This window comes from Pseudomonadaceae bacterium SI-3 (assembly GCA_004010935.1).
Classification (GTDB): Bacteria; Pseudomonadota; Gammaproteobacteria; order Pseudomonadales; family Pseudomonadaceae; genus Stutzerimonas.
In genome coordinates this window covers 4,648,570-4,763,912 of the sequence record CP026511.1, presented here as the reverse complement: position 1 = coordinate 4,763,912, position 115,343 = coordinate 4,648,570, and the positions used below count along the sequence as shown (strand labels likewise).

Here is a 115,343-nt window from a genome sequence, read left to right as displayed (position 1 = left end):
ATAGGTCGGTTTTTTGCCCCACAGCCCATTGAAGGATGGACAGTGGTCGTGGTGGCGGGAATAGCCTTGATTGTAGATGTCGTCACGGCCTTGCTCACCTACACAATGTCTAAGAATAGCATGAATATAAAGGCGGCATTCTTGCACAATGTGTCGGATGCGCTGGCCTCCGTCGGTGTTATTATTGCCGGAACATTAATCCTTCTGTATGACTGGTATTGGACAGATACTGTACTGACGCTGATGATTGCTGGTTACGTGCTATGGCAGGGCTTTAGCATGCTACCTAAAACCATTCACTTGTTAATGGAGGGCGCACCAGAAGGAGTTTCCATCACTGATATAATCAATGTCATGGAGCAAGTGGACGACGTTGTGAGTGTTCACCACGTACATGTCTGGGAAATTGCCGAACATTCAACTGCATTGGAAGCTCACGTTGTCATCAAGAAGGCTAGCCTGCCCGAAATTGAACGAGTGAAGACTGATTTAAAACGTGTACTTCATGAGCGATTCAAAGTCAGCCACTCGACACTTGAAATGGAGCTAGACGGCAGTGTTTGTATCGACACCAGGCAGGCCGACAGTCATCGCAGCGAAGCATAAGCCTGCTTTGCGCTCACCGCTGTTGCTAGACAGTTATCTCGATATCAACGGAGTGAACTTGCGACATCACTCGTTGGCGCTATGTCTTCGACCAGAGACATGCTAGCGGCATGTGGCCAAAGCAGCTCGTCACGAGGAGATCAGGCTAGGTCGTGGCACCTTCGGCAGGCTGCCGCGACGAGCAAGCCCCGCCAGTCGCTACCGCCGCGGACGCTCAGAGCCAGCGGCGGACTCGTGCACGGTAGCGGGCAAATGATTCGCCGAACAATGTTTCCAGCGCCCACTCTTCGGCTGGGATCTGGAAACGGTTCATGTACAGCACGAAAGCAACTACGCCAAGCAGGGTTAGAGGCGAGGCCAAGACCAGCGCCCAAGCCGCCAGGATAATGGCAAAGCCTAAGTACATGGGGTTGCGGCTGTACCGGTAGATGCCAGCCTCCACTAATGCAGAAGCCTGCTGCGGCTGCAATGGATTAACCGTAGTACGCGCGCGGCGAAACGACAGGACGCCGGCGAGGCACACGCCGAGCCCCAGGAGCAGTATTGGCAAAGCGAAGGTCAGGCGCGCGGTCCATGCCAGTTCGAAACCCGGCAATTTGGTTCCCGACAAACCCATCAGCACAGCGATCAGGCCGGCCACGAGCAGCGGTGGCACGCGGTTTTCCAGCGCGCTCATAGTGTCATTCTCGTGCCTTGGCCACTTCGCTGTTCACCAACTGGCGCAGCGGCTCCGGGCCAAACTCGCTGAGCGCACGACCATTGACAAAAAAAGTCGGCGTGCCACGAACCCCAACGGCTTTAACGTCCTGCATGTCCGTTTCCAGCACGGCGTTGACGCCAGGCGTATGCATGTCCTGGCGGGCCTGTTCCAAGTTCAAACCGACGCGCTCTGCAGCAGCCCATGCCTGCGTTACCTTGGGGTCGTCGTGCCAACCGGGTTGGGCTTCCAGCACAGCCCCCAACACTTGTTCATGGAGATTTTGCTTACGCGCCGCCTCCAGCATTCGCGCCACCTCTTCGGAGCCTTGATGGAACAGTACATAGCGCAGCACCAAACGCACGTCTTCCGGGTTCTCGGCGAGGATCTGCTTCACATAGGGGTGGAAGGCGCGGCATGCCTCGCAGGAGGGGTCAAAGAATTCGACGATGGTCACTGGCGCTTGCGCCGGGCCGAACACTGGAGAGTGGAAGCGAACCAACTGGCCGCCGTTCTGTTTGGGTTGTGTCGCGGTCTCTTGGGCTGTCGAACCGGGAGCCTGGGCCTGTTGAGGCGATTGCGAGGGGGAATAGAAGAATGCGGCGGCAGCAAAGACGGCCAGGATCACGACACTGACGATCAGGACCACGGAACGGCGATTCATGGGGTGGTTCTCCGACGGATGATTATGAGCAGGATGGCGATAAGGATAAAAGCGAACAAGGCGAGTGCCGGCAGGGGCACCACGCCGAAGAGGGTCATTCCGGCGCCTGAGCAGGATGGACCAGTGGCCGTGCAGGGCTGGATCGGCTGTGGAATCAGCCCTGCATAGAGCAGCGTGTGAACAAATGCCAGTGCCGCACCGATAGCGGTCAGCGGCAGGGCATAGTGCCAGACGGTGAAATCCGAGCGGTAGCAGGCGATGGCCAGGATCACCGCCAGCGGAAACATGAAGGCACGCTGGAACCAGCACAACACGCAGGGTGCCTGGCCCATCACCTCACCAATGAACAGCGCGGACAGGGTCGATACCAGTGCGACCAGCCAGGTTAGCAGCAGCAGGTTCCAGGGCATGCCTGAAGGTTGAGGATTCATTGCGGTTAACTCCTGGCGATGGCGAGCACTTGCCTCAGACCCGCCATCCAGTTATTTCGAAACATCATGCATCCTCTTATCGGCAGGACTTGTTAGGACCGTTGCGGACTTCGCCCAACGGCAAAGCGAAAAGCAACCAGCCTCAACGCTGGGTTAAATCCGATGCCAGTGGGAGAATGTCGCCCTTGCGCAACAAGGGAAGATATCAGATGTCGCGGGACTGGCTGGAAGAACACCAGATAGCATTTTATTTCGCGGCGGTGGTGGCCGCTGCCATTGCAGGCCTGAGCTCTGCGCAATTCACCGGACTGACGGCCATGGCCATCACACCGGCGATTGCCGTGCTGATGTATGCCATGTTTCTGCAGATTCCTTTTTTGGAGCTGCGAGAAGCTTTTGCCAACCGCCGCTTCGTCGGTGCCTTGTTGCTGGCCAACTTCCTATTGGTGCCATTGATGGTGTGGCTGGTGACGTGGCCGCTCTCATCGAACAAGGCCTTGTTGGTCGGCGCGCTGCTTGTCCTGCTGACGCCTTGTATCGATTACGTGGTGGTCTTCACCCACCTGGGCAAAGGGGACTCTCGTCTGGTGCTCGCGGCGACGCCATTGCTGCTGTTGCTCCAGCTTCTGCTGCTGCCCCTCTACTTGCGGCTAATCCTTGGCCCCGAAGCCGGCACAGTGATCGAGCTGTGGCCCTTCGCAGAAGCCTTCCTGTTACTGATCGTCCTACCCTTGGTAGCGGCTGTGCTCACCGAATTTGGCGGACGCCGATCTCTGCTGCTTCGCGCATGGAGCGCAGGTTGGGCCTGGCTGCCAGTGCCTGCAATGGCCCTGGTTCTAATCGTGGTGGTGGGTTCGCAGATCGCGGCTGTCGTGTACCAACTCGACATCCTGGCGCCGTTGCTTCCGGTATACGGAGCGTTTCTACTACTCGCTCCGGCCCTCGGCGTACTCAGCTCCCGGCTATTTGGCTTGGAGGCTTCTGCCGCACGGGCAGTGGCCTTTAGCTCAGGCACTCGCAACTCGCTTGTAGTGCTTCCCCTGGCCCTAGCGCTCCCGGAGTCCATTCGCGCGCTGGCCGCGGCGGCTGTGATTACTCAGACACTCGTAGAACTGATTGGTGAATTGATCTACTTACGGGCGATTCCAGCCATGGTCAGAAACAGTTGAGCCTCGTCGAAATCGGCGAGAGCGCTCATGCCTCGTGCTGTGGAGCAAGATTGATCAGCGGCGCAATGATGAGCTGAGCGGAGCGCGCCCAAGAAACCAGTGCCTCAAGATCCATCTGTAGAGATTGGGCTTCTGTCCAGATACAAGCACTCTCGGCAGGCACCGTAAGAGCGATGCCCTCAACTATCGTCAGAGCCATCGCATGCAATCTCAGTAGCTCGTCGCGAATGGAGGTGATTCCACCCAGTTCCACCAAGCAGACGTCCAAGCGATCAACCAGCCGGAGCAGTTGAGAGGTGTCGAAGCTGTCGCGCAGGTTTTCCAACGCCACGGCGTCCACTTCGCCGTACGGTGTAAGGCGGAAGGATGCGGGAGGAATGTTGATCATGGCGTTTTCTCGGTATCTAGCTGGCTAGGTCTGATCACCCGCAGCGAGCCGGCAGCTTGTTGGAACACCGAGTCCTTGATCCAGGGCTCCGGTGGCCGGTTTAGCTTGAGGTTGAATTCGCCGAAGCGCTTGAGGTTGCTGGTCAGGTAGAGTGGTTGGGCCCCCTTCAGCATACATAGCGGAACTGGTGTAGACGACTAGCCCTGAGCTAGGCCTTGGGCTTTCAAGCAGCTCCAATGATCGGCACTGAAGTGCTAGGGAGCGGATTACTTCTAAAATTCTGGCTAACACGCTCACACTTAAAAACGCTTCTGGATATGCTGGAAAAAGGCAAGCCAAGCAGGCGAAAAATTGACACTAACTACTTTCAATACAATGGTTATTTCTTGGGATATAACTCTTCTAAAGATAATGCCGGTAAATACGGATTTGAAGAAAGCCCTGCTGAAATCAAGCAAAAAGTGAAAGAGCTTTTACTAATCTAGCTCGGTCGAACAAACTAGGTCTATTGCTCGTTGAGTGATCGTCTCTGAGCATTTTAACTGCTGCCGTTGCTGGCAGCCATGAGTCAAAAATTGCACTCAACGACAGGCAGCTTTTGGCCGGTTGCAGCCGGTCAGACGTCTAGCTCGGTCTGTTACATCAGCGTAGGTTCTGAACCCTTTCGAGATGAAACGCATGGTAAAGATAGCCGGTGCAGGCAGCAGATCTACGATCTGCCTTCCACCGCGCGGAAGGTCAGCTTGCGAAGTATTTATTCCTTTACCTCACCACCCGAGGTGCGTAGTGATCGCTTAGTGCGGCCTCGTACCGCCCTAAGCAAATTTCGCAAATTTATTTAGGTAAATTACTCAGAACCCAGACGTTGAGAGCTTGCCGCAGTTCTTCATTCATATTTGAGTATGCCTGCTGCAGCATAGCTATTAGTCTTTCTTTATCAGACATTTTGGGTAGCCAATCATCAATGCATAGATGATCCACATTACGCCCAATGCGGATTGCAGCGATAACTAGGTCCGCTACAGCTCGTGTGTGGTTTGCAGAGTATGCCGCATCGCCTACGAATTCTATATCCAAGCTCTTTAACAGCTTAGAGCATTCGAACACACCGACATCACCTAGAAAGGCTGTCGTATCTATTTCGCAACCCAAGCCACATATGAAGCCAGTTGAACGTCTAGACCTCTGTACAAAGAAAGTTTGTAGGAAGTGCCAGTCCCCAGTTCCTGCGGCAGACGGAAGGTTTAGAGCGGCAATCCCACTGAGATACCTGTTCCGCGTGGTTTGAGGGATAACAATGCTAGACATAAGATCGAATCCATCACTAGCGTCATGTTCTGATCAATGAAGCCTTGCGCATGGCGGTCACGGCGGGTTTGATCCCGTAGAACAGTCCGGCCACCACCGGCACATCCCCAAAAGCGATGTAGACCCATGACAGAGCGATCAGGATAAACAGCGAGGGCAGTACAAACAGTACCCCAGCAATCACGCCGCCCCAGGTACGGTGCATCAGCCAGCCGATATAGGTGGCCAACTGCTGGGCTTCCGGCCCCGGCAGCAACATGCAGTAGTTCAGTGCATGCAGAAAACGCCGCTCAGAGATCCAGCGCCGACGCTCCACCAGCTCCTGGTGCATGATCGAGATCTGCCCAGCCGGGCCGCCGAAGCTGATAAAGCCAAGTTTTAGCCAGAACAGAAAAGCCTGGAGCAGGCTGACAGGTTCAGCACGCGGCAGATCCTGCTCTGCAGGCGACAGTGTGGTCTCATTCATCAGCGGTCTCGTCTTTTACAAATGCCGCCAGCAACCCATCGAAGATACCGCATGCGGCCGTTAGCAGGCGGTCATCGTTAAGGATGGTTTCGCGCCGCCCGGCCAGTACACGTTCGATGCTGGCAGCCTCGGAGGGTTGAACACCACCAACATCCAGGTAATGCACCAAGGCCGCGACGCGGGCGTTAATGCCATCTAGGAAGTGAACGGAGGCTGCTTTTTCGCGGCTTTGTTCCTCCATCTCCGCAACATGAGAAGCATCACAATCAGCGCTACGAGGCGTAGCTGATCAATCCAGTCCCTTTATGCGAATCCATGTCGACGCACTGCCTTATAACGCATACGCGGAAATGCCGCCTTCCTAACAGCAAGTCGCCCTTAAGTGCCCGGCAAGCTTACAAAAATGTAATCAGCGCATCAGCTTTAGGTCAGGACGCTTTTCATATGGTGGCTGTCAGACTCAGCAAGACTGGAAGAATACTCCGTAACCGTCGGTGTACTTGCCACGTTCGCTGCTAACTAACTCATCCAAGGAGCTCGCATGTCCTCCTCGCATTGCCACCATCAGCCTGACCAAACGAAAGGATCAGCACCGCTCACAGACCCGGTCTGCGGGATGAAGGTGAAAGAGAACAGCGAGCATGAGCAGGATTACCAAGGAACCACTTACCGCTTCTGCAGCCAGGGGTGCCGGACCAAGTTCCGTTCTGACCCTGCTAGATATCTTGCTGCACAGCAGGCTCATGGGTCATCGCCTCAGGCATCCACGCCGCCCGCACAGAAGGCATCCGCCGGTGATGCAACGACCGAGTACACCTGCCCGATGCACCCTGAGATCCGCCAAATGGGTCCAGGTGATTGCCCTATCTGCGGGATGTCATTGGAACCTCTGATCCCTGAACTCGACGAGGAGGAGAATCCCGAACTCAAGGACTTCTCGAAGCGATTCTGGTGGTCTCTGCCCCTGACCGTAGCAGTAACCCTGTTGGCAATGGCGGGACATGCGATACCGCTGTTTCACGGCGCTAGCCAGAACTGGGTTGAACTAGCCCTTACGACCCCGGTTGTCTTGTGGGCAGGTTGGCCATTTTTCGTGCGCGGTTTCGCATCAGTTAAGCATCGCAGCCCAAACATGTGGACGTTGATCGGGCTTGGCACAGGGGCTGCGTATATTTACAGCATCGTAGCAACCGTCTTACCGAGCATATTTCCAGAGTCATTCACTGTGGGCGGCCGGATAGGCGTTTACTACGAAGCCGCAGCGGTCATCATTTCACTGACGCTTTTAGGTCAGCTGCTCGAACTGAAGGCCCGCTCTCAGACATCTTCCGCAATCAAGTCCCTGCTTGGCTTATCACCCAAAACAGCTCGCCGTATCGCCAAGGATGGTTCCGAGGAGGACATCCCGCTCACACATGTTCACGAGGGCGACCATCTGCGCGTTCGTCCTGGTGAAAAGGTACCCGTTGATGGAGAGGTATTAGAGGGCGAGAGCGCCGTCGACGAGTCCATGCTTACGGGCGAGCCCGTCCCAGTGACGAAGCGAGCAGGCGATGCGCTCATCGGCGCGACGATGAACACGAGCGGCTCGCTTGTCATGCGAGCCACCAGGGTTGGCTCCGGGACTATGCTTTCACAAATCGTCCAGATGGTTGCGAATGCGCAACGCTCCAAAGCACCCATGCAGCGAATGGCGGACACGGTTGCGGGTTATTTCGTGCTGACGGTCATTGGTATCGCCTTGCTGACATTCTTTGCATGGGGCCTGTTTGGACCCGAGCAGGGCTGGGTATTCGGCCTGATCAATGCAGTTGCGGTTCTGATCATTGCTTGCCCTTGCGCACTTGGCCTTGCAACGCCTATGTCGATCATGGTTGCCACAGGCAAAGCGGCTGGAAGCGGAGTGCTTTTCAGAGACGCAGGCGCCATCGAGAACGTCCGTAAGGTAGACACGCTGATTGTCGATAAAACAGGAACCTTGACCGAGGGCCGACCTGTCTTCGATCGGGCCATAGGCGTCACGCCGTTTGACTCGCAGGAAGTCATCCGTTTGTCTGCCAGCTTGGATCAAGGTAGTGAGCATCCCCTAGCCCACGCGATCGTAGACCATGCCAGAAGCGAAGGTATCCAGCTGGCGAAGCCAGAGACCTTCGAGTCAGGGTCAGGTATCGGAGTCCGTGGTCTGGTGGAAGGCAAGCAGCTACAACTAGGCAACACCGCGCTTATGGAAGATGCGGGTGTGAGCGTCGAGCCGTTGAGAGATCAGGCAGAAAAAATGCGCGAGAGCGGTACCAGCATTGTGTACCTGGCTGTTGATGGGGCACTTGCCGGCTTGCTGGCCGTATCGGACCCAATCAAACCGACTTCCAAGGAAGCTGTAGCGCGGCTCCAAGCGGAGGGCGTGCAAGTCATCATGGCCACCGGCGACGGGCTTACCACTGCCCGCGCGGTGGCTCGTGAGCTATCGATCGATGAGGTGCATGGCGAAGTGAAGCCGCAGGACAAGGAGGCGCTGGTGGTTAAGCTACAAGCCCTAGGTAAAGTAGTCGCCATGGCAGGCGACGGAATAAATGATGCGCCGGCGCTCGCCAGGGCTGATGTCGGCATAGCGATGGGCACGGGCACTGACGTCGCCATGAACAGCGCCCAAGTTACGCTCGTTAAAGGTGACCTGATGGGGATACTGCGCGCGCGCACGCTTTCGGTGGCGACGGTTCGCAATATGCGTCAGAACCTTCTGTTTGCCTTTATGTACAACGGGTTGAGCATCCCGATTGCCGCAGGTCTGCTCTATCCGTTCTTCGGACTGTTGCTGTCTCCGATGATTGCTGCCCTGGCCATGAGCCTCAGCTCAGCATCGGTTGTGTTCAACGCACTCCGGCTCCGTCAAACGCGTGTAGTTTGAAGCCTGTCGGCTTAGGCTTAGGCTTAGGCTTAGGCTTCGGTTGCGAAGCGACCGAAGCCTCATTGATTGCTCATGAATTGCCCCGTAAGCTGGAAATATGAAGTCCTACATGCGCTCCTTCCTTGTCCTGCTGCTAGTGCTCGCGCTTCCGATCAACGGGATGGCGCAATTGCTCATGCCGGTTGGGTCGTCAGCGCATCACGTAATGCCTGATAGGGTAGGCATAGAGGCTATGGCAGCCAGCCACGCGTCGATGGCTGGCGTCAGCGGCGCTGAGCCCGAGTGCTGTGAAGCGAATGAGCATGGAACGGCGACCGTCTGCAAGACGGGCCAAGAATGCAAAACTGCAAGTATCCTTCAGCTTGTCTCAATAAAAGCCCAGCTGATGCCTGCTGCTAAACCCGTGACCACTCCCTATAACGGCCTGATCCCCTCTAGCCTTTTAGACGCCGTCTGGCATCCACCCCGCGTCTAATTCCGATCAAATTATAGGAACCGCCCGAGTGAGCATTCGGGCCGGCTACCGCGCGCCTTTGGCTCGCATGAAAGATCAGGAATCCTTCGCAAATGAAACCCCGTATTTATTGGGCGCCGCCGTACGTGGCCGCCTTGATCATGGGCGCGCTCTCGTTTCCAGGGTTAGCGTCCGCTTTGACCTTAGAACAAGCTCTGAGCGTGGCCGAGCAAGACGCGCCTTCGCTGCATGCGCAAGCCGCCAACCTGGTGGCCGCACGCAGCGCTGCAATCCCTGCCGGCGAGCTTCCTGACCCTAAACTTAAGCTTGGACTGCAAAGCGTGCCCATCGAAGGTGACGCTCGCTGGCAGTTGGAGCAAGAGGCCATGACCATGCAAATGGTTGGGGTCATGCAAGATGTGCCAAACCGAGCGAAAAGGCGCGCTCGTGTCGAGGCCGCGCAGGCTAGTGTTGCGCTCGCAAACGCCCAGCAAACGGTTGAACGTCTCGGTGTGCGCCAAGCAACCGCCGAGGCATGGATCGCTAGCTTCGCGGTCGAGCAGAAGCTAAGCCTTTTCAAGCAGCTTTACAGCGAGAATCAGCTCCTTTCGCGGGCTGTTCAGGCCCGCATTGCTGGCGGCAGCGGACAAACCGCAGACAGCGTACTTCCGAGGCAAGAGGCAGCATTGCTGGCTGAACAAGAGGATGAGCTGCTGCGTAACCAGGCTGTTGCGCGGGCCGGCCTCCGGCGCTGGATAGGCGAGCTAGCAGGCCAGCCGCTTACAGGTGACTGGCCGCAATGGCTTGCCGCCGTTGATAACTATCAGCACAACCTGAACCGGCACCCGGCGTTACTCGCCTTCGACCCGATGACTCGTGAAGCGGAGGCAAAGGTTCACCAGGCCATCGCAGAGAAAACACCGGATTGGAGTTGGGGGGTCGACTACCTGCGACGTGGCCGTGAGTACGGCGACATGGTGAACCTCAGCGTCAGCTTCGACCTGCCGCTGTTTACCAGCTCTCGGCAGGATCCGAAGATCGCGGCCGAACGAGCTCGCCTTGCCCAGATCGAGGCTCAGCGCCAAGCGACCTTGCGCCTGTACAACCAAGAGCTGAGTACTGACCTCGCTGAGTATCAGCGTCTGGACCGCGCACTCATCCGCCTCGACAAAACCTTACTACCCCTCGCTGAAGAGAAGGTCCGCCTTGCCATGGCCGATTACCGCTCCGGAAGCGGTGAGCTGACCGCTGTGATCGAAGCGCGACGACAGCTTGTGGAGACCCGGCTACGGCGTATTGACGTCGCCCGCGATCGATCGTTGAGCAATGCCCGCCTGCATTTCGCCTTTGGAGATACCCGACCATGACATTCCAACACAAGCGGCTGGTACTCGCCTTCAGTCTGCCTCTGATGATTAGCGCTGCAGCGCTAATCGGTCTGCCTACCGCAGCCTTCGGACAATCGCCTGCAGAAGAAGACAAGGAAGTGCTCTATTGGTATGACCCTATGGTACCCCAGCAAAAGTTCGATAAGCCGGGCAAGTCGCCATTCATGGATATGGAATTGATTCCACGCTATGCAGATGAGGGAAGCGACGGGGCATCGATCAGTATCGACCCGAGCGTGACGCAGAATCTCGGCGTGCGCTTGGCAACCGTAACGCGTGAATCGATCAGCCAGTCGCTCGAAGCGACAGGCGCGTTGATGTTTGACGAGCGAGACGTGGCGGTTGTGCAGGCGCGTGCCGGTGGCTTTGTCGAGCGCGTTTACGACCGAGCACCGGAGGATGTCATCGAAAAAGGCGCGCCGTTAGCCGATCTTTTGGTTCCCGAATGGGCTGCCGCACAGGAAGAGTACCTGGCGCTCAAAGGGGTCGGCCAACCCCAGCTGCTCGCAGCGGCTCGCCAGCGGTTGCGCCTTGCTGGCATGCCGCCAGAAGTCATAGTGCAGCTAGAACGAACTGGTAAAGCGCGCCCCGTTTGGACAGTGACGAGTCCAATAGGCGGCGTGCTGAACAGCCTCGACGTTCGCGAGGGCATGACCGTACCCGCCGGCGCTACTCTTGCGCGCGTCAACGGGCTGGACACGGTTTGGCTAGAAGTTGCAGTACCAGAGGCGCGGATCGCAAATTTAGCGCCAGGGCAATCAGTAACAACGCGCCTGCCCGCTTTTGCGGGTGAAACGCTGGAAGGAACGATCCAGACGGTACTATCGCAGGCCAACCTGGATAGCCGCACTGTGCGTGTCCGGGTCGAGCTACCTAACCCGCAACAACGGCTTCGTCCCGGCATGACGGCCGAGGTGACGTTGAGTCGCAACGTCGAAGATGTCTTGGTCATCCCGTCCGAGGCGGTCATTCGCACCGGTCGGCGCGCATTGGTGATGCTGGCCGAGGATCAAGGCCGTTACCGCCCGATTGAGGTTCGCACAGGCCGGGAATTCGATGACCAGACAGAGGTGCTTGAAGGGCTGGAAGCCGGTCAGAAGGTCGTGGCGTCCGGTCAGTTTCTCCTGGATTCAGAGGCGAGCCTACGCGGGCTGACCGCTCAGGGTTTGGAGGAGCCTGCAACTTCTACAGAACCTGCGCTGCACGAGGCTGAAGGTACGATCGTCAGCCTGGAAGATGGCATGGTTGGCCTGTCGCATGGGCCGTTCAAGACGCTGAACATGCCTGGGATGACAATGTCCTTTCCGGTTGCAGATCAATCGCTCCTAACAAAGTTGCAGACCGGCGATCACGTCCGTGTCGGCGCGCGTGAAAGCGAAGAGGGCCTGGTCATTGAGCACATCGAGAAGCTGGGGGGCCAGCCATGATCGCAGCCATAATTCGCTGGTCAGTGGCCAACCGCTTTCTGATCCTGCTGGCTACTGTGTTCGCGGTGGCTTGGGGTGTCTGGTCGGTCAAAAACACCGCTGTTGATGCATTGCCAGACCTTTCCGACGTTCAGGTCATCATCCGCACGCCATACCCCGGGCAGGCGCCCCAGATCGTTGAGAATCAGGTCACCTACCCACTGACGACGACCATGCTGTCTGTCCCCGGCGCAAAGACGGTCCGCGGCTACTCCTTCTTCGGGGATAGCTACGTGTACGTCCTGTTTGAGGACGGCACCGACCTCTATTGGGCCCGTTCTCGGGTGCTGGAGTACCTGAGTCAGGTGCAGAGTCGGCTTCCCGCCGCCGCCAAACCCGCTTTGGGCCCTGACGCCACAGGTGTCGGCTGGATCTACCAATATGCTTTGGTAGACCGAACGGGCAAACATGACCTCTCGCAGCTGCGCTCTTTGCAAGATTGGTTCCTGCGCTATGAGCTCAAGACACTGCCCAACGTGGCGGAAGTCGCGCCCATAGGCGGGATGGTCAAGCAGTATCAGGTCGTACTGGATCCCGTGCGCATGGCAAGCAGGGGCGTGACGCAGCAGCAGATTGCAAAGGCGATCGATGAAGCCAACCGTGAAACCGGCGGGAGTGTTCTGGAACTCGCAGAAACCGAGTTCATGGTCCGTGCGACCGGGTATCTCAAGACACTCAAAGACTTTCGAGCCATTCCTTTGCGTCTCGACGGCGGCGTGCCAGTGACGCTAGGGGACGTTGCGCATATCCAACTCGGCCCGGAAATGCGCCGGGGCATCAGCGAGCTTGACGGTGAAGGTGAGGTAGTCGGCGGCGTGGTGATCCTGCGGAGCGGCAAGAACGCTCGGGAAACCATCGCTGCCGTTCAGACCAAACTGGATGAGCTGAAAGCGAGCCTGCCCCAAGGCGTCGAAATCGTCACGACGTACGACCGTAGCAAGCTGATCGACAGTGCCGTTGAAAACCTCACGCACAAGCTCATCGAGGAGTTCATTGTCGTTGCGTTGGTTTGCGCGATTTTTCTGTGGCATCTGCGCTCGTCGTTGGTCGCCATCGTGTCGTTGCCGATCGGCATCCTGATTGCTTTTGTGATCATGCAGCGGCAAGGCATCAACGCCAACATCATGTCGTTGGGTGGCATCGCGATCGCCATCGGAGCGATGGTCGATGCAGCAATCGTCATGATCGAAAACGCCCACAAGCACATTGAGGCCTGGCACAAGCGGCATCCTGACTCCACCTTGAAGGGCCAGGAGCACTGGAAGGTCATTACTGACGCGGCTGTTGAAGTGGGGCCGGCATTGTTCTTCAGCCTGCTGATCATCACGCTGTCGTTCATTCCAGTGTTCACCCTGGAGGCGCAGGAAGGCCGGCTGTTCGGTCCACTGGCGTTCACCAAAACCTATGCAATGGCAGCCGCCGCGGGCCTGTCTGTCACGCTGGTTCCGGTGCTCATGGGGTATTGGATCAGGGGCAAAATCCCTGACGAACACCGTAATCCACTCAACCGTGGCCTCATCTGGATCTACAAGCCGGCCCTGGACGCGGTACTGCGCTGGCCCAAGATGACTCTGCTGGTGGCTGTTCTGGTCTTCCTGACAGGCTTGTGGCCGGCCTCTCGCCTTGGTGGGGAGTTCTTGCCCCCGCTGGATGAAGGTGACCTCCTTTATATGCCCACTGCGCTTCCAGGCCTCTCCGCTCAGAAGGCTTCTGAGCTACTGCAGCAGACGGACCGGCTCATAAAAACGGTTCCAGAAGTTGCACACGTGTTCGGTAAGGCTGGTCGAGCCGACACCGCTACAGATCCCGCCCCGCTGGAAATGTTCGAGACGACCATTCAGTTCAAGCCGAAGGATCAATGGCGCCCTGGGATGACGCCTGACAAGCTGGTTGAGGAGTTGGATCGCACCGTACAGGTACCTGGATTAGCCAATCTGTGGATCCCGCCGATTCGAAACCGTATCGATATGCTGGCGACGGGTATCAAGAGCCCGATCGGGGTGAAAGTGTATGGCACTGACTTGGCACAGATCGACAAAGCCACCCAGGCAGTGGAAAAAATCGCCAAAACGGTGCCTGGGGTCAGTTCGGCGCTTGCTGAGAGACTGACCGGCGGCAGGTATATCGATGTGGATATCGATCGTGTCGCCGCCGCACGCTACGGCCTGAATATCGCGGACGTGCAATCGATCGTGGCCGGTGCCATCGGTGGTCAAACCATTGGTGAAACCGTGGAAGGGCTCGCCAGGTATCCGATCAACCTCCGCTATGGCCGCGAGTGGCGCGACTCGATATCCGATCTGCGCAACCTACCGATCTACACGCCGCAAGGCAGCCAGATCACGTTGGGGACCGTGGCCAAAGTACAGGTGACCGACGGGCCGCCAATGCTTAAAAGCGAAAACGCAAGGCTGTCGGGCTGGGTTTACGTCGATGTTCGTGGCCGCGACATGGCGGCTGTGGTGGGCGATCTGAGGGAAAAGATCAGCAAAGGGGTCCAGCTCGAATCCGGCATGAGCATCAGCTATTCCGGCCAATTCGAATTCATGGAGCGAGCTAACGCGAAGCTGAAGCTCGTCGTGCCGGCTACCTTGCTCATCATTTTTGTCTTGCTCTACCTCACGTTTGGGCGCTTTGGGGAGGCGTTGCTGATCATGGCCACGCTGCCATTCGCCCTAACCGGTGGCGTCTGGTTCCTCTATTTGCTCGGGTACAACCTATCCGTAGCGACAGGAATCGGTTTCATCGCACTGGCAGGCGTTTCTGCTGAGTTCGGCGTCATTATGCTGCTGTATTTGAAGAACGCATGGACAGATCGGGTTAACGCTGGAGCCCATGGCGAAGGCGTACTGCTCGACGCAATCCGCGAAGGCGCTGTGCAGCGGGTGCGCCCCAAGGCCATGACCGTAGCAGTGATTATCGCCGGTCTGCTGCCCATCCTCTGGGGTAGCGGAACCGGCAGCGAAATCATGAGCCGCATCGCCGCGCCCATGGTGGGCGGGATGATCACCGCCCCTTTGCTCTCCCTGTTCGTTCTGCCGGCAGCTTACCTGCTGATGCGCCGCCGGCAATTGCGAGTTACCACCCAGCAAGCAACCAACCCCACTGGAGAACATCCATGAACATTAAGCACATCACCCTTGCCTCACTCTTCCTGGTGCCAGTCGCCTATGCCGCCGACAAGGAGCCAATGGACGGCATGCCGATGGATCACAAAGGCATGAACATGCCAATGGACCAGAAGTCGGCGGGACAGACCGCTACAGCCATCGGCACAGTCAAGAAAGTAAACACCGAGAGCGGCACCGTGACCATTGCACACGGCCCGGTCGAAGCGCTGGGTTGGCCTTCTATGACGATGGGCTTCAAAGCGAAGCCTGATCAGCTCCAAAAGTTGAAAGAAGGGGACCAGGTCGAATTCGAGTTCTCCTCGAAGGGCATGGATTCCACCATTACCCGCATCGAAAAGCAGTAGAAGTTGAAAACGACTGCCGCAGGCGCGGCGGTCGTACCAACACGAAAATGAGGGATTACAGCTTTGTAACCTTGGCAACAGCTTCTTGTAAGTAGCAAGCCTTTAATCTACAGGCATCAACTAACCAAGAGGTGCAAACCATGAACCGCATAACCAAAGTAATCGTTCCTTTTATTCTGACCGTTGCTTCCTCGCTTGCAATGGCCGAAGGCGGAAGCGAACGTACGCTGAATCGCTTAAATGACTCGGCAGGAGCAAAGCCCACCCTTAAGGAGCTTGTAAAAGAAGGCCAAGTGCTGAGCATCGCACCTGCTGGCGCGACCGGCACGACTCGAATGATTCAAAACTATAGAACAAGCGCCCAAGTCCAGACGTATGAGATGACGGTCAAGACCCCTGACGGGAAGATCCATACGGTAGAGTTTCTGAGCACCCCAGTTGGCGTGAACAATGGCTAATCTGCCAAGCTTAATATCCGAGGGATAGTTAGATGAGGGGCATAATATCCAAGATTAAAAGCGTACTGCAGCGCAATCCGGTCGTAACGGGGTTAACCGCAGCTGTGGTTGGCTACATGCTACTGAACCAAAGCACTGCGGCGTTGGCAACAACGCTGCCAAGCCTGCTCTTTCTCTTGCCCTGCTTGTTGATGATGGTCGTATGCATGAAGCATATGTCTAGCGGTAAATGCGACAAGCCCGAGGAGCCCAACGTTGGCGAAAACACCTTATTAAGCAAAAGCGAATAACCCACTGAACTTGGAGATTTAACATGCGAAAGGCCATCACCGTTACAGCAATCGCAATCACCCTGGCGAGCGGACTGAGTTTCGCAGCGGTAGATAAATCGGACCAAAGCCATTCAGAAACCGGCATGATGAGCGGCGACAAGCATATGGAAATGATGGGCGACATGCATGGAATGATGAAAGAGTGTCGTGAAATGATGGAGGGGGCCAAAGCCGGCCACTCGCAAACTGGCGAAAATTCAGACGCTGCTTAGGATACGAGAGTGCGAGCAAACATGATCGAAGCAGGCCGGGCACCTTTTCTGGGTGCCCGCCTGCTTTCTTGTGAGTGATGGCCTAACTAGGACCGTACTGATGGGAAAAGTGTCACTGACGAGCAGAATGGCGATAGCTTTCATGCTTGTGGTTACGGTTGTGCTGATGGCGGCCGCAATCAGCTTCAATTATTTTTGCCAGCTCCATTTCGAACGCAAAGATGAACAAGTGCTGAATGAAAAGGCCGCTGCAGTAGAGCGTACGCTGCTCAACAGCTCAGCATTTGGGCCTGAGACCGCTTCAAGGATCGATGCCGTTATTGAGCACTCCTTTGGCTTCGCAACTGCAGTTGTAGTAGACGGCAAGACAGTCTACTCACATCACAATCTCTCTGAGAGCTTGCTACCACTTGTCACGGACATCCAAGAGGAACGTTGGACAGTAAATTTCGCTGGGCATCAGTACAGTGGCATTACCAGAAAAGTAAACCAGTGGGTCGAAGGGCAAGACACAGTCATCTATCTGGCTTTGGATGTAACGCATCGAGTCCACTTCTTCGAAATGATTCAGCAATGGTTCGCTTATACGCTGGTGGTCAGTGCACTTTTGAGTGGCGCTTTAGGTGTGGTTCTGATCAGGAAGGGTTTAAAACCGATCGATGAACTCTCTAAGACTTCCTCTACAGTAACTGCCAATTGTTTGGATACCAGAATTCCAACCGAGTCAGTGCCAGGCGAGCTTCATGAACTCGTAGACAACTTCAATGAAATGCTCTCGCGCTTGGATGACTCATTCCTCAGGTTGTCAGGTTTCTCAGCGGACATCGCGCATGAGCTAAGAACGCCGCTGAACAGCATGCTGACCCAAATGGAGGTCGCGCTCTTGCGCGACCGCGAAAATACCGACTACAAGGATATCTTGTATTCCGCCCTCGAAGAACTTAGGCGCATGTCAAAGATGGTCGATGACATGCTGTTCCTCGCCAAAGCGGACAATGGGAAGATTACGCCCAGTGCCGAAGGGGCCAGCATGGCTGAGATGACCACGAGTGTTATCGAATATTACGAGCTCGCAGCCGAGGACAAGAAGGTCGAAATCGCGCTTTCAGGCGATGGGTCGGTACATGGCGATAAATCAATGCTAAGACGGGCCATCTCAAACATAGTCTCGAACGCAGTTCGGTATGCAGAGGAAGGCAGCATTATCAGGGTTGAAATAAGCGAGAGTGGTAACTCGGTTTCGACAGCTATAACCAACCGCGGCATTACTATTCCAGCCGAGCTTCACACTCGAATATTCGACAGATTTTACAGGGTGGATACCGCAAGGCGCGAAGGTACTACCCTTAATGCGGGCCTCGGCATGGCTATCACACGGTCGATTGTTGAGGCCCACAAGGGGCGCATCGCTTGCGAATCAGCTGAGGGGCACACGACTTTCACAATGACGCTTCCAAGGCTGATGTCTAGTTAATGGCAAAGTGCTGGCAACGACGCTGATCTACGCTTATACAAATGCCCGGCTGAACCGGAGGAGGCCAAGGCTTTCGTACCTGTATATTTGGTTCTGGAGGTTTCACGTGCAAGCGTCCTCATCAAGAAAATGCGGTTCGACAGCCGCAGCGCTCAACGAAGCGTGCTTCTGCGTAAGCCTAGATCAAGCTGCGCTCGTAAACTCATTGACCGAACAGCTTGGGAATTCAGAGCTGTCGGAGCTATTGAAGTCACGTTGCCCCCATGTGTTTGCAGCACGACCGGTCTTTGTTTCATCCTTGCGGCTGCGCCAGGTTAATGAGGTTATTCAGGCCATCGAGCAGACCGTGAGTTCGCCCGGTTGGCGTGAGCATGCTCTGGATTCTGCACCTCCTATTGCACGACATGATCCTCGGGGTGCGCGCGGCGTCTTCTTTGGCTACGACTTCCATCTGGATGATGACAAGCTTGGGCTCATCGAAATAAACACAAATGCGGGCGGAGCGATGCTAAACGTATTGCTCGCCCGCGCGCAGCGTAGTTGTTGCAGCGGCGTAGTCGGGCTTTCGCCAGGTCAGGATGGACCCGGCGGCTTCGAGCGTTCGATTCTGGATATGTTCGCCCAGGAATGGTCTACGAGCGGCGAGCAACGTCCGCTCACGCGCGTGGTGATCTTGGATGAAAGCCCACAAGCCCAATATCTGTATCCGGAGTTCCTTCTTTTTCAGCGGTTATTCGAGTCAGCAGGAATCGACTGCCTAATCGCAGACCCAGCCGATCTGGCCTTTCACAACGAGTCCCTCTTGGTCGACGGAAAGCCTGTGGATCTCGTCTACAACCGACTCACCGATTTCTATCTGGAAGGCGACAATTGCAGCGCGCTGCGCAGCGCTTATTTGGCTGATGTCGTGACGGTAACGCCACACCCTCAGGCCTATGCCCTTTACGCCGACAAACGCAGGTTGGTTGACCTAACCAACGCACGTTTTTTGGAAGAGATTGGCGTTGATCAGCAAATCCGAACCGTATTGGCCCAATACGTCCCGCTTACCGTTCCTGTCGGGCATGGTAATGCAGAGCACCTGTGGCAAAACCGCCGTAGCCTCTTTTTCAAGCCTGTCAGCGGGTATGGTAGTCGCGGTGCATACCGAGGAGACAAGCTCACCAAGCGCGTTTGGGAAGAAATCGTTGGCGGAAACTACGTGGCCCAGTCCCTTGTAGCTCCTGGCGAGCGTAGAATCGTCGCCGACCCTCAGGTACGATCGATGAAGTTTGATCTGCGCGCTTACGCTTATGCTGGCGAGGTGCAGTGGAACGCTGCCAGGGTCTACCAAGGCCAGACGACCAACTTCAGAACAGAGGGGGGCGGTTTTGCTCCCGTTTTTACCTTAGGCGAGGAAGAGGAGCGAGCCGGTTCTACAGAGCAACGGTCGCACGCCTCGTTCACGTTCTTGCTCGACGAAACCGGCGCCGTAGAGGAACTGCCGCACCCGCTATATCTGGCGCTGGTTCGAGCCGAAATGGCTACTTCTAAGCTTGCCGGTAAGCGTTTCCGATTGGCGGACTGGTATGTGGCAATGGAAGATGGCCATCCTTCCGAAGTCATCCGAGAATTGTACGGCTGGGTTGCTTTCGACGCAGATGGCGCCTACCACCCTGAAGTTGGCCCACCAGAAAATGGTCAGCCAAATAGTATTGGCAATGTTGACTCATCTGCCCTGCCAACACCGGAAGAACATGATCGAATCGAAGGTCTGTTGTTTCAAAGTGAGTGAGGTCCCGCGCGCCACGAAAGGCGCGGCTTGGGACAGAATAACCTCGCCGCTCAGTTTTGGAGCCAGCTACACCCAGCCGTCTTAGCCGCCACACATCTAATGTGCGAATACTAACCCTGCGGTCACACTCGACAAGAACGTGGCATATGCTGGGTGCTGAATTGTTCTCTCCGAGTGTTCTATTGCTCACGATAACTCTTTGGGCTTGCTAAGCCGAGTAGTCGGGTCTCAAGGCTTGAAGGCCATCTTAGTGGGCCCGCTCTTTCGCGCAGTGGTCCATAGCGCGACGTTGGTATTGTCTGCTTATAAGCTATTAGCGATTGATTAGTTCAGGGGAACATTACGCGTAGTACAGCGCTGGCAGCGCTTTAAGCCGGTCTTAAAGCGGTCGATGATTACATTTTTGTAAGCTTCTCAAAAAATCGAAACCTCATCATCTTCGGCTTGTCCGTTTTTAGGAGAGCATTCGAAAGCCACTTCTAAGCAGGGCTGCGCGAACACGTTGAGTCGCCGATCCAGCAGCAATCATTAAAGAGGTCTAACTATGCAAATGTCTTACTGGCGCTTTGCAGCGATGGTAGCCACGTCTACGATCATTATGTATGGCGTGATGTACTTAAATACTTACTCGTTCGAGCATGTTTTTTGGAGCGAGACTCGCGCTTGGATGGCATTAGTGATGGGCGCGGTAATGGCAGTAGTCATGCTCGCATTCATGCTCAACATGTATAAGCGTAAGTCAATAAACCTAGCGATATTGGCAGGAAGTGCAGTAGCTTTTACCATTGCACTATGGCTTGTACGTGGGCAAGCGACGGTAGACGACACGGACTACATGAAGGCCATGATCCCCCACCATTCCATAGCAATCCTAACAAGTGAACGAGCTCAGATTTCAGATCCTCGCGTCCGCAAGTTAGCTGACGAAATCATCGACGCTCAGCGCCGAGAAATCGCAGAAATGAAGTCCCTGATCAATGAACTAGAAAGGGCAAATTGATTCCCAGAAACGGTGTGTCCACAGCCCAGGGCATGACGGTGGCGACATTGATGGTCTCGCTACCGCTCAGGCGAATCTCCTCAGCGATTGCCGCGCCGAGATTTATGACGCCACCTTTGGTCGCTGCGGAGGAGGCATGATAAGCCAGCGGTATCTCGCTCTCGACTGAGCCCACGTTGACAAGCGTGCCGAAGCCTTGAGCTCTGAACTGGCGCATGGCTGCGTGGCTGCCATAGATCATGCCCTTAAGATTGACATCCACGATCCGCGCATGGTCCTCGACGGGAACGTCCTCGAAACGACCCAGCGCTCCGACCGCAGCGTTGTTAATCCAAACGTCGATCCTGCCGAAACGCTCGATGGCGGCTCGTGCCAAGTCCTGCATCTCGTTCGGGTTGCTCACGTCGGTGGTCACCACCAGTGCCGATCCTCCAGCCATGCGTATCTGCGCGGCCAGTTCTTCGAGCACGTCGGTCCGGCGGGCCGCTAGCACCACGTCGCCTTGCAGAGCGGCAAGCTTGAGCGCCACGCCGCGGCCGAAGCCACTGGAGGCACCAGTGATGACAAAGGTTTTGCGAGCAACGCTTGGCTGGTCGCTTGGTTTCAGGCGCGGGGAAACGGCGCAGCCACTGAGTTGCAGAACGGCGAGCAGTACTAGCAGCAAAGCCAATCGCTGCGATGGGAATATTCGCAAAACCATTTTCGTTTTCTCCCAGCAAAATAAGGTCGCATGGCCCGCTTGGTTGTTGTTGGACCGCCTTTTTGCCAGGAGCTTTCATGCTAATTCACTCAATTAGTTTTCAGCGCTCAATCGGGAGACAGTGGCAAGAGAATAGACCGTTACGGTGGCGATCATCGGTGGCTAAGTAAGAGTTGCTAGCGCGTAACTATTGAATCGCCCCGGGTTTCGTGGAGGCCGTTTCGTTAAAGTCAGGCCGCCATGGCCTGACCTGCTTGTTGCTGGTGGAAGTTTGCCTCAGCCTCCGCAGGCGGGATATAGCCGATTGAACTCAGCAACCGCTGGTGGTTGTACCAGTGCACCCATTTCAAAGTCGCCATCTCAACAGCTTCGCGGCTCTTCCATGATTGACGTTAAATCAGCTCGGCCTTGTACAGCCCGTTGATTGTTTCGGCCAAGGCGTTGTCGTAGCTATCGCCCTTGCTGCCAACTGAGGGCTCAATGCCGGCCTCTGCCAGTCGCTCGGTGTAGCGGATCGAGACGTACTGGCTGCCACGGTCGCTGTGGTGGATCAGGCCACCCGTGCGATGTGGCTGACGGGCATACAGGGCTTGCTCCAGGGCATCCAGCACGAACTCGGTCTTCATGCTGGTACTGACTCGCCAGCCGACGATCCGCCGCGCAAACACGTCAATCACGAAGGCCACATACAGCCAGCCCTGCCAGGTCGACACATACGTGAAGTCCGACACCCACAACTGGTTCGGGCGATCGGCATGGAACTGGCGCTGTACGCGATCCAGCGGGCAGAGCGACTTGTCGCCGGCCACCGTTGTCCGCACGACCTGGCCGCGCCTAATGCCCTGCAATCCAGCCCGACGCATCAACCGTTCCACCGTGCATCTGGCCGTCTCGATGCCTTCTCGCCGGAGCTGCTTCCAGACCTTCACCGCGCCATAGCACTGCATGTTGGTGTTCCACACCCGCTGGATTTCCAAGATCAACGCGTCATCGCGCCGAGCACGGCAACAGCGCAGTTCCGGGTTGCGCTGCTGCGCCGCGTGCCGGCGGTAACCGGACGGGGCGATCTGCAAGACACGGCAGATCGACTCGACCCCGAGACGGTCACGATGCTGATCGACAAATGCCCTCAGGACTTGGTGCGGCGGTCGAGCTCCGCCTGGGCAAAATACGCACTGGCCAGGCGCAGAATCTCGTTGGCTTTGCGCAACTCACGGTTCTCACGCTCCAGGGCTTTGATGCGTTCGCGCTCTTCGGTGGTCGGCCCAGGACGCTGACCGGCATCAGTCTGGTGGCGACGAATCCAGCCATGCAGGGTTTGCGCTGCACAACCAATCTTCGGGGCGATGGCCTCAATGGCCGCCCACTCGGAGGGGTAGTCGTTCAGGTGCTCCAGAACCATGCGCACAGCACGTTCACGGACTTCGGGGGAGTAGGTCGTAGTCTTTCTCATAGCCTCATCTTCTCAAGAGTTGAGGCCTCCACGAAACCCGGGGCGATTCACTATCGTATTTCGCTTTGGAATGAAATGCTGCTGGACAGGGATTGATTCGCTCTTGGCAGTTGCGGGTATCGTACGCACTTTTTCGATATGTCATGGAGGCGCGAACATTAAGCGCACCATGGCTTTTCTTATTCTTCGAGGGGCTCTGACACTCCCAATTTAGTAGTGCCAGAGCAGTGAGTTACGGATGTTATCCTGCCATTCGCTCACATTCCTCAGCGCAGTTCATGCACGCCTTCGCACACTCTTGGCAATGATCCATTTCATGCTTCGCGCATTCCTCTCCGCATGCACGGCAGATCTTGGCGCAAAGGGCGCAGAACTCCTTAGCATATTCACTTTCGCGGCTCATCAGTGTGGCAGCCAACCTGCAAATGTCCGCGCAGTCGCGGTCAAGCTCGATGCAGCGAGCCATCATTTTTACATCATCCTCGCGTAGGCAAGCAGAGGCGCACATTTCGCACACTAGGGCACAGTTCGAACAAGCTTGGATACAGGATGCGAACATTGAGTTTGTCATTTACGTTCTCCAGGGTTCGATAGTTGTATTTCGTCGTTTGCTTACTGGCCGATATGGCTCAACAGCCTGTTAGCAGACACTGAATTACGACACGCTCCTACCGAGCCCGTTTCGAAAAACCTCATTACAATGTTGTAAGGTAAGTCCAACCGCACCGGGGATCTGCGGGCGCAGTTGGTGGCGATGTGGCCGTCAGATTGCCTGTACGGCTTCGCTAGTCTGTTCGAGATGATTGAGTTGAAAATGAGGGAGCTTCCTGTCGCCACGACTGGGAGTATTCGTTGGGGAACGGCCGGAGCGCAAGCCGCTTAACTAGGTAAGTTACTGGCCTTGCGGCCTAACTTTTAGGAAGGAAGCAATTGCAAAGCCCTCCGGTACCGTTGCGTCGACTAGGATGGCCTAGGGCCGATCCTCTGCTTGCTGAACCGCCTTTCTTAGAGCCTCGATCAGAACCGCATAGGCACACATATACCGGATGTTAGTGCTCGTGTTGCTTCCCGTCTGCGTGCACATGGTTTTTTGAAGGGGATTTGCCTTCCGCATCGGCACTGTCACTGCCATTGCTGTGCTCAACCGCCTGGGGCTCCTCGGACGCATGATGGTCATCGCTTTCGTTATTACCATGATGACCGGAGCCTGATTGGCCGGATGCTCCACCTGTGCTGCTGGAGCCATGGTGATCCGAGCCGCCACTGTCGCCCTGATGGTGGTCGCCCGAGGCCATCTCGCCGTGTTGCTCACTATGCCCAGCTGGGGTCTCCCCACCACCATGCTGGTGACCACCGCTAGACGCAACGAGTGCTCGATACGCTCCTTCATCTAACTCAGGAAGCTTCTGCAGAAAAGCCACCATTCCCCAGATGTACGGGTCAGCCATGCTTTTACCCCACGCGGGCATCCCAGTGGCCTTAATGCCATGCTTGATGACCCAAAATGTTTTTGCTGGGTCATCGTATAGCCCCGCCTCAGCCAGGCTGGGAGGAGCGGGATAAAGGCCATTGCTTAGCTCGGTCTCAGCCATGCCTGGCGCCAAATGACAACCCACACACATCGAGTCGTAGTTCCCCGCCCCGGCGCGGATTTGGTCTTCATCGTCGAGAGATGGCACGGCTATGTCTTCGGAGCGAGCCTCAATCGAGCGATTGCGAGCAGTTTCCAGGAATGCGTGCACGACTCCCGTATGAGGATCATCCGCGGCAACGCTAATCAGTCCTGAGAAAACAACTCCGGCCACTACCAACAGGCCTAGAGCACAGAAGGCAGCGAAGCTAATAATTATTCTTTTCATCGAGGGACCTTAAAACCAAAGCCTGATGCCAGCAACGAACCGCGCCTCATCTAGGTCTTCGCCGTCATCTCTCGCCATATCAGCGGTATTACCGTATGCCCGGCTCCACGTGACGCCGATGTACGGTGCGAACTCACGAACGATTTCGTATCGGAGGCGGAGCCCCACCTCTGTATTTGCGAGACCAGCGCCCACTCCGTGTGCAGGATCGTCCTTGCCATAGAAATTGAGCTCGGCAGTCGGTTGGAGGATGAGCCGGTTAGTGAGGAGAATGTCGTACTCGCCTTCAAAACGTGCTGCTGTCTGCCCACCTTCACCGACGAAGGCGGTGGCTTCCGCCTCAAACCCATACAGAGCCATCCCCTGGACGCCTAAAGCCGCCCACGTCTGCGGCGACTCTGGCTTAAAGTCCTGGCGAACACCTGCTACCACATCCCACCAGGGGCTGATGGCACGCCCGTAGAGCGCCTGAATTTCCGCGTCTTCAGTAACGCCATTCGTTCGCTCACCTTCCGAGCGAAACCAGAATCGATTGATATCGCCACCAACCCAGGCAGTAGCTTCCCAACTGAGGGTGCTACCTTCATTTGCGTTCTGGTACTCAAGTTGATCTAGCAGAAGAAACCAGGCCAGATACTTGTCATGGACCGTATGACCTTGAAGACCAGGGAAAGCCGCTTCTCTATCCGCATCGGTCAATACTGGAATGAACGAGGGATGAACCATGCCGGGCATTTCGAGCGTATCGTCATGCTTCATTTGGCCATGGTTCATCTTGCTATGGTCCATCGCACCATGACCCATTGCGGAGTGGTCCATTTGCCCACCGGAGCCATGATTCTTAGCTGCGGGCTTGGCTGAAGATGCAGGGGCTTGAGCTGCCTCAGTGGGAGGGGTTTGATGCATCGAGTGATCCATCATCTCGGCAGCGTTGGCTGTCCCTCCAGCCGCTGCGCTCAACGAAACTCCGAGCGCAATCAGAGCAAAGCGAGAAAGTCTAGTGGTCATGGTGCGAATCCACCTCAGTATCAGTGGCCTTGGGGTCATGATCCATCTTGCCGTGCTCCATTTCTCCATGGTCCATCGAGCCATGATCCATGTCGCCGTGGTTCATTTTTGAGTTAGAGGTGCCTTGTGTCTGAGATGCCGGCTTGTTGCCTTGATTCTGCGATGAAGCCGATGATTGCTTGTGCTGATCATGCTTTTGCTCTGCAAACGCAGCTGACATATTCATTACGCCCAGCAAACTAAACATAAGAGCGCTGCCGATAAGAGTTTTACGCTTCATAGAATTTCCCATATAAGGTTCCTCTTATTCATCCACTCGGACTTCACGAAACATGCCCATTTCCATGTGAAGCAGTAGGTGACAGTGATAGGCCCAGCGACCGAGCGCATCAGCTGTTACGCGGTAGCTGCGCTTCGAACCTGGAGGCATGTCGATCGTGTGCTTGCGAACCATGAACTGCCCATTCTCATCTTCAAGATCACTCCACATACCGTGGAGGTGAATTGGATGGGTCATCATGGTGTCGTTGACCAAAGTGATGCGTACCCGCTCTCCATATTTGAGCCGCAGGGGTTCCGAATCAGAGAACTCTATGCCGTCAAATGACCAGGAGAACTTCTCCATGTGGCCGGTGAGATGGAGTTCTATTGTTCGACTTGGCTCACGGCCGTCCGGATCCGGGAAAGTGCTTCTCAAGTCGCCATAGGTCAGGACTCGGCGGCCGTTGTCTCGTAAGCCAATACCTGGATCATTCAGCCTATGCGTTGGGCTCATGGTCTGCATGTCCACCAGCGGGTTATTGGACTCAGAGGGCGGGTGCGATTGCATAGCTGCGCTCACCCCGGCCATTGCAGAGTGGTCCATCCCAGACATCCCAGCCATTTTGCTGTGATCCATTCCGGCCATTGCGCCCATGCCGCCCATCCCTTGCATGTCACCGTGGTTCATGCTGGACATGTTGCTATGGTCCATCCCACTCATGTCGCCCTGCATGCCCTCGCCATGGTCCATGCCCGCCATACCGCCCATGCTGCCGTGATCCATTCCCATGTCGTCCATAGTGATTATTGGTCGAGGATCGGTTTTTGGAACAGCAGCGCTTAGCCCTTCGGCAATCGCCAGCGTGCCTCGGGCGTACCCTGTGCGGTCCATCGATTGAGCGAAGATCGTGTAAGCCTCCTTGGTAGCAGGCTCCACAATCACATCGTAGGTTTCTGCCGTGGCAATGCGGAATTCATCGACGCTAACTGGGTTGACGTATTGGCCATCGGCTGCGACTACAGTCATCTTCAGCCCTGGAATGCGGACATCGAAATAGCTCATGGCCGAGCCATTGATGAACCGCAGGCGAAGCTTCTCGCCGGGCTTAAAGATACCGGTCCAGTTCCCGTCTGGTGCTTGGCCGTTCATTAGATAGGTATAGGTGTAACCGCTTACGTCGGCGAGGTCGGTGGGACTCATCTTCATCTGAGCCCACATTTTCCGATTCGCAATCGTAGCGGCCCAGCCGTCTTCGCTCACGTCGTTAATGAAGTCTCCGACGGTGCGCTTGTGGAAGTTGTAATAATCTGACTGCTTCTTGAGCTTAGAAAGGATTCGAGCGGGATCCTCATCGGTCCAATCGGTCAGCATGACGACATAGTCGCGGTCATAGCTGAACGGTTCGGGATCCTTAGCATCAATGACCAACGGGCCATAAACACCAACCTGCTCTTGTAGGCCTGAATGACTGTGGTACCAATAAGTACCGTTTTGTTTAACCTGAAACTTATATACATACATGCCATCGGGAGCGATGCCGTGGAAGCTCAATCCAGGCACGCCATCCATGTTGGCCGGCAGGATCATGCCGTGCCAGTGAATCGATGTATCTTCGCTCAGCTTATTCCTGACGCGCAGCGTGACGGTATCCCCTTCACGCCAACGTAGAAGCGGCCCTGGGATGGTCCCATTGATAGTCATCGCTGTCCGGGCCGCGCCGGTGATATTGACCGGCGTCTCCCCAATCAGCAGATCGAACTCCGTGCCGGTTAGTACGCTGGGCTGGCCTGGGCTACTCACTGCCCAGACCGGAGCTCGCCACAAGCCAAGACCGCCAAGGAGGCCTGCGGCAGTCAAGCCTTTAACAAAGGTTCGCCTAGAGGTTTTACGTTGCATGTGTACGTTCCAATCAAGCTAAGGAGCCAAGCCGAAACCAGCCTTTAGGGTTGGTGTTGCCAGCGTTAATCGATCTTAGAAGCTCGCGCACGGTCTGTCTTATCAAGCGACTCGCCATTATTCGTAAATATGGCATGCCGAAGAAAAACGCGTGATTACATTTTTGTAAGTTTAAAGCGCCCCGAAAACGTCTGCGATCAGAGTTCCGGTCACTTTAGCTGGCTTTACTTAAACCGCGGGCTGGATAAGAGCCGCTAAAAAGGTCCGGCCATAATCTAGCAGTTCATTAGCAGTTTGTTGCTCATTCACTGCTTTTCAGCGGATCTTTCCAGGCTTTGCGGGCAGTCTAGAAGGCCTCATGAGATTGGATAATTATCAAATCTTAGCCGCTCAAGAGGGTTGTAACCTACTAGCCAGTATAAACTTGGTCTGCTCGGTGCGAAGATATTAGGTTAGGTTTTTGACGAGCCATGGTTCGAAGTAGCTATAACGGCTTCGCCGGTTCTACAAACATTTCTGCCTATACCAGCACCGTGGCAGCTATAACATCGCAGAAGCTGCCACAGTTAAGAGCTGCGCAGTCAAATCTGCGTACGGTTTCGCTTCAGCAATTAGCATGAGCGTGCTTCGCTGAAGTTTCCTTCGCGGCTAGCTCCTGGGCTTGGTCGTTCTGGTCAGCCTGATAACTAGCGATCGCTACTTGGCGAGCCTGCTCCATACGAGCAAAGGTACGATCACCACCACCTTCTGCCATTGCATAGGAAGAGCTTGCTGCGATGGCGAGCAGTACAGAAAGGGATTTGAAAAGTTTCATGACTTTTTACCTTTGTTTACGAAGATACGGGAGACCCAGCGCAGCTCCATTAACAGAGGCTTGGGCTTGTGTGTAAGCTAACCGAGTGTCCCTGTCAGAAACCTGATCGAAACATTACGGTTTCGTCAGTAACGCAGAAGAAGTGAGTACAAGCGAAAGCGCAGGTTGCGTGTATGGCATCTTTACCTGCTGTAAATAGGTTCTGTTCCAGCATGCAAAAAAAAAGGCGCCATCAAGGCGCCAATAGGCCAAAGGAGCATGGAAATGGCCAAAAAGCAGAGTGTGGGGGCAACTGCTGGTGTAGACGTTAACGCTAGAAGCTGTCAGACAGATGATGCGAGCATTACGTTTCTGTAAGGTACTGGATGCAAGGACCGACAACCGCCACACTGTTCTAAATGCTTGCAGGAGTACCTTATGAAGCTTCTTGTTGCTGAAGACGAGCCGAAAACAGGCACCTACCTACAGCAGGGGCTCACGGAGGCCGGCTTCACTGTCGATCGAGTAGAGAACGGGACTGATGCTGCTCAGCATGCGCTTCACGGGGAATACGACCTGCTCATCTTAGATGTGATGATGCCTGGCTTGGATGGGTGGCAGGTTTTAAAGAATGTCCGCGCTGCCGGTAATGACGTTCCAGTGCTATTCCTTACCGCCCGAGACGGGGTTCAGGATCGAGTAAAGGGATTGGAGTTGGGCGCTGATGATTATCTCATCAAGCCGTTTGCTTTCTCCGAACTGCTTGCCAGGATACGCACGCTGCTTCGCCGCGGCAGCCATGCTCCCAACCAAACGATACTCAAGCTCCTCGACCTTGAGATGGACTTGCTGAGACGACGGGTTACGCGATCGGGGAAACGCATAGACCTAACTGCAAAGGAATTCGCACTTCTTGAGCTATTGCTTAGGCGTCGCGGGGAAGTGCTCTCAAAGTCACTTATCGCCTCCCAAGTATGGGACATGAACTTCGATAGCGATACCAATGTAATCGAGGTGGCGGTACGCCGGTTAAGGGCAAAGATTGATGATGAGTTCGAGCCGAAGCTGATACAAACTGCTCGCGGAATGGGCTATCTGATCGAGGCGCCAGGCTTTTAAAAATCACGCTATTTAGCGATTTGCGATATGGCCAATATAACTAGCGGGCCACCTCTGCTAATCCGTGGCGTACTGCTTTGTGCTGCTCGGCGGATCGGCCAATGCATATTCATGCGTAACTTAAGAGGCCTTAATTAGATCTCTTATTGAAACCAGAGGGATCTAAGCTATCACTGGATCCAGCTTTCGACCTCATCCGTTCCATATTCTGCTTTCCAGCCTTTCAGGACCTTGTGATTGCCACCTTTGGTCGCAACTATTTCACCGCTGTGAGGGTTCTTGTATGTCTTGACCTGACGAGCACGGCGTGGTGTCGGGCCTTGCTGAACCGGAGCGCGACGAGTCCCAAACTGCGGGTCAAGAATATTGATCAAACTAGGTAGAGTAATGCTGTATTCACCCATCAGCGAGCGAAGCTTATCTTCAAATTCCATATCCTTTTTAAGGCTCTTGTCGTTTCTCATGGCCTCAAGTTCGGCCATTTGCGACTTCAATTGCTCTTCCAGTTTACGGTACTCTGCCAGTCGGGACATTTATCATTACCTCTAAGGTCAGTGTTTAGACATTTTGGTCCATATGATATCAATACTTTCAACTTCAAGCATGGCGTGACGAAATTCGGTGGGATGTTTGCGTACCCCGAGGCTGCGGGAGGAATGAAGGAGGTCCGCAGGTCGAAGCCCGAGCTCCTAAGTGACCAGCAAATCGCCATGACATGGGTCGGTATGTGTACAGCGAAGGCCTGTGGAGTAACAGACGCTAGAATATTCAAGTGATGCGAGGAAGCAGCCTTCGAAGCGTGGCCCTACGATGACAAAATCTGCAACGGTGGAAGGTTTATCATCCGGCGCGATTCCGAAGAACAGACCCAGCAGACGATTTGCGAGCTGATCGTAAACACTCGCTGGCCTCAGAGCGGGTGCATCCGAATCCCGCGAAACTGCTTACCGTAGTGAGCTTACTCTGGCGGGAAATTCTGGTAGCCAACCGTTTACGCTCTTTGGGTGTTGAGATTTGTCAGAATATTTTGGCAAAAATCCTGCATCTAATCGTTCTCACCATGCGAATTGTCGAAATATTATTATCTCAATGCTAACTTCAAAGCGGGCCCAGCCCCTGATCCAAGGGGCTGAAATTGTCAGAATTATTTGTAAACCACCACGTAAGCAGAAAAGCCCGAAAGGGCTTTTCTGCTTTTACGGCCTGTTCGACCGGGCTGCGCTCAGGAAGCATTCGAAGGATGCATGCGCACCGGCCAGCACCTCGGACCAATCGCAGGCCCCTGCCTGCTGTTCCAGCTCGTGAAGAAAGCTCGGCCAAAACGGCGTTGCGTTGCCGTGACTTAGATAGCGTAGCGGGGCGGAGGGGTTGGCTTCTGCCACGCGTCGCGCCAGTACGCGTCCACCCAGGCGAGACCCTTCAATGACGTAAGCTGCGCCCCAGCACCAACCGGATGAGGGGGCTGTGTCAGCCTGCGCTGAATTAGGTTCCGTACAGCCCAACGCCTGCAGATCTGCAAGCAATGCCTGACGCCTGCTGCGCTGGGACCAGTCATTGAGCATCGTTTCGATGCCCGCCTGCTCCAGCGTGAGTTCTAACGGGATGAGCACTTGCGCATGGGCCTGTAGAAAGGCTCGGTAGCCATCGGTCTGATCCAGCTGATAGGCCGAAAAGGCAGCGTCGACGCGTTCATGCTGAAGCGCGGTGGCTGCGCGTAGACGATTTCGCACACTGTCCATCAGGCCGAGCTGCTTTCTTTCAGAACCATGCTCAGCTTTCGCACCAAGTGTTCTTCACGAAAGGGCTTTTGGATGATGGTCGAGCTACCCATACCCAGTTCGCCAAGCTCGGCGTACCCGGTGATGAACACCACGGGCAGCTTGGGATAGCGAGACGAGACTGCACGGGCGAGTTCACCCCCGTTCATGCCTGGCATGGCGAAATCTGCGAGCAGCAGATCCACCGCCGCGCCCTGTTCGAGCATCTCCAAGGCCATACGACCACCGTCAGCCTGAACCACTGCGTAGCCTAGATTGCTCAGCATCTGTGCGGTTACTTCGCGCACGGCGTGATCGTCGTCGACCAGCAGCACTTTATGCGAGGCGTCGTCGACGGGCGTGCCCAGCTCATGGTCCGGGACGCCGAGGCTGCGTTCCGGTGCGGTCACTCGAGGCAGATAGACCATCACTGTGGTACCGACGCCCAGCTCAGTCTCGATGCGCGCTCCGCCACCGGATTGCTTGGCGAAACCGAACACTTGCGCCAAACCGAGCCCTGAGCCTTTGCCCACTTCCTTGGTCGTGAAGAAGGGCTCGAAAGCTTTTTGCAGCACCTCGTCGCTCATGCCTGAACCGGTGTCCTTCACCGAGAGGACGACGTACTCCCCTGGCCCAGGTTCTTCGGCCCGCTCCGCTGGTGCGGTAATCACCGCGTTGTCGGTACGCAGCGTGAGGCAGCCGCCGGAGCCCATGGCGTCGCGTGCGTTGATGGCGAGATTGAGGATGATCATCTCGATCTGTGTAGGGTCGACCAGCGCGTGCCAGAGCCCGGCACGGGTGTCGGTTTCGATGGTCACGGAACCGCCAAGGGTGCTGTGCAACAGGCTCAAGAGACCGACCAGTGTGTCGTTCAGGTCCACAGCTTTGGGGGCGAGTTGCTGTCTGCGAGCGAACGCAAGCAGCTGACTGGTCAGGGTTGCGCCGCGTTCGCCGGATTCCTGAATGTACTGCAGGCGGCTGAGCGATTTAGCCAGTGGCGCGCCTCGTTCCAGATCATTCTTGAGGAAGCTGGCGCTGGTCAGGATCACCGTCAGCAGATTGTTGAAGTCATGTGCGACGCCCGCCGTAAGCTGGCCAACCGCCTCGAGCCGTTGCATCTGCTGCAGGGTGGCTTCGATGCGCTCGCGCTCTTTGATCTGTTCGGTCAATTCCCGGTTGGCCGCAGCGAGCTTGTCCACCGCTGCAATTTCGCTGGTGATGTCGCGCGCGGCGGCGTACATCATTCCCGCCTCCGGTACCGCAGTCCAGGACAGCCAGCGGTAGCTGCCATCGCAATGTTGCATGCGGTTGACGAAACGGTCGGTGACGTTGCCGCTGCGAATCCGTTCGGTTTCTGCGTGAGTCGCTGTGAGGTCATCGGTATGAACCAGCGACCACAACGGCGTATTGAGCAGCTGTTCACGCGGCCAGCCAAGCGCTTCTTCCCAGGCGGGGTTGAGCGCAACCACGGTGGTGTCGAACCGCATGACGGCAAGCAGGTCTCTGGACAGCTCCCAGGTGCGGTCACGTTCCCGGGTGCGCTCTTCCACCCGCTCACCCAAGGTTTCGTTCATGCGCTTGAGCGCTTCGGTCGCCAGCCGCTGCTCGGTCACGTCCATCACTACACCGATGAAGCGTTTACACAGTCCGTCTTCAAAAAACGCCTGACCGCGTGTTTCGAACCAGCGGACCTGGCCGCACTCAAGCATGATCCGATAGTCGGTGGTGTATTCCTTGTCGCCATCGTCGGTGCTGATGGCGTCCCAGATATGCTCGCGCATACGCTGCAAGTCGTCGGGGTGGCACAGCGACTCGAATACCTGGATGTTCACCGGCGCCTCGCCCGGCAAGCCGAACATGCTCCGACAGCGCCGGTCCAGGATCATCGTGCCGTTTTGTGGTTCGTAATCCCACATGCCGAGCCCGGCAGCATCGATTGCCAATCGGGCCCTTACCTCGACCTCACGCAACGCTTCTTCTGCGCGCAAGCGCCCGCGCCGTTCCTGCACCTCGCTGAGGGCCCGCTCGACTGCCTTCGGCAGAAATCCCAGGTTCTGCTTGAGCACATAGTCGACCGCACCTGAGCGCATCATGTTTACAGCATGCTCTTCACCGAATACGCCGGATAGGAAGATAAAGGGGGTTTCGGGTGCGAGCTGCCTGGCTTCCTGCAATACCAGGCTGCCGGAATAACCGGGGAGAATGAAGTCAGAAAGAATCAGATCGAAGGAGCGACGTTGCAAGGCTTCGACAACCCCCGCGTGGTCGAAAACCACTTCGCTATCGACGGTGTAGCCGCTCCTTTCGAGCGTGACGAGCGCCAGTTCAGCGTCGTGCGGGCTGTCTTCAACAAACAGGACGCAGATAGGTGTTGTCGCCGGCATAACCATCCTGTCGCGGATACCGCACTACTTGAAAGGAGTTCTGCTTAGGAGCCTTAAGCATGAGCGTTCTAGCTCGGCTCCTCGCTGCTCTTGCGATCCCGAAGTTGGCGCTGCAACCGCAGCGATCCGGGTGGCGGCTCGTTTAGCACGGCCCAGAAAATCCCCAGATCGGAGATGGCGGCGACGAAATCTCGGAATTCGACCGGCTTGACCACGTAAGCGTTCACTCCGAGTTCATAAGCCCTGACCAGATCGGGCTCTTCACGAGAGGAGGTGAGCATCACCACTGGGATACTGCGTAGATCAGGCGTGTCGCGTACGGTCTTCAGCACCTCCAGCCCGTCGACCTTGGGCAGCTTCAGGTCCAGCAGGAGCACGGCTGGGTTGCCATCGGCGCGTTCGGCGTGATCGCCGCGGCGGAGCAGGTAATCCAGCGCATCGGCACCATCACGCATGACAATCACGTCATTGGCCAACTGGCTGCGCTCGAGCGCAACCAAGGTCAGCTCGAGATCGTGTGGATTGTCCTCTACCAGCAGAATCGGTTTGAGCATTTAGAGTCCCGTACTAAATGGGTGACGCGTAGGTAAGTCTGGGGAGCGAAAAGAAGAAGGTTGCGCCCTGGTTGACCTCGCCATTGGCCCAGACCTGACCATCATGGCGTTCGATGATTCGGCGCACGCTGGCCAGACCAATCCCGGTGCCTTCGAATTCTTCCATGCGATGCAGGCGCTGAAAGACGCCGAACAGTTTGTTGGCGTATTGCATGTTGAAGCCCACGCCGTTGTCGCGAACGTAGACGATGATCTCTTCAGCGCGCTCTTCGGCGCCGATTTCGATGATCGCGCGCTCGCGTTTGCGGCTGTACTTGATCGCGTTCGAGATCAGGTTGCGCAACGCCATGTGGATGAAAGCAGCGTCGGCGACCACGATAGGCAGGGGATGAACCTGCCATTCTATTTCGCGGCCGTCGCAGTCCGGTGCCATTTCCTGACGAATGGATTCAACCAGCGCGGAAAGATTCACATCGGACAAGCGCAGCGCGGCGCGGCCCATCTGGGAAAAGCTCAGCAAGTTGTCGACGAGGGTTCCTGCAAATCGGGCCGCATCGCCGATATTGTCCAGAAAGCGCAGGCCACGTTCGCTGAGCTTGCTGCCTTCAAGCTCACCGAGCAGCTCGGCGTACCCGGCAATATGCCGCAACGGCGCCCGCAGGTCGTGCGAAACGCTGTATGAAAACGACTCCAGTTCCTTGTTACTTTCGCGCAGCTCGCCCGCCAGCTGGGCCATTTCTTCTGCCTTGCGCAGAACGATACCGAGCACCGCGGTACGCAGCTCCAGCGCGCCCTCCAACTCTACTTGCTGCCAAGGTGAGGCATAGCCGCGTACGGTCTCCTGCCAGCTTGCGAAGCTGTGGCGTGGAGAGAGGGTGCCCTGACTGTCGATGCGTTTCTCTGGCTGACCGGCCCAATTGACCGTCTTGATCTGTTCGCGTCGGAACCAGATCAGGTAATGGGGGTGCAGTCGGGAAATGGAAATCGCCAGCAAGCCGGCGCAGTGCTCGGCCAGTTCGGGGATAGCCGGTACATCTCGGCTGACGCAGTCAGTGCTGAACACCAGCTGGTCGCGCTGCTGGGATAGCCAATGAGTGAGTCGCACCAGTAAGGCTGCCGGCGGCGTTTCGCCCACCGGTTCGGAGTGTTCGCCGGAGACGATGGCGCTACCGACCGCACCGGCGAAATCCAGTACGACCTTCGGCAGGCACTTGAAGCCTTCAATAACGCTGTCGCGGTCGGCCATTGACGAGAGCATTTCGACGATCTGCCGTCGGAGTTCGAGCTTGCGCTGCGCCAGGGTTGCTGCTTCCTTGGCTTCGATTTGCAGCGACATAATGCGCCCAAGGAGTTCGCAGGCTGTTCGGGTCTGGTAGTTGACCTGGCGAGGCCTGGCATCGTGGCAGGAGATCAGACCCCACAGGCGCCCCTGAATGACGATGGAGATCGACATCGAAGCCAGCGTGCCCATGTTGCGCATGTATTGCAGGTGAACCGGCGACACGCTGCGCAACGAGGCGAAACTCAGGTCCAGCGGCTCTCCGTCGGGGGTGAGCGTGGGTACCACCGGAGAGGGTTTGTAATTGGCGTCCTGGATCACGCGGATCAGGTTGTTGCAGTAGAGTTGGCGTGCCTGTGGCGGGATATCCGAGGCGGGAAAGCACAGGCCCAGATAATGCGGATAACCTTCGTCAGCCTGTTCTGCCAACACATGGCCGTTGCCCTGGGCGTCGAACCGATAGGCTTTGACCCGACCGAACCCGGTGATGCGCTTGACCTCATCAACGGCCAGTTGGCAGATGTATTGAAGGTCTTGCGCCTCCTGCAGCTGCACGACGAAAGTGCGCATCAAGGGGTATAGCTTGTCGTATGCCGCGCCTGGGCTGCCGGCTGATTCGAATTCGACGATCAGCTTGCCGTGGTAACGGTGCGCCATAAGAGCCAGCGGCGGATGGTTGCTTCGGCCAGGCAGGTTGAAATTGATGTCTCGCAGATGAAAGGGATTGTGGTCATCGTCAGTCAGACTGGCGAGCCCTTCGGCAAAGCCGCAGTCACCGATGAGTTCCGTCAGAGGCTGACCCAGTAGCATTTGCGCATCGACGCCAAGCCATTCACGAACGTTTTCGCTGGCCTGGGTAATCGTCAGTTTTGGCTCGCTAAGCACCAGCAGAAAGCCGTGGGGCTGAATGCTGCCGGGGATATGGATGGGCTCATCGCCGCATTGGGCAATGGCCTTGGCGAGCATGTCTTGATCTTCGATGGATGCCACAATTTCTCCTGTCGGCCCCGGTACGGGCTAATGGCGACGAGCAGGCACCAATTGCGGTTGCTACCTTATGGTCTGAGACTGCAAGACGGATTAATGATTAGCTGCGAAACCTGCCGGTGCGCCATTATTTCAAAACGGCAAATACTTTAGCGCGACTGGTACTGGCTAGCCAATGCGAGGGCTTGTATAAACGGCGCATTCTTAAGACCGTCAAAGGGGGACCGTCATGGAGGAAGTGATCGAGCAGCTGCGTGAGCTAAGCGAGCCGGTACCGGTACCGCTCGAGTTGCCGGACGATGACCGGTTGGTCGAGGTCGAGGAGGAGTTGCTAATCAACTTACCCTTTGGTCTGCGCGAGTATCTGCTCACCGTCAGCGATGTGATCTATGGGCGTCTGGAACCGGTAACTGCTGTCGATCCGCAATCGCATACCTATCTGCCCGAAGTGGCCGCGAGCGCTTGGGACGCAGGCGTGGAGCGAGATCTGCTACCTCTCTGCCAGGACGGGCCGGACTTTTATGTAGTCGATCTCGAAGGTGAGGTCATGCTGTTCGATGGCAGCGAGCATGAAATGACGGACGAAAGCTGGGAGTCGGTCTGGCACTGGGCGCGCGACGTTTGGCTGGAGAGTTGATGGACGTCTCGGCCATCACGCCCCGGCCGTGCGCCGGCAGCTGGCTGCCGCACGCATGATGACCCTCGGCAACCTGTTCGTTTTTCTCCTGTTGCTTTCCGCTGGCGCCTGGCTGTGGCACTCCCACGGCATTCGCGAAAGGGCGCTCATCGCGGTGCGGCAGCATTGTAAAAAGATGGATGTAGAACTGCTCGATGGGAACGTAGCCTTTCGCCGTCTCGCGCTGATTCGTGATGCGCGCGGTCATCGCCGCTTCGCGCGGGTCTACGGTTTCGAGTTCACGGTGACTGGCGAGCAGCGCCATCAGGGCAGCATCGTGATGTTTGGTGGACGCCAGGGCCCCATCGAAATGGAGGCGCATCCGTTTCCCGCGCGTCAGGATTCAGGGCAGATCATCCAGATGGACGAATGGCGCCGTCGAGGCGAGTAGGCGTACAGCTCATAGACGACAGGCGAGCATCGCGTCATTCAAACGTTTTTCATCCTGAGGCTCTGCGAAAATCAGCTCGAGGCGAGAATCCTTGCGCCATTCGCTGGGCCTGAAGACCAGGCTTTGGCCACCCAGTGCGTTAAGTGATTGCCAGCCCTGTGCACCCTGTATAACCAGCTTGGCACGGCGCCAGTCCAGCGATTCCAGCCATGCTGTTACCCGCTCCAAATCAAAGCGCTGGCTGGGATGCCAACGCCAGCCGATGCTCCAGCCTTCGGCATTTCCCTGGCTCTGGCAGAGCGGTTGCCGCGGGTCGAGCCAGACACTGCCAAGGGTGGCTATAGAGGAGGGCAACGCAGGCATGGTCACCGCGTGCCCAGCGCGCTGAGCGATGCCCGGCAACTCCGTGATCGGCAGCTGGCCCTGTTGCGTCCAGCAGATCGGTATCGCTGGCAGCAGCGCTTGCACTGCCCGTCGTTCGGCTTGCCCTAAATCTTCGCTCTTGTTTATCACCAGCAAGCCACAACGCTGCAGCGATTGCGTCTGGCTCACCGGGAGCTTTTCGCCACGCAGCAGCGCCGGCCCATCAATGACCGCCACGCTGGGCTGCAGCGCTAACACGTCTCGCCACGGTGGGCCTGCCAGTTGATCGAGCAGCTCGGCAGGATGGCCAAGGCCAGAGGGTTCGATGAACAAGCGGTCCGGCTTTGCTTGGCGAAGGAGTCGACCCAGACCCACCTGGAATGGCACGCCGTTCACGCAGCACAGGCATCCACCGGCGACTTCCGTCAGGCTCACGCCTGCGTCGGCGGTGCTCAGCAGCGCTGCATCGAGCCCGATCTGGCCGAACTCGTTGATCAGGATCGCCCAGCGCTCGTTGGAAGGCCGCTGCGCCAGCAGGGCGCGTATCAGGCTTGTCTTGCCAGCACCAAGTGAGCCGCTGATGAGATGTGTCGGGATATGGGAGAGCATCGCGCTATGGTGCGCATTCTGCTGAACAGAGGAAAGCGGTTTTCAGGCCTGCATGCTAGAGTCGCGGCGTCCGATCGGGAGGAACCGGTGATGCGTTCGCTGTACGTGCTGCTAATGATGGTGGGGCCTTGCGCCGAGGCGTTTGCAGAAGGCTGCATTGTTCGCAGCCAGGATGATCGGGTTGAAGTGAAGGTCTGCCAGCAGAATCAAAGCATTCCTGAAACGCTGTTCCGCACTGGATTTTGCCAGCCTGCTCTCAAAGACAAGAAGGTCGAAGTGACCTTCGTCGAGCAATGCCCAGCTGGGTCCTTCGGTATCTGCCGCAACGCTCAGGTATCCAACATGCCGTATCGCCAGGACATTCATTATTACGGCGTGGCCAGCGATGCACGTTTTCTGAAGCCCGCCTGCGAGCAGAACAGCGCCGGCGAATGGGTGACTGAATAACCACCTAGCTCTGGGCGTTGCGTTCCACGTGAAACGTCCGCGTAAGCTAGCTCTGAGGCTTCAGCGTACCGCAGTCCTCACCGAGCCACTGGCCGCGCGACTGCATCCGGCTGGTGCCCTGCTGTTCACCCACGGCGTACGTCGTCTCGATCATGTTGGCCACTTCCCGGTTGCTGATGATCTTCGTCTCGCCCTGGCCCTTCGCATCCGGGCACTCGAAACGGAATCGCCACAGGCTGTCGGTCTGCTCGAGCACTTCCTGCGTGCAGCCGGGCTCGTCCTGGAAGGGCAGCTTGCGTGATTCGACCTGAGCTTCGCTCAGGCAGAGCCGAATGCCACCGGAACCCAGCTCAACGCCTTGTTCGGCGAGCATGCTCTCCATCATCTTGCGCTGTTCGGGCGGCAGCTCTTTCATCTGCGCCAGCATTTCGGCCATGCCCGGCATTTCCATGCCGTCCACGACCAGCTTTTCACTGGTGAACTCCCATAGACCAGGCAGCAACTGCTCAGCCTGAGCGGGCAGGGAGGCGGCGGATAGTGCAGCTAGGGTGAGCCAGGCGAAGCGGATCATGGGGGATCTCCTGCAGTCAGATGTCCGATAGCCTAGTCCAGCCATCCAAAAGCCCCAACTCGCGATTGAAACACCAAAGAAGAAAACCTCGTGGTCTTTTGTTGATGAGAAGCGTTAGCATTAGCGTCCTTCGAGTGAAAGGCGGCGAAACATGGCAGCTGACGGGTTGGTCCGGCAACAACTGGTGCATCGGCTCTATGTCGACCATCAGGGCTGGCTGAACGGTTGGTTGCGGCGCCAGCTCGGCTGCAGCCAGCGGGCCGCCGACCTGGCTCAGGACACCTTCGTACGGGTGCTAAGCAAGGATCAGGGGCTGGATGCGATCCGCGAACCGCGCGCCTACCTGCACATAATCGCCCGTGGCCTGTTGATCAACCATTGGCGTCGGCGGCAGATCGAGCAGGCGTACCTGGATGCCGTCGCGCTGCAGCCGGAAGCGGTCGCGCCGTCACCGGAATCCCAGGCGCTGGTGGTCGAAACGCTGTTGCAGGTCGACGCCATGCTGGCGCGACTTCCGGAAAAGGTGCGTCGAGCGTTTCTTCTGTCGCAGCTGCATGGCCTGACCTACGCAGCCATCGCGCTGGAGGTGGGCGTGTCCGAGCGGATGGTCAAAAAGTACATGGCGCAGGCCATGCTGCACTGCCTGACCCTGATCGAGGACGACGCGTGAATCTCGATTACCAGGTACTGCAGGCAGCTGCCCAGTGGTTTGCTGTACTGCAGTCGGGCACCGTTAGCGATGACGACCGCCAAGCCTGGCGGCGCTGGCTCAGCGATCCGGAGCACGCTCGGGCGTGGCGGCGCGTCGAGCAGATCAGTGGGCGTTTCGAACCGCTCTCCCGCGATCCGTTTGGCGCCAAGGCGAGCAGCTTGATGCAGCGTCGGCAGCCGACGCGACGGCAGGCGCTGAAAACCCTGTCCGTCGTTTTCGGTGGTGGTGTTCTGGCCCTGACGGGTGGCGCCATGCCCTGGCGCAGCTGGACGGCCGATCAACGCACGGCGGTGGGCGAGGTGCGCGATTGGCAATTGCCCGAGGGTTCGCACCTGTGGCTGAACACCGACAGCGCCGTGGACGTCGCGCTCGATGATCAGGTTCGCCAACTGTCGCTTTACCGGGGCGAGCTGTTGGTGCAGGTGAGCCACGAACGGCGTCCCTTGTTGCTGCGCACCGCCGAGGGCAGCGTGAAGGCCGAAGCTGCTGCGCGGTTTTCGGTGTTGCAGCGCGACGGGCATACCCGGCTCAGCGTTTTCGATGGCGCTGTCGAGGCCCGGCCCGCCAGTGGCCGATCGCGCATGGCGCACCAAGGACAGCAGCTGGACTTCAACGACCTTCGCATCGAGCCTGAACGTCCGGTTCAATCGGGTCGGCAGGCCTGGGCGAGCGGGGTACTGCTTGCCGATAACCTTCGCCTGGATGAGTTCGTCGCCGAATTGGGGCGCTATCGGCAGGGTTACCTAGGTTGTGATCCTCGGATTGCCGGCGTGCGTGTCGTCGGTGCCTACCCACTGGCCGATACCGACCGAGTGCTGGACGTGGTTGCCAGCACGCTGTCGCTGCGCGTGAATCGCCGGTTGCCCTGGTGGGTAAGCCTGGAGCCGGCATAGCCACGCTACTGGAGCCAGAGCAAAAAATGTTTCGTTGGGTGGTTCCCTTTTCTCTTCTCTCGCTGGGCATAACCGCATCGACCCCGAATTTGCCTTCGCAGAAAGGAAGAATCATGCGCTCCAATGCCTTGCCTCCCCGCCGTTCCAACCCACTGTCTCGGGCCGTCCGTGCCGCGCTGTTCTGTTTGCCGCTGACGGCAATTGCCGCCGTTCCTGTGGCGCTGGCGCAATCGGCCGCTGAGCAAACTGCACGGCGCTATGACATCCCAGCCGGTTCCCTATCCAGCGCACTGAGCCGTTTCGCGGGCGAGGCGGGGGTGATGCTGTCCGTCGAAGGCAGCCTCGTGGACGGCCGCGACTCCAACGGTTTGCAGGGCCAGTACGGCGTGGATGAGGGCTTTCAAGCCTTGCTGCGCGGCAGCGGTTTGCAGGCGGTCCGTGACGAGCGCGGGACCTATTCCCTGATGCCGGCTCGCGAGCAAGCCGGAGCCGTGGAGCTCAAGCCCATGGTGGTCGAGGGCTTCGCGCTGGGAAACGCACTGGGTGAGATGGACGGCTACAAGGCGACGCACAGCAGCGTGGCGACCAAGACGAGCATGCCCTTGGCTGAAACGTCCCAGACCGTGTCCGTGGTCACGCGCCAGCAGATGGAGGACCAAGGCTCGCGCTCCATCGCGCAGGCGGTTCGATACACGCCAGGTCTGATGAGCACGCCCTATGGCGCGACGACCCGATACGACTACGTTGCCATGCGTGGTATCACCGACGGCTCGGTGGATAACCTCTACCTCGACGGCCAGAAGCTGCTGGGTGATAGCGGCACCTATAGCAGCCTGCAGGTCGACCCGTATTTCATCGAGCGTATCGACATTCTCAAGGGACCGTCCTCGGTGCTCTACGGACGCAGCCTACCGGGCGGGCTGGTGGCGATGACCAGCAAGAAGCCGCAATACCAGACGAGCCGGCAGATACGCCTGTCCTACGGCAGCGAGGACAACAAGCAAGCGGCTTTCGACTTCACCGGGCCGCTGGAAGACGAGCGCATTGCCTACCGCCTGGTCGGTGTCGCGAAGGATGCCGACAACCAGGTCGATGGCATCGAGGAACAGCGTTACGCCGTGATGCCCTCGCTGAGCATCGACTTCACCGAAGACACCCGGCTCACGCTGCAGGCAATGCTCCAGCGCGATCCTGAACGCGGATATCACGGGGGCCTCCCAGCCGACGGCACCGTCACCTCCCACAACGGCCAGCGCATCTCGCGCAGCTTCTTCGAGGGCGACGAGGACTACGAGCAGTTCGAGCGCGACCAGCAGATGGTCGGCTATCAGCTGGAACACCGCTTCAACGATACGGTGTCGGCGCGGCAGAACTTCCAGTACCTCGATTCCACCGTCGAGTCAGGGCAGGTCTACCAATACGGCTACGCCACCACTGACGAGTTGGTGCGCTACTACACGGGTGCCGATGAGGTATTGCACGCCTGGACGCTGGATAACCAGCTGCAGTTCCTGTTCGATACCGGTGCGCTCAGCCATACCCTGGTCACTGGGCTGGATTACCAACGGCGCAAGGCCAAGGTCAGTTACGACGCGGCAACCGGAGTGGGCACCGTCAATCCCTACACCGGCGTGGCCAACCCAGGCAGTCTTGCGTTTTATCACCAGTACGACGAGGCACGGGAGCTGCAGCAAACCGGCCTTTATGTGCAGGATCTGATCAGCCTGAACAACTGGCGTTTCTCCCTGGGCATGCGTCAGGACTGGGTGGACGTATCCTTCGATCAGACCGAATCCCAGTACGGCGACCAGTCCGATCAATCCAAACTCGAGCAATTCACCGGGCGAGTCGGAGTGCTCTATGCGTTCGACAACGGTATGTCGCCGTACGTCAGCTATTCGGAGTCCTTCAACCCCAACGCGACGGGTGCTTATAACTACAGCAACGGTGCCTACGACATCACCCTGCTTGACCCGACCGAAGGCGAGCAGGTCGAAGTCGGCCTGAAGTATCAGCCGCTGGGCACCGATGATCTCTACACGATTTCGCTGTTCGATTTGAAACAGTCCAATCTGTCCAGCAAGGACTCCAACGAGAACTTCTTCCGCTCTGTGGGCGAGATCACCTCCCGTGGCGTGGAACTCGAAGCGCGCGTGAACCCGCTGGACAACCTCAACGTCATCGCCAGCTACACCTACATGGACGTCGAGTACAGCAAGGATTACGTCGGCACCGCCGGGGTCAACAACCGCGGCAATACGCCCAACGCGGTGGCGCGCAACATGGCATCGCTATGGACTGACTACACCTTCGAGCAGGGCGCAATCGCGGGCCTGCAGATCGGTGGCGGCGTGCGCTACTTCGGCAAGAGCTGGGCGGACGCGGAGAACACGCTGCGCATCCCGTCCTACACGCTCTATGACGCCATGCTGGGCTATGACCTGTCGCGCGTTGGGCTCGACGGGCTTGGCGCGCAGCTGAACTTGAACAACCTGACCGACGAGAAATACATCGCCGCCTGCAACAGCCTCAACCAGTGCTACTACGGCGAATCCCGCAACGTCATGGTGACCCTGACCTACGACTTCTAAGCCCTGTCGTTAGCCGCTGGCCTTCATCGGCCGGCGGCTTTGTGCTTTCTGCGAGATGGACACTTTGATGCGTTCGATCCTGGTACTGCTGCACCGCTATATCGGCCTGGCCACGGCGCTGTTCCTGTTTCTGGCGGGCATCACCGGCAGTGTGCTGGCTTTCCACCACGAGCTGGACGAGTGGCTCAACCCCGAGTTCTACCACACTGCCAGCGAAGGCCCGGTGCTGGCACCTGGAGCGCTGGTCGAGCGGGTCGAGCAGGCCAACCCGCGCATGCAGGTCTGGTACATGGAGTTTCCCGATGAGCCGGGACATGCCGCGCTAATGGCCCTGGTGCCGCGCAACGATCCGCAAACCGGCAAGCCCTATGACATAAAGCCCCTGGTGCAATACCTCGATGCGGTGACCGGCGAGCTTGTCGGCACACGCTACTGGGGCGAGTGCTGCTTTTCACGCAAGAATTTCGTGCCCTTCATGCTGGAGTTTCACTACAACCTGACCTTGCCCGGCAATTGGGGCATCTGGCTGATGGGTGTCGTCGCGATCTTCTGGACCCTCGACTGTTTCGTCTCCCTGCTGCTGACCTTTCCACGTGGTAGGCCGTTTTTCGGCAAGTGGTGGACGGCCTGGAAGATCAAGCGGCAGCGGCTCAACCACGATGTGCATCGTGCTAGCGGGCTGTGGCTGTGGTTGCTGCTCACGCCGGTCGCCATCAGCAGCATTGCCATGAACCTGCCCGAACAGGTGTTCAAACCGGTGGTGTCGTTGTTTTCGCCAGTTGAGCCGAGCGTCTACGAGGCACGCGGCAGGTTGCCAGAGGCGGAGCTGGGCACCACCCAGTACGACTTCCACCGTGCTTATGACTATGCCATGCAGCACGCTGCCGACCTTGGCCTGAGCGAGCCGATTGGTGAGCTTTACTACAGCTTCGAATACAACTTCTATGGCGCTGGCTTTGGTGACCACGACAGCAACCAGGGCAACGCCTGGCTGTTCTTTCATGGCAGCGATGGCACGCAATTGCTGGGGCAGGAGATACCGGGGCAGGGCACCTTGGGTCAGCAGTTCCACATGCTGCAGCCCGCCATACACGGCGGCCGGATCCTGGGTATGCCAGGGCGCATTCTGATCGCGGTATTAGGGTTGGCAATTGCCGTGCTGTCGGTGACCGGCGTGGTGATCTGGTGGCGCAAGTTGCGCGCCAGACAGCTCGCAGCAAGCAAGCGCAGAGCGACGGTGCAGGCCATCTGATAATCGCCGTGGGCGCTGAGCCAACGTAGGGTGGATCACGCTTCACCGATCAACCAGGCGATTTATGCGTCCCAAACGCGGCAAGGGCTAGAGCTGTAGGGCGGATCACGCTCCACCGATCCGCCGGGCGATCTATGCGCCCCTAACGCGGCAAAGCGTCACCCAGAATCAGGAGGAGCCCACCGCCTGCGCGGCGCAGCTCCAGAGTTCCAGCGCGGGCTGGTCCGCTTTTGGCGGGCCAAGCCATTCGCTCAAGGCGTGACAACGCTGGTTAAAACACAATTGGTAATCCCCTGCTTCGGGGGTTCGCCCCACTCGCAAGGGTTGCAACGGCGGCATCTGGCGCTGGTAGTGCCAGGCCCCGTCACGCAGTTCGGCGTCATCCGGAATTTCCATCCCGGCACCTGAACCCTTGACCCGCGCTTCGCCGAGCAGCAGCCCGTCCGGCGTCACGCGGTAATCCTCTTCCCAACGGATCTTCTCGATCGTATGGGTCCAGGCCAGGGTGAAGTCGGCTGCGGGCACCTGCGCCCACACCACCCCGGCCAAGCCCAGACAGAGTCCGATCACGCCAGTACCGGCCCGGCCCGGCGGGCACGCACGATGTGCTGAGCCAGCAGCAGGAAGCCGATACCAAAGCCGATTTCATCGGTGATCGGCATGGCCATGATCAGCATCGCACCGGCGGCGAAGCCCAGCACCCGCTCCCACCAGGCCAGCGGCCGCTGCAGGTAGCCGATCGTGGCGATGCCCCAGAGACCAATGGCAAAGCTTGCCTTCAGCACCATGTACGCAGTCATCCACAGGCTGTCGCCCTGCATCATCAGCGACGGGTTGTAGACCGCCATGAACGGCACCACGAAGCCGGCAATGGCGATGCGCACCGCCCACATGCTGATCTTCAGCCCGGTTTCCTTGGCGATCGGCGCTGCTGCAAAGCAGGCCAGCGCGACAGGCGGTGTCAGGTCAGCCAGGATGCCGAAATAGAACACGAACATGTGCGAGACCAGCAGCGGAACGCCAAGGTCCAGCAGGGCCGGTGCGGCGATGGAACTGGTGATGATGTAATTGGGGATGGTCGGAATGCCCATGCCCAGCACCAGGCAGGTGGCCATGGTCAGCAGCAGCGACAGGAACAGATTGTCCTCACCAACCGCGAGGATGTAGCCCGCAAAGGTCGAGGCCACACCGGTCAACGACACCACACCGATGATCACGCCAACCAGCGCACAGGCGATACCCACCGGCACCGCATGGCGCGCGCCTTCCACCAGTGCATGCAGGCACACCACCAGGGTGTCGCGCCCGCCCTTGATGAACCAGCAGATCGCTACCAGTACCGCGATGACCCCGAAGATGACCCCGATGCCGAGCTGGAAGAACCCGGCACAGAGCACGCCCAGGGCGATCCAGAATGCGACGCGGATGCCGAATGACGAGACCTTGAGGATGATCGCCGAACCAAGGATGACGATGGCCGTCAGCGCCAGGCCGACCATGCCCGAGAACAGAGGCGTCCGCCCGGAAAACAGCAGGTAAACCAGCACACCCAGTGGAATCAGCAGGTACCAGCGCTGCTTGACCGCGGCCATGGCGCTCGGGCATTCATCTTTCGGCAAGCCTTTGAGGTTGGCGCGCTTGGCTTCCAGGTGCACCATCCAGAACACCGAGCCGAAGTACAGCAGGGCTGGGATCAGCGCAGCCTTGGCGACTTCAATAAAGGGCACGTTGATGGTTTCGGCCATGATGAAGGCCACGGCGCCCATCACCGGCGGCATCATCTGGCTGCCCATGGAAGACGTTGCTTCCACACCGCCGGCAAAGGCGGCTTTGTAGCCGAAGCGCTTCATCAGCGGAATGGTGAACTGGCCGGTGGTAACCACGTTGGCCACGCCGGAACCGGTGATGGTGCCCATCAGCGCGGAGGACACCACCGACACCTTGGCCGGCCCACCCAGCTTGTGGCCGAAGAGGCCCATGGCAAAGTCGGTGAACAGCTTGATCATCCCGGCCTGTTCGAGAAAAGCGCCGAAGAGGATGAACAGAAAGATATAGGTCGCCGACACGTAGGTTGGCGTGCCGTAGAGCCCTTCGGTGCCAAAGGCGAGCTGGTTGACCATCTGATCGATGCCGTAGCCACGGTGCGCGAGGTCACCAGGCAGGTACTGGCCTAGCAGGCCGTAGGCCAAGAATGTGGCGCAGATGATCGGCAAGGCGATGCCCATGACCCGGCGAGCGGCTTCGAATACCAGGGCGATCAGCAGGACGCCGACGGCGAAGTCGATGGTCGTCAGGTCGCCGGAGCGCTGGATCAGGTCAGCTTCGAAATACCACTGGTAGAACGCCGTGCCCATGCCCGCCAGGCCCAATACCCAGGCCAGCGGCTGCCAGGGGCGACCATTGCCCGCGGCTGGAAAGTACAGATAAACGACCATCAGCAGAAAGCCGACATGCCCGGCTCGCAGTACCTGGCTCGATACCGGGTGAAACGCCGCCATGACGATCTGGTAGATGGAGAACAGCAGGGCCACATAAAACAATGCTTTTGGCCAATCGGCTGCGCTACCTGCCAGGCCTTCCTCTTGTTGTAGTTCGCTCATGAATTGCCTCGAGCCGATAAAGCGTGGTCGCGTAGAGCCGCTAACAAAACCTGCCGTGATTTCACGCTGGTTTTACTAGCGCCTCTTCAGATTCGGGTTGGGCGAGCCGCAGACGTCAGGACTGACGCCCGCGGTTCAGGCTGAGCAGCACCAGGCTGCCCAGGGGCGTAATCAGAGTACGCCGGCTTCCTTGTAGTAACGCTCGGCGCCCGGATGCAGCGGGATCGGCAGCGCCTTGGTGGCGTTTTCCAGCTTGATGTCCTTGGCGGCGGAATGCGCGTTGCCCAGCTGGTCGAGGTTCTCGAACAACAGCTTGGTCATCTGGTAGGCAATGTCATCCGGCACGTCCGAATGGGTCACGAGGATGTTGGTGATGGCCACGGTCGGCACGTCGGCTTCCTGGCCGTCATAGGTACCCGCCGGGATTTTGGCCGCCTGGTAGGCGTCGTTGCCGATCTTGTCGACCACGTCTTGCGGGATTTCCACGTAGTTCAGCGGCATGGTCGAAGCCAGGTCGCGAATGGCGGCCATACCCAGGCCGGCCGACTGCAGGGTGGCATCCAGCTGGCGGTTCTTGATCAGCTCGACGGATTCGGCAAACGGAAGGTATTCCACCTTGCCCATGTCTTCGTAGCTCAGGCCGGCAGCCTTGAGGATGGCGCGGGCGTTGAGTTCGGTGCCGGATTTCGGCGCGCCGACGGAGATCGACTTGCCCTTGAGGTCGGCCAACGTCTTGATGCCGGACTCTTTGCTGGCGACGATCTGGATGTAGTTCGGGTAGCTGCCGCCGATGGCGCGCAGTTTCTTCAGGGGTGCCTTGAAGCCGGCTTCCTCGACGCCATTCCAGCCGTCAGCGACAGAATCACCAAGGGCAAAGCCCAGCTCGCCACGACCGGATTGCAGCAGATTGAGGTTTTCGACCGAAGCCTTGGTTGCCTGCACGGAGGTTTTCGCGCCGTCGATGCCTTTGCTGTACAGCTGGGAGATGCCCACCCCGATTGGGTAGTACACACCGCTGGTGCCGCCCGTGAGGATATTGATGAAGGTCGGGGCAGCCACTGCGGCGGTGCTGGCGGTGAAGGCCGCTGCGGCAGCGAGCAGGCTGAAGCGTTTGGTCAATCTCATGGTGTATCTCCGTTTCGTTGTTATTGGTTTTGCAGAACTGACGATAGACGATCAGCTACAGCGCCAGGGCTGCATGCAACGACAAGAAAAGGAGAGACGGCGTCGGACGTGCTTTCACAGAGTGAAGCAGGAGCGCTGTGCGGCTTTTCTTGTCGTTGGTCGTCGCATCGGGCAGTTAAGGCTTAGCACGAGCTGTGCCATAACGCCGAAGGCTCTGTTTCAGCGGGTAAGGGCCGCCTCATAGCCCCTGTTGGCAATATTTCGCTCATAGGTGAAGCGGCGATAGGCGGAATTCTGCCTATCGCCGCGCAAAAGCCGATGCGAACCCTGATCTGCCGTTGGCGTCGCAACAGAGGAATCCACCGCGAGCGAGACACAGCAATGGCCAGTGAAATCAGCGCGAAAGAATTCGGGATCGATATCAGTCAGGGAGAAGGCGAGCTGTTCAAATGGTTCATCGCCAGCTTCCTGTTCGGCAAGCGCATCCAGCAGGACATCGCCGCCGACGCCTATCGTGTCATCGTCGAAAAGCACAAACGCGACACGCCGAGAAAGCTAGGCAACTGCAGCTGGCAAGAGCTGGTGGACATGCTGGGGGAGGGTCACTACGTGCGCTATGACGAATCGACCGCCGAACGCCTGCTCAAGCTCAGCGACAAACTCAATAACGAATACGGCGGCAAGCTCGGCAACATTCGTGAACAAAGCAAGGACCGCAAGGAGCTGGAAAAAAGGCTGGGCGAGTTCGAAGGGATCGGGCCGAAAACGGTGGAGATTTTCATGCGCGAGGCGCAAAAGGTCTGGTCCTAGCCGCCGCTGCGACCAGCTGTGCTTGCGCTATGGATCGATCCGGCTAAAGTGGCGCCAGCCCTCCATCGAAGTCCGACCCATGCGCGCCGTTCTCATTGCGTTCAGCCTGTTCTTGCCGCTGTTGGCGTACGCCGCCCCGGCGCCGTATTACCAGTGGCAAAGCAAGGCCGACGGCACCGTGATCTGTCGACAGACCTCGCCGGGGCATGGCTGGGAGCTGCTCAATGGCCAACCTTTTCGCGACCTCAAGTGCACCATGCCGGCCGGCCGCATCGACCGGCCCAGCGCGGTGCCGGGCTTCCACCCACAGCCAGGGCGCTGATGCGTTAACGATCGATGAGTCGCAGCAGCTTGCTCACTGACTCGTGAAGATCGCCTGAGTTGTCCAGTAGAAAGAGTTCGTCCAGCGAGTCCTCGAAACGCGCATTGCGCGCCAGGCGGGCTTCGATCTGCTCCGGCGTTTCGCGGTTGCGCTTGAGCAGCCGTTGGCGCAGCACCTCGGGGCGTACGCTGAGCAACACCGCCAGCAGGTCGGGATAGCGCTGGCGCGCCTGCTCAAGATAGCCACGCGAACCGTTGACCAGCACATCCTCACCGGCGGCCAGCCACTGGTCGATCTGGATGGGTATCCCGTATGCGAGTTCGTTGGCGCGCCAGCTCATGGCAAAGGCACCGTCGCGCTCCAAACGATCGAACTCGTCATGACTGACCGCTTCGGCAGATTCGCCCACGGCTTCGGCCGAGCGCGTGATGACTCGCCGTGCGATACGTACGCCGCGCTCGGCCAGGGCTTCGCGTGCCGCATCGAGCACGCTGTCCTTGCCGGAACCGGAAGGGCCGATGAGGTAGATCAACCTGCCTTTCATCAAAATCCTCTGTTACCTTGCCATGCGTGACGCCAAGGCTGCAGCCTGCCAGATTTTCATCATGCCTTCTCGTTATGTCGCATCGGCGATGCCTGAGCCCACCATTCCATAATGTTCGACCTGACTGCCTACCTCGGCCTGTTCGGCGCGGCCTTCGCCGCCGCTACGCTGGTACCCGCTCAATCCGAGGCCGTGCTGGTCGGGCTGTTGCTGCATGGCGGCTATTCGCTGACAGGTCTGCTGGCGGTCGCCACGCTGGGCAATGTGCTGGGCTCATTGGTCAACTGGCTGTTGGGCCGATCGATCGAACGCCTGCGCAACAAACGCTGGTTCCCCGTCAGCGCGCAGCAGCTGGAACGGGCCCAGCGCCGTTATCACCGCTTCGGCCGCTGGTCGCTGCTGCTGAGCTGGGTACCCATCATCGGCGACCCGCTGACAGTAGTGGCTGGCACGCTGCGTGAACCGCTGTGGAGCTTCCTCTTGTTGGTAACCCTGGCCAAGGGCGGCCGCTACGTGCTGCTCGCCAGCGTGGCGCTCGGTTGGCTGTGAGCCCATCCAGAGCCATCGTTAACCTCAGCGTAACGAAACGCCTCTGCGCTTGATTGATGACCCTCCGGTCATCTTCCTACTGTGCGCTCCACAAGCGGAAATACTGTGGAGTCGCCATGACAACAACAATCTCCCCACCGCCGCAGTGGTCGCGTCGTCGCGCTGAAAAAGCCCGGCGTCTCGATCAGGTGCGCAACCTCGCCGATGGCGTGGTGCTGCCCAGCGAGCGGATCGTCGAGGCCCTGGAACTGCTGATCGCCCCCGGTGATCGGGTGGTGCTCGAGGGCAATAACCAGAAGCAGGCGGACTTCCTCTCCCGCTCCCTGGCCCAGGCCGACCCCGGCAAGCTGCACGACCTGCACATGATCATGCCGAGCGTTAGCCGCGCCGAGCACCTGGACCTGTTCGAACGGCAGATCGCGCGCAAGCTCGACTTCTCCTTTGCCGGTCCGCAGAGCTTGCGCATCAGCCAGCTGCTGGAAGACGGGCTGCTGGAAGTCGGCGCCATCCACACCTACATCGAGCTCTATTCGCGCCTGTTGGTGGACCTGATTCCCAATGTCGCGCTGGTCGCCGGCTTCCAGGCCGACCGTCACGGCAACATCTTCACCGGGCCCAGCACCGAAGACACCCCCGCACTGGTCGAGCCGACCGCCTTCAGCGACGGCATCGTCATCTTCCAGGTCAACGAGATCGTCGACGAGCTGCCACGCGTGGATATCCCGGCGAGCTGGGTGGATTTCGTAGTAGTCGCCGACAAGCCGTTCTACATCGAGCCGCTGTTTACCCGCGACCCGCGCCACATCAAGCCGGTGCACGTGCTGATGGCGATGATGGCGATCCGCGGCATCTATGAAAAACACAACGTGCAGTCGCTCAACCACGGCATCGGTTTCAACACCGCCGCCATCGAGCTGATCCTGCCGACCTACGGCGAGTCCCTCGGCCTGAAAGGCAAGATCTGCCGCAACTGGACGCTCAACCCGCACCCGACGCTGATCCCGGCGATCGAGACCGGCTGGGTCGAGAGCGTGCACTGCTTCGGCACCGAGCTGGGGATGGAGAACTACATTGCCCAGCGCCCGGACGTGTTCTTCACCGGGCGCGATGGCTCGATGCGCTCCAACCGCATGATGTGCCAGCTGGCCGGGCAGTACGCGGTGGACCTGTTCATCGGCGCCACCCTGCAGGTCGATGGCGATGGGCATTCCTCTACCGTCACCCGCGGCCGCCTGGCCGGTTTCGGCGGCGCGCCGAACATGGGCCACGACCCGCGCGGTCGCCGCCACCCGACTCCGGCCTGGCTGGACATGGCCATGCCCGGCGGCGAAGCCCCGGTGACCATGCTCGAGCGCGGCAAGAAGCTCGTGGTGCAAATGGTCGAGACCTTCCAGGAAGGCGGCAAACCCACCTTCGTCGAGCAGCTCGACGCGGTCGAGGTGGCGAAGAAGAGCGGGATGCCGCTGGCGCCGATCATGATCTACGGCGACGACGTCACTCACCTGCTCACCGAAGAAGGCATCGCCTACCTGTACAAGGCGCGCTCGCTGGAAGAGCGCCAGGCGATGATCGCCGCGGTGGCGGGCGTCACCAGCATCGGCCTGCGGCACAACCCGAAAGACACCGCGCGCATGCGCCGTGAAGGGCTGATCGCGCTGCCGGAAGATCTGGGCATCCGCCGCAACGACGCTACTCGCGAGCTGCTGGCGGCGAAGAGCATCGCCGAGCTGGTGGACTGGTCCGGCGGCCTCTACAACCCGCCTGCCAAGTTCAGGAGCTGGTGATGAGCGCACTCATTGCAAGACAGGCGCAGCCATCGCTGGCTGAGCGCCTGGCAGACCTGGCGGTGCAGGCGCTGATCGACGAGGCCGACCTCTCGCCCAAGCCGGGGCTGGTCGATCGACGCGACAACGGCGCGCATGACGACCTGCACCTGGGCTTGATGCATGCCTCGGCCCATGCGCTGTGGCCTACGTTCAAGGCGATGGCCGAAGCGGCGCAGCAGCTTGGCGAAGTCGGCCAGCCCTTGCGCGAAACCCTCGGCCAGCTGGGGCGGGACGGTGAAGCCGACATGCTCCGCGTCACTGGCGGCGTGAACACCCATCGCGGGGCGATCTGGGCGCTGGGGCTGCTCAGCGCGGCGGCGGCGCTGCAAATCGACGCGCCCGACGCCCGCGGCGTTGCGGCAACTGCCGCGGCACTGGCCCGCTTGAGCGACCCGGCTGCGCCGCACAACCCACACAGCCATGGCGCGCGGGTCTGCCGGACCTATGGCGTGCTCGGTGCACGGGAACAGGCCCAGCACGGCTTTCCTGCCGTCATCGAACAGGGCCTGCCACAACTGCTGGTGAGCCGCCGCGGCGGGGCAGGTGAGCAGAACGCCCGGCTCGATGCGCTGCTGGCGATCATGACCGAGCTGAGCGACACCTGCGTGCTGCACCGCGCGGGCCTCGATGGCCTGTCCCGCATGCAGCAGGGCGCTCGCGCCGTGCTGGCTGCCGGCGGTTGCGCCAGCCTCGCCGGGCGCCGCCAGCTGCGCGCACTGGAAGGCCAGATGTTGTCACTGCGTGCCTCGCCAGGCGGCGCCGCCGACCTGCTCGCCGCCACCTTATTCCTCGACCGCCTGGCGCCATTTGCGCCGGCGCCGACTGGGAGCAACTGAACATGGAAACCCTGTCTTTCGAATTCCCCGCCGGGCAGCCCGCCCGCGGCAAGGCCCTGGTCGGCGTGGTCGGCTCGGGCGATCTGGAAGTGCTGCTCGAGCCCGGCCAGGCCGGCAAGCTGGCGATCCAGGTGGTCACCTCGGTCAATGGCGCCGAGCAACGTTGGCAGCAACTGTTCGAGCGGATGTTCCGCGAGCAGAACCTGCCGGCGCTGAACATCGATATTCACGATTTTGGGGCCACGCCCGGTGTAGTGCGTCTGCGCCTGGAGCAGGGACTGGAGGAGGTCGGCCATGACTGATGTGTCCGCTAATACCGTGGCCCGTTTACTCGAGTCGCGCAGCTTCGTCGAACTCGGTGCCCGCCAGCGTGCCCGCGCACTGCTGGATGCGGGTAGCTTTCGCGAACTGCTCGATCCGTTCGCCCGTGTCACTTCACCCTGGCTGCCGAAGCAGGGCATCGTCACCCAGGCTGACGATGGCGTGGTGGTCGCCAAGGGCACCATCGACGGCCAGCCGGCGGTGATCGCCGCCATCGAAGGCGCCTTCCAGGGCGGCAGCATGGGCGAAGTCGGTGGCGCGAAGATCGCCGGCGCGCTGGAACTGGCTGCCGAAGACAACCGCAACGGCATCCCGACCCGCGCCGTGCTCTTGCTGGAAACCGGCGGCGTGCGCCTGCAGGAAGCCAACCTGGGCCTGGCCGCGATCGCCGAAATCCAGGCGGCGATCGTCGAGCTGCGCCAATACCAGCCGGTGATCGGTGTGGTCGCCGGCTCCGTCGGCTGCTTCGGCGGCATGTCCATCGCCGCCGGGCTGTGCAGTTATCTGGTCGTCACCCGTGAGGCCCGCGTCGGCCTCAACGGCCCGCAGGTGATCGAGCAGGAAGCCGGTCTCGACGAGTACGACTCCCGCGACCGCCCCTTCATCTGGAGCCTGACCGGCGGCGAGCAGCGCTATGCCAGCGGCTTGGTGGATGCCTACGTCGCTGACGACACCGACGCCATTCGCGAGCAGCTGCACGAGCTGTTTGCCCTGGGCAGACCCGTTCAACCACGTAGCCGTCGCCATGCCTGGTTTCTGCAGCGCCTGGCCGACGTTGATACCCGCACGCAGCTCGATGCTGCCGCCGTGCGTGCCCTCTACGAAGGAGATGCCCAATGAGCCGTGGACTGAACTGGTTGCAAGCCTTGGCCGGCGGTCAGGCACTGGCGGGCTACCCGGCCTCGGTAAAGGTGGTCGATGGCACCCTCGCTGACCGTACCGCCCGCTATATCGCCGTGGTGCCGGATCCCGAGAATCCCTTCCCGCGCGCGCGCAACGGCGAGGTCGGCCTGTTGGAAGGCTGGGCGCTGGGTCAGGCGCTGGACGAGGTAATCGAGGCGGACCGCGACAAGGCGGACAAGCGCGTGGTGGTCGCCATCGTCGACGTGCCGAGCCAGGCCTATGGCCGTCGCGAGGAGGCGCTGGGCATCCATCAGGCGCTGGCCGGTGCGGTGGACGGTTATGCCCGGGCGCGCCTGGCTGGGCATCCGGTGGTCTCGTTGCTGGTGGGCAAGGCGATGTCCGGAGCCTTTCTGGCCCACGGTTATCAGGCCCAGCGGATCATCGCCCTGCGCGATCCGGGCGTGATGGTGCATGCCATGGGCAAGGCCGCCGCGGCGCGTATCACCCTGCGCAGCGTCGAGGAGCTGGAAGCCCTGGCCGAATCGGTGCCGCCGATGGCCTATGACATCGACAACTACGCGACCCTCGGTTTGCTCTGGGAAACCCTCTCGGTGGACAGCATCGAGCAGCCGTCAGCCGGTGATCTGCAGCAGGTGCGTGACCGCCTACAGCAGGCCGTCGCAGACATCGGCAACAGCACTGACCTGCGCGGTCGTCTCGGCGCGCCGAACCGTGAGGCCTCGTCGCGTGTGCGCGACCTGCTGCGTGAGCAGTGGTAGGCAAAACGTAGCGGGCGCCACTCGCCAAACGAACTCAGCACTCGACAACAACAATCACGAGGAGGCTGTAGATGCATGACATGACACGCCCCCATGACCTGCTCTGGGGCATGACCCCAGCGCAGTTGCCCGCAGATGCGCCCGATTGGGCGCGTCAGGTGGTCGATGCCGGCCAGCCGGTCGTGGTCCGCCGGGCCGTGGTGGCAAGCGGTCAGATTGCGGTGGGCCTACGCGGCAGCCGCCGTGAAGAGCGCTACGCCTCGGTGATGGTGGCGAGCGCGGTGCTGAGGCGCGTGCGTCCGGAGCAGCTTGTCGAGCGGCTGCCCATTACCGAACTACCGGCGCTGTGTGCGCTGGCTGAGCTGAAGCCAGCGCTCGATGTGCTCGGTCTGTGCTGGGGTGTCACGGGTTCGGTCGGCTACCAACTGGCGACCGGGCTGCCGACGGCCCATGCCGACAGCGACCTCGATCTCTTGCTGCGCACGCCCCTGGCGCTCTCACGCCCCAGAGCGCGGGAACTCCAGCGCTTGTTAGACGAGGCGCCTTGCCGCGTCGATATGCAGCTGGAAACCCCCGCCGGTGCGATTGCCTTGCGCGAATGGGCCGGTCACTCGCCCCGAGTGTTGGTCAAGTGCGCTACCGGCGCGCGGCTTGTACGCGATCCGTGGGCCCCTGAGGAGCTGGCCGCATGAGCAGCCTGTTCGCCTTTCCTGGCCAGGGTGCGCAGAAGCCTGGCATGTTGCATCGCCTACCGCAGGAGCCGGAGGTACTGGACTGTCTGCAGCAGGCCAGCGATGTGCTTGGCGAAGATGCGCTGACGCTGGACAGCGAAGCGGCTCTGGCTTCGACCCGTTCCGTGCAGCTGTGCCTGCTGATTGCCGGTGTTGCCGGTGCTCGATTATTGATGCGGGGCGGCCAGGCGCCCGACTACGTCGCAGGTCTGTCGATCGGCGCCTACGCCGCAGCCGTGGTGGCCGGCTCGCTGGACTATCGGGACGCCGTGCGGCTGGTCGCGCTGCGCGGTGAGCTGATGCAGCAGGCCTACCCGCAAGGCTACGGCATGACGGCCATCCTCGGCCTGTCACTGACTGCAGTTGAAGGCCTGCTGGCCGAGGCCGAGGAACCTGTGTACCTGGCCAATATCAATGCCGACAACCAGCTCGTGATTGCCGGTAGCGATGCGGCCATGGCTGCGTTGGCCGTGCGCGCCAGGGCTCTTGGTGCTTCCTGCGCGCGGCGCCTGGCGATGAGCGTGCCCTCGCATTGCGCGCTTCTGGCGGAGCCGGCGCGGCAGCTTGCCGAAGCCTTTGCTGCCGTCGAGCTGCGTGCCCCGCGGATTCGCTATCTGAGCGGCTCGTCAGCACGCCCGGTATTCGATGCTGAGCGTCTGCGAGACGACCTGGCTTTCAACATGTGCCGCGTCGTCGACTGGCACGGCACCCTGCGCACCGCCTACGAACGCGGCGTGCGTTTGCATATCGAATTGCCCCCCGGCTCGGTACTGACCGGCCTGGCGCGGCGGGTTTTTGAACAAGGTACGCTGATCGCCTTTGACGGCGCCCGGTTGGACACACTGGACGCCTTGCTGCGTCAGGAGGGCAGCCAGAGCCGATAGATCGCGTGCATTCAGAGCGAGCGAGCCGTACTCGCCACTGTTCGATGGATAAAAACAACGACCTCGACAACACACGCGCATCGGAGCCGGTAGCACCGGGCCTGAGCGCAACCCAAAAGGACAATAACAATGATTATCTTCGGTGTGGCCTTCCTGGCCTTGTGCACCCTGACAGGCATCTTCGTCGGTGAACTGTTGGGCAAACTGATTGGCGTCCCTGCCAACGTCGGCGGCGTCGGTATCGCCATGGTGCTACTGATTCTGCTTGGCAGCTATCTCAAGTCGCGTGGCCTGTTCACGATGGATTCGGAGCAGGGCGTCAAGTTCTGGAGCGCCGTCTACATCCCGATCGTGGTCGCCATGGCGGCGCAGCAGAACGTGTATGGCGCCCTCAGCGGTGGCCCGATGGCCATCCTCGCCGGCGTCGCCGCGGTGGCCATCGCCTTTGCCCTGGTACCGGTGCTCGACCGGATCGGCCGAAAAAAGCTTGAAGCCGATGAAGCCAAACCACTGACCAACGAGGGCTAAGCCATGTACGAATCTCTACTCAAGGTCGTCTCCGGCTACGGTCTGATCAGCGGCTTCGCCATCATCGGCGCCACCATGTGGTTCTCCTACTGGCTGTCGGACAAACTCACCAAGGGTCGTCTGCACGGCTCGGCGGTGGCCATCCTCATCGGTCTGTTGCTGTCCTACATCGGCGGCGTGATGACCGGCGGACAGAAAGGCCTGGTTGATATCGCGCTGTTCTCCGGCATTGGCTTGCTGGGCGGCTCGATGCTGCGGGACTTCGCAATTGTCGCCACTGGCTTCGGCGTCAGCGTCGAGGAACTCAAGCGCGCCGGGATGGTGGGCGTGCTGGCATTGTTCGTCGGCGTGTTCTCGTCGTTTATTGCGGGCGTCTCGGTGGCCATGGCGTTCGGCTACACCGATGCGGTCAGTCTGACCACCATCGGCACCGGCGCAGTGACGTACATCGTCGGCCCGGTAACCGGCGCGGCGATTGGCGCCAGCTCGGAGGTGATGGCGCTGTCCATCGCGGCGGGCCTGGTCAAGGCGATTCTGGTGATGATCGCGACGCCGTTCTTCGCACCGATGATCGGTTTGAACAACCCGCGCGCGGCGGTGATCTTCGGCGGCTTGATCGGCACGTCCAGTGGCGTCGCCGGTGGACTGGCGGCGACCGACGCCAAGCTGGTGCCCTACGGTTGCCTCACCGCGGCGTTCTATACCGCACTCGGCTGCCTGCTTGGCCCGTCGCTGCTGTTCTTCATCATGCGCGGACTGCTGGGCTGATAGACGTGGAGGTGGAAAAGGCGTTGCCATTTTCCATCCTCCCGTGTTTCAGCTTGGATTCTTGAGGCTGTACATGCGGCATTCGGCCAGGAGCGCGAGCAGGTTGGGATCGCGTTCCTTGGCCTTCAGAAACACCACGCCGATGTGCTGTTGCAGGTGATACCGCGCCTGCAACGGCACCAGCTTGACCCGCGCCTCGTAGACCATCCCCACCCGACCGGGCAATAGCGCATAGCCCACCCCCGAATTGACCATGCTCATCAAGGTGAAAATGTCATTGACCTGCATCGCCACCTTGGGCTCGAAGCCTGCCTGCTGGAATACCCGATTGCCGTCCTGATGGGTGGCGAAGCCTTGTGAAAGCGTAATGAAGGTGGCGTCGCGCAGATCGCTCAAGTCGACTTCCGCCTGTTGCGCGAACGGCGAATCAGCCGGCGCGGCGAGGAAGATGTCGTCGGCAAACAGGGGCAGCTGTGCACAGTCCGGGTCATGGCTGACGCTGTCGTTGAGCGACACAAGGATCGCGTCCAGCTCCATGTTCTTCAGTTTGTAGAAAAGGTCCACGTTGGAGCCGAGGATCAGGTCGATGTTGAGTTCGCTACGGCGCAGCTTCAGCCCCATGATCAGCTGCGGCACGGTTTTCACCGTCAACGAATACAGCGCGCCGAGCTTGAACCGCTCGGCCGAGAACCCCGCCGCCTCCCGGGTCTGGCGCACCGTCTCAAGCACGTCCTGAACCAGCTTCTGCGCGCGTTCTTCCAGTACGTAGGCGCTCTCCAATGGGATCAGGTTGCGCCCCTCGTGCTTGAACAGCGGGCAGCGCAGGGCGCTCTCCAATGAGTGGATGGCGCGGTGCACGCTGACATTGCTGGTGTTCAGCTCGGCGGCCGCTTTGCTCAGATTGCCGCTGCGCATGAAGGCCAGAAACACCTCCAGCTTTTTCAGCGTGAGTTCTTCATCGATCTGCATGGCACGTGCTCAGGGGCGGGCTACCAATTATGCCGAAAGGCCGGACCTGGTCGTGTACCGCTGGCGAAGACACGGGCCGTGGTCTGGTCATTATCCTGACTCCATTTTGTGATCTGCAGCACAGACGGGCAGACATGCACATCGCAAGGGTGCAGATTGCGAATCGTGCATCTTGCAACATTTTCTGGAACTTATTGGTTCCGTAAGCGATTGATATATAAGAAAAAAACTTCTTTTCAATGTTGGCACGCAGGATGCTGCAGTTCCGTGTCGCCAACAGGCGTAGAAAACAATTCGAACGCACGGCTGAGTGGGCGCGCAGCCTGGGATATGGAAAGCATGGATAACAGACTGAACGGCAAAACCGAAATATGGGCCGATGGCTATTCATTCATGGAAATGAGCGAGACATTGCTGGTCGCGTTAGGTATTCGCTCTGAACAAACTAAACCTTCGGAGTTGTCTTCCCGTCCTGTCGAGGCCGTCTCTTCGACGGCTGAAAAAGCCTTCCCTGATGTGGAGGTTGACCGGTAACGACACCGGTTCATTGCGGCAGTCAAACTTAATTGCTCGCTACCTATGCTAGCGAGCCAGGGTTGGTGTGGGTCCGTCGTTGCCGGACGACGCGCAACGACTTGAGCCCCCTGCAGGTGCAGCACTGCGCTGTACGCTGCCGCTCAGTTCAGAGTAGATGTTTGGATATGTGCTTCGATATCTCGACGATCGAAGTCTTGCCGGTGAACTCGAACTTCACCTTCCCAAGCGACGAGAAATAGACCTCCAGCTCCGAGTCCAGATCGAAAGTCCCGGACGTCTCCACCGAATAAGCAACGATGTTGTTGTAGGGCAGGGAAGTGAAATCCTTCTTGCTGCCGGTGATGCCCTGCACGTTGACCGCGATGATCCGCTTGTTGGTAAACACCACGCCGTCACGCATGGACTTGTAGGAATCGACTACCTGCTCGTCGTCCAACAGCAACGACCGGACCCGCTCGGCGTACTCATCGTTCTGCTTTAGCTTGAAGAAACCCTTGTTGTCGAAATCGATCATCGCTGCGTTCCTCGTTATGGATCGTTGTCGCCGCATGCTGCCCTAGCTGTACCCAGCTTTCCAGAGGGCGTGCGGCCTTGACAGTTAGAGACAGCTTCCGATCAAATGTTACGGTATAACATTTGATCGGAAGCAGGTATGAACAGCAGTTGGGTTGCAGCAAGGGTATGGGGCATTGCCGCCATGGCAGGTTTGGGCAGCCTGTCGGCGTTGGCACAGGAATCGGACAGCGCTGTTCTCGAGGAAGTGGTAGTCACGGCCGAGCGTGAGCAAGTCGAGGTAAACGGCTATCGCGCCCGCCGTTCAGCGAGCGCCACCAAGACCGACACCCCGCTGGATGAGGTGCCCCAGGCGGTCAGCGTCATCCCCGCCACGGTCTTGGAAGATCTGGACAGCCCGCGTATCGAGAAGGCCTTGGACTACGCGGGTGGCGTGGCGCGGCAGAACGACTTCGGCGGCCTGACCATGTACGAATACAGCATCCGCGGGCTGACCACGTCTGAGTTCTACAAGGATGGTTTCAGCGTCAACCGCGGTTATATGAACCCGCAGGACCCTTCCAACATCGAGCGTATCGACGTGCTCAAAGGGCCGGCGTCCAGCCTGTATGGCCGCGGCGACCCAGGCGGCACCATCAACATCGTCAGCAAGCGTCCGCAGAATGACCAGTTTGCGCGCCTGGACCTGAGTGCCGGCCGCTGGGATCGTTACCGCGGCAGCCTGGACGTCAACACACCGTTGGATGATGCGGGCACGATGCTCTACCGCATGAATCTGGCGGTAGAGGACAACAAGAGCTTTCGTGATTACCGCTCCAGCGAGCGGCAGTTCTTTGCCCCGGCGTTCAGCTGGGAACTGACGCCGCAGACGCGCCTGCTGGTGCAGGCCGAAGTCATCCGCAGCAGCCAGGTATTCGACCGCGGTGTGGTTGCGCCGAATGATCGCCTTGGCAGCGTCTCGCGCTCCGACTTTTTCGGTGAGCCCGGTGACGGCGAAATCGATAACAACAACGAAAGCCTGCAGGCCGAGATCGAGCATGATCTCAACGCCAGCTGGACCGTCCGCCTGGCCAGCCACTACAAGCAAGGGCGTCTGAATGGAGGCGCCACCGAGGCAAGCTTTCTGGCCGACGATGCCCGCACCCTCAACCGCGAGTACCGCTATCGCGATTTCAACTGGCAGGACAGCATCACCCAGCTGGAGCTGCGTGGCCTGGTCTATACCGGCGACATCGAGCACAACCTGCTGATCGGTACTGAGTACGAGCGCTATGCCAAAGATGAGCGCTTGATGCGCACCCGTCCCATTTCGCCGATCGACATCTACGAACCGGTTTACGGGCAACCGCGTCCTCCATTCAGCGTAGGCCCTGACGGGCGCAGCACCGATCGGCATGAGCTGGTCTATTCCCGCTCGCTGAACCTGCAGGACCAGATGCGCTTCAGCGAAAAGCTGTTCGGCGTCATCGGCGCGCGTTACGACCATTACGAGCATCGGCTGGACAACGAAGTCGCTGGTACCCGCGCTGAGCAGACCCATGAAAAGATCACGCCGCGCGTTGGGGCGCTTTATCAATTCGTGCCTGAAGTGGCCGTATTCGCCAACGCCTCGCAGTCATTCAAGCCCAATGGCGGCGCCGATGCGTCAGGCGCGGCCTTCGACCCCGAGGAGGGGGTGGGCTACGAAGCGGGCTTCAAGTTCGATCTGCTCGACAGCCGTCTGGGCATGACCGTCGCTGCGTTTCACCTGACAAAGGAAAACGTGCTCACCGCGGACCCCGCGGATTCGGCCTATCAAATCGCAGCTGGCGAAGTGCGCAGCCGCGGTATCGATCTGCAGTTGACCGGACAGCTGACCGACGAAGTTCGGGTGATCGGCGCCTACGCCTATGTCGATGCCGAAGTGACCGAGGACAACACTCGCGCGCGCGGCAGCCGCCTGCTCAACGTGCCCGAGCACAGCGGTAGCCTGCTGGGCGTGTATGAGTTCCTCGATGGCGGCTTGCAAGGCCTGGAGCTCGGCGGTGGCGTCAATTATGTCGGCGATCGTTCCGGCAACGTCGCGGATAGCGGCTTCGAACTGCCGGGTTACACCACCGTCGATCTGCTGGCGCGCTACAAGGCGACGCAGGCCCTGACCCTGGGTGTGAACCTCAACAACGCCTTCGACCGCACCTACTACGAACGTTCCTACAGCAATGTTTGGGTCATGCCAGGCGATCCGCGCAACCTGAGCGTGAGCCTGTCGCTAGATCTGTAACGCAGCACCGGCTCAACCCGAGCCGGCCCGCCACTCGATGTATCCATAAGGAAAGAAGATGAACATGCACCACGCGAAATACGCCATGGCTTTGATCGCTGCACTAATGGCAGGGCAGGCCTGTGCCCACGGCATGTGGACGGAAGAGCGTCGCGGCAACATCGAGGTGATCTACGGTCATGGCGCCGAGGACAATGCCTATGACCCGAAGAAGATTTCCGGAGCCTGGGCAAGCGACCAGCGGGGCGGCCGTATCCCGGTCACCGTCGAACGACTCGAAGACCATGCACGACTCAAGCCGCTTGAGTCGCCGGCGGTACTCAGCGTCGCGCTGGACAACGGCTACTGGACGCAGGCGCCGGACAAGAAGTGGCTCAACGTCGGTGAATCTAAGGTTCCCGGCGCGCTGGATTCCGGTCGCTACTACAAGTACAGCCTGGCGGTGCTGCATGAGGGTGCGAAGCTGCCATCGATAGACAAGCTGAAACTGGCCATCGTCCCGCAACGTGATCCCTTGTCGGTTGACGTAGGAGAGGAGCTGGAGGTTCAGGTCCTGGTCGACGGCAAACCGGCTTCCAACGTCGAGCTGATCGCCGATTACGTGAACACCCCGGATGAAGTGGCAGCGACCACCGACAAGCAGGGCAAGGCGAAGATCACCGTGCGCAACCACGGCCTCAACGTCATCGCAGCGTCCACCACCGTCCCGAGCGAAGACCCGGACGCCCGCGTGCGCGGCATGTTCTCCTCGCTGAGTTTCGTCAGCGCCAAGCACGAGCACTGATCGACCATCGCAGGTGAAGGGCCCAAATCCTCTTCGTTGCATCGCTTCAACGCCTGTGAGACCGACAAGCGTCGTCTATTTCACAGGCGTTTCCCTAGGGCGCGAAGCGCAGGTGCCTTGCCGGTCTAGGTGGGCTCGGCACCGTGCTGACACGGCAGCTCCAATATCTCAGCATGGCGCAGTCTAAAATCTAGATATTGACATTTATCGATATGATGACCAGCATAGCCAGTCCAGTGGTCGTCACTGCCCACGTTTGAAGCTCGACGCTTGTGTGGAGACGACGCACTTCTCGGTAAGGCAGCCCATGCCTTTTAATATCTATAAATCACGATATCTAAATCTAACGTTATGAATCACAAATCACTCTTCACCCAGACTTCGCTCGGCCCCTTCGTTCTGCGCAACCGCATTGTCCTGCCTCCTCTCACGCGCTCGCGGAGTTCGCAACCGGGCAATGTCCCTAACTCACTGATGGCGACCTATTACCGGCAACGAGCCGGTGCAGGTTTCATGGTGACCGAAGGCACCCAGATCGAGCCGCGAGGCCAGGGCTACGCCTGGACCCCTGGCATCCACAGCCAGGAACAGGTCGAAGGCTGGAAGGCCATCACTCAAGCGGTGCATGCCGAAGGCGGCGTGATTTTCGCGCAGTTGTGGCATGTCGGGCGCGTGTCCCACACATCGCTCCAGCCTGACGGGGCTGATCCGGTGGGGCCCTCTGCAATCCCCGCACGCAACGTCAAAGTCTTCATCGAGACCGGGCCCGGCGAAGGGATGCTGGCTGATCCGTCGACCCCGAGAGCGCTATCAACCGGGGAGGTCAAAGAGCTGGTGCAACTCTATGTCCAGGCTGCGCGAAACGCTTTGGAGGCAGGGTTCGACGGCATCGAGGTGCACTGCGCCAATGGTTATCTAGTGAATCAGTTCATCTCGGCTCACACCAACACCCGAACCGACGAATACGGTGGTTCGCTGCAGAACCGCCTGCGCTTTTTGCGCGAGATCGCGCAGGCGATTTCCGATGCGATAGGCGCGGACCGGGTCGGGATACGCTTTGCGCCGCTCTTTGCCAGCACCGATGAGGAGCGCGTCTACCTGGGGCTGGTCGAGGACGATCCCCACGAGACGTACGTAGAAGCCGTGAAAATCCTGGAAGAGATCGGCGTGGCGTATGTGTCACTGGCTGAGGCCGATTGGGACAGCGCGCCGGAATTGCCCAACAGCTTCAGGCAGGCTGTACGTAAGGCGTTCAGCGGCAAAATCATCTACGCGGGTAAATACACGCCAGAGCGAGCTGCCGCGGCAATCGAAGCCGGCTGGGCCGACCTTGTCGCATTCGGACGCGCGTTCATTGCCAATCCTGATCTGCCGTCTCGGATTGCCCATGGGTCGCCCATGAACACGCTTGATCCGAGCAGCATGTATGGCGGAACGGAGCAGGGCTATACCGACTATCCGGCCCACTCGGAATAAACCGCCGCTGCGTGCCCTCCGTCGTAGGGCACGCAGCGATTCGAGGCGAAGTATCGTAAGATCGCGAAAACCCACTACCCGACGCAGATATGAGCATAGACGTCAGTGAAGCGCTGAAGGCGTTGGACAACCCCACCCGCCTGGCCATCCTTACCCTGCTGAAGGACCCGAAGACCAACTTCCCGGAGCAGGAAGCCGATCCCGAGCAGCTGGGCGTCTGCGTCAGCATCATCCAGGAGCGCGTCGGGCTGTCCCAATCGACCGTCTCGAACTACCTCGCCGCGCTCCAGCGCGCGCAGCTGGTGACCTCGCAACGCATCGGCCCCTGGACCTACTACAAGCGAAACGAGCAGAAGATCGCCATGCTGCTCGAGGCGCTCGGAAAAGCCATTTGAGACGATGGTGGGCTAGGCAGAGACCATGCCGACCCCGGATGGGTCGTTGATGGAGTATCGCTTCTACCGGTGCGAGAGGGATGGCAGAACCTATTCGGTCCGCCAGACGCGGCGGATCACCTACGCATTTGCTAAGCCCAACCGAATCACAACGAACACGGTTGTTTAGTTGCGCCCGGCGGTCACACCACCATCGACCGGCAGTATGGCGCCAGTAATCCAGGAGGCCTCGGTCGAAGCCAAAAACAGGATGGCCGCAGCTACGTCACCGGGTTGTCCGTTACGCCCCAACGGGTGGAACGCATTGAAGGTCGGAAGCACTTCCTTGACCTGCTCAGCATCCATGAAGGTGTTGTATACCGGCGTCTCGACCACGGCTGGTGCCACGGTGTTGATGCGGATGTTTGACCCAGCCAGCTCGATCGCCAGGTTACGCGTCAAGGCATGCACGCCGGCATTCGCTGCGGAGTAGGCAGCGGAAGGCGTCGCGCCGATTGCCTGAATCGCCCACAGCGAACCGGTTTGCACGATAACGCCGCCGCCGCGCTGGAGCATCGCTTTAGCAGCAGCCTGGGCCATGAAGAACTTGCCCTTGAGGATGGTATCGAGGAACCAGTCGTACTCATCAGGATTGACCTCGAGGAACGGCTTCGGATTGAAGACACCCGCGCTATTGATCAGAACGTCCACTCCGCCGAACTCGCGCACCGCCAGGTCAGCCAATGCCTGAGCAGTGGCGGGTTGGGCGATATCGCCAGCGAGTGAACGTACCTGACGACCACTGGCATCTATATCCTGGGCTGCCCGGGTCAGCTTGTCCGCATCGCGACCGCCAATAACCACCGAGGCGCCAGCTTCGACCAGACGCTTGGCGACTTCCTTACCAATTCCTGAACTACCGCCGGTAACGATGGCTACCTTGTTAGAAAAACTATGCATGTTTTGATCTCCGCAGTGTTGCTGAGCGTAAGGTTGATGATCGCCAACAACCTTCAGGTGGCGCAGAGGTTCCCCATCTGCGGGACATTTACTGTCGTCCTGATGCAATTGTTGTTTCGCTCAGGCACTGCCAACAACGCATAAAATCTTGCCTACCGAGATAGGAAATCTATCGATGACTGCCCCTGCCAACCTCAACGCCTTGCGTGCATTCGAAGCCGCAGCGCGGCACCGTAGTTTTTCTGCAGCCGCAACTGAGTTGAACGTCACGCCGGCGGCCGTAGGGCATCAGGTCCGCAACTTGGAATCGTGGCTTGGAGTCGCTTTATTCACCCGCGCCACAAGTGGTTCGGCGCGCCTTGAATTGACGGACGCGGCGCGCTCGGCACTGCCTGATATTCGCGAAGGCTTCGAAAAATTGCGGTTGGGCTTGTCACGGCTTAGGGACGCGGGCGCGAATGTCGAGCTCACCGTTACTGTGAGCCCGGCCTTTGCTGCGAAATGGTTGCTGCCTCGCATCGAGCGATTTCAGCACGCTTATCCGGATCTGGATGTGCTGCTGGACACCAGTTCGCGTTCGGCGGATTTTCAGGCTGAGCGTATCGATGTCGGTGTCCGCTATGGTTCCGGCAGCTGGCCTGGTCTAACCGCCGTTCGGCTTATGGACGAAGTTATATTTCCAGTCTGCTCGCCAAGCTATCCGCTATTGGAGCGCGGGCGGCTGCCAACAGAACGCTTGCCGCGCGCTACGTTGATCCACGACCTGTCGATGGCGACCGATGCGGACTACCCGACCTGGCGAATGTGGTTGGACGCCTCGGGTTTCAATCAAATAAACACCAGTCACGGCCTGCGTATTAACAACTCGGCCGCTGTACTGCAGGCAGCGATGAACGGGCAGGGGATCGCACTGGCGCGCAGTGTGATGGTGAAGGACGACCTGGATGCGGGTCGGTTGATACGTCCCCTGGCCGACAGCGGCTTGGATTGCCCGCTAACCCAGGCGTACTACGTGGTTTATCGGGCCGACAGCGGCGACCTGCCCAAGGTGCAAGCCTTTCGCGATTGGTTGCTGGCCGAGGCTGGCAAGGCTGCGTCTGATGTTTAGGGGTCGTGCGGCATGGCACAGAACGGGCAAAGCCCAAAGCAAAAAGGCCTCACGTTTTCACGTGAGGCCTTTTCCGTATTTGGCGCACCAGGCGGGATTCGAACCCACGACCCCTGCCTTCGGAGGGCAGTACTCTATCCAGCTGAGCTACTGGTGCGTTGCGGGGCGCAATCATACGCATGTCGTCTGCGGTCGTCCATGGCGCTTGGACGGCTGGGTGGCTGATGGTTCAGGCTTGGCGCGGCGATTCGGTTGGTCATCAGGCTGAGCTATGGCGCGTTAATTTTTCCGAACATGATGTTGCTGATTCCAGGGTGCAGGCTTAGCATTCGTTCGAGATTTCAAACGCTTTGCTATACGGCAGGAACCCGAGGACTTTCCTTCGTTCTGACCTAGGTCGGGCGGTTCCAGCGCCAATCGCTCCGTATCGGCCTGAGGGCCTAGATTCAATTTCCGACGCAGCGTCGTCGGCTCGTAGGAGACTGCCATGCAACTCAACGACACCAAGCTGTTCCGTCAGCAGGCTTATATCGACGGAGCCTGGCAGGACGCGGACAGCGGCCAGACCATCAAGGTCAACAACCCGGCCAGCAACGAGATCCTTGGCACCGTGCCGAAAATGGGCGCTGCCGAGACGCGCCGGGCCATCGAGGCTGCCGAGCGCGCGTTGCCGGCCTGGCGTGATCTGACTGCCAAGGAGCGTTCGCAGAAGTTGCGCCGCTGGTTCGAGCTGATGATGGAAAACCAGAACGATCTGGGTCGCCTGATGACGCTGGAGCAGGGCAAGCCGCTGGCCGAGTCGAAGGGCGAAATCGCCTATGCCGCCTCCTTTATCGAGTGGTTCGCCGAGGAAGCCAAGCGCATCTATGGCGACACCATTCCTGGGCATCAGAAAGACAAGCGCATCATCGTCATCAAGCAGCCGATTGGCGTGACCGCGGCCATCACACCGTGGAATTTCCCGGCAGCGATGATCACCCGCAAGGCGGGCCCGGCGCTCGCGGCGGGCTGCACCATGGTGCTCAAACCCGCCAGCCAGACGCCATTCTCTGCGCTGGCCCTGGCTGAGCTGGCTGAACGTGCCGGCATTCCAAAGGGCGTGTTCAGCGTCGTCACCGGTTCGGCCGGCGATATCGGTGACGAGCTGACCGCCAACCCGACCGTGCGCAAACTTAGCTTCACCGGCTCCACCGAAGTCGGCGCCAAGCTGATGGCCCAGTGCGCGCCGGGCATCAAGAAGCTCTCGCTGGAACTGGGCGGCAATGCGCCCTTCCTGGTGTTCGACGATGCCGACCTCGACGAAGCGGTAAAGGGCGCCATGCAGTCCAAGTACCGCAATGCCGGGCAGACCTGCGTCTGCGTCAACCGCATCTATGTGCAGGATTCGGTCTATGACGCTTTCGCCGAGAAATTCCAGGCAGCGGTGGCCAAGCTCAAGGTCGGCAACGGCTTGGACGAAGGCGTCGATATCGGACCGCTGATCGACGACCGCGCCGCCGCCAAGGTGCGCGAACATATTGAAGACGCGGTGGCCAATGGCGCCAAGGTCCTCACCGGCGGCAAAGCGCACGAAATGGGCGGAAGCTATTTCGAGCCGACCTTGATGGTGAATGTCCCGCACGATGCCAAAGTGGCGAAGGAAGAAACCTTCGGCCCGCTCGCGCCGCTGTTCCGCTTCAAGGACGAGGCCGAAGGCATCGCCCTGGCCAACGATACCGAGTTCGGATTGGCCGCCTACTTCTATGCGCGCGATTTGGGTCGTGTGTTCCGCGTTGCCGAGGCCATCGAGTCGGGAATGATCGGCATCAATACCGGCATGATCTCCACCGAGGTGGCGCCGTTCGGTGGCGTGAAGTCCTCCGGCTTGGGTCGCGAAGGTTCGAAGTACGGCATCGAGGATTACCTCGAGATCAAATACCTCTGCCTCGGGCTGTAAATGCGCTGAACTACGAGGAGCCGGTTCCCCTGGGGGCCGGCTCCTTTTTTTTTGCCTGGTGTTTTGGTCATTCGATAAGTGACCAGTCGGTACGGCCATGCCGGGTCCGCTGCCAGCCACCAAGGCGCTGCAGAGGGACGATATAGCCCAGTCTCAGTTATGCCAGCAACGCTACATGACTTATGGCGCTTGCTAGGTTCATCGATTGTTGCCAGTCTCTCGACATGCGGAAATGACTCAACTATTCTGCTGTGCGAAACATGATTCCGTGAAATAACAACTCTAATCATCATTTCACAAGCGGAGGCCTGCCATGACGGATGCCGTAAGGCTCGAAATTCAGGGCGCGATCGCTCTGATCACGGTCAACAATCCACCGGTCAACGCCCTCGGCCAGGCTGTGCGTGAGGGTCTACTGAAGGCCTTTCAGGGTGCCGAAGCGGACCAGCAGGTCCGCGCCGTCGCGCTGGTGTGCGAGGGCAACACCTTTATCGCCGGCGCTGACATCAAGGAGTTCGGCAAGCCCCCGCAAGCGCCGAGCCTGCCAGAGGTTATCGAGTTCATCGAAAGCTGCAGCAAGCCGAGCGTTGCAGTGATCCACGGCACCGCGTTGGGCGGCGGACTTGAAGTGGCGCTGGGCTGCCATTACCGCATCGCCCGGAAAGACGCCAAGGTCGGTCTGCCGGAAGTGAAGCTGGGCCTGCTGCCCGGCGCAGGCGGCACCCAGCGGCTGCCGCGGCTTGCCGGTGTCGCCAAGTCGCTAGACATGATTGTCAGCGGCACGCCTATCAGTGCGGCTGAGGCGGTTGAGCACAATATCGTCGACGAGCTCTTTGAGGGTGATCTGGTGGACGCCGGCCAGGCCTACGCCCGTCGTATGGTCGATGAAGGCCGCGCACCGCGACGCACTGGCGAGCAGACCCAAGGCCTTGAGGGCGCCGACAACGAGGCCCTGATCCGTGCCAAGCACGCTGAAGTCGCTAAGCGCATGCCCGGGCTGTTCTCGCCGCTGCGTTGCATCGCTGCAGTCGAGGCCGCCACCCAACTGCCGTTGGCCGAAGGCCTCAAGCGTGAGCGTGAGCTGTTTGCCGAATGCCTGAACTCGCCACAGCGGGGTGCCTTGGTTCATTCATTCTTCGCCGAGCGCCAGGCCGGCAAGATCAATGACCTGCCATCCGACGTGAGACCGCGTCCGATCAAGACCGCCGCGGTGATCGGCGGTGGCACCATGGGTGTCGGAATCGCGCTGAGCTTCGCCAATGCCGGGGTACCGGTAAAGCTGTTGGAAATCAATGAAGAAGCCTTGCAGCGCGGCCTGCAGCGAGCCCGTGATACCTATGCGGCGAGCGTCAAGCGCGGCAGCCTGACCGAGGAGGCGATGGAGAAGCGCCTCGCGCTGGTCGAAGGCGTCACCGACTACGCTGCGCTGGCCGATGCCGATGTGTTGGTTGAAGCGGTATTCGAGGAAATGGGCGTCAAGCAGCAGGTGTTCGAGCAGCTGGATGCGGTATGCAAACCCGGCGCGATTCTCGCCTCCAACACCTCGTCACTGGATTTGAACGCCATTGCCGCGTTCACCAAGCGTCCTGAAGACGTGGTCGGGCTGCATTTCTTCAGCCCAGCCAACGTCATGCGCCTGCTCGAAGTGGTGCGCGGCGAGAAGACCAGCAATGAGGTGCTCGCCACCGCCATGGCCATCGGCAAGCAGCTGAAGAAGGTCTCAGTGGTGGTCGGCGTCTGCGACGGTTTCGTCGGCAACCGCATGGTCTTCCAGTACGGCCGTGAGGCGGAATTTCTCCTAGAGGAGGGTGCCACGCCACAACAGGTCGACGGTGCGCTGCGCAACTTCGGCATGGCCATGGGGCCCTTCGCCATGCGCGATCTGTCGGGCCTCGACATCGGCCAGGCGATCCGCAAGCGCCAGCGCGCAACCCTGCCGGCGCACCTGGATTTCCCCACCGTGTCCGACAAGCTCTGCGCCGCCGGCATGCTGGGCCAGAAGACCGGCGCCGGCTACTACCGCTACGAGCCGGGCAACCGAACGCCGCTGGAGAACCCTGAACTCACGCCTATGCTGGAAGCTGCATCACAAGAGAAAGGCATCGAGCGAAAGGCGCTGGACGAGCAGTACATCGTCGAACGCTGCATCTTTGCGCTGGTCAACGAGGGCGCGAAGATTCTCGAAGAGGGCATCGCCCAGCGCTCCAGCGACATCGACGTCATCTACCTGAACGGCTACGGCTTCCCGGCCTTCCACGGCGGGCCGATGTTCTATGCCGACAGCGTTGGCCTGGACACCGTGCTGGCGCGGGTCAAGGAGCTGCACGCACGTTGCGGCGACTGGTGGAAACCGGCGCCACTGCTGGAAAAACTGGCCGCCGAAGGCCGCACCTTCACCGAATGGCAGGCCGGGCAATGAGCACCGCCCGCCTGCACTCTGCCGATCGGATATCGAGGATTCATCCATGAACGTCAACTACACGGCCGAAGAGCTCGCCTTCCGCGATGAAGTGCGCGCCTTCCTGACAAACGAGCTGCCGGCGGACATCGCCGCCAAGGTCAAGCTCGGCAAGCACATGTCCAAGCAGGATCACGAGCGCTGGCAGCAGATCCTGGTCAAGCGCGGCTGGTACGCGCCGGGCTGGCCGGTGGAGCTGGGCGGCACTACCTGGGGCCCGGTGGAAAAGCACATCTTCGACGAAGAATGCGCCCAGTTTGGCGCGCCGCGTACCGTGCCGTTCGGCGTCAACATGGTCGCCCCGGTAATCATCAAGTTCGGCAGCCAGCAGCAGAAGGACCATTACCTGCCGCGCATCCTCTCCGGCGAAGACTGGTGGTGCCAGGGCTACTCCGAGCCCGGAGCTGGCTCCGACCTTGCCAGCCTCAAGACCCGCGCCGTGCGCGACGGCGACCATTACGTGGTCAATGGCCAGAAGACCTGGACCACCCTCGGCCAGCACGCCAACATGATCTTCTGCCTGGTGCGCACCGACCCCGAAGCCCAGCAGCAGCGCGGCATCAGCTTCCTGTTGATCGACATGAAGACTCCGGGCATCAGCGTGCGGCCGATCATCACCCTGGACGGCGACCATGAGGTCAACGAAGTCTTCTTCGACAACGTCCGCGTGCCGGTGGAAAACCTCGTTGGCGAGGAAAACCAGGGCTGGACCTGCGCCAAGTACCTGCTGACCCACGAGCGCACGGGCCTCGCCGGCATCGGTGCCTCGAAGGCTGCACTGGCACATCTCAAGCGCATCGCCATGAAGGAGGTGTGCGACGGCAAGCCGATGCTCGAAGACCCGCTGTTCCGCGCCCAGGTTGCGGAAGTGGAGATGCAGCTGATGGCCATCGAAATGAGCACCCTGCGCATTCTTGCGGCCGCGAAGGAAGGGGGCGTGCCTGGCGCCGAATCCTCGATCCTCAAGGTCAAGGGCACCGAGATCCGCCAGGCCATCACCAGCCTGCTGCGCAAGGTCATCGGCCCGTACGCGCTGCCGTTCCTTGAAGAGGAAATGCAGCTGGACTACGAAGGCGACCTCTTGCACGCCGACTACAGCGCGTCGCTGGCCGGCGACTACTTCAACATGCGCAAGCTGTCGATCTTCGGCGGCTCCAACGAAATCCAGAAGAACATCGTCTCGAAGATGATTCTCGAGCTGTAAGGGGGCACCGCAATGGACTTCAAACTGACTGAACAGCAGCAGATGCTGCAAGACACCGCGGCGCGTCTGGTGCGCGACGCTTACCCGTTCGAGCAGCGCGAGAAATTCAGCGAGTCGGAACTGGGCTTTTCTGCCGAGTTCTGGGGCCAGCTGGGCGAGCTTGGCCTGACTGCCGTGCCGTTTGATGAAGAGATTGGCGGCTTTGGCGGCGGTGGTGTGGAAACCATGCTGGTAATGACCGAGCTGGGCCGGGGCCTGACACTGGAGCCCTACCTGCAATCGGTGATCTTCGGCGGCGGCCTGCTCAACCAGCTGGGCAGCGACGCGCAGAAAGAAGATCTGCTGCCGCAGGTCGCAGCCGGTTCGCTGCAACTGGCGGTGGCCTTCGACGAGCCGCAGAGCCACTACAACCTGCACGATGTACAGACCAAAGCTGAAGCGGTCGACGGCGGCTATCGCCTGTCCGGACGCAAGGCAGTGGTAATCGGCGGACACAGCGCCGGTAAGATCATCGTGTCCGCGCGCAGCTCGGGCGACAGCCGTGACGAAACCGGCATCAGCCTGTTCCTTGTCGATTCGAACGCCCAAGGCGTCAGCCGCCGCGTCTACCCAACCATCGACGGACGCAAGGGCTGCGAGCTGTTCCTCGACAACGTGCAGGTGGGTTCCGATGCCGTGCTAGGCGACGTTGGCAACGCGCTCCCGGCGCTGCGCTACCAGCAAGGCCGCGCCATCGCCGCGCAATGCGCCGATGCGTTGGGTAGCATGGACGAGGCATGCAAGCTGACCTTGGACTACTTGAAGACGCGCAAGCAGTTCGGCGTGCCGATCGGTAAGTTCCAGGTCCTGCAGCACCGCATGGTCGACATGCAGACCGAGCTTGAGCAGGCCACCAGCATGGCAATCCTCGCCGCGACCTTTGCCGACGGCGAAGACAACGACGACCGCCGCCGCATCATCGCCGCCGCCAAATACATCTGCGCACGCGCTGCACGCAAGGTCGCCGAAGAAGCGATCCAGCTGCACGGCGGCATCGGCATGACCTGGGAATACAACCTCGCCCACCACGCCAAGCGCTTGGTGATGATCGCCCACCAGTTCGGTGACGATGATCATCATCTGAAGGCCTATGCGAAGTTGATGCAGGTGGCGTAACGCGCCAATCGCGACACCACGACCGGGCCCTATGGCCCGGTTTTGCTTTCCAAGCATCTATCCGCGGCGCTCAGCCCTCTGCCGACAGGCGTGGCAAAGCGGTTACCATCCAGTCGTCCCGCTTGCTTGGATGACCTCATGACGCTCAACCAGAATCCCGAACAGCTCGCCCGTGACCGCATTGACGAACAAGTGCGCCAGGCCGGCTGGGTCGTGCAGGCGCAGAAGAAGATCGACTTCAGCGCCGGCCCTGGAGTTGCGGTACGCGAGTACAGCACCAGTGTCGGGCCTGCCGACTATCTGCTGTTCGTCGATGGCAAGCCGGTGGGCGTGATCGAGGCCAAGCGGGAGGAGGCCGGGCAGAGCCTCAGCGTCGTCGAAATTCAAACGCAGGGTTACGCCGATGCTCAGTTGAAGTGGATCAAGGCCAGCGAGCCGCTGCGCTTCCTCTATGAAAGCACCGGCGTCATTACCCGCTTCACCGATGCACGCGACCCCAAGCCGCGCTCCAGGGAAGTGTTCAATTTCCACCGCCCCGAGACCTTGCGCGAATGGCTGGGCCAGTCGCAGACGTTGCGCGCTCGTCTGCAAGCTATACCGCTGCTCAACCCTGAGCAGCTGCCGGCCAGCGAACTGCGCCTGCGCGATTGCCAGGAAGTAGCGATTCGCAACCTCGAAGCCTCGTTTCATGCCGCGCGGCCACGCGCATTGATTCAAATGGCTACCGGAGCTGGCAAGACCTACACCGCGATCACCGCCATCTACCGCCTGCTCAAACATGCTGGCGCCAAGCGCATCCTGTTTTTGGTCGATACCAAGAACCTCGGCGAACAGGCCGAGCAGGAAATGATGAGCTACTTGCCCATCGACGATAACCGTAAGTTCACCGAGCTCTACCCGGTGCAGCGGCTCAAGTCAGCCTATGTCGCCAGCGACAGCGCCGTGTGCATCAGTACCATCCAGCGGTTGTACGCGACGCTCAAGGGCGAGGAGCTGGATGACGCCGCCGAAGAGATCAACCCAGCCGAGCAACTGACCAAACCCAAGGCGCCGCTGCCCGTCGTATACAACGCGAAGATCTCGCCGGAGTTTTTCGATTTCATCTTTATCGATGAATGCCACCGCTCCATCTACAACCTCTGGCAACAGGTGCTCGACTACTTCGACGCCAGCCTGATCGGCCTTACCGCCACGCCGGACAACCGCACCTACGGCTTCTTCCACAAGAACGTGGTCAGTGATTACAGCCACGAGAAGGCCGTGGCCGATGGCGTCAACGTCGGCAATGAGGTCTACCTCATCGAAACCGCCGTGACCCAGCGCGGAGGGGCGTTGAGCGCCGAACAGCAGATCGAACGCCGTGAACGCCTGACCCGTCGCAAGCGTTGGGAGCTGCAGGACGAAGACGAGGCCTACAGCGGCAAGCAGCTCGACCGCAACATCGTCAACCCGGATCAGATCCGCACGGTGATTCGTACCTTCCGCGACAAGCTGCCGGAAATCTTCCCCAATCGTTACGAAGCCGACGGCAAGTACCAGGTGCCCAAGACGCTGATCTTCGCCAAGACCGACAGCCACGCCGACGACATCATCCATTGCGTGCGCGAGGAGTTCGGTGAAGGCAACGCCTTCTGCAAGAAGATCACCTACCGCGTCGGCCAGGACCGCAAGGATGCCGATGGCAACGTCGTCGAAGCCGCAGAAGACCCGAAAGACCTGCTCGCCCAGTTCCGCAACGCCTACTACCCGCGCATCGCCGTCACCGTCGACATGATCGCCACCGGCACCGACGTCAAACCGCTGGAGTGCCTGCTGTTCATGCGCGACGTGAAGAGCCGCAACTACTTCGAACAGATGAAGGGCCGCGGCACCCGCACGCTGGAAAAGGACGACCTGCAAAAGGTCTCCTCGGCCGCCATCACCGGCAAGACTCACTACGTCATTGTCGATGCCATCGGCGTCAGCAAATCTCTGAAAACCGCCAGCCAGCCGCTGATCACCAAGCCCAGCGTGCCGCTCAAGGATCTGGCCATGGGCGTGATGATGGGCGCCAGCGACAGTGACAGCGTCAGCTCCCTGGCCGGGCGCCTGGCGCGGCTGAACAAGCAGCTGGAGCCGGCCGACCACAAGAAGCTTGAAGCGCTTAGCGGCGGTGTCAGTCTGCAGCAGATCGTCAGCCGGCTGTTCAACGCCATCGATGCCGACCTGGTCGAAGCCCGTGCGTTGCAACTGGCCAGCCAGCCCGCCGGCACCGACCCCGGCGAGGCCCTGCGCGATCAGGCCCAGGCCGAGCTGGTCAAGGATGCCGCCAAGGTATTCAACGGCGAGCTGATCGAGGTGATCGACCGCATCCGCCGCGACAAGGAACAGAAGATCGACCACGACACCCTCGATGAAGTGCTCAACGCCGGGTGGCAACGCGACAGCGCCGAGCAGGCGCAAAGCATCAGCGAGGATTTCGCCGCCTACCTGCAAGAACACCGCGACGAAATAGACGCCCTGAGCATCTACTTCACCCAGCCACAGCGTCGCCGCGAAGTGACCTACGAGCAAATTCGCGCGCTGTTCGAGCGGCTCACGGCGGATAAACCGCATCTCGCGCCGCTGCACGTGTGGCAGGCCTACGCCCGGTTGGACGAAGTCAGCGGGCAGAACCCGCTCAATGAACTGACTGCCCTGGTCGCGCTGATCCGCCGCGTCTGCGGGCTGGATGCGAAAGTCACCCCCTTCGAAGACACGGTCAACCGCAACTTCAAGCAGTGGATCTTCAAGCGCCATGCCGGCGGTGGCGAGAAATTCAACGAAGCGCAGATGCAGTGGCTGCAGATGATCCGCGACCATATCGCCACCTCCATCCATATCGACCGCGATGCTTTAGACTTCGCGCCCTTCAATCGCCATGGCGGGCTGGGCGGCTTCTACGAGCAGTTTGGCGCGCAGTACGAGGCGGTAATGGATGAGATCAATGAGGCGTTGGTGGCGTGATGCAGAAGCTTGATTTTCCCAAAACCTGGGTATGGGCAACAGTTGCCGACCTTGGAAAAGTAGTTTCAGGAGGAACCCCTTCGACCAAAGAGCCAACCTACTGGGGCGGCGATGTAGCTTGGATATCTCCTTCGGACCTCACAGGCTATTATTCGAAATTTATCAGTAAAGGCGCAAAATCAATTACTCAGAGTGGATTGCAGAATAGTTCTGCCAATGTCATGCCTGCGGGCAGCGTCCACTTCTCATCCCGCGCCCCGATCGGCTACACAGCCATTAGTACTTGCGACATAAGCACCAACCAAGGTTTTAAAAGCCTTGTTCCTGCTGCCGGAGTTTTCAACGAATATATTTACTACTATTTTAAAAGCGCAAAGCAGCTGGCTGAGTCATTGGCAACAGGAACAACATTTAAAGAAATATCAGGCTCTACGTTTAGCAAGATGCCCGTCCCACTTCCGGCTGCAGCCGAACAGCAGCGCATCGTCGCCAAAATCGAAGAACTGTTCTCCGAGCTGGATAAAGGTGTGGAAAACCTGCGCACTGCCCAGCAGCAACTCAAGGTCTATCGCCAGACCCTGCTCAAGCATGCCTTCGAGGGCAAGCTGACCGCCGACTCAACGTGTGCAGTTACAGACTGCACATGGCCTAAACATAAGCTTGGCGAACTACTAAGCTTTCTGACTTCAGGGTCACGAGGCTGGGCAGCCTACTATGCGGATGCAGGCGATATTTTCATTCGTGCACAGAACATCAAGCATGATTGCCTTGACCTAAGCGACATAGCTTTTGTTGCATTGCCAGATCGAGCTGAAGGGCTAAGAACAAGGGTTCAGCAAGGTGATTTGTTGGTTACTATCACAGGGGCCAACGTGACTAAGTCTGCTTTGGTCGAACATGCCATTGATACTGCCTACGTTAGCCAGCATGTTGCCCTCTGCCGACCAACCAATAACGTTCTACCAAGATTCCTATATTGGTTTGTAGTCGCCGAAGCTGCGGGACGTAAACAACTAACCGACTTGGCTTATGGTGCAGGAAAACCTGGCCTTAACTTAGAAAATATTCGTTCGATTACCATTCACCTGCCCGAGTTGGTTGAGCAATCGAAAGTCGTAGAGCTGATCGAAGACAAATTATCCGTTATTGAAAATCTCGAACAAACCATCACTTACTCGCTGCAACAGGCCGAAGCCCTGCGCCAGTCCATTCTGAAAAAAGCCTTCTCCGGCCAACTGGTACCACAAGACCCGAATGACGAGCCGGCCAGCATGCTGCTGGAACGTATTCGCGCTGAGCGTGCCGCGCAGCCCAAGGCGCGTGGGCGTAAGGCGAAAGCATGAGCGACGCTTCCGTAGGGTGGGCTTCAGCCCACCAAGGGCTCACGGGCGGCGGGCTGAAGCCCACCCTACGATATTCCTCTGCATCCGAAAATTTAGGGCGGATGCAACCCGCCGCTCGCGCTGGCGTATGCCGGCGAGCCGCCCCGGCAGTACGGCACAGATCGGTGGAAAACGCTGCTCTGTTTTCCGTCCTACATGACGGGAGCATCCGACCATGACCCCAGAACACCTGACCCGTCTGCTGCGTGATGGTGAAGGCCTGACGGTTGAATTCAAGCGTGCCCGGGAGGCACTGAATCGCGATATCTACGAAACCATCTGCGCCTTTCTCAACCAGCGCGGCGGCACCTTGATCCTGGGCGCGGCGGACGATGGTCAGGTGACCGGCATCGCGTCCGACGCGTTGGCGCAGATGCGCAAAGACCTCGCCAATACCCTGCACAATCCACAGAAGATCAACCCGCCGATGCCGCTGGTGCCCGAGCAGGTTGAGCTGGATGGGCAGGTGTTGCTGGTATTGAGCGTGCCGGAAAGCTCTCAGGTTCACAGCTGCAATGGCCGAATATTCAGCCGCAACGAAGACGGCGACTTCGATATCACCGGCCGGACGCAGCTGATCGCCGAGCTGTACTTGCGCAAGCAGGATAGCTACAGCGAGAACCGCATCTTTCCGTTCCTCCGCCTGGATGACTTGCGCAGCGACCTGATCGAGCGTGTGCGGCACAACGTGCGCTTGCAGCGCAGCGGCCACCCCTGGGCCGAGCTGGACGATCTGGAGCTGCTGAAAAGCGCCCGCTTGTATCAGCGCGACTACCAGACCGGGGAGGAGGGCATCTCCATGGCCGGCGCGCTGCTGTTCGGGCGCGACGAGGTGGTGCTGGGCGTGGTGCCGCATCACCGCACCGACGCCATTCTGCGGGTGAAGGACCTCGACCGTTACGATGACCGCGACGATATCCGCACCAACCTGCTGGAAAGCTACGACCGGCTGATGGCCTTCGTGAACAAGCACGTCGCCGATCCCTTCTATCTGGAGGGCAACCAGCGCGTCAGCCTGCGCGAGCGCATCTTCCGCGAGGTGGTGGCGAATCTGCTGATTCACCGCGAATACCTCAATCCGTTCCCCGCCAAGTTGATCATTCAGCGTGATCGGGTAACTACGGAAAACAGCAACAACCCCCACGGCCTGGGTCTGCTGCGCCCGGATGATTTCGCCCCTTCGCCGAAAAATCCGGCAATCGCTCGCGTGTTCCGCGAGATGCAGTGGGCCGAGGAGCTTGGTTCCGGCGTGCGCAACCTGTTCAAGTACGCCCGCGCCTTTGGCGGGCAGGACCCGATCCTCAGTGAGGAATCGATCTTTCGCGTGACTCTGATGCTGCCCTACAGGCCAGATTTGTCGGACAAAGGCATGATCATCCGGGAGCCCAGCCCTTGGGCAGAGCCAGAGTCGCAGCCAGAGTCACAGCCAGAGTCACAGCCAGAGTCGCTGCAGCTACGGGTGCTGCGTTGCTTGCGGGGCGGCCCCCTGAGCAAGGCGGCGTTGTCGCGCTCGCTCGGGCAGCGCAGCGTCTCTGGGCCGCTCAACCATGCGGTGCGCCAGCTCCTGGCTGAGAACCTTATCGAATACACCTTGCCGGACAAACCCAATAGCCGGCTACAAACATATCGCCTCACGCCCGCCGGGCAGGCGCATCTCGCTCAGCAGGACAGTCACCATGAGTAGTAACACCCACGCAATCATTTCCAAGGTCTGGAGCTTCTGCACAACGCTGCGCGACGATGGCGTCAGCTATGGCGATTATCTGGAGCAGCTGACCTATTTGATCTTCCTCAAGATGGCCGATGAGTACAGCCAGGCGCCCTACAACCGCGACATCGGTATCCCCGATGGCTGCGACTGGGGAAACCTGAAGAAGAGGCGCGGCGCGGAACTGGAGGTGCATTACGTCAAGACGCTGCTGGTGCTGGGCGGCAAGTCCGGCATTCTCGGACAGATCTTCACCAAGGCGCAGAACAAGATTCAGGACCCGGCCAAACTCAGCCGCTTGGTGGAAATGATCGACGGCACCAAGTGGGTCACCCTAGGCGCGGACGTCAAAGGCGATATCTATGAAGGCCTGCTGGAAAAGAATGCCGAGGACACCAAGTCCGGTGCCGGCCAGTACTTCACCCCGCGCGCACTGATCCGCACCATGGTCGAGTGCATGCGCCCGGAACCGAACCGGACCATCGCCGACCCCTCATGCGGCACCGGTGGCTTCTTCCTGGCGGCATACGATTTTCTCGCGGCCAATCCAAACCTGGACAAGGCGCAGAAGGATTTCCTGAAGAATCACACTTTCTTTGGTAACGAGATCGTCGCCAGCACGCGGCGGCTGTGCCTGATGAACATGCTGCTGCACAACATCGGCGAGATCGACGGCGAAAGCAGCATTTCGCCCAACGATTCGCTGATCGCCGATAACGGCCAGCGTTTCGACTATGTGTTGGCCAATCCGCCGTTCGGCAAGAAGAGCTCGATGAGCTTCACCAATGCCGAAGGCGAGCAGGAAAAGGACGACCTCACCTACAACCGTCAGGACTTCTGGACCACCACCTCAAACAAGCAGCTGAACTTCGTGCAGCACATTCGCAGCATGCTCAAGAGCACGGGGCGCGCCGCCGTGGTGGTGCCGGATAACGTGTTGTTCGAGGGCGGCGCAGGTGAAACCGTGCGCAAGCGCCTGCTGGAAACCACCGAGCTGCACACCATCCTGCGCCTGCCGACCGGGATTTTCTACGCGCAGGGCGTAAAGGCGAACGTGCTGTTCTTCGATAACCATCCGGCGAGCAAGACGCCATGGACCCGGGAGGTCTGGTTTTACGACTACCGCACCAACGTGCACCACACGTTGAAGAAGAAGCCGCTGCGCTTCGAGGATCTGCAAGATTTCATCAGCTGCTACAACCCGGCGAATCGCCAGAACCGCCAGGAAACCTGGCACGAAACGGAAAACCCCGACGGCCGCTGGCGCAAGTACGGTATCGAGCAGATTCTCGCCCGCGACAAGACCAGCCTGGATATCTTCTGGCTGAAGGACAAGACGCTGGCCGATCTGGATAACCTGCCCGAGCCGGATGACCTGGCCGAGGAGATCATCGAGAACATTGAGGCCGGCTTGGCCAGCTTCCGCGAAGTGCTGGCGGGGCTGGGTGGCCGATGATCAGCACATTGGCAATAGCTGACTAGCCCGTTCCGAATCAGGCGGTGCGCGGTTTGCGTTGTGGCGGGGCAGTGAGTCGCATGCATGCTGTGCAGCATGACCGCTATGCATAGCTGCGGCAGGACCATGTTGTCACGCCGCATATTGCCTATCTCACCGCGGCCAGCGCGTCATTCTGATCCCGGTCGTCCTGCTCCAACTCCGGCAACAAATAATCCGTCCAGAGCGTAGGCGCGAAGGCTCGACGGAAGAAGCCGAAGTGGCCGATGCGATCGGCGCCGACTTCGTCCGGGGCGATGCGGCGCATCTGTTTTGGTGCGGCGGTGTAGAAGCCGTGCAAGGACTCGGTATTGCGCGCCGACATCATCTCGTCATCGGTAAATGACAATGACGTCAGCGGAGTCTGCACCGCAGCGAAGGCCTGGCGCATGGGTTCGCCCTCGACGCCTACCAAATAGTCCGGATGCAGGCACCAGCGACGCCACTGGCGGATCACGCCGGCCGGCAGATCACCGACTGCCCCGATACGCCCACCGGGAAAGTAGCCGAACAACGGCGTAAGCAGCGGCGCCAATCCATGCCAAAGCAACCATGCCTGGCGGCGAATCTGTGGGCTGTTCTCGCGCCAATAACCGCTGCCTGCGGCGATGGTCACGATGCGGGTGAGCCGCTCATGGCCTTGCACCAGCGGCAGGATTTGCGCGCCGACACTGTGGCCGATCCAATAGATCGGTAGCTCCCTGGCCGCTTCCACAACGTTGGCCAGCACGGCACTGCAGTCGTGACGGGCCCAGTCGAGAATATCCACCTCAAGCTGACGTAAAGGGATATGGCAGGACTGGCCCATGCCGAGGTAGTCGAATGTCACCGCCAGAAATCCCTGGTTGGCTAGCCAACTGGCGAAATGGGCATAGAAGTCTTGTTTCACCGCCATTGCTGGAGCGATCAGCACGGCGCCGCGTGGTATGCCCTCAGGGTGATACCAGCAGCTCGCCAATTGATGGCCGTTACGGTTGTCGATCGAGCGTGCTTCAGCCTGTATCGTCGCCATGCCTGTTCTCCGATCTTTTTGTAATGCCTGGATCGGTGCAGTATAGGAGCAGTAGAAATTAATTCTAGAACATTATTCTAGTCGGAGATCGGATGTCCCGAAGTAGTCGCAAGCAAGAAATTCTTCAGGCCGCGCTCGCCTGCTTTACCGAGTTCGGGGTGGAGGCGACCACCATCGAAATGATCCGAGACCGTTCCGGCGCCAGCATCGGCAGCCTTTACCACCATTTCGGTAACCGCGAGCGGATCATCGCTGTGCTTTATCTGGAGGGCATCGGTGAATACGCCGCGCGGTTGGAGGCCGGACTGATCGATACGCTGGATGCCGAGGCGTGCGTCAGATTGTTCGTCACCAGCTACATCGATTGGGTCGTGGAAAACCCGGACTGGGCACGCTTCGTTCTGCACAACCGTGGGCGGGTAGAGGCCGGTGAGATGGGGGAACGACTGCGCGAGGTCAATCAGGCCCATGGCGAGCGGGTGAGCGCAATCCTGCGTCGGCACCGTGATAGCGGTGCCTTTCGCCGGATGCCGGGCGATTGCTTTCTGGCTGTAGTGATCGGGCCCTGCCACGACCTGGCCCGTAACTGGCTGGCCGGACGCGCGCGTACCGCGTTGGCGGATTGCCGCGAACTGCTCGCGGACATCGCCTGGGCCAGCGTCCGGTCGCAGTGACGGCGGACTGATCGCCATCCTGCGGAGTCGATGAGCGAAAGGTCGGTGAAGCCTACGCTTCCCGCTTGACTGGGTGTCGCTTAGCCAATGATCAGACGCCCAGACTTTCGATATCGCGTGCGAGCATTTCCAGCTGGTGTGCCAGCGAGCCGCGTAGGGTTTCTTCGCTGAGCTGGAACGAGGGCGCGCCGCAGGTCAGCGCCATGATGCTGCCGTCGGCCAGATGCAGCGGTACGCCAGCGGCCATCACGTTGCGGTCCCAGTCGCCGAGCGACAAGCAGAAGCCGTGCTGGCGGAACTCGGCAAAGGAGCCTTCCAGCGATTGCTTCATGGTTGCCCAGCCGTCTCCGTACTTGGTTTCCAGCGCGGCCATCAGGTGCTCTCGCTCCTTGTCCGGGGTTGCCGCGAGGAAGGCGCGGCCTGCCGCGGTGGTGGCCAGCGGCAGGCGTACACCCGCGTCCATGCGTAGCGTCGAAACCTCGGCCGGACGGCAGTTCTCGATGTAGATCATCGACAGCCGGTCACGGCAGGTCAGCCCCACTGATGTGTTGGTACGGCGGGAAAACTCATCCATGTATGGCTTGGCCAGCTGGCGCACGCGCAGGTTGGACACGTAGGCATAACCCAGCGCCAGCACGCCGGAATCGAGCTGGTACTTTTCCAGCTGCGGCGAGTAGCTGAGGTAACCGAGCTTGGTCAGAGTGTAGGTCATGCGCGACACCGTCGGTTTGGGCAATCCGGTGATACGCGCAATGTCCTGGTTGCCCATCACCACCGAACCGTGGGTGAAGGCACGCAGTACATCCAGCCCGCGCGATAGCGCTTCGACGAATTTGCGGTCCTTGGGAGTATCGGTGTCTTCGATGTCGCTCATGAGGTGTCGGTCTGTCTAGTGGTGGGGCGGCGGGGCCGCACGATAGCAGATCGCCCCTTCGCTCGGCAGGGCGGCCTTTACAGAATGCTCGGGCCTTGCCGCGAGGGCCGGCCATGGCCCGGTTGCTTGTGCCAATTCAAGCATAATAGCTGAAAATATCGGTTTGCATTCCGCAGAGTAAAACGTCAGTTCGCTGGCGCTGCTGAATACATGGTCGGATTTGATGAGTGCTGTATCGTTACGTGCGGTTGGATCGCATCGATACGACGCGAGCCGATGCGCCCGTTAGGCCGGTTCGTTGCCGCGAGCGGTTCGGTCCATATATAAAGAGGAAAAGACAAAGGCGACGAACGGCATACTCCGTCAGACCGTGTCGGGCGCGGCCTAGGGAAGGATTGCGGCGATAGACGCCGATGCTTAAAAGTTACACCGCGCTTGTTGCCAGGGGGGCTTTCTGATATAAAGCAGCGCTCTTTTCTAGGGGCCCGGTTTCATCGCTTGCCGCGTAGCCGGTAAGACCCCAACGAAACGTGGCGCTGAGCGCCAAAAAGACATTTGAATTCAAGCGGCCAACCCATGCCGGGTTGGGCATGTGGTTTTAGAGGGCTGAGGCATGTCGAGAGTCTGTCAAGTTACCGGTAAGGGTCCGGTAACCGGGAACAACATTTCCCACGCGAACAACAAAACCCGTCGTCGTTTTCTGCCGAACCTGCAGCATCACCGCTTCTGGGTCGAGTCCGAGAACCGCTTCGTACGTCTGCGCCTGACTGCTAAAGGCATGCGCGTTATCGACAAGCGCGGCATCGACGCCGTTCTGGCTGAACTCCGCGCTCGCGGCGAAAAGGTTTAAGGAGAACTATCATGCGTGACCTGATCCGTTTGGTGTCCAGCGCCGGTACCGGCCACTTCTACACCACCGACAAGAACAAGCGCACCACTCCCGACAAGATCGAAATCAAGAAGTACGATCCTGTCGTGCGTAAGCACGTGATGTACAAGGAAGCCAAGATCAAGTAATTGATCGGCCCTTGAAGAAAAACCCGCCAATCGGCGGGTTTTTTCGTTTCTGCGGTACTTTTTTAGCGGACGAAGAACAAAGCCTTCACGATGCATTTCTCTGTAGGAGCCAGCTTGCTAGCGATAAGCTTTTTGCTGACCAGATCGCAAGCACGGATTTGATGTCCTCCGTCTCCAAAGCCAGCCGCTCTAGTGTCCGGCGCTGCGGTAACCGCTCGCTCAAGCTGCCTTGCGAATGGCATCAGCCAGGCGCTCGATCATCGCGTCGATATGCTCACGCTCGACGATCAGCGCTGGTGACAAGGCAATGGTGTCGCCGCTGGCGCGCGCCAGTAGACCATCCTCGAAGCACTGACGGAACACCTCGTAGCCACGCTTGCCGACGCCGTCCGCATGGGCCGCGAACTGGATGCCGGCCACCAGCCCAACCGTTCGGATATCGGTCACGTTCGGCAGCCCCTGGAGGCTGAACAGGGCATCCTGCCAGTAATCTTCGATCTCGATGGCTTTCTGGAACAGGTTCTCTCGCTGGTAGATTTCCTGGGTGGCAAGGGCGGCTGCGCAGGCCACCGGGTGGCCGGAGTAGGTGTAGCCGTGGAAGAACTCGATGGTGCTTTCCGGACCGTGCATGAAAGCGTCGTGAATCTGCTCGTCGACCAGCACCGCGCCCATGGGGATTGCACCGTTGGTCAAACCCTTGGCACAGGTGAGAATGTCCGGGGTGACGCCCCAGCGCTGGGCGGCGAAGGCCTCGCCGACCCGACCGAAGCCGGTAATCACTTCGTCGAAGATCAGCAGGATGCCGTGCTTGCGGGTGATCTCGCGCAAACGCTGTAGATAACCCTTCGGCGGCAGGATGACACCAGCGGAGCCGGACATTGGCTCGACGATCACGGCGGCAATATTTTCGGCCCCATGCAAGGTGACCAGTCGTTCCAGCTCGTCGGCCCTCTCCACGCCGTGCTCTGGCAGGCCACGGCTGAATGCGTTGCGTTGCAGGTCGAGCGTATGCGGCAGGTGGTCGACCCCTGGTAATAGCGCGCCAAAGGCCTTGCGGTTGTTGGCCATGCCGCCGACCGAAATGCCGCCAAAGCCGACGCCGTGATAGGCCAGTTCGCGGCCGATCAGGCGGGTGCGACTGCCTTGGCCGATCGCGCGTTGATAGGCCAGGGCGATCTTCAATGCGGTGTCGGCCGACTCCGAACCCGAGTTGGTGAAGAACACTCGGTTCAGCCCGGCCGGGCTGATGTTTGCCAGCCGCTCGGCCAGCTCGAAGGGCAGCGGGTGCCCCATCTGGAAGGTCGGTGCGAAATCCATCTGGGCGATCTGTCGGCTCACCGCTTCGGTGATCTCGCGGCGGCCGTGGCCGGCGTTGCAGCACCAGAGCCCGGCGGTGCCATCGATCACCTGACGGCCATCGGTGTCTGTGTAATACATGCCCTCGGCGCGCTCCAGCAGGCGCGGACTGCCCTTGAACTGACGGTTGGCGGTGAAGGGCATCCAGAAATGTTCGGCAGATGTGGCGCGATCGTGGGCCATGACTAGCTCCGGCAGGGCGACGGGTTCGACGGCTATGCTGTAGCGCGACATCACCCGAGCGCCCAGCGGTTTTGGCGAGTCTATGTTTAATAAAACGAACAAAACAAGGCAGAAAACGGCTGCTGCGTAAAAAATATTGATAGGCCTGGTGCCGCTGGTTTAGGGTGCCTTTCTGATTATTCGACAGATACCGAGGACGCCCCATGACCACCCTGACTCTTGCCGATTGGCAACAGCGTGCCCGCGACCTGCGCATCGAAGGCCGCGCCTTCATCCAGGGCGAATACACCGAGCCCACCGGCGGCGCCCGCTTCGACTGCATCAGCCCGGTCGATGGGCGGGTGCTGGCGCAGGTGGCGAGCTGTGATGAGGCCGATGCGGATCGCGCCGTGATCAGCGCCCGTATGGCTTTCGAATCTGGCGTCTGGTCCCGCCTGGCGCCAGCCAAGCGCAAGGCGACCATGATTCGCTTCGCCAACCTGATCCAGGCCAACGCCGAGGAGTTGGCCTTGTTGGAAACCTTGGACATGGGCAAGCCGATCAGCGATTCGTTGAACGTCGACATGCCCGGCTCAGCCAATGCGCTGCGCTGGTCCGGCGAGGCGATCGACAAGATTTACGACGAAGTGGCCGCGACGCCGCACGATCAGCTGGGCCTGGTGACCCGCGAGCCGGTAGGTGTGGTAGCGGCGATCGTGCCTTGGAATTTCCCCCTGATGATGGCCTGCTGGAAGCTTGGCCCAGCGCTGGCCACAGGTAACTCGGTGGTCCTCAAGCCGTCGGAAAAATCCCCGCTCACCGCCATCCGCGTGGCGCAACTGGCGATCGAGGCGGGCATTCCGCCGGGCGTGCTCAACGTGCTGCCGGGCTACGGCCACACTGTGGGTAAGGCGCTGGCGCTGCACATGGACGTCGACACGCTGGTGTTCACCGGCTCCACACGGGTTGCCAAGCAGCTGATGATCTACGCTGGCGAGTCGAACATGAAGCGCGTCTGGCTGGAAGCGGGCGGCAAGAGCCCGAACATCGTCTTTGCTGACGCCCCGGACCTGGAGGCCGCAGCGAAGTCTGCGGCGGGCGCCATCGCCTTCAACCAGGGCGAAGTCTGCACCGCGGGCTCGCGGCTGTTGGTCGAAAGCTCGGTCAAGGAGCGCTTCCTGCCGATGGTGGTCGAGGCGCTCAAGGGCTGGAAGCCTGGTAACCCGTTGGATCCGGCCACCAATGTCGGCGCGCTGGTCGATACCCAGCAGCTCGACACCGTGCTCGGCTACATCGAAGCCGGTCGCAACGACGGTGCGAAGGTGCTGATCGGCGGGCAACGGACGATGCAGGACACTGGCGGGCTGTACGTCGAGCCGACTATTTTCGACGGCGTCAGCAATGCCATGAAGATCGCCCGCGAAGAAATCTTCGGACCGGTGCTGTCGGTGATCACCTTTGACACCGCAGCCGAGGCGGTGAGCATCGCCAACGACACGCCGTACGGCCTCGCCGCGGCCGTGTGGACGGCTGATCTGTCCAAGGCGCACCTGACCGCCAAGGCGTTACGGGCTGGCAGTGTCTGGGTCAACCAGTACGACGGCGGTGACATGACTGCGCCGTTCGGCGGCTTCAAGCAGTCCGGCAACGGCCGCGACAAGTCACTGCACGCCTTCGACAAGTACACCGAGCTGAAGGCCACCTGGATCAAGCTCTAACGACATCCGTAGGGTAGATGTCGCTTTTTACATCCACCTGGTTGCACAGCCATGGTGGATTGAGAAGCGTGATCCACCCTACGGTTTCTCAGCGTTCAGCTAGCTTTGCCCCCACCGCCCACTGCGGCGCATCGCACCCCAGTGATGCTTGCGACGCGAGAACCACTGCCATAGTCCGCGGCAGCGCCAGAGCGTGTTCAGCTGGCGATAGCCGAAGTTCTCCAGCACGGCCATGAGAAACAGCCGCAGCATGTCGCGGCGACGTTCGTAGACGCGAAACGACATGGTTTCCAGCAGCAGACCGTTGACTGACAGCAAGATCCCCATGCCGATGGCGACCAGCAGGAAGGCCGCTAGCGCCGCGTACGACACCACGCCCATCACGAACCCGCCAATCATGAAGCCGTAGCCGACCAGTTCGATCAGCGGTCCGATCCATTCGAACAACGTCATGAACGGCCAGGCCAGCCAGCCCGGTGTGCCGCCGCGCAGGCTGAAGGCGAGGCGTGCGTGGCGGCTCAGGCTCTCTGCCAGCCCGCGTTGCCAGCGACTGCGCTGACGGCCGAGGGTGCCGAGATCTTCCGGGCATTCGGTCCAGCAGATCGGGTCGGGCAGGTAGCGGATGCGGTAGGGAATGCGCTTTTCCCGGTGATAGCGATGCAGCCGCACCACCAGTTCCATGTCCTCGCCCACCGTGTCGGTGCGGTAGCCGCCGACGGCCATGACCCGCTCCTTGTCGAACAGCCCGAAGGCACCGGAGATGATCAGCACGGCGTTCATCGGTGACCAGCCGAGGCGGCCGAACAGAAAGGCTCGCAGGTATTCAACGATCTGAAAGCGTGCCAGCCAGTTGCTCGGCAGTCCGGCACGGATCAGAAAACCGCCGCGCACCTCCGAGCCGTTGGCGATACGGACCGTGCCGCCAGCGGCGACCGTACGTTCGTCTTCGAGGAAGGGTTGGACAACGCGCAACAAACTGTCGCGCTGGAGGATCGAGTCGGCATCTACCCCGCAGAACAAACCGTGTCGCGCGGCATTGATACCGGCATTCAGTGCGTCAGCCTTGCCGCCGTTGGCTTTGTCGATGACCCGCAGATTGGCGTAGCGCCGTGAGCGGTAGATCGCCTGCACCGGCTGATGGGCAACGGCCTGGCGCAGCGGCTCGGGATGCGGCACCAGTTCGAACTCCTCGATCAGCACGGCGAGGGTGTTGTCCTTCGAACCGTCGTTGATCACCACCACTTCGAATTCGGGGTACTGCAGTTGAAGCATCGAGCGCACCGAGGTGCGAATCGTCGTTTCCTCGTTGAATGCCGGCATCAGCACCGAAACTGGAGGCTCGACGCCGAGATAGGGGGCGATCTCACCAATTTCGGCGCGCTGTCGGATATAACTCGTCAGGCTGGCCATCGACAGCACGTTGAGCAACAGGTACATGCCGTTGAGCAGCAGAAAATAGAGGATGAAACCCAGCTGCAGCCACCCGAGCCAATCGAAGGTCACCGTTTGACCTCCGCCATGGCGCGGCGCAGAGCGTCTTGGCCGTAACGATCTTGCACTTGCCGGAACAGCATCTGTAGCCCTTCCGGGGTGGCGCCCGGCAGCGTTGCCAAGCTATCGGCGGCGGCTTGGCGGACCCACCAGCTGGGATCGCCAAGCAACGGCATGAACAGCGCGCTGTCGTCGCTGCGTGCCTGTTTATGCAGGGCTTGCAGCGCGGCCAGACGCACATCGGCATGGCTGTGTTGCAGGGCACGCAGCAGACGGCCGCGGTCACGCGGGTCGCCCAATTCGCAGAGGCAACGCAGCGCGACCTGCAACTGCTCCGGCGCTGCGTCCTCTGCCAGCCGCGCGCGTGCCCAGGGCGCCGCGTGACGGGGGTCGCCATGCACCAACAGGGGCACCAGTCGCTCGCGGCGCGGGTCTTCGGAGCCGCTGAGGGCAATCAGCAATGGCAAGGTCACAGCCTGTTCGCCGGCTTGCTGACAGAGGCTCGCCAGGCGTGGCAACGCCCAGTCCGGACGGCTCACGGCGGCCGGCAGGATCAGCTGCATGGCACGGGTCGCATCCATGGCAATCAACGTCTGCGCCGAGGCCAGTGAGACGGTCACGTTGCGATTCACGAGCAGCGGTTGCACGTCATTCCAATACGCGGGGTCAGCAAGGTGGCGTAGGCAGGTCAGCCCGATCAGCTTGCTGCGGACCCGACCGCGCAGCAGCACCAGAGCGTGTTGATCCATGCCCAGCGCGACCAAGGCGCGATTCATCCGCTCTCGGGCTGCCCCACGCAGTTGCAGCTGGGTGCGGTTCCATTGCAGGAGAAACCACAGCTGCTGTCCGCGTGGCAGGGTCGGCGCTGGTGCCGGCAGCTCATCGCCAAGGCTGCACAAGGCAAAGAACGGCCGCCACTGCTCGTTGAACTGCTGGCGGCGGCTGGCGCGCCGGCGGGCGAGCTCGCCGAGCAACATGACCTGCAACATCACCAGCAGAGTCAGGGCGCCCAGCCCCAGCGCGCAGTACAGCGCGAGCTGCAGCATGGCGTCTTCCGGCCAGATCGACAGCCAGGCCTGGCGCGACGTTTCGCACAGCCAGGCTGGACAGGCGGGCAGCCGTTCAGAAAGCATGCCGCAGGCCGAGCTGCAGCCAGCGCCGCGTGTAGTAATCGCCCTGGCGGTGATGACCGACTTCCCAGGTCAGCGCCCAGCGGCTGTCCAGCCAATGGCGACCCTGCAGGCTGAGCGCGCGTACGTCGCTGGTGATCAGTTGCTGTTCCTCGACGGCTTCTTCTTCACCTACGGTCAGGCGCAGACCGGCATAGCTGAGGCCGGCGTAGTAGTAGTCCAGCGCCAGGTCATGGCCGACCGGCGTGCCGGCATTGGCCACATCGGTGATGTTCAGGGTGTAGCCCGCACGCCAGGAGTCCCAATAGCGTTCGGCGCTGAGGGCCAGCCGCTCGACGCGGGTGGTTTCGTATTCAGTGCGGCGAATGCTGGCAGCGCCGAGGAAGCCCGCCGGCAGTCGCCGCTGCAGGCGTAGGTCGGCGTGCCATTCGGGCAGGAAGTAAGGTGACGGCTGATAGCCGACTTCGGGTTGCAGCGTCCAGTTTTCATCCAGTGCGATCACCGCCCCCGCCTCGGCGCCCTGATCCCATTCGCCAAAGCGCTGCTCGCGCAGCAGTGCACCGTACCAGCCGAGCCCTTCCGGTTGCGTCGAAGCGTAGTCGAGACGCTGACTGCGCCAGTTGTCGAAGCCGCTGTCCAGCCAGTCTTGGCGGGCCGACAATTCGAGCTCGTGGCGGCGCTGCGCCGGCGCTGTGGCGACCGCTTTGGTGGCAGTCACCGGGGAGGTCATCGCGGCGCGCGCCTGCTGAATCACCTGCTGGATATCGGCATAGTCCGGGGCAATCTGCGCAGCCCGTTCGAGCGATTCCAGCGCGGCCTGCGGGCGACCGGCCCAGAGCAGCGCCTGGCCTTGCCCGAGCAGGTAGTCGGCGTTGTCCGGTTCGCGTTGCAGCAGCTGATCGTAGAGGGGTAGGGCCTGCTCGGGTTGGCCACGCCAGGCGCGCACGCGAGCCAGCAGGAATCGAGCTTCGCTGTCGTTGGGCTGGCGTGTCAGATGCTCCAGCAGGGTCGCCTCGGCAGCATCGAGTTGCTGCGCTTCGATCTGTCGTTGGGCGCTGGCGACATCAGCCAGCGCTAGCGCTGGCAGCAGTGAAATCGGAAGCGCCAGCGCCATGCCTAGAACCAGGTGAGTCATCGTGGCCTCCGCAACAGGCGACGAATGCGCGCCAGCAGTTCCTCCGGCTGGAAGGGCTTGGTCACGTAGTCGTCGGCGCCCAGCTCCAGCGCCCGGACAATATCCACCTCACGTGCCTTGGCGGTCAGCATCAGCACCGGCACGCTTTCCCAGCCAGGTTGTGCGCGCAGCCGCTCGATCAGCTCCAACCCGTCGTGGTAGGGCAGCATGATGTCCATCAGGGTCAGATCAGGTGGGCTCGATGAGGTGATCTTTTCGATGGCCTGACGGCCGTCTGCCGCGTGATCCACGGTAAATCCGTGCCGCTCGAGCATGAAGCGAATGAGGAACGCGATGTCCTCCTCGTCCTCAACCATCAAAATGCGCTGGCTAGTGGAGTCGCTCATGGGTTGACCTCTTCTGAAACCGGGGTATGGCCGGGCGGCCATTGCTGGAGCAGCTGCTGAATCAGCGCAGCGAGTTCGTCGCCGTCATGGCGCGACTTGACCAGCTGGCGTAGGGCCAGGCGGCTGTCGTGCACCGGCGAATCCAGCGCGGAGAATATGATTACGGGCGGTGGCGGCACGCTCTGAGCCAACTGGTCGAACAGCTCGCTGCCGTCCCCGTCGGGCAGCATCAAGTCGATGATCGCCAGGTCAAAGCGGTGCTCGTCGATCAGTTGACGCGCCTCGCTCAGGGTGGGCGCACCAAGGAGATCGATCTCCAATGGCTCGACCAGCCTGGCGAGCAGGGTGCGCAGATCCTCATCGTCTTCAACGTGAAGGATGCGCGGGCGGACTCCGTTGTTCCTGAGGCATGCGCGCACCACATCCATGACCCGCGACGGGTCAACCGGCTTGTGCAACCAGTCGATTACGCCGACCGCGCCGCCGCGCAGGGCCCCGTCGTCATTGTCGCGGCGTTGTGGCTGGAGGCTGACGATCAGCACCGGCAGATGACGGTAAGCGGTCTGGCTGCGCAGGTTCTGTAGAAACGCAATGCTGTCTTCGTCGCTCAGCGCAGGGCTCAGAGTGAGCGCCTGAATGCTGAACTCAGCCAGCATCTCGCGTGCTTTGGCTGCCGTTTCGGCAATCAGCGTGGCGTAGCCATGTTGCTGCAGCGCGGCGGCGAGCTGTTCTGCGGCAGGCGCGTCGGGCTCGAGTACGAGAATGCGCTCCGCCGGCCGACTGGTGCCCGCTGTCGGCAGCGCTTGCGCGGCGGTTGGTGGATTGATGGGCTGTGTAGATGCGACCGGCAGGCGCAGCCAGAAGCGCGTGCCCTGGCCTTCCTGAGAGTCGAAACCGATCCGCCCGTGCATCTGCTGGACCAACGAACGGGTGATCGCCAGGCCCAGTCCAGTGCCGCCACGCTTACGCGCATCGGATGAGTCAGCCTGGGCGAAGCGTTCGAATATCCGTGAGCGAAACTCTGCCGGAATACCCTGGCCCTGGTCCTGAACGCCGATCTCCAGGCTGCCGCCGTGGAGGCGCAGGTCGACGCTGACCACGCCACCAGCCGGCGAATGTTTGATCGCGTTGGACAGCAGATTGGCCATCACCTGGGTGAACCGATCCGGGTCGAGATTGCCCTCGGCCTGGAGGGGGCCGTCGGGCAGCGTAAGCGTCAGGCGGACGCCGTATTCATCGGCGTATGGCTTGAGGTCGGCCAATGCCTGTTCGGTCAGCGCCTGGACATCGCAGCGGCTGAAGTGGAACGGCAAGCGCCCGGCTTCGAGCTTTTCAATGTCGAGGATGTCGTTGATCAGGCGCACCAGCCGCTCGCTGTTCTTGTGCGCGATGTCCAGAAGTGGTCGGGCGCCCTCTTCGATGTGGCCTGCGACGCCCCCGACCAGCATGCCCAGCGCGCCACGGATGGCGGTCAGCGGGGTTCGCAGTTCATGGCTGACGGTGGAGATGAACTCGGTCTTCATCTGCTCCATGCGTCGTCTGAGCGACATATCGACCGCAACGGTCACGACATAACAGGCGCCGCTGGGCATGGTCATGGGACGCTTGACCACCTGTAGCCAGCGCTCCTGACCGTATGTATCGGTAAGACCGATCTCGGTAATGCGCAGTTCGCCACTGCCACACAGCAGGTCGCCTTCGCCCTGCAACAGAGGCAATAGCCGTTCCGCCCCGGCGATTTCCTCGGCCCGGCGGCCTTCGATGGCTTCGGGCCGAGCGTCGAGCAGTGCGGTGAAGGCACTGTTGCACAACAGAAAGCGGCCCAGCTCGTCGCGCACGAAGATCAGGTTCTCATCGGTATCGACGACCCGCCGCAGGAAAACTTTCTGGTCCTCGAGCGTGTCGCGGCTCCGTTGCAGCTCGGTCACGTCACGGGCAATCGCCAGGTGATCACCGAGGCCGGTAGGCACCAGACGAACCTCGAAGGTCCGCTGCCGGCTCATCTCGCACCAGGTGGTCTGGCGCAGTTGTAACGAGTTATCGACATGGGGAAGCAGCCCCAGCAGCAGCGGCTCGATGGCTTCGGACGCCGGAGCCTGAACCGCGCTTCCTTGGGACAGGGCGGTGATCCGGCGCTGACCATCAATGGCGTACAGGTTGTCGGGAATCGCCTGCAGCAGGGCGCCCAGACGAGCTTCGCCAGCTTGCGCCTTGATCGCCAGGGCCTGGCGAATCTGCAGGTTGCGGCGGATGGCCCAAAACGCGGCCAAAGACAACGCTGCCACCAGCAGGCTGCCGATCAGTGCCAGTCTGCGGCTTTGCGCGATGGTGTCGGCCACGGCCTGGTTGGCGGCGGCGAGCTGCTTGCGCTCCCGTCGCTCGACCGCATCCAGCAAGGCCCGCAGTCGATCCATGATCAGCTTGCCGCCGGCCTGGTGCAGGCGTTCGGCTGCCGCTTGCAAGCCGACAACCCGGCGTGCCTGGATGTTGTCGGCGGCAATCATCAGGCGCTCGGCAATATTGCGGTCGAGCTGCTCGAACCAACCCTGGTCGGGAAACGCCCGGTCTTCCAGCAGCCGTTGCAGCCCACGACGGTGCGCTTCGATCTGCCGTAGGCCGAGTTCGTAGGATTCGAGATAGCTGGAATCACCGGTCAAAACGAAACCGCGGGCACCGGTTTCGATGTCTTGCAGCGACGTCAGCATGTATTGGGTTGCGGTGATGATTTCCAGGCTATGACTGACCGACAGATTGGTCGCCAGAATCTGTTGCTGGGTTTGCTTGCCTTGCCAGCCCAGTGCGACTAGCAGGATGAAGGCGATCAGGAATGCGAGCCAATGCCAGCTGATCAGGGTTCTTGCGGGCAAACCGGAACTCCTTTCGCCGGTTGAACGAATAGGGACGGCCCCGAACGCTGGAGCCAGCCCAGGCGTGCCGCCGCATGCCAGCGCCTACGAACCGGTCGCGACTGCTATGCAGTGTAGTTGGAGTCCTCAATTGCGTGACGGTTCGCTTGTTTTTCCGCGAGCCGGGCTGTCCGTCAGGCGGTCTGCACCTGGTTGCGACCGTTATGCTTGGCGGCATAAAGCGCCTGGTCGGCCAGTTCGAGCATGGCGCCCGCGCCGGCGTGGCCATCGGTCTCGCTGATCCCGGCGCTGAGCGACACGCTGAAGGTGCGCGCGCCGGCGTGGAAGCTCAAGGCGGCGAAACGCAGGCGGATCTCGTCGAAAATCCGCTTGGCCTGTTCCGCCGGGCAGTCCGGCAATACCGCGACGAACTCCTCGCCACCGTAACGGCCAATGCTGTCGATGCGGCGCAGCCGTTGGCGCATCAGGTTGGCCAGTGAGCGGATGACGTTGTCCCCTGCAGCATGCCCATACTGGTCGTTGACCTGCTTGAAGTGGTCGAGGTCGAGCATCACCACGCTGGTGGGTTTGCCGCTGCGTTGCGCGCGTTCCACTTCCAGCGCGACCTGTTCCTTGATATCGGCGTGCTTGAGCAGACCGGTGAGGCTGTCACGCGACAATGCCATGCTCAGCGCGCGCGCGCGCTGCACGCGGGAGAACACGGCGGCGGTCAGTGCGGTGTCACTGATGGGTTTGGTGATGAAATCATCGCCGGCCTTGAGCAGGGCGGCCATCTGCCGGTTGATGTCGGTTTCAGCCGACAGGTAGATGATGGGCACCCGCAGCCACTCGTCATTCAGGCGAATCATCTGCGCCAGCTCGATTCCGGTGAAGTCCGGCATGTTCATGTCGAGCAGGACCATTTCCGGATCGAATTCGCGCATCACCTCGAACAGCTGACTGGGGTCGCTCAAGGTCCGCACAATCATCTGCGAGTTACGCAGCACCAAGCTGTAACGCGCTGAGAGGTCGTCATCGTCATCGATAATCAGCACCCGGTATGGCTCGTTCAGCTGCAGGTTGAGGATATTTTCCAGGCTGTTCTCAAGCTGGGTGATATCCACTGGCCGGACGAAAAAGCCTTTAGCCCCGGCTCGCACAGCCGCCAGCTGACTGCCGAAATCAGCTCGGTGACCAATAACCTGCAGCGGCAACGGCACCTCCAGGCTCTGCTGGAGTGCACTGACGGCAGCCAGTTCGCCATCGTGCTGGCTGACGATCAGGGCGTCGGGCAGCTGCCCCTGGACAGCGCTTTGCAACAGCGAGATTTCAGGAAACAGCAGCACTTCGTAACCGAAGTTACCCAGGGTCTGGCACATGTTCTGGCCGGCCTCGAAGTCGCTTTCGAGGAGATAGATCCGGCACCCGGCTGGTAGCGCGTCTGACGCGCCGCTATGCAGCTCGGGATGCGGGCCGGCCCCCCCGGCGCGCCCGGTGGCGGCCATCTGCTGGACCGCCCGGACAAACGCAGAAAGCGCCTGGCCGCTGGGCTTGGCCGCCTCCAGCCACCGCTCTGCGCGTCGTTCGAGCAACCGCGACTGCTCGCCCAGCGTGGTGAAACCAAAGGTGCCCGCTGTACCTGCCAGACGGTGCAGCCGTTCAAGCAGGGCGAGCATCAGCTGGCGTCGCTGTTCATGCTCGCGAACCGAATGTAGCTGCTCGGCGTATTGCTCGAGCGCCTCCAGTTCCTCGCTCAAGCGTTCAGCAAACTTTTCGTTGAGTGCCTGCAGTTGGCGTTGCAGCGCTTCGTTAGCGCCCTCATTCATGCTCGGCATTCCATATATCGTTCAGTCGTGTTGCCAGTTGGAGTGGATCGAAAGGTTTATGCAGCACTTTACGCACGCCCAGACGCTGGAGTTCTTCGGGGTCCGCCGGGTCGTCCGGCTGGCCGGTCAAGAGCACCACGGGGGTTTGCTGCAGGTCGATCAGTGACGCGAGTTGGCGCAACAACTCGATGCCGCTTATTTGCGGCAGCATCACGTCGAGCAAGATCATGTCCGGTTTGAATACGGGCGCCTGCTGTAACGCTTGCTGCGCAGAGGCGCAGCTGAGCACTTCGAAACCACCCAGTTTCTCCAGCGCGATGCGGGTCACCACTTGAATGGAGGGAACGTCCTCAACATGCAAAATACGCAGCAAGGGCTTCAATGGGCGGCCCCTTTTAGTGTATGGCAGGGCAACTCGAACCAAAAGCAGGCCCCGGCGCCGGGCGTCGAGTCGAAGCCGATCTCGCCATCCATGTGCTCAATCAGCTCCTTGCTGATAGCCAGGCCCAGTCCGGTACCGCCTTGCTGCCGCGTATCGGACGAATCGGCCTGGGCGAACTTGCTGAAAATTCGTTCACGGAAGGCTTCTGTGATGCCGGGCCCCTCGTCGCAGATGCTCACTCGGACCCGTTGCGGGGCGACCAGTCGGGCGCTCATGGCGACGGTTTCACCAGACGGGGAATACTTCGCGGCGTTGGATAGCAGGTTGCTCAGCACCTGTTCCAGGCGCATCGCATCGACGGTGATCGACACGGCAGGGCAATCACCCAGCGCGATGCTCACCGCATGGCTTTCTGCATAACCCTGATTGCTGCGCAATACCTGCTCAAGCAAGGGTTGCAAGGGCTGCGTCCGCAACTCGAAACGCATCTTGCCGGCGTACAGCTTGTCGATGTCCAACAGGTCATCGATCAGTGTGCTCAACCGTTTGCTGTTCTGGTGAGCGATGTCCAGAAGCTCCTGCAAATGTTCGGGCACCGCGCCCATGACCTGGCCACAAATCAGTCCGAGCGAGGCCGTAATGGAGGTCAGAGGTGTGCGCAACTCATGGCTGACGGTCGAGACGAAGTCCCGCTGCAGGATCTCGATCTGCTTGCGCTCGGTGATGTCGTGCAGCACGACCACCGCACCGTTCTGCTGACCGTTCGAGGCGTACATCGGATCGGCGTTGGCCAGCACGTAGCGGGGGATGCCCTCCAGCACGATGGTCATCTCTAAGTTGCGGATATGCTCGCCGCGTAAGGCGCGCATCAGCGGAACTTCCTCAGGCTTCATCGGCGTGACGCCGTCGGCATGATAGAGGTGATAGATGGCCGGCCATTGTTCCGGCGGCATTTGCTGAGCATCGAGCCCGTGCCAGCGGCGGGCAGTGTGGTTGAACAAGGTGAGGTTGCAGTCGGCGTCGCAGGCCACCACCGCTTCGGACAATGCTTCAAGCAGGCGTCGATTCATTTCCTGCTGCTTGTCCAGCTCCAACTGCTCGGCCTTGCGCTCGGTGATATCCGTCACCAGCCCGTGCCAAAGCACCGAACCGTCCGGTTGACGCATGGGCGTGGCGCGGGCTTCCACCCAGATCAGGCCCTTGCGAGGGTGGTCGATTCGGTGTTCGAAGTGCCACGGGGTGAGAGTCGAGGCGGCATGTCGGATGCTCGCCAGCACATGCTCGCGGTCGCCAGGGTGCACGCGGGCGTAAACCGGCCCGATACTGGGCTCCATTTCGGCAGCGCTCAGGCCGTAGATGTCCTCGACGCCCTCACTGAGGTACGGGAACGAACTGTTGCCATCGGGTCTCCAGCAGAACTGGAACAGCATGCCGGGCACTTGCGCCGCGATCTGCTGCAGGCGCAGCTGAAGGTGTTCCTGGTGGGCCAGGTCATAGGCGCTGACGATGTAGCCGCGCAACAGCTCGCGCTCATCGTGGATCGCCGAGACATTCAGGAGCACCGGAACGCCACTGCCGTTGCGATGCTGCAGACGCCACTCGCGCATTTCGCGTCTGCCTTCGAGCAGCGGTGCGGTGAGCACGGCGAATCCCGGCTCGATGGGTTCGCCAAGCGCATTGCCGAGAATGGATGCGCGGCGCTGCAGCGCTTCCTGCGGAAACAGTGCTGAAGTCAGCGGGTGTCCGATCAGCATCTGCTCGGAATAGCCGAACAGACGCTCGGCGGTGGGGTTGACACCCGATATGCGTCCGTCGGCTGTCGTCACCAGCATCGCGCTTGCGGCGCTGTTGAGCAAGGCCTGCTGCAGCGCGGCTTGCTCGGCATAGCGGTGGGCCTGAAGGCGCTCTTCGAACAGTCGCATGATCTGCCGACTGAGCCTTACCAGTGCGCCGCGTTGCGCTTCGTCGAGCTGTCGCGGCTGCCGGTCGATGACGCAGAGAGTGCCGAGGTTGTAGCCGTCCGGCGAGGTCAGCGGCGCCCCGGCATAGAAACGGATGTTCGGGGTGCCGGTGACCAGCGGGTTGTCACAAAAACGCGCATCCCGCTGTGCATCCTCGACTTCAAAGAGGCCCTGGCCTTCGATGGTATAGGTGCAGAACGACAGCTCTCGCGGGGTTTCGCTGACATCGAGGCCGAGGCGGCTCTTGAACCACTGGCGATGGTCGTCGACCAGCGAGATCAACGCGATGGGGGTGCCGCAGATATAGGCAGCCAGTTGGGTGAAATCGTCAAAGGCAGACTCGTCAGGCGTGTCGAGAATCTCGTAGCGCAGCAACGCGGCGAGTCTGGACAGCTCGCGGGGCGGGGCGGGTGCCGGTATTGATTTCGATGACTCCATCTGGCTGAGCTCTCTCGGATTCAGGGGCAACGGCTTATTTGCCGCTGGCATCCCAGATTGCCTGGATCTGGCTGGCCAGGCGCATCGGATCGAAAGGTTTAACGATGACATCGCGCGCGCCGAGCTTGCGCAGGTGCTCAATCTCGCTTGGCTGGACCTTTGCGGTCATGAACACCACCGGAACCTGAGCCAGGTCGATCCGCTCGCTAAGCCTGGTGAGGGTCTCGGGGCCACCCATCCCAGGCATCATCACATCCAAGAGGACGAACTGCGGGGCGAAGGCTTCCACCTCTTCGAGCGCCTGGTGGCCGGACGAGCAGGACTGCACCTGATAGCCGCCGATCGCCTCCAGCGAGACCTTGACGACAGCCTGGATGGACGGATCGTCCTCGACATGCAGAATCCGTTTCAGCTCGCTCATGCGGGATCTCCAACAAAGCGTGCCTGGCGCGCTCGGAAATGAACAGTTTGCCAGCTTGCTCGTCGGCTGACTCGGCACACTAGAAAAATAGTCGGCTAACCGGGTTCTTGCACAGGCAGTTCGAACCAGAAGCACGCCCCCTGTTCCAGCTCCGAGTCGAAACCGATGCAACCGTTCATGCGCTCGATCAACTCTTTGCTGATGGCCAGGCCGAGGCCGGTACCGCCTTTCTGGCGTGTATCGGAAGAGTCGGCCTGGGAAAACTTCTGGAAAATCCGCTGCCGAAAGCCCAGTGGGACGCCGGGGCCGACGTCGTCAACGCTTACGCGAATGTTATCGCCGCGCCGCTGGCTGCTTAAGGTTACGACTGCACCAGCTGGGGAGAATTTCGCCGCATTGGAGAGCAGGTTCGCCAGGACCTGCTGCAGACGGTGCGCGTCCACTGTCACGGTTGCCACGGCTTGCTCGCCCAGCTCGATACGGACGCCGAGCTGTTCGGCATAGGCCTGGTTCGAGCGCAGTGCGTCTTCCAACAGCGGAGCCAGAGGCTGGGGCTGCAGTTGAAAAGTCATGTGCCCGGCTATCAGCTTTTCCATATCCAACAGGTCGCCGATGAGTAATCCGAGGCGCTGGCTGTTCTGTTGGGCGATGTCGAGCATCTGTCTCATGGCCGGCGGAACCTCGCCAACTGCGCCACCGAGTAGCAGGCCCAGTGCGCCGGAAATCGAAGTCAGCGGTGTGCGCAGTTCATGGCTGACAATAGAGACGAACTCGCTCTTCATCCGATCGACTCGCTTGCGTTCGGTAATGTCGCGCACCAGACCGATGAACTTGCGTTCCCCGCGGTGACTAATTTCCGAAACACGCAGTTCAATAGTGAACAGTTCGCCATTGCGGCGCACCGCCTGCAATTCGCGATTCTGTTCCAAGCTGCGGCCTTCCCCGCGTCTTTCGTAGTCCTGTAGGTGACCATCATGGGCTGCGCGATGGGGCTCGGGCATGAGAATGGACAGGTTGCGCCCAAGCACTTCCTCCTCGCTATAACCAAAGATGCGTTCGGCGGCGTGGTTGAAGGTCTCGATCAAGCCGCGCTGGTTAATGATGATGATCGCGTCGATGACGTTGGCGATCAGCAGGCGCACGTAGCTCTCGCGCTCATGGGCTTCACGCTCGGCCAATGCGCGGGCGGTCACGTCGCCGATGAAGCCGTCGTACCACTGCAACCGCCCTTCAGCGTCGCGCAGCGCACGGCGGTTCTCTTGAACCCAGAGTGTTTCGCCGCGTGCGTTGATCAGTCGGTAGGTGCGCTCGAACGGGTCCGCGCCGTCGTCCTCAAGACTCGCGCGGTCATCAGGGTGGATCAGGCTGCTGTACTGGCGTGTGCCCGGCGCCAGGAAGTCGCTCGCGGGGTAGCCTGTCAGACGCTCGATGCCGTCACTCAGATAGCTGAACGTGCGTTCGGTATCGACGCCGCGGCGGTAGACCACGCCCGGCAAGTTGCTGACCATGCTGCGGAAGCGGCTTTCACTCTCACGCAGCGCGAGGGTCGCGCTCATCAGCGGGGTGATGTCGGCAATGAAGCCGTGCCATAGGACGGACCCATCACGCAGGCGCTCGGCGTTTGCGCGCACTTCGACCCAGATCAGTCCTTTGTTCGGATGTTTAATGCGATAGCGGGTAGCACCGCTGCCCAAAGTGGCTGCCGAGCGTTCAATCGCCGCTTTGAGAGTGGGGCGGTCAGGGGCATGAATGGCGGCAAAGGCAATGTTTGCGTTATCAACCAGCTGTTCCGGGCTGATCCCGTACAGCTCGCGGGAACCTTCACTGGCATAGAGAAAACTGTAGCTCCCGTCCCCGGAGCGCTTCAGCTGGTAGACCATGCCCGGCAGCAGGCTGGTGATTTTTTGACCACGTTCGAGCAGGCGCCGGCGGGCACGTTCCTGCTGTGTCGAACGAATCTGGTGAAGACGTTGCACGATGCCACGCCGGTGCAGCATAAAAACCAGCATGAGCAGCAGGGCCTCGGCAATAAGCCACGCCAGGCCCCATTTCAATAGCAGACGGCGTTCGGCCTGCTGCTGCTCACGAAGCGCCAGCGTGATATCGCGCCAGACGAGCGCAACCGCCATGGGCAGGCGACCGGGACTGTATTCAGCCCTGACGTCATGCAGCGGTATCTGATTGAGCAGAAAGCTGCGGCCGTTCGACTCAAGCATGCGCAGCGCTTGTCCCGCTTCGGGTGCCGGGAGTGATTGCTGTTGGGCCCATTGCAGGATCTGCGGCGCCGAATAGGCATCCAGCAGCCAACCGCCGAGTCCCTTGAGCTGAACACCGACCGGGCGCGTCCAGAGCACGGCCTCCAGTTCGGCTCGGTTGACCAGCAGACCCAGCCCGGCATTCAGCTGATCGCCGAGTTCGGTTAGATCCGGAAGAATGTCGAACCCCACCTCCAGGGCGCCGATTACTTCGCTTTCGAGGCTGCTGCTGGCGCGTATCGGTACGATCGCGCGGTTGCCGGCGCTGTGTTGGCCAATGTCCAGGCCAGAGACGGTCTGGCCCTGGGAAAGCGCTTTGTAGAGCAACGGCCTGCGGTCGGCCACCGCATCACCAAAGGCGTCCAGATCCTGCATGCGCAACAGGGCGATCCCGGCGTCGCCCCAGAAGATCTGTAACTGACGGGCACCGTGGCCCTGCATCGCCGTCCAAGTTGGCATCAACGACTGGGTCAGTTGCTGACGTATGCGCGTCATGCGCGGGCCATGCCACTGAGCTCCTGCTTTGATGGCCCGGTCCGCTTGGCGTACCAGGCGCAAGGTTTCGGGGCTGGCGCTGAGCGTCCGGGCTATCAACCGGGCCTGTTTTTCCAGACTCTGTTGGGCACTGCGCAAGGCCATGGCCTGCAGCTCGCCCTGTTGCTCGGTCTGCAACGACCAGACGGTATCCCTAGCCTGAAAGCCGTTGAAGGCCAGGCCGCCGAACAGCAAGGCCAGCAGCAGGCTGCCGACGCCGAGTAACCATCGAGGACTGATGGGATGGGGAAGGGGGCTCATGGCTCTGTTCGGGGCAATCATCGGCACCGCCTCGCGCGGCTCTGCGTAGGGCAGAACGTCCGAGGCGGACGAAAGAAAAGTGATAGCTATATGCTATCTCGAAAGCGCCGTCCTTTGCTCCCCTGTATATCGGCCGTGAAGGCTGTTCTGTTAGACCCTGAAACGAAAAAGACGCGCCGAACGACAGGCGGCGGCTCAGCCAGCCAGGCAGGGTGGATAATGCAATCAGGTCCGCGGCTGCGGATCGGCTTTTTACACCGCGAGGCAGCGACACTATGTGGTACACCGGTTTTCTTGATCTTTCCGCCTGGCAGGTGGTTGCAGCCATCTTGCTGCTGACCCATGTCACCATCGTTGCGGTCACCGTCTATCTACACCGTTATTCCGCGCACCGCTCGCTCGAGCTGAACGTTGTGCTCAAGCATTTCTTCCGCTTCTGGCTGTGGCTGACCACGGCAATGAATACCCGTGAATGGACTGCCATCCATCGCAAGCACCACGCCAAGTGCGAAACGCCCGATGATCCGCACAGCCCCGTGCAAAAGGGTCTGAGCACCGTGTTGCGCCGTGGTGCCGAGCTGTACAAGGAAGAATCCAAGAACGAAGAAACCTTGCGCATCTATGGCAAGAACTGCCCGGACGACTGGATCGAGCGCAACCTGTATTCACGCTTTCCCAACCTCGGCATCATCTTGATGCTCGGCATCGATCTGGCGCTGTTCGGTGTGATCGGCCTGACCGTCTGGGCGGTGCAGATGATCTGGATACCGGTGTGGGCCGCCGGCGTGGTCAACGGACTGGGCCATGCGGTGGGTTACCGCAACTTCGAATGCCGGGATGCCGCCACCAACCTGGTGCCGTGGGGCATACTCATCGGCGGCGAGGAGCTACATAACAATCATCACACCTACCCGAACTCGGCCAAGCTCTCGGTTCGCAAGTGGGAGTTCGACATGGGCTGGGCCTGGATCAAGCTGTTCAGCCTGTTTGGCCTGGCCAAGGTGAACCGCACCGCGCCCATCGCCCACCGCGTCAACGCCAAGCATCAGCTGGACATGGACAGCGCCATGGCTATCCTCAACAACCGTTTCCAGATCATGGCGCAGTACCGCAAGCTGGTGATCAAGCCGCTGGTCCAGCTGGAACTGCAGCGCGCCGATGCCTCTGTGCGCCATCAATTCCGCCGCGCCAAGCGGTTGCTGTCGCGCGAGCCGAGCCTGCTGCAGCAGGATCAGCAGGCGCACATCGAGGTGATCCTGGAGCAGAGCCAGTCGTTGCGGGTGATCTACGAACAGCGCCTGGCGCTGCAGCAGATATGGACCCGCACCAGTGCCAACGGGCACGACATGCTGGCCGCGATCAAGCAGTGGGTGCAGGAAGCAGAGGCCAGCGGGATTCAGTCATTGCGTGAGTTTGCCGAGCACCTGCGCACCTATTCGCTGAGGCCGGCTGTCGCCCATGCCTGACCTCTGATCGGCGCGACCTGCGGCACGCACGGCGCCCGGAACTTTGCTTGCTCGCCACTCTCTGAACTGCATTCTGGTGCTCTTGCGACAGTTATCCAGCGGGTCTCCGTCGGTGCCTGACGCCATGTTTTGGAAGCAGGTATGAATCTGGTGAAGCAGCGAAGCGAAACGGGTGTCGGGATTCTTCCGCCGACCGAGGCGCAAACCCTTTTGGCATTGATGCATGCGCGTGCCGAAGTCGAGCGCCTGAGTGAGCGCGAGCATTTGTTCAGCACGCTGATGGGTGCTGTCAATGCGGTGCTTTGGGCATTCGATTGGCAGGCCCAGCAGATGATCTACGTCAGCCCGGCCTATGAGCAGATTTTTGGCCGCTCGGCCGCCTTGCTGCTGTCGGACTTTGGCGAATGGCGCAACAGCATCTACCCGGACGATCTGGAGTACGCCCAGCAGAGCATGCTCGAAGTGCTCGAGAAAGGCGCAGTCGAAGAACGTGAGTACCGCATCATTCGCACGGATGGGCAGCTGCGCTGGCTGAGTGACAAATGCTTCATTGCGCGCAGTGCGGACAGTTTGCACGGGCCGATCATCGTCGGGATCGCAGAAGACATCACCGAAAAGAAGCAGCTCGAGGGCGAGCTGCAGCGTCTGGCCACGATCGACGTTCTGACCCAGAGCAGCAACCGGCGGTACTTTTTCGAATGTGCCCAGCGCGAATTCGATCTCGCCCGGCAATACGCCACGCCGATGGCCTTCCAGCTACTGGACATCGATGACTTCAAGCGCATCAACGACACCTACGGGCACCAGATGGGCGATCAAGTACTGCAGCGCGTGGCTCAGTGCGGATCGTCGGTACTGCGTCGAGGTGATCTGTTCGGCCGAATCGGCGGCGAGGAATTCGCCTTGCTACTGCCGGGGTGCCAGCCCGATCTCGCCGAGCAGATTGCCGAACGCTTGCAGCGCGAGATCCAGCGGCTGGTGTTCACCAGCCCGGACGGGCAGCGCTTTGGCGTCACCATCAGCCTGGGCGTGACCTATCTGACAGCCAGCGATCCGGACCTCAGCGCGATGTTCGCCCGTGCCGATGCCGCCATGTATACCGCCAAGCGTCTGGGCAAGAATCAGGTGATCGTCGCCTGATTCGCTATTCGAAGGGCGGAAATCCTCGCCGCGGCCGCTGGTTCGTCCCGCCGGTCGCGAACGCTGTCATAGCGTGAACTGCTGGCCTAACGCTTCCATTTCTTGCTTGAACTCATCGCATTTGGCCTGGCGTTCAGACGCTGGGATGGCTGCCCATTCGGTCTTCGCCTCACCTGCGCCGGCGTTGAAGGCTTTGTCAAACGCGGCTGCATCCAGGCATCAGCACAACCGCGTGTTTCCTGTGAGGTGGGCACGCGATTAGAACGGGCGGTCGCGGTGTTGGCCGCACGGTCTGAACTCTAGATCAAAATGGCTGCGCTTCAAGCACGCGAAGGTGCACGTAGGTTTTAGGGTGCCTTGCGGTAAACATCGTCGAAACGCACGTTCATCCCGCCACAATGACTGTTGTCGGTGACGACCAGATTGCCGGTAACGTATTGCATGGTAACGCTGCACTCGTACTCACCACTGCCCTCGACCACCTTCAATAGATCGCCCGTGGGCTGTGCCTTGCCAGCGAAGGCGCCAACGTGCACGACCCGCTCGCCGAGCCTGTTGAGCCCCCCTTGCCAAATGGCCTCGCCTTCTATGGCAAGCGGGCCGGCAGGCGAGGGATGGGTGATGACGATGCTGTTGCCACCTGCAATCGGCACCCAGCGGCCGATCCAATCGTTGAGAGTGGGTATGGGTGCCGAGGCTTCAACGTCGAGGTTGCGCGTCGGCAGCCAGCCGACGAACTCACGTGTCTCGGCGAAGTACCAGACGCAGGCCCAGTCGTCCGCCTGTTTGCCAACCAGAAGCCTGTCGCCATCCACGAGATAGGCGTTCTGCAGGCAGGACGCTTTGTCCGGGCAGCCGGGGGCATCGTTCCTGAAGTGAACCTGTTCGCCCGCACCGGCGGTTACTTCGGCGTGACGCACCTGACCGGCAAACGCCGGGAAGAACCCGTTGCGGCACGAATAGGCCTCGATAGCCTGTGCGGACGACGCCATCAGCACACCCAGCAGAATGGCTCCGAAACGCATGGCGGCGACTCCTGCCGTAATCGCTACGCCGAGGCGCGGCTCGATGCAGCGGGCTGTTGTTGAGTGATGCAGTGGATGTTGCCACCGCCAAGCAGGATTTCGCGACCCGGCACCATGACCACCTGATGCTGCGGAAATAGCCGGCTGAGGATAGCTTCGGCTTCGGCGTCGAGCGGATCGTCAAAGGAGGGCGCGATGATGCCGCCGTTGACGATCAGGAAGTTCACATAGCTGCCGGCCAGGCGAATCGATGGATCGCGCGGCTGGCTGCCAACCAGCGGGACCACGCCAGCGCACTCCTCTTCGGTGGCATGCAGGGGCCCCGGTATCGGCATCTTGTGCACGATCAGCTGACGGTCCCAGGCGTCCGTCGCCGCCTCCAGCACCTGCATCGCGGCTTGGCAGCGTTCGTAGTTGGGGTTGTCGAGGTCGTCCGTCCAGGCGAGTAGCACTTCCCCTGGGCGGACGAAGCAGCAAAAGTTATCCACGTGGCCGTCGGTTTCATCGTTGAACAGGCCGTGCGGCAGCCAGATGACCTTGTCGATCGCCAGGTAGTCGGACAGTACCCGCTCGATTTCTTCGCGTGACAGGTGCGGATTACGGTTGCGATTGAGCAGGCACTCTTCGGTGGTGATCAGCGTGCCTTCGCCATCGACATGGATCGAGCCCCCTTCCAACACAAAACCTTCGGTGCGGTAGCGATCGCAGCGTTCGATTTCGAGGATCTTCTGCGCCACCTCATCGTCGCGCTGCCATTCGCTGTACAGCCCGCCGTCGAGGCCGCCCCAGGCGTTGAAGGTCCAATCCACGCCACGTAGGCCGCCCTTACCATTGATCACGAAGGTTGGGCCGGTATCGCGTACCCAGGCGTCATCGCTGCTGATTTCCACCACGCGGATCCGCGGATCGTCCAGTTGCGCACGGGCCGTCTGGTAGTGCGCGGCGGTGACGCCTACGGTAACGGGCTCGAAACGCGCGATGGCCTTGGCTACAGCAGTGAACGCAGCCTGCGCCGGTGTGGCCTGTTCGCGCCAATTGTCGGGCCGCTGCGGCCATACCATCCAGGTCTGGCTGTGCGGCGCCCATTCGGCAGGCATGTGGTAATCGTCGGCACGCGGGGTGGTGGTCAGGGTGGTCATCGTTTTACCTGTGGAAAAGACAACAATCTGCAATGCGTTCGGCTTTTATCAGTTAGCGGTTATCTGACCACGTGAAGCGCGATTCAGCCGCAACAAAAGGAGTGCGGCTGCGTCGATTGCCGATAAAAGGCGGTTCAGGACTCCAGCGATCCATCCAGCGTCTTGATCGGGCTGTACAGGTTCGGCCGGCGATCACGGAACACGCCCCAGGCGCTGCGAATGTGTTCGAGCTGATCGAGGTCGAACTCATGTACCAGCACGCCTTCGCTGGTCTCGTCCATTTCTTCGACCTTCGCGCCGAACTGATCGGCAATGAACGAGGAACCATAGAAGGTGATGTCGTAGCCGTCCTGCTCTTCGCGGCCGATGCGGTTGCTGGCAATCAGCGGCATCAGGTTGGCACCGGCATGGCCCTGTTGTACGCGCTGCCAGTGGTCGCGCGAGGTGATGCTCGAATCGTGCGGCTCGCTGCCGATGGCTGTTGGGTAGAACAGCAGTTCGGCACCCATCAGCGCCATGCTGCGCGCAGTTTCGGGGAACCACTGGTCCCAGCAGATGGCCACGCCGATCTTGGCGTAGCGGGTGTTCCAAACTTTGAAACCGGTATCGCCCGGGTTGAAGTAGTACTTCTCGTGGTAGCCGGGGCCGTCCGGGATATGACTCTTGCGGTAGACGCCCAGTACCTTGCCGTCAGCATCGATGATGGCGATCGAGTTGAAGCGCGCCCGCCCCGAAAGCTCGAAGAAGCTCACCGGCAGGACTACTTGCAGCTCAGCCGCGACTTTCTGGAAATGCTGTACGGCCGGGTTGTCTTCCACCGAAGTGGCCAGTTGCAGATATTCCGGGTTCGGCTTCTGGCAGAAATACGGAGTCTCGAAGAGCTCCTGAATCAGGATGACTTGTGCGCCCTTGGCGGCTGCCTCGCGGACCAGTTTCTCAGCGTTGGCGATGTTCGCTTCGCGATCCCAGGAACAGGCCATCTGGGTGGCGGCGACAGAAACGATACGGGACATGGAAAACCTCGCGGATGCTGGCGTAAGGGCGGCCCTGTGGGGCGCTGCAAAATCTATTCGATAATTATCTGTATTGAAAGCGCATTCTGTCAGCTTCTGCCCTTGAGACTTGAATAAAAACCGATATCTATCGGCTAGATCTGGGCGCGCTTTGGCAAATAGGGCGGCAGATAGAGTGCCAGGTAGGCATCGAATACGCGCATACCTTCTTCTGCCATGCGCGGCGTGATGCTGCCGTGCAGATGCACCGATCGCGCGTAGACCCGGTCTCCCAGCTCCAGTGCCAAGGCAAATACATCGACATCTCCGGGCAACGTCGGGAGTTCGAAATGCCTTTCAAAAAGGACCTGCATCAACCCAGCGAGTTCGATGTCGTGCTGGTGGTCGGCTTGGGTCACTTCGCTTAGCCCGTGCTGCGCGAGAATCAGCTGCCGGGCGGCTGCGTCGTGCTGATAGATGGCCAGCATGCGCTGTTCGACAAGCCGGGACAGGTCGCGCCAACAGCCCAGGCGGTCGTGATCCACCGGCTCGGCGAGGCTTGCCCGGAAGGCGGCATGCACATCAGCGGTCAAGGCATTGAGCAGCGCCGGCACGCTGGCGAAAAAGTGATAGACGGAGGAAGGCGGGATTCTGGCGTGTTCCGCCACGCTGTAGATGGAAAGGCCGGCCACGCCCTGTCCGGCCAGCAGCTCGCGTGCGGCGGCGAGAATCTGGGCGATGCGTGCCTGGCTGCTGGCGCGTGGTCGCCGTCCGGGGACAGCCTTTTGATCATCGGGCTTGGTCATGGACGGCATTGGAAGCCATGACGCGGTATGAAGCAATCGTCAGTTTCGCTTCGTCGTCTGGCCCGATGCGGGGCTGTTCCTTCAATGAGCTAGCCTCGAGCGATCACGGTCCGACGGCCTGTTGCTACGTCGGGCGGTTCTTTTGAGCGAATGCCGCCGATGCATGTCTTAGCTTTCTGAACGGGTCTCTGTTGGGCCTGGCCCTCAGCAGCTGCAGGAGAAGTTTCGCATTGACGACCGAGTTCCATCTGTCCGTCGCCCCGGTTGATTGTGCCCAAGAGCCCATCCACATTCCGGGGACCATCCAACCACACGGCCTGCTACTAGGCTGCACCCTGCCGGATTGGACCATCGCGCACGTTTCGGCGAACACCTCGAGCTTTTTAGCCGACGTCGACCCGCAGTCGCTGTTGGGCCGGCCGCTTGATTCCGTCTTTCCGATCGAAACGGTCCACTCCGTACGCAATCAATTGCAGACTGCGATGCTGTCTGGCTCCGCCGAGCGGCTGGACTGCCTCGCGCTTGATGACAGCGCGCATCGCTACGACATGACGGTGCATATGGTCGACGGCCTGGCCGTGATCGAAGCAGCGCCGAGCGTGATGGGGGCAGGCGCAAACGGCGTGACGCTATTGCGAGGGCTGGCCGGTCGGTTGCGTCGGGCGCCCACTGTGCAGCGGCTACTGACGCTCGCGGCGCAGCAAGTGCGCGCCGTTACCGGTTACGACCGGGTGATGATCTATCGTTTTCTGCCAGACGAGTCGGGTGAGGTGGTGGCCGAGGCGGTGCGGTACGGCAGCGATTCCTATCTGGGACTTCGCTATCCGGCGACCGATATTCCTGCACAGGCGCGCGAACTGTATCGGCGTCAGCCACTCAGGCTGATCCCGGACGTCAACTATCAACCGGTGCCGGTTCTGCCGGGCCGCAGTCCGGAAGGACTACCCTTGGACCTGGGATTGGCGGCGCTGCGCAGCGTGTCGCCTGTGCATGTTCAGTACCTGCGCAATATGAATGTGCGCGCCACGCTCACGGTCAGCCTGATGCGCGGTGACCAACTGTGGGGGCTGATCGCCTGCCATCACAGTGAGCCGCACTACCTGAGCGGCGCCCTCTGCTCGGCAGCCGAGCTGTTCGGCCAGATGCTTTCGCTGCAGATCGATGTGCGTGAGCAACAGCAGGAACAGCAGCGGGTGACCGACGCGCAGCATGCGCACGATCAGCTATTGGAGGCGATGTCCCCTCGCGATACCGTATTCGAAGACCTGAACCGCTACGCGGGCATGCTGCACAGCATGATTGCGTGCGATGGCGTGGCGGTCTGGTCGAACGGTCGCCTCAACGGCGAGGGCGTGCTGCCACCGGACGAAGCGGTTGGGAAACTGATCGCCTTTCTCGGGCAGAAACCTTTGGATCGCATCTACGCAACCTCATCGCTCGCGGAGCACTTCGCGCCCGCCGCCAGCTTCGCTGATCACGCCAGTGGTGTGCTCGCCATCCCCATTTCGAGGGTCGCGCAGGATTATCTGTTGTTCTTCCGCCGCGAAGTTATCCAGACCGTCACCTGGGGCGGCAATCCTGACAAAGCCGTGCAGCGGGATCCTGTTCGCGGAACGCTCAATCCGCGCAGCAGCTTCGAGGCCTGGCGAGAGACCGTGCGTGGCCATGCGCGTCCTTGGACTGCCAGTGAGCTGCGAGTCGCCGAAACCCTTCGGGTGGCCTTGCTGGAAGTCATTCTTCGTCGCACTGAATTGATCGCTTCAGAACGTCAACAGGCGCAAGACAGCCAGTCTCTGCTGATTGCCGAACTCAATCATCGGGTCAAGAACGTCCTCAGCCTGGTGCTCGCTACCACGCGTCAGAGTGCTCAACAGGCGACCTCGGTGGAGGAATTCACCCAAGAGGTAGAGCGACGCATCCAGGCACTCGCCAGCGCGCACGATCAGATCAACGCACCTGCTGGCGCCTCGACGCAACTGCGTGCGTTGCTCGAATCCGAAGCCCGAGCTTGGAACGGCCGCGACGAACTGGACGAGCGCATCCACTTCGCCGGTCGCGCGGTAACGCTGGATGTGCGGGGCTATCAAACCCTGGCGCTGGTGCTTCACGAGCTGATGACCAACGCCGCAAAATACGGCGCGCTGAGCGTGCCCGAGGGCCAGCTGACTGTAAGTTGGCAGCTTATGGAGGGCCGGGGGCTGGAGCTGGAGTGGAATGAAAGCGGCGGGCCAGAGGTGAAGCCACCGACTCGACGCGGCTTCGGAAGCATCGTCACCGAGCGCACCGTTCCCTTCGAACTGCAAGGGGACGCGCGGGTGGAGTTCCGACCGGAAGGGCTGTTCGCCCGTTTCCGCATTCCACCTCAGCATGTATCGCTGGGCACCGAGCAACCTCAGACGGACCTGGTCAAGGCACGCCCGGCAAGCCCCATCGCCGGTCTCAGGTTGTTGCTGGTCGAAGACAGCATGATGATTGCCCTCGACGCGCAAACCATGCTCGAAGACGCCGGCGTCCAGGTGGAAATCGCCGGCTCGCTGGTCGATGCGCGGCGCGCTTTGCGGCTCGATCCGTTCGATCTGGTAGTGCTGGACGTCAATCTGGCCGGGGAAACCAGCCTGGGTATTGCCGCCGAGCTTGAAGCCGAGCAGCACCCTTTCCTGTTCGCCACCGGTTATGGCGCCCGTACCGCAATCCCGGAGCGCTTCGATCAGGTTCCGGTCGTGACCAAACCCTACAACCTCAGCGCCTTAGGCTACGCCATCGGGCAACTGCCAGGACTCGGGCGTCCCCGTGAGCGATCTCCGTTGACCGAAAATCGTGGCGCGTGACCTTGCGTTAGGTTGGGCCGGTTAGATTTTTACTGATGTCGGTGCAGATGGCAGCGGGGTTTTCCGATCACCGCAGCGCTTCCATGAGCGGCTGAGAGCCCCGCATGCGATGGTGCGGGGCGTGGTATCAGACGGTGTGCAGGTACCAGTTGTATTCGAGGTCGGAGATCGAGTGTTCGAATTCTTCCAGCTCGCTTTCCTTGCAGGCCACGAAAATGTCGGTGTACTGCGGGCTGATGTAGCGCGCCATGATCTCGCTGTCGTCCAGCTCGCGCAGCGCATCGCGCAGGTTGGAGGGCAGGCTCGGCTCGACCTGCTCGTAGGAATTGCCCTCGATCGGCTCGTCCGGCGCGATCTTGTTGGTCAGACCATGGTGAATGCCTGCTAGCACGCTGGCGAGCAGCAGATAGGGGTTGGCGTCTGCGCCGGCAACCCGGTGCTCGATGCGCACGGCATCGGGGCTGTCGGTTGGCACGCGCAGCGCCACGGTGCGGTTGTCCAGGCCCCAGCAGGGTGCGTTCGGTACATAGAACTGGGCACCGAAGCGGCGATAGGAGTTCACGTTGGGGCAGAGGAAAGCCATCGAGGCGGCCATGGTCTGCTGGATGCCGCCGATGGCGTGGCGCAGCGTTTCGCTTTCCAGCGGATTGCTGGTGGCGAAAATATTGTTGCCGTTCTTGTCCAGCAGCGAGATATGCACGTGTAGCCCGTTGCCGGCCTGGCCCGGGTAGGGCTTGGCCATGAAGGTCGTATCCATTTCATGGTCGTAAGCGATGTTCTTGATCAACCGCTTGAGCAACACGGCGTAGTCGCAAGCCTTGATCGGGTCGGCGACGTGATGAAGGTTGACCTCGAACTGCGCCGGGGCGCTTTCCTTGACGATGGCATCGGCGGGTATGCCCTGTTCCTTGGCGCCTTCGAGCACGTCCTGCAGACAGTCGACGTACTCGTCCAGATCGTCGATCAGGTAGACCTGGGTGGAGTGGGGGCGTTTGCCTGAGATAGGCGAGCGCGGCGGTTGCGGACGACCGTTCACGTTTTCCTGGTCTATCAGGTAGAACTCCAGCTCGAACGCGGCGCAGATGGTCAGGCCCAGTTCATCGAACTTGCTCACTACCTGACGCAGCACTTCCCGTGGATCGGCGAAGAATGGCGAGCCGTCACGCTCGTGCATGGTCATCAACAGCTGGGCGGTGGGGCGTTTCTGCCAAGGCTCGTTGCTGAGCGTGTTGGGAATGGGGAAACAGGTCCTGTCGGAGTCACCAATGTCCATTCCGAGGCCGGAGCTCTCCACGGTGATGCCATTGATGTCGAGGGCGAACAGCGAGGCCGGCAGGTTGATGCCTTTTTCATACACTTTGTGCAGGCTGGCGCGCTCGATGCGCTTGCCCCGGACGACACCGTTCATGTCTGCGATCAGCAGGTCGACGTACTGGACCTCCGGGTGTTCCTTTAGAAATGCGTTCGCTTCGTTGAGCTGAACGGCACGCGGCGGCGGAAGCATGATGAAGCACCTTAATTGTTAAAAATTTCAATCATCAAACAGCTTGTCTTGGAGTCAATCGAAAAGCCCTGCTGCTGTCAATAGTGCCCCGAAATGCCTCTTCGAGGCCCACAGTGGGCGTTTTCGGGGCAGTCTGGAGAACGATCCCTAAACGCTGACATGGCTTTGCGAAGCGGTAACCCTCGGCTATTGTCTATAAAAACGAACAAGACTACTCTCCGAAGAGCCCCATCTGGAAAGACGAGTATCCCATGCCTCGCGTGCCATTGATCGGCGTTTCCGCCTGTACCAGGCAGATCGGCCACCACAGTTTCCATATCGCCGGCGACAAGTACCTGCGCGCGGCGGCTGAAGCCGGCATGCCGCTGGTCATCCCGGCACTCGGCGATCTGATCGACCCAGCTGCATTACTGGATAGCGTAGACGGCCTGCTCTTTACCGGCTCACCGTCCAACGTCGAACCGCACCATTATGGCGGCCCGGCCAGCACCGAGGGCACCGCCCATGACCCATTACGTGATCAACTGACGCTGCCGCTTATTCGTGCGGCGGTGGATGCGGGTGTTCCAGT

Annotated in this window: 102 protein-coding genes, 1 tRNA gene and 2 pseudogenes (2 of these 105 only partly in view); 57 read left to right on the top strand and 48 right to left on the bottom strand. The window is 60.1% G+C overall.

Annotated elements, in window-relative coordinates; genetic code table 11:
• On the top strand, positions 1 to 606 hold the 3' portion of the coding sequence (locus tag C1896_22090; GenBank protein ID AZZ47392.1) for a cation transporter. The gene continues 315 nt to the left of window position 1, outside the view; only the last 606 of its 921 coding nucleotides appear in the window; the start codon falls outside the window, past its left edge; its stop codon occupies positions 604 to 606.
• Between the two features lie 214 nt (positions 607 to 820).
• Here C1896_22090 and C1896_22085 read toward each other — a convergent pair whose 3' ends face one another.
• From C1896_22085 to C1896_22075, 3 genes are read right to left on the bottom strand one after another with little or no spacing between them, the layout of a single operon-like run.
• Positions 821 to 1,282 carry an isoprenylcysteine carboxylmethyltransferase family protein gene (locus C1896_22085; protein ID AZZ47391.1) on the bottom strand — a complete coding sequence of 154 codons (462 nt, stop codon included), beginning with the start codon at positions 1,280 to 1,282 and terminating at the stop codon, positions 821 to 823.
• A 4-nt stretch (positions 1,283 to 1,286) separates the two neighbouring features.
• A complete protein-coding gene (locus C1896_22080; protein AZZ47390.1) occupies positions 1,287 to 1,967 on the bottom strand; it encodes a disulfide bond formation protein DsbA in 681 nt (226 codons plus the stop codon).
• Positions 1,964 to 2,377, bottom strand: coding sequence for a disulfide bond formation protein B (locus C1896_22075; GenBank protein AZZ47389.1), 414 nt, complete (start codon positions 2,375 to 2,377; stop codon positions 1,964 to 1,966). Before C1896_22075 ends, C1896_22080 begins: the two co-directional genes overlap by 4 nt.
• Positions 2,378 to 2,607: 230 nt before the next feature.
• Between C1896_22075 and C1896_22070 the strand changes: the two genes are divergently transcribed.
• Positions 2,608 to 3,567, top strand: a complete 960-nt coding sequence (locus C1896_22070) for an arsenic resistance protein (GenBank protein ID AZZ47388.1) — start codon at positions 2,608 to 2,610, stop codon at positions 3,565 to 3,567.
• Positions 3,568 to 3,592: 25 nt separating this feature from the next.
• On the opposite strand, the gene C1896_22065 is transcribed toward C1896_22070, so the two are convergent.
• Positions 3,593 to 3,955: a transposase gene (locus C1896_22065; GenBank protein ID AZZ47387.1), complete on the bottom strand. Its 363-nt coding sequence runs from the start codon at positions 3,953 to 3,955 to the stop codon at positions 3,593 to 3,595.
• A gap of 236 nt (positions 3,956 to 4,191) precedes the next feature.
• On the opposite strand from C1896_22065, the gene C1896_22060 reads away from it, so the two are divergent.
• Positions 4,192 to 4,440 (top strand): hypothetical protein, encoded by a 249-nt coding sequence (locus C1896_22060; GenBank protein ID AZZ47386.1) that lies wholly within the window; start codon positions 4,192 to 4,194, stop codon positions 4,438 to 4,440.
• A gap of 349 nt (positions 4,441 to 4,789) precedes the next feature.
• Here the strand turns inward: C1896_22060 and C1896_22055 are convergent, their stop codons facing one another.
• The 3 genes and pseudogenes from C1896_22055 to C1896_22045 form a co-directional block, all read right to left on the bottom strand.
• A complete protein-coding gene (locus C1896_22055) occupies positions 4,790 to 5,263 on the bottom strand; it encodes a hypothetical protein (protein AZZ47385.1) in 474 nt (157 codons plus the stop codon).
• A gap of 49 nt (positions 5,264 to 5,312) precedes the next feature.
• Positions 5,313 to 5,729, bottom strand: a pseudogene (locus C1896_22050) (chromate transporter).
• The gene (locus C1896_22045; protein ID AZZ47384.1) at positions 5,722 to 5,970 is read right to left on the bottom strand and encodes a hypothetical protein; all 249 of its coding nucleotides are present in this window, start codon (positions 5,968 to 5,970) and stop codon (positions 5,722 to 5,724) included. Before C1896_22045 ends, C1896_22050 begins: the two are co-directional and overlap by 8 nt.
• A gap of 300 nt (positions 5,971 to 6,270) precedes the next feature.
• Here C1896_22045 and C1896_22040 point away from each other — a divergent pair, with 300 nt between their 5' ends.
• From C1896_22040 to C1896_21985, 12 genes are all read left to right on the top strand, one after another.
• Positions 6,271 to 8,634 (top strand): copper-translocating P-type ATPase, encoded by a 2,364-nt coding sequence (locus tag C1896_22040; GenBank protein AZZ47383.1) that lies wholly within the window; start codon positions 6,271 to 6,273, stop codon positions 8,632 to 8,634.
• Positions 8,635 to 8,731: 97 nt separating this feature from the next.
• The gene (locus C1896_22035; GenBank protein AZZ47382.1) at positions 8,732 to 9,109 is read left to right on the top strand and encodes a hypothetical protein; all 378 of its coding nucleotides are present in this window, start codon (positions 8,732 to 8,734) and stop codon (positions 9,107 to 9,109) included.
• A gap of 92 nt (positions 9,110 to 9,201) precedes the next feature.
• Complete coding sequence (locus C1896_22030; protein ID AZZ47381.1) at positions 9,202 to 10,455, top strand: TolC family protein; 1,254 nt, start codon at positions 9,202 to 9,204, stop codon at positions 10,453 to 10,455.
• Positions 10,452 to 11,903, top strand: a complete 1,452-nt coding sequence (locus C1896_22025; protein ID AZZ47380.1) for an efflux RND transporter periplasmic adaptor subunit — start codon at positions 10,452 to 10,454, stop codon at positions 11,901 to 11,903. The genes C1896_22030 and C1896_22025 overlap by 4 nt, the downstream gene beginning before the upstream one ends.
• Positions 11,900 to 15,064, top strand: a complete 3,165-nt coding sequence (locus C1896_22020; protein ID AZZ47379.1) for a CusA/CzcA family heavy metal efflux RND transporter — start codon at positions 11,900 to 11,902, stop codon at positions 15,062 to 15,064. Before C1896_22025 ends, C1896_22020 begins: the two co-directional genes overlap by 4 nt.
• Complete coding sequence (locus tag C1896_22015) at positions 15,061 to 15,417, top strand: hypothetical protein (protein AZZ47378.1); 357 nt, start codon at positions 15,061 to 15,063, stop codon at positions 15,415 to 15,417. The genes C1896_22020 and C1896_22015 overlap by 4 nt, the downstream gene beginning before the upstream one ends.
• Before the next feature lie 140 nt (positions 15,418 to 15,557).
• The gene (locus C1896_22010) at positions 15,558 to 15,875 is read left to right on the top strand and encodes a hypothetical protein (protein AZZ47377.1); all 318 of its coding nucleotides are present in this window, start codon (positions 15,558 to 15,560) and stop codon (positions 15,873 to 15,875) included.
• 32 nt (positions 15,876 to 15,907) lie between these two features.
• Positions 15,908 to 16,165, top strand: coding sequence for a DUF2933 domain-containing protein (locus tag C1896_22005; GenBank protein ID AZZ47376.1), 258 nt, complete (start codon positions 15,908 to 15,910; stop codon positions 16,163 to 16,165).
• A gap of 23 nt (positions 16,166 to 16,188) precedes the next feature.
• The gene (locus C1896_22000; GenBank protein ID AZZ47375.1) at positions 16,189 to 16,419 is read left to right on the top strand and encodes a hypothetical protein; all 231 of its coding nucleotides are present in this window, start codon (positions 16,189 to 16,191) and stop codon (positions 16,417 to 16,419) included.
• 100 nt (positions 16,420 to 16,519) lie between these two features.
• The gene (locus C1896_21995; protein ID AZZ47374.1) at positions 16,520 to 17,893 is read left to right on the top strand and encodes a HAMP domain-containing protein; all 1,374 of its coding nucleotides are present in this window, start codon (positions 16,520 to 16,522) and stop codon (positions 17,891 to 17,893) included.
• A gap of 106 nt (positions 17,894 to 17,999) precedes the next feature.
• The gene (locus tag C1896_21990; protein ID AZZ47373.1) at positions 18,000 to 19,667 is read left to right on the top strand and encodes a hypothetical protein; all 1,668 of its coding nucleotides are present in this window, start codon (positions 18,000 to 18,002) and stop codon (positions 19,665 to 19,667) included.
• A gap of 544 nt (positions 19,668 to 20,211) precedes the next feature.
• Complete coding sequence (locus C1896_21985) at positions 20,212 to 20,667, top strand: DUF305 domain-containing protein (protein ID AZZ47372.1); 456 nt, start codon at positions 20,212 to 20,214, stop codon at positions 20,665 to 20,667.
• Here the strand turns inward: C1896_21985 and C1896_21980 are convergent.
• From C1896_21980 to C1896_21945, 8 genes and pseudogenes are all read right to left on the bottom strand, one after another.
• Positions 20,642 to 21,367, bottom strand: a complete 726-nt coding sequence (locus C1896_21980) for a KR domain-containing protein (GenBank protein ID AZZ47371.1) — start codon at positions 21,365 to 21,367, stop codon at positions 20,642 to 20,644. The two genes, C1896_21985 and C1896_21980, sit on opposite strands and share 26 nt — an antisense overlap.
• A gap of 230 nt (positions 21,368 to 21,597) precedes the next feature.
• Positions 21,598 to 22,820 (bottom strand): annotated as a pseudogene (locus C1896_21975) (IS3 family transposase).
• Between the two features lie 241 nt (positions 22,821 to 23,061).
• Positions 23,062 to 23,391 carry a four-helix bundle copper-binding protein gene (locus C1896_21970; protein ID AZZ47370.1) on the bottom strand — a complete coding sequence of 110 codons (330 nt, stop codon included), beginning with the start codon at positions 23,389 to 23,391 and terminating at the stop codon, positions 23,062 to 23,064.
• A gap of 478 nt (positions 23,392 to 23,869) precedes the next feature.
• A complete protein-coding gene (locus tag C1896_21965; protein AZZ47369.1) occupies positions 23,870 to 24,679 on the bottom strand; it encodes a cytochrome c in 810 nt (269 codons plus the stop codon).
• A 9-nt stretch (positions 24,680 to 24,688) separates the two neighbouring features.
• Complete coding sequence (locus C1896_21960) at positions 24,689 to 25,687, bottom strand: copper resistance protein CopB (protein ID AZZ47368.1); 999 nt, start codon at positions 25,685 to 25,687, stop codon at positions 24,689 to 24,691.
• Positions 25,677 to 25,979 (bottom strand): hypothetical protein, encoded by a 303-nt coding sequence (locus C1896_21955; GenBank protein ID AZZ47367.1) that lies wholly within the window; start codon positions 25,977 to 25,979, stop codon positions 25,677 to 25,679. Before C1896_21955 ends, C1896_21960 begins: the two co-directional genes overlap by 11 nt.
• Positions 25,980 to 25,991: 12 nt before the next feature.
• Positions 25,992 to 27,845, bottom strand: coding sequence for a copper oxidase (locus C1896_21950; protein ID AZZ47366.1), 1,854 nt, complete (start codon positions 27,843 to 27,845; stop codon positions 25,992 to 25,994).
• Between the two features lie 604 nt (positions 27,846 to 28,449).
• A complete protein-coding gene (locus C1896_21945) occupies positions 28,450 to 28,659 on the bottom strand; it encodes a hypothetical protein (GenBank protein ID AZZ47365.1) in 210 nt (69 codons plus the stop codon).
• A gap of 417 nt (positions 28,660 to 29,076) precedes the next feature.
• On the opposite strand from C1896_21945, the gene C1896_21940 reads away from it, so the two are divergent.
• Positions 29,077 to 29,757, top strand: coding sequence for a DNA-binding response regulator (locus C1896_21940; protein ID AZZ47364.1), 681 nt, complete (start codon positions 29,077 to 29,079; stop codon positions 29,755 to 29,757).
• A 170-nt stretch (positions 29,758 to 29,927) separates the two neighbouring features.
• Here C1896_21940 and C1896_21935 read toward each other — a convergent pair whose 3' ends face one another.
• The 5 genes from C1896_21935 to C1896_21915 all read right to left on the bottom strand — a co-directional run bounded on the left by C1896_21935 (position 29,928) and on the right by C1896_21915 (position 36,721).
• Positions 29,928 to 30,290: a transcriptional regulator gene (locus C1896_21935; GenBank protein AZZ47363.1), complete on the bottom strand. Its 363-nt coding sequence runs from the start codon at positions 30,288 to 30,290 to the stop codon at positions 29,928 to 29,930.
• 663 nt (positions 30,291 to 30,953) lie between these two features.
• Positions 30,954 to 31,496, bottom strand: coding sequence for a heme oxygenase (locus tag C1896_21930; GenBank protein AZZ47362.1), 543 nt, complete (start codon positions 31,494 to 31,496; stop codon positions 30,954 to 30,956).
• Positions 31,496 to 33,898 (bottom strand): hybrid sensor histidine kinase/response regulator, encoded by a 2,403-nt coding sequence (locus C1896_21925; protein AZZ47361.1) that lies wholly within the window; start codon positions 33,896 to 33,898, stop codon positions 31,496 to 31,498. Before C1896_21925 ends, C1896_21930 begins: the two co-directional genes overlap by 1 nt.
• 68 nt (positions 33,899 to 33,966) lie before the next feature.
• The gene (locus tag C1896_21920) at positions 33,967 to 34,452 is read right to left on the bottom strand and encodes a two-component system response regulator (GenBank protein AZZ47360.1); all 486 of its coding nucleotides are present in this window, start codon (positions 34,450 to 34,452) and stop codon (positions 33,967 to 33,969) included.
• 13 nt (positions 34,453 to 34,465) lie between these two features.
• Complete coding sequence (locus tag C1896_21915) at positions 34,466 to 36,721, bottom strand: ATPase (GenBank protein AZZ47359.1); 2,256 nt, start codon at positions 36,719 to 36,721, stop codon at positions 34,466 to 34,468.
• A 226-nt stretch (positions 36,722 to 36,947) separates the two neighbouring features.
• On the opposite strand from C1896_21915, the gene C1896_21910 reads away from it, so the two are divergent.
• On the top strand, positions 36,948 to 37,355 hold the full coding sequence (locus C1896_21910) for an SMI1/KNR4 family protein (GenBank protein AZZ47358.1): 408 nt from the start codon (positions 36,948 to 36,950) through the stop codon (positions 37,353 to 37,355).
• 55 nt (positions 37,356 to 37,410) lie between these two features.
• Positions 37,411 to 37,785, top strand: coding sequence for a DUF3301 domain-containing protein (locus tag C1896_21905; GenBank protein AZZ47775.1), 375 nt, complete (start codon positions 37,411 to 37,413; stop codon positions 37,783 to 37,785).
• 9 nt (positions 37,786 to 37,794) lie between these two features.
• Here C1896_21905 and C1896_21900 read toward each other — a convergent pair whose 3' ends face one another.
• Positions 37,795 to 38,757 (bottom strand): cobalamin biosynthesis protein CobW, encoded by a 963-nt coding sequence (locus C1896_21900; GenBank protein ID AZZ47357.1) that lies wholly within the window; start codon positions 38,755 to 38,757, stop codon positions 37,795 to 37,797.
• Positions 38,758 to 38,847: 90 nt separating this feature from the next.
• On the opposite strand from C1896_21900, the gene C1896_21895 reads away from it, so the two are divergent.
• Positions 38,848 to 39,204: an NADH:ubiquinone oxidoreductase gene (locus C1896_21895; protein AZZ47356.1), complete on the top strand. Its 357-nt coding sequence runs from the start codon at positions 38,848 to 38,850 to the stop codon at positions 39,202 to 39,204.
• A gap of 46 nt (positions 39,205 to 39,250) precedes the next feature.
• On the opposite strand, the gene C1896_21890 is transcribed toward C1896_21895, so the two are convergent.
• The gene (locus C1896_21890) at positions 39,251 to 39,820 is read right to left on the bottom strand and encodes a DUF3617 domain-containing protein (protein ID AZZ47355.1); all 570 of its coding nucleotides are present in this window, start codon (positions 39,818 to 39,820) and stop codon (positions 39,251 to 39,253) included.
• A gap of 106 nt (positions 39,821 to 39,926) precedes the next feature.
• Here C1896_21890 and C1896_21885 point away from each other — a divergent pair, with 106 nt between their 5' ends.
• The 4 genes from C1896_21885 to C1896_21870 all read left to right on the top strand — a co-directional run bounded on the left by C1896_21885 (position 39,927) and on the right by C1896_21870 (position 45,223).
• Positions 39,927 to 40,445: an RNA polymerase subunit sigma gene (locus C1896_21885; GenBank protein ID AZZ47354.1), complete on the top strand. Its 519-nt coding sequence runs from the start codon at positions 39,927 to 39,929 to the stop codon at positions 40,443 to 40,445.
• Positions 40,442 to 41,380 carry a hypothetical protein gene (locus tag C1896_21880; protein ID AZZ47353.1) on the top strand — a complete coding sequence of 313 codons (939 nt, stop codon included), beginning with the start codon at positions 40,442 to 40,444 and terminating at the stop codon, positions 41,378 to 41,380. Before C1896_21885 ends, C1896_21880 begins: the two co-directional genes overlap by 4 nt.
• Before the next feature lie 113 nt (positions 41,381 to 41,493).
• A complete protein-coding gene (locus C1896_21875; GenBank protein ID AZZ47352.1) occupies positions 41,494 to 43,971 on the top strand; it encodes a TonB-dependent siderophore receptor in 2,478 nt (825 codons plus the stop codon).
• A gap of 67 nt (positions 43,972 to 44,038) precedes the next feature.
• Positions 44,039 to 45,223 (top strand): PepSY domain-containing protein, encoded by a 1,185-nt coding sequence (locus C1896_21870; GenBank protein ID AZZ47351.1) that lies wholly within the window; start codon positions 44,039 to 44,041, stop codon positions 45,221 to 45,223.
• Between the two features lie 168 nt (positions 45,224 to 45,391).
• Here the strand turns inward: C1896_21870 and C1896_21865 are convergent, their stop codons facing one another.
• From C1896_21865 to C1896_21855, 3 genes are all read right to left on the bottom strand, one after another.
• Positions 45,392 to 45,793 carry a DUF1850 domain-containing protein gene (locus C1896_21865; GenBank protein AZZ47350.1) on the bottom strand — a complete coding sequence of 134 codons (402 nt, stop codon included), beginning with the start codon at positions 45,791 to 45,793 and terminating at the stop codon, positions 45,392 to 45,394.
• Positions 45,790 to 47,823 (bottom strand): C4-dicarboxylate ABC transporter, encoded by a 2,034-nt coding sequence (locus tag C1896_21860; protein AZZ47349.1) that lies wholly within the window; start codon positions 47,821 to 47,823, stop codon positions 45,790 to 45,792. Before C1896_21860 ends, C1896_21865 begins: the two co-directional genes overlap by 4 nt.
• Before the next feature lie 171 nt (positions 47,824 to 47,994).
• Positions 47,995 to 48,948 carry a C4-dicarboxylate ABC transporter gene (locus C1896_21855; GenBank protein AZZ47348.1) on the bottom strand — a complete coding sequence of 318 codons (954 nt, stop codon included), beginning with the start codon at positions 48,946 to 48,948 and terminating at the stop codon, positions 47,995 to 47,997.
• 381 nt (positions 48,949 to 49,329) lie between these two features.
• On the opposite strand from C1896_21855, the gene C1896_21850 reads away from it, so the two are divergent.
• Entirely contained in the window at positions 49,330 to 49,758 is a 429-nt protein-coding gene (locus C1896_21850; GenBank protein ID AZZ47347.1) for a DNA methylase, read from the top strand.
• 79 nt (positions 49,759 to 49,837) lie between these two features.
• The gene (locus C1896_21845) at positions 49,838 to 50,080 is read left to right on the top strand and encodes a hypothetical protein (GenBank protein ID AZZ47346.1); all 243 of its coding nucleotides are present in this window, start codon (positions 49,838 to 49,840) and stop codon (positions 50,078 to 50,080) included.
• Between the two features lie 4 nt (positions 50,081 to 50,084).
• On the opposite strand, the gene C1896_21840 is transcribed toward C1896_21845, so the two are convergent.
• On the bottom strand, positions 50,085 to 50,624 hold the full coding sequence (locus C1896_21840) for a phosphonate metabolism protein/1,5-bisphosphokinase (PRPP-forming) PhnN (protein AZZ47345.1): 540 nt from the start codon (positions 50,622 to 50,624) through the stop codon (positions 50,085 to 50,087).
• A 111-nt stretch (positions 50,625 to 50,735) separates the two neighbouring features.
• On the opposite strand from C1896_21840, the gene C1896_21835 reads away from it, so the two are divergent.
• The 10 genes from C1896_21835 to madM all read left to right on the top strand — a co-directional run bounded on the left by C1896_21835 (position 50,736) and on the right by madM (position 58,689).
• Complete coding sequence (locus C1896_21835) at positions 50,736 to 51,173, top strand: hypothetical protein (GenBank protein ID AZZ47344.1); 438 nt, start codon at positions 50,736 to 50,738, stop codon at positions 51,171 to 51,173.
• A 116-nt stretch (positions 51,174 to 51,289) separates the two neighbouring features.
• On the top strand, positions 51,290 to 52,957 hold the full coding sequence (mdcA, locus tag C1896_21830) for a malonate decarboxylase subunit alpha (protein AZZ47343.1): 1,668 nt from the start codon (positions 51,290 to 51,292) through the stop codon (positions 52,955 to 52,957).
• Complete coding sequence (locus C1896_21825; protein AZZ47342.1) at positions 52,957 to 53,835, top strand: triphosphoribosyl-dephospho-CoA synthase MdcB; 879 nt, start codon at positions 52,957 to 52,959, stop codon at positions 53,833 to 53,835. Before mdcA ends, C1896_21825 begins: the two co-directional genes overlap by 1 nt.
• A gap of 2 nt (positions 53,836 to 53,837) precedes the next feature.
• Positions 53,838 to 54,137 carry a malonate decarboxylase acyl carrier protein gene (mdcC, locus tag C1896_21820; GenBank protein ID AZZ47341.1) on the top strand — a complete coding sequence of 100 codons (300 nt, stop codon included), beginning with the start codon at positions 53,838 to 53,840 and terminating at the stop codon, positions 54,135 to 54,137.
• Positions 54,130 to 54,996, top strand: coding sequence for a biotin-independent malonate decarboxylase subunit beta (locus C1896_21815; GenBank protein AZZ47340.1), 867 nt, complete (start codon positions 54,130 to 54,132; stop codon positions 54,994 to 54,996). The genes mdcC and C1896_21815 overlap by 8 nt, the downstream gene beginning before the upstream one ends.
• Positions 54,993 to 55,778, top strand: coding sequence for a biotin-independent malonate decarboxylase subunit gamma (gene mdcE, locus C1896_21810; protein ID AZZ47339.1), 786 nt, complete (start codon positions 54,993 to 54,995; stop codon positions 55,776 to 55,778). The genes C1896_21815 and mdcE overlap by 4 nt, the downstream gene beginning before the upstream one ends.
• 71 nt (positions 55,779 to 55,849) lie before the next feature.
• Complete coding sequence (locus C1896_21805; protein ID AZZ47338.1) at positions 55,850 to 56,470, top strand: phosphoribosyl-dephospho-CoA transferase; 621 nt, start codon at positions 55,850 to 55,852, stop codon at positions 56,468 to 56,470.
• Entirely contained in the window at positions 56,467 to 57,393 is a 927-nt protein-coding gene (gene mdcH, locus C1896_21800; protein AZZ47337.1) for a malonate decarboxylase subunit epsilon, read from the top strand. The genes C1896_21805 and mdcH overlap by 4 nt, the downstream gene beginning before the upstream one ends.
• Positions 57,394 to 57,522: 129 nt before the next feature.
• On the top strand, positions 57,523 to 57,921 hold the full coding sequence (gene madL, locus C1896_21795; protein ID AZZ47336.1) for a malonate transporter subunit MadL: 399 nt from the start codon (positions 57,523 to 57,525) through the stop codon (positions 57,919 to 57,921).
• A 3-nt stretch (positions 57,922 to 57,924) separates the two neighbouring features.
• Positions 57,925 to 58,689 (top strand): malonate transporter subunit MadM, encoded by a 765-nt coding sequence (gene madM / locus C1896_21790; protein AZZ47335.1) that lies wholly within the window; start codon positions 57,925 to 57,927, stop codon positions 58,687 to 58,689.
• A gap of 48 nt (positions 58,690 to 58,737) precedes the next feature.
• Here madM and C1896_21785 read toward each other — a convergent pair whose 3' ends face one another.
• Entirely contained in the window at positions 58,738 to 59,658 is a 921-nt protein-coding gene (locus C1896_21785) for a LysR family transcriptional regulator (protein AZZ47334.1), read from the bottom strand.
• A 339-nt stretch (positions 59,659 to 59,997) separates the two neighbouring features.
• On the opposite strand from C1896_21785, the gene C1896_21780 reads away from it, so the two are divergent.
• Positions 59,998 to 60,192, top strand: a complete 195-nt coding sequence (locus tag C1896_21780) for a hypothetical protein (protein AZZ47333.1) — start codon at positions 59,998 to 60,000, stop codon at positions 60,190 to 60,192.
• 148 nt (positions 60,193 to 60,340) lie between these two features.
• On the opposite strand, the gene C1896_21775 is transcribed toward C1896_21780, so the two are convergent.
• Positions 60,341 to 60,709 carry a cytoplasmic protein gene (locus tag C1896_21775; protein ID AZZ47332.1) on the bottom strand — a complete coding sequence of 123 codons (369 nt, stop codon included), beginning with the start codon at positions 60,707 to 60,709 and terminating at the stop codon, positions 60,341 to 60,343.
• Positions 60,710 to 60,847: 138 nt separating this feature from the next.
• Here C1896_21775 and C1896_21770 point away from each other — a divergent pair, with 138 nt between their 5' ends.
• The 4 genes from C1896_21770 (at position 60,848) to C1896_21755 (ending at position 65,623) form a co-directional block, all read left to right on the top strand.
• A complete protein-coding gene (locus C1896_21770) occupies positions 60,848 to 62,968 on the top strand; it encodes a TonB-dependent siderophore receptor (protein ID AZZ47331.1) in 2,121 nt (706 codons plus the stop codon).
• 58 nt (positions 62,969 to 63,026) lie between these two features.
• A complete protein-coding gene (locus tag C1896_21765; protein ID AZZ47330.1) occupies positions 63,027 to 63,752 on the top strand; it encodes a DUF4198 domain-containing protein in 726 nt (241 codons plus the stop codon).
• 351 nt (positions 63,753 to 64,103) lie between these two features.
• Positions 64,104 to 65,228, top strand: coding sequence for an alkene reductase (locus C1896_21760; protein AZZ47329.1), 1,125 nt, complete (start codon positions 64,104 to 64,106; stop codon positions 65,226 to 65,228).
• Between the two features lie 89 nt (positions 65,229 to 65,317).
• The gene (locus tag C1896_21755; protein ID AZZ47328.1) at positions 65,318 to 65,623 is read left to right on the top strand and encodes an ArsR family transcriptional regulator; all 306 of its coding nucleotides are present in this window, start codon (positions 65,318 to 65,320) and stop codon (positions 65,621 to 65,623) included.
• 165 nt (positions 65,624 to 65,788) lie between these two features.
• Here the strand turns inward: C1896_21755 and C1896_21750 are convergent, their stop codons facing one another.
• The gene (locus C1896_21750; GenBank protein ID AZZ47327.1) at positions 65,789 to 66,562 is read right to left on the bottom strand and encodes a sugar dehydrogenase; all 774 of its coding nucleotides are present in this window, start codon (positions 66,560 to 66,562) and stop codon (positions 65,789 to 65,791) included.
• 175 nt (positions 66,563 to 66,737) lie between these two features.
• Here C1896_21750 and C1896_21745 point away from each other — a divergent pair, with 175 nt between their 5' ends.
• Positions 66,738 to 67,670 carry a LysR family transcriptional regulator gene (locus C1896_21745; GenBank protein ID AZZ47326.1) on the top strand — a complete coding sequence of 311 codons (933 nt, stop codon included), beginning with the start codon at positions 66,738 to 66,740 and terminating at the stop codon, positions 67,668 to 67,670.
• A gap of 80 nt (positions 67,671 to 67,750) precedes the next feature.
• Here the strand turns inward: C1896_21745 and C1896_21740 are convergent.
• Positions 67,751 to 67,827: transfer RNA gene (locus C1896_21740), tRNA-Arg, on the bottom strand.
• A gap of 330 nt (positions 67,828 to 68,157) precedes the next feature.
• Here C1896_21740 and C1896_21735 point away from each other — a divergent pair.
• The 8 genes from C1896_21735 to C1896_21700 all read left to right on the top strand — a co-directional run bounded on the left by C1896_21735 (position 68,158) and on the right by C1896_21700 (position 81,954).
• Positions 68,158 to 69,606, top strand: a complete 1,449-nt coding sequence (locus C1896_21735) for a succinate-semialdehyde dehydrogenase I (GenBank protein AZZ47325.1) — start codon at positions 68,158 to 68,160, stop codon at positions 69,604 to 69,606.
• A 313-nt stretch (positions 69,607 to 69,919) separates the two neighbouring features.
• Complete coding sequence (locus C1896_21730) at positions 69,920 to 72,025, top strand: 3-hydroxyacyl-CoA dehydrogenase (protein AZZ47324.1); 2,106 nt, start codon at positions 69,920 to 69,922, stop codon at positions 72,023 to 72,025.
• A gap of 46 nt (positions 72,026 to 72,071) precedes the next feature.
• On the top strand, positions 72,072 to 73,268 hold the full coding sequence (locus tag C1896_21725; GenBank protein AZZ47323.1) for a pimeloyl-CoA dehydrogenase large subunit: 1,197 nt from the start codon (positions 72,072 to 72,074) through the stop codon (positions 73,266 to 73,268).
• Between the two features lie 12 nt (positions 73,269 to 73,280).
• Complete coding sequence (locus tag C1896_21720) at positions 73,281 to 74,423, top strand: pimeloyl-CoA dehydrogenase small subunit (protein AZZ47322.1); 1,143 nt, start codon at positions 73,281 to 73,283, stop codon at positions 74,421 to 74,423.
• A gap of 138 nt (positions 74,424 to 74,561) precedes the next feature.
• The gene (locus C1896_21715) at positions 74,562 to 77,408 is read left to right on the top strand and encodes a restriction endonuclease subunit R (protein AZZ47321.1); all 2,847 of its coding nucleotides are present in this window, start codon (positions 74,562 to 74,564) and stop codon (positions 77,406 to 77,408) included.
• 503 nt (positions 77,409 to 77,911) lie between these two features.
• The gene (locus C1896_21710) at positions 77,912 to 78,751 is read left to right on the top strand and encodes a hypothetical protein (GenBank protein ID AZZ47774.1); all 840 of its coding nucleotides are present in this window, start codon (positions 77,912 to 77,914) and stop codon (positions 78,749 to 78,751) included.
• A 214-nt stretch (positions 78,752 to 78,965) separates the two neighbouring features.
• Entirely contained in the window at positions 78,966 to 80,474 is a 1,509-nt protein-coding gene (locus tag C1896_21705) for an AAA family ATPase (protein ID AZZ47320.1), read from the top strand.
• The gene (locus C1896_21700) at positions 80,467 to 81,954 is read left to right on the top strand and encodes a DNA methyltransferase (GenBank protein ID AZZ47319.1); all 1,488 of its coding nucleotides are present in this window, start codon (positions 80,467 to 80,469) and stop codon (positions 81,952 to 81,954) included. The genes C1896_21705 and C1896_21700 overlap by 8 nt, the downstream gene beginning before the upstream one ends.
• A gap of 148 nt (positions 81,955 to 82,102) precedes the next feature.
• Here the strand turns inward: C1896_21700 and C1896_21695 are convergent, their stop codons facing one another.
• Positions 82,103 to 83,005: an alpha/beta hydrolase gene (locus C1896_21695; protein ID AZZ47318.1), complete on the bottom strand. Its 903-nt coding sequence runs from the start codon at positions 83,003 to 83,005 to the stop codon at positions 82,103 to 82,105.
• 92 nt (positions 83,006 to 83,097) lie between these two features.
• Between C1896_21695 and C1896_21690 the strand changes: the two genes are divergently transcribed.
• Positions 83,098 to 83,679, top strand: a complete 582-nt coding sequence (locus C1896_21690) for a TetR/AcrR family transcriptional regulator (protein AZZ47317.1) — start codon at positions 83,098 to 83,100, stop codon at positions 83,677 to 83,679.
• Between the two features lie 91 nt (positions 83,680 to 83,770).
• Here the strand turns inward: C1896_21690 and C1896_21685 are convergent, their stop codons facing one another.
• A complete protein-coding gene (locus C1896_21685; protein AZZ47316.1) occupies positions 83,771 to 84,553 on the bottom strand; it encodes an IclR family transcriptional regulator in 783 nt (260 codons plus the stop codon).
• Between the two features lie 613 nt (positions 84,554 to 85,166).
• Between C1896_21685 and C1896_21680 the strand changes: the two genes are divergently transcribed.
• Both C1896_21680 and rpmG read left to right on the top strand, forming a co-directional pair.
• Positions 85,167 to 85,403, top strand: a complete 237-nt coding sequence (locus C1896_21680) for a 50S ribosomal protein L28 (protein AZZ47315.1) — start codon at positions 85,167 to 85,169, stop codon at positions 85,401 to 85,403.
• A gap of 11 nt (positions 85,404 to 85,414) precedes the next feature.
• On the top strand, positions 85,415 to 85,570 hold the full coding sequence (rpmG, locus tag C1896_21675) for a 50S ribosomal protein L33 (GenBank protein ID AZZ47314.1): 156 nt from the start codon (positions 85,415 to 85,417) through the stop codon (positions 85,568 to 85,570).
• Positions 85,571 to 85,789: 219 nt separating this feature from the next.
• Here the strand turns inward: rpmG and C1896_21670 are convergent, their stop codons facing one another.
• Positions 85,790 to 87,109, bottom strand: a complete 1,320-nt coding sequence (locus tag C1896_21670) for an aspartate aminotransferase family protein (GenBank protein ID AZZ47313.1) — start codon at positions 87,107 to 87,109, stop codon at positions 85,790 to 85,792.
• 203 nt (positions 87,110 to 87,312) lie between these two features.
• Between C1896_21670 and C1896_21665 the strand changes: the two genes are divergently transcribed.
• A complete protein-coding gene (locus C1896_21665; GenBank protein ID AZZ47312.1) occupies positions 87,313 to 88,806 on the top strand; it encodes an aldehyde dehydrogenase in 1,494 nt (497 codons plus the stop codon).
• A 99-nt stretch (positions 88,807 to 88,905) separates the two neighbouring features.
• Here C1896_21665 and C1896_21660 read toward each other — a convergent pair whose 3' ends face one another.
• The 10 genes from C1896_21660 to C1896_21615 all read right to left on the bottom strand — a co-directional run bounded on the left by C1896_21660 (position 88,906) and on the right by C1896_21615 (position 103,872).
• The gene (locus C1896_21660) at positions 88,906 to 90,309 is read right to left on the bottom strand and encodes a glycosyl transferase (protein AZZ47311.1); all 1,404 of its coding nucleotides are present in this window, start codon (positions 90,307 to 90,309) and stop codon (positions 88,906 to 88,908) included.
• Positions 90,306 to 91,430: a hypothetical protein gene (locus C1896_21655; protein ID AZZ47310.1), complete on the bottom strand. Its 1,125-nt coding sequence runs from the start codon at positions 91,428 to 91,430 to the stop codon at positions 90,306 to 90,308. Before C1896_21655 ends, C1896_21660 begins: the two co-directional genes overlap by 4 nt.
• Positions 91,420 to 92,562 carry a hypothetical protein gene (locus tag C1896_21650; GenBank protein ID AZZ47309.1) on the bottom strand — a complete coding sequence of 381 codons (1,143 nt, stop codon included), beginning with the start codon at positions 92,560 to 92,562 and terminating at the stop codon, positions 91,420 to 91,422. Before C1896_21650 ends, C1896_21655 begins: the two co-directional genes overlap by 11 nt.
• Entirely contained in the window at positions 92,559 to 92,948 is a 390-nt protein-coding gene (locus tag C1896_21645) for a DNA-binding response regulator (GenBank protein AZZ47308.1), read from the bottom strand. The genes C1896_21650 and C1896_21645 overlap by 4 nt, the downstream gene beginning before the upstream one ends.
• Positions 92,945 to 95,815 carry a histidine kinase gene (locus tag C1896_21640; protein AZZ47307.1) on the bottom strand — a complete coding sequence of 957 codons (2,871 nt, stop codon included), beginning with the start codon at positions 95,813 to 95,815 and terminating at the stop codon, positions 92,945 to 92,947. Before C1896_21640 ends, C1896_21645 begins: the two co-directional genes overlap by 4 nt.
• Positions 95,816 to 95,988: 173 nt before the next feature.
• Positions 95,989 to 97,620: a diguanylate cyclase gene (locus C1896_21635; protein ID AZZ47306.1), complete on the bottom strand. Its 1,632-nt coding sequence runs from the start codon at positions 97,618 to 97,620 to the stop codon at positions 95,989 to 95,991.
• Positions 97,613 to 98,002 (bottom strand): hypothetical protein, encoded by a 390-nt coding sequence (locus tag C1896_21630; protein ID AZZ47305.1) that lies wholly within the window; start codon positions 98,000 to 98,002, stop codon positions 97,613 to 97,615. The genes C1896_21635 and C1896_21630 overlap by 8 nt, the downstream gene beginning before the upstream one ends.
• Entirely contained in the window at positions 97,999 to 100,401 is a 2,403-nt protein-coding gene (locus C1896_21625) for a histidine kinase (protein AZZ47304.1), read from the bottom strand. The genes C1896_21630 and C1896_21625 overlap by 4 nt, the downstream gene beginning before the upstream one ends.
• A gap of 34 nt (positions 100,402 to 100,435) precedes the next feature.
• Complete coding sequence (locus tag C1896_21620) at positions 100,436 to 100,822, bottom strand: response regulator (protein ID AZZ47303.1); 387 nt, start codon at positions 100,820 to 100,822, stop codon at positions 100,436 to 100,438.
• Between the two features lie 95 nt (positions 100,823 to 100,917).
• Positions 100,918 to 103,872, bottom strand: coding sequence for a PAS domain-containing sensor histidine kinase (locus C1896_21615; GenBank protein ID AZZ47302.1), 2,955 nt, complete (start codon positions 103,870 to 103,872; stop codon positions 100,918 to 100,920).
• Between the two features lie 275 nt (positions 103,873 to 104,147).
• Here C1896_21615 and C1896_21610 point away from each other — a divergent pair, with 275 nt between their 5' ends.
• Both C1896_21610 and C1896_21605 read left to right on the top strand, forming a co-directional pair.
• Positions 104,148 to 105,338, top strand: coding sequence for an acyl-CoA desaturase (locus C1896_21610; GenBank protein ID AZZ47301.1), 1,191 nt, complete (start codon positions 104,148 to 104,150; stop codon positions 105,336 to 105,338).
• A gap of 141 nt (positions 105,339 to 105,479) precedes the next feature.
• Positions 105,480 to 106,478 carry a diguanylate cyclase gene (locus C1896_21605; protein AZZ47300.1) on the top strand — a complete coding sequence of 333 codons (999 nt, stop codon included), beginning with the start codon at positions 105,480 to 105,482 and terminating at the stop codon, positions 106,476 to 106,478.
• 347 nt (positions 106,479 to 106,825) lie between these two features.
• Here C1896_21605 and C1896_21600 read toward each other — a convergent pair whose 3' ends face one another.
• The 4 genes from C1896_21600 to C1896_21585 form a co-directional block, all read right to left on the bottom strand.
• Positions 106,826 to 107,503 carry a hypothetical protein gene (locus C1896_21600; GenBank protein AZZ47299.1) on the bottom strand — a complete coding sequence of 226 codons (678 nt, stop codon included), beginning with the start codon at positions 107,501 to 107,503 and terminating at the stop codon, positions 106,826 to 106,828.
• A gap of 23 nt (positions 107,504 to 107,526) precedes the next feature.
• Positions 107,527 to 108,642 carry an agmatine deiminase gene (gene aguA, locus C1896_21595; protein ID AZZ47298.1) on the bottom strand — a complete coding sequence of 372 codons (1,116 nt, stop codon included), beginning with the start codon at positions 108,640 to 108,642 and terminating at the stop codon, positions 107,527 to 107,529.
• Positions 108,643 to 108,776: 134 nt separating this feature from the next.
• Positions 108,777 to 109,655, bottom strand: coding sequence for an N-carbamoylputrescine amidase (gene aguB / locus C1896_21590; protein ID AZZ47297.1), 879 nt, complete (start codon positions 109,653 to 109,655; stop codon positions 108,777 to 108,779).
• Between the two features lie 134 nt (positions 109,656 to 109,789).
• Complete coding sequence (locus tag C1896_21585; protein ID AZZ47773.1) at positions 109,790 to 110,440, bottom strand: TetR family transcriptional regulator; 651 nt, start codon at positions 110,438 to 110,440, stop codon at positions 109,790 to 109,792.
• Positions 110,441 to 110,670: 230 nt separating this feature from the next.
• Here C1896_21585 and C1896_21580 point away from each other — a divergent pair, with 230 nt between their 5' ends.
• Positions 110,671 to 113,268: a hypothetical protein gene (locus C1896_21580; GenBank protein AZZ47296.1), complete on the top strand. Its 2,598-nt coding sequence runs from the start codon at positions 110,671 to 110,673 to the stop codon at positions 113,266 to 113,268.
• A 127-nt stretch (positions 113,269 to 113,395) separates the two neighbouring features.
• Here C1896_21580 and C1896_21575 read toward each other — a convergent pair whose 3' ends face one another.
• Positions 113,396 to 114,772, bottom strand: a complete 1,377-nt coding sequence (locus tag C1896_21575) for a glutamine synthetase (protein ID AZZ47295.1) — start codon at positions 114,770 to 114,772, stop codon at positions 113,396 to 113,398.
• Positions 114,773 to 115,023: 251 nt separating this feature from the next.
• On the opposite strand from C1896_21575, the gene C1896_21570 reads away from it, so the two are divergent.
• Positions 115,024 to 115,343, top strand: the start of a protein-coding gene (locus tag C1896_21570) for a gamma-glutamyl-gamma-aminobutyrate hydrolase (GenBank protein ID AZZ47294.1). The gene runs 427 nt beyond the window's last position; 320 of the gene's 747 nt are visible here — the first part of the coding sequence; the start codon lies at positions 115,024 to 115,026; its stop codon lies off the right edge, out of view.

Bases quoted from the DNA above. Each gene is read 5' to 3' on its own strand.
- C1896_21705 (AZZ47320.1), top strand. From the start codon at position 78,966: ATGACCCCAGAACACCTGACCCGTCTGCTGCGTGATGGTGAAGGCCTG.
- C1896_21680 (AZZ47315.1), top strand. From the start codon at position 85,167: ATGTCGAGAGTCTGTCAAGTTACCGGTAAGGGTCCGGTAACCGGGAAC.
- aguA (AZZ47298.1), bottom strand. From the start codon at position 108,642: ATGACCACCCTGACCACCACCCCGCGTGCCGACGATTACCACATGCCT.
- C1896_21910 (AZZ47358.1), top strand. From the start codon at position 36,948: ATGGAGGAAGTGATCGAGCAGCTGCGTGAGCTAAGCGAGCCGGTACCG.
- C1896_21845 (AZZ47346.1), top strand. From the start codon at position 49,838: ATGCGCGCCGTTCTCATTGCGTTCAGCCTGTTCTTGCCGCTGTTGGCG.
- C1896_22045 (AZZ47384.1), bottom strand. From the start codon at position 5,970: ATGGAGGAACAAAGCCGCGAAAAAGCAGCCTCCGTTCACTTCCTAGAT.
- C1896_21870 (AZZ47351.1), top strand. From the start codon at position 44,039: ATGCGTTCGATCCTGGTACTGCTGCACCGCTATATCGGCCTGGCCACG.
- C1896_21970 (AZZ47370.1), bottom strand. From the start codon at position 23,391: ATGACAAACTCAATGTTCGCATCCTGTATCCAAGCTTGTTCGAACTGT.
- C1896_21925 (AZZ47361.1), bottom strand. From the start codon at position 33,898: ATGCCGGCGACAACACCTATCTGCGTCCTGTTTGTTGAAGACAGCCCG.
- C1896_21885 (AZZ47354.1), top strand. From the start codon at position 39,927: ATGGCAGCTGACGGGTTGGTCCGGCAACAACTGGTGCATCGGCTCTAT.
- C1896_21735 (AZZ47325.1), top strand. From the start codon at position 68,158: ATGCAACTCAACGACACCAAGCTGTTCCGTCAGCAGGCTTATATCGAC.
- C1896_21610 (AZZ47301.1), top strand. From the start codon at position 104,148: ATGTGGTACACCGGTTTTCTTGATCTTTCCGCCTGGCAGGTGGTTGCA.
- C1896_21855 (AZZ47348.1), bottom strand. From the start codon at position 48,948: ATGAGATTGACCAAACGCTTCAGCCTGCTCGCTGCCGCAGCGGCCTTC.
- C1896_21900 (AZZ47357.1), bottom strand. From the start codon at position 38,757: ATGCTCTCCCATATCCCGACACATCTCATCAGCGGCTCACTTGGTGCT.
- madL (AZZ47336.1), top strand. From the start codon at position 57,523: ATGATTATCTTCGGTGTGGCCTTCCTGGCCTTGTGCACCCTGACAGGC.
- C1896_21725 (AZZ47323.1), top strand. From the start codon at position 72,072: ATGAACGTCAACTACACGGCCGAAGAGCTCGCCTTCCGCGATGAAGTG.
- C1896_21940 (AZZ47364.1), top strand. From the start codon at position 29,077: ATGAAGCTTCTTGTTGCTGAAGACGAGCCGAAAACAGGCACCTACCTA.
- C1896_22020 (AZZ47379.1), top strand. From the start codon at position 11,900: ATGATCGCAGCCATAATTCGCTGGTCAGTGGCCAACCGCTTTCTGATC.
- C1896_22055 (AZZ47385.1), bottom strand. From the start codon at position 5,263: ATGTCTAGCATTGTTATCCCTCAAACCACGCGGAACAGGTATCTCAGT.
- C1896_21715 (AZZ47321.1), top strand. From the start codon at position 74,562: ATGACGCTCAACCAGAATCCCGAACAGCTCGCCCGTGACCGCATTGAC.
- C1896_21605 (AZZ47300.1), top strand. From the start codon at position 105,480: ATGAATCTGGTGAAGCAGCGAAGCGAAACGGGTGTCGGGATTCTTCCG.
- C1896_21645 (AZZ47308.1), bottom strand. From the start codon at position 92,948: ATGAGCGACTCCACTAGCCAGCGCATTTTGATGGTTGAGGACGAGGAG.
- rpmG (AZZ47314.1), top strand. From the start codon at position 85,415: ATGCGTGACCTGATCCGTTTGGTGTCCAGCGCCGGTACCGGCCACTTC.
- C1896_21575 (AZZ47295.1), bottom strand. From the start codon at position 114,772: ATGCTTCCGCCGCCGCGTGCCGTTCAGCTCAACGAAGCGAACGCATTT.
- C1896_21600 (AZZ47299.1), bottom strand. From the start codon at position 107,503: ATGCGTTTCGGAGCCATTCTGCTGGGTGTGCTGATGGCGTCGTCCGCA.
- C1896_21655 (AZZ47310.1), bottom strand. From the start codon at position 91,430: ATGCTTTCTGAACGGCTGCCCGCCTGTCCAGCCTGGCTGTGCGAAACG.
- C1896_21775 (AZZ47332.1), bottom strand. From the start codon at position 60,709: ATGATCGATTTCGACAACAAGGGTTTCTTCAAGCTAAAGCAGAACGAT.
- C1896_21875 (AZZ47352.1), top strand. From the start codon at position 41,494: ATGCGCTCCAATGCCTTGCCTCCCCGCCGTTCCAACCCACTGTCTCGG.
- C1896_21615 (AZZ47302.1), bottom strand. From the start codon at position 103,872: ATGAGCCCCCTTCCCCATCCCATCAGTCCTCGATGGTTACTCGGCGTC.
- C1896_21690 (AZZ47317.1), top strand. From the start codon at position 83,098: ATGTCCCGAAGTAGTCGCAAGCAAGAAATTCTTCAGGCCGCGCTCGCC.
- mdcH (AZZ47337.1), top strand. From the start codon at position 56,467: ATGAGCAGCCTGTTCGCCTTTCCTGGCCAGGGTGCGCAGAAGCCTGGC.
- C1896_21670 (AZZ47313.1), bottom strand. From the start codon at position 87,109: ATGGCCCACGATCGCGCCACATCTGCCGAACATTTCTGGATGCCCTTC.
- C1896_21835 (AZZ47344.1), top strand. From the start codon at position 50,736: ATGTTCGACCTGACTGCCTACCTCGGCCTGTTCGGCGCGGCCTTCGCC.
- C1896_21730 (AZZ47324.1), top strand. From the start codon at position 69,920: ATGACGGATGCCGTAAGGCTCGAAATTCAGGGCGCGATCGCTCTGATC.
- C1896_22070 (AZZ47388.1), top strand. From the start codon at position 2,608: ATGTCGCGGGACTGGCTGGAAGAACACCAGATAGCATTTTATTTCGCG.
- C1896_22085 (AZZ47391.1), bottom strand. From the start codon at position 1,282: ATGAGCGCGCTGGAAAACCGCGTGCCACCGCTGCTCGTGGCCGGCCTG.
- C1896_21860 (AZZ47349.1), bottom strand. From the start codon at position 47,823: ATGAGCGAACTACAACAAGAGGAAGGCCTGGCAGGTAGCGCAGCCGAT.
- C1896_22010 (AZZ47377.1), top strand. From the start codon at position 15,558: ATGAACCGCATAACCAAAGTAATCGTTCCTTTTATTCTGACCGTTGCT.
- C1896_21750 (AZZ47327.1), bottom strand. From the start codon at position 66,562: ATGCATAGTTTTTCTAACAAGGTAGCCATCGTTACCGGCGGTAGTTCA.
- C1896_21625 (AZZ47304.1), bottom strand. From the start codon at position 100,401: ATGGAGTCATCGAAATCAATACCGGCACCCGCCCCGCCCCGCGAGCTG.
- C1896_22065 (AZZ47387.1), bottom strand. From the start codon at position 3,955: ATGATCAACATTCCTCCCGCATCCTTCCGCCTTACACCGTACGGCGAA.
- C1896_22030 (AZZ47381.1), top strand. From the start codon at position 9,202: ATGAAACCCCGTATTTATTGGGCGCCGCCGTACGTGGCCGCCTTGATC.
- C1896_22060 (AZZ47386.1), top strand. From the start codon at position 4,192: ATGATCGGCACTGAAGTGCTAGGGAGCGGATTACTTCTAAAATTCTGG.
- C1896_21765 (AZZ47330.1), top strand. From the start codon at position 63,027: ATGAACATGCACCACGCGAAATACGCCATGGCTTTGATCGCTGCACTA.
- C1896_21905 (AZZ47775.1), top strand. From the start codon at position 37,411: ATGATGACCCTCGGCAACCTGTTCGTTTTTCTCCTGTTGCTTTCCGCT.
- C1896_21995 (AZZ47374.1), top strand. From the start codon at position 16,520: ATGGGAAAAGTGTCACTGACGAGCAGAATGGCGATAGCTTTCATGCTT.
- mdcA (AZZ47343.1), top strand. From the start codon at position 51,290: ATGACAACAACAATCTCCCCACCGCCGCAGTGGTCGCGTCGTCGCGCT.
- mdcE (AZZ47339.1), top strand. From the start codon at position 54,993: ATGAGCCGTGGACTGAACTGGTTGCAAGCCTTGGCCGGCGGTCAGGCA.
- C1896_21760 (AZZ47329.1), top strand. From the start codon at position 64,104: ATGAATCACAAATCACTCTTCACCCAGACTTCGCTCGGCCCCTTCGTT.
- C1896_21665 (AZZ47312.1), top strand. From the start codon at position 87,313: ATGACCACCCTGACTCTTGCCGATTGGCAACAGCGTGCCCGCGACCTG.
- C1896_21815 (AZZ47340.1), top strand. From the start codon at position 54,130: ATGACTGATGTGTCCGCTAATACCGTGGCCCGTTTACTCGAGTCGCGC.
- C1896_21805 (AZZ47338.1), top strand. From the start codon at position 55,850: ATGCATGACATGACACGCCCCCATGACCTGCTCTGGGGCATGACCCCA.
- aguB (AZZ47297.1), bottom strand. From the start codon at position 109,655: ATGTCCCGTATCGTTTCTGTCGCCGCCACCCAGATGGCCTGTTCCTGG.
- C1896_22040 (AZZ47383.1), top strand. From the start codon at position 6,271: ATGTCCTCCTCGCATTGCCACCATCAGCCTGACCAAACGAAAGGATCA.
- C1896_21890 (AZZ47355.1), bottom strand. From the start codon at position 39,820: ATGGCTGGACTAGGCTATCGGACATCTGACTGCAGGAGATCCCCCATG.
- C1896_21895 (AZZ47356.1), top strand. From the start codon at position 38,848: ATGCGTTCGCTGTACGTGCTGCTAATGATGGTGGGGCCTTGCGCCGAG.
- C1896_21825 (AZZ47342.1), top strand. From the start codon at position 52,957: ATGAGCGCACTCATTGCAAGACAGGCGCAGCCATCGCTGGCTGAGCGC.
- C1896_21685 (AZZ47316.1), bottom strand. From the start codon at position 84,553: ATGAGCGACATCGAAGACACCGATACTCCCAAGGACCGCAAATTCGTC.
- C1896_21850 (AZZ47347.1), top strand. From the start codon at position 49,330: ATGGCCAGTGAAATCAGCGCGAAAGAATTCGGGATCGATATCAGTCAG.
- C1896_21720 (AZZ47322.1), top strand. From the start codon at position 73,281: ATGGACTTCAAACTGACTGAACAGCAGCAGATGCTGCAAGACACCGCG.
- C1896_22075 (AZZ47389.1), bottom strand. From the start codon at position 2,377: ATGCCCTGGAACCTGCTGCTGCTAACCTGGCTGGTCGCACTGGTATCG.
- C1896_21755 (AZZ47328.1), top strand. From the start codon at position 65,318: ATGAGCATAGACGTCAGTGAAGCGCTGAAGGCGTTGGACAACCCCACC.
- C1896_21935 (AZZ47363.1), bottom strand. From the start codon at position 30,290: ATGTCCCGACTGGCAGAGTACCGTAAACTGGAAGAGCAATTGAAGTCG.
- C1896_21745 (AZZ47326.1), top strand. From the start codon at position 66,738: ATGACTGCCCCTGCCAACCTCAACGCCTTGCGTGCATTCGAAGCCGCA.
- C1896_21955 (AZZ47367.1), bottom strand. From the start codon at position 25,979: ATGGGAAATTCTATGAAGCGTAAAACTCTTATCGGCAGCGCTCTTATG.
- C1896_22005 (AZZ47376.1), top strand. From the start codon at position 15,908: ATGAGGGGCATAATATCCAAGATTAAAAGCGTACTGCAGCGCAATCCG.
- C1896_21840 (AZZ47345.1), bottom strand. From the start codon at position 50,624: ATGAAAGGCAGGTTGATCTACCTCATCGGCCCTTCCGGTTCCGGCAAG.
- C1896_21950 (AZZ47366.1), bottom strand. From the start codon at position 27,845: ATGCAACGTAAAACCTCTAGGCGAACCTTTGTTAAAGGCTTGACTGCC.
- C1896_22000 (AZZ47375.1), top strand. From the start codon at position 16,189: ATGCGAAAGGCCATCACCGTTACAGCAATCGCAATCACCCTGGCGAGC.
- C1896_22025 (AZZ47380.1), top strand. From the start codon at position 10,452: ATGACATTCCAACACAAGCGGCTGGTACTCGCCTTCAGTCTGCCTCTG.
- C1896_21920 (AZZ47360.1), bottom strand. From the start codon at position 34,452: ATGCTCAAACCGATTCTGCTGGTAGAGGACAATCCACACGATCTCGAG.
- C1896_21700 (AZZ47319.1), top strand. From the start codon at position 80,467: ATGAGTAGTAACACCCACGCAATCATTTCCAAGGTCTGGAGCTTCTGC.
- C1896_21985 (AZZ47372.1), top strand. From the start codon at position 20,212: ATGCAAATGTCTTACTGGCGCTTTGCAGCGATGGTAGCCACGTCTACG.
- C1896_22015 (AZZ47378.1), top strand. From the start codon at position 15,061: ATGAACATTAAGCACATCACCCTTGCCTCACTCTTCCTGGTGCCAGTC.
- mdcC (AZZ47341.1), top strand. From the start codon at position 53,838: ATGGAAACCCTGTCTTTCGAATTCCCCGCCGGGCAGCCCGCCCGCGGC.
- C1896_21930 (AZZ47362.1), bottom strand. From the start codon at position 31,496: ATGGACAGTGTGCGAAATCGTCTACGCGCAGCCACCGCGCTTCAGCAT.
- C1896_21965 (AZZ47369.1), bottom strand. From the start codon at position 24,679: ATGAAAAGAATAATTATTAGCTTCGCTGCCTTCTGTGCTCTAGGCCTG.
- C1896_22080 (AZZ47390.1), bottom strand. From the start codon at position 1,967: ATGAATCGCCGTTCCGTGGTCCTGATCGTCAGTGTCGTGATCCTGGCC.
- C1896_21635 (AZZ47306.1), bottom strand. From the start codon at position 97,620: ATGAATGAGGGCGCTAACGAAGCGCTGCAACGCCAACTGCAGGCACTC.
- C1896_21945 (AZZ47365.1), bottom strand. From the start codon at position 28,659: ATGAAACTTTTCAAATCCCTTTCTGTACTGCTCGCCATCGCAGCAAGC.
- C1896_21960 (AZZ47368.1), bottom strand. From the start codon at position 25,687: ATGACCACTAGACTTTCTCGCTTTGCTCTGATTGCGCTCGGAGTTTCG.
- C1896_21650 (AZZ47309.1), bottom strand. From the start codon at position 92,562: ATGACTCACCTGGTTCTAGGCATGGCGCTGGCGCTTCCGATTTCACTG.
- C1896_21695 (AZZ47318.1), bottom strand. From the start codon at position 83,005: ATGGCGACGATACAGGCTGAAGCACGCTCGATCGACAACCGTAACGGC.
- C1896_22035 (AZZ47382.1), top strand. From the start codon at position 8,732: ATGAAGTCCTACATGCGCTCCTTCCTTGTCCTGCTGCTAGTGCTCGCG.
- C1896_21980 (AZZ47371.1), bottom strand. From the start codon at position 21,367: ATGGTTTTGCGAATATTCCCATCGCAGCGATTGGCTTTGCTGCTAGTA.
- C1896_21620 (AZZ47303.1), bottom strand. From the start codon at position 100,822: ATGAGCGAGCTGAAACGGATTCTGCATGTCGAGGACGATCCGTCCATC.
- C1896_21780 (AZZ47333.1), top strand. From the start codon at position 59,998: ATGGATAACAGACTGAACGGCAAAACCGAAATATGGGCCGATGGCTAT.
- C1896_21770 (AZZ47331.1), top strand. From the start codon at position 60,848: ATGAACAGCAGTTGGGTTGCAGCAAGGGTATGGGGCATTGCCGCCATG.
- madM (AZZ47335.1), top strand. From the start codon at position 57,925: ATGTACGAATCTCTACTCAAGGTCGTCTCCGGCTACGGTCTGATCAGC.
- C1896_21785 (AZZ47334.1), bottom strand. From the start codon at position 59,658: ATGCAGATCGATGAAGAACTCACGCTGAAAAAGCTGGAGGTGTTTCTG.
- C1896_21585 (AZZ47773.1), bottom strand. From the start codon at position 110,440: ATGACCAAGCCCGATGATCAAAAGGCTGTCCCCGGACGGCGACCACGC.